The 115,343-nt window shown below is 43.2% G+C and carries 120 protein-coding genes and 2 pseudogenes; 87 read left to right on the forward strand and 35 right to left on the reverse strand.

All coding sequences use genetic code 11. The annotated features are described in order from the left end of the window. The first annotated feature begins 316 nt into the window (after positions 1-316). The 7 genes from BM056_RS15350 (at position 317) to BM056_RS15380 (ending at position 6,715) form a co-directional block, all read left to right on the forward strand. Positions 317-700 (forward strand): hypothetical protein, encoded by a 384-nt coding sequence (locus tag BM056_RS15350; protein WP_092472318.1) that lies wholly within the window; start codon positions 317-319, stop codon positions 698-700. 181 nt (positions 701-881) lie between these two features. Beyond that, entirely contained in the window at positions 882-2,108 is a 1,227-nt protein-coding gene (locus BM056_RS15355) for a hypothetical protein (protein ID WP_131820771.1), read from the forward strand. 10 nt (positions 2,109-2,118) lie between these two features. Then, on the forward strand, positions 2,119-3,159 hold the full coding sequence (locus BM056_RS15360; RefSeq protein ID WP_092472320.1) for a hypothetical protein: 1,041 nt from the start codon (positions 2,119-2,121) through the stop codon (positions 3,157-3,159). Positions 3,160-3,204: 45 nt separating this feature from the next. Next, positions 3,205-3,759: a hypothetical protein gene (locus BM056_RS15365; protein WP_092472321.1), complete on the forward strand. Its 555-nt coding sequence runs from the start codon at positions 3,205-3,207 to the stop codon at positions 3,757-3,759. Positions 3,760-3,920: 161 nt separating this feature from the next. Then, on the forward strand, positions 3,921-4,772 hold the full coding sequence (locus BM056_RS15370; RefSeq protein WP_092472322.1) for a tyrosine-type recombinase/integrase: 852 nt from the start codon (positions 3,921-3,923) through the stop codon (positions 4,770-4,772). Positions 4,773-5,165: 393 nt separating this feature from the next. Next, on the forward strand, positions 5,166-6,125 hold the full coding sequence (locus BM056_RS15375) for a Kiwa anti-phage protein KwaB-like domain-containing protein (protein WP_165613556.1): 960 nt from the start codon (positions 5,166-5,168) through the stop codon (positions 6,123-6,125). A gap of 11 nt (positions 6,126-6,136) precedes the next feature. Further along, positions 6,137-6,715 carry a KwaA family protein gene (locus BM056_RS15380; RefSeq protein WP_092472324.1) on the forward strand — a complete coding sequence of 193 codons (579 nt, stop codon included), beginning with the start codon at positions 6,137-6,139 and terminating at the stop codon, positions 6,713-6,715. A gap of 148 nt (positions 6,716-6,863) precedes the next feature. Here BM056_RS15380 and BM056_RS15385 read toward each other — a convergent pair whose 3' ends face one another. From BM056_RS15385 to BM056_RS26715, 4 genes and pseudogenes are all read right to left on the reverse strand, one after another. Next, positions 6,864-7,154 carry a hypothetical protein gene (locus BM056_RS15385; protein WP_092472325.1) on the reverse strand — a complete coding sequence of 97 codons (291 nt, stop codon included), beginning with the start codon at positions 7,152-7,154 and terminating at the stop codon, positions 6,864-6,866. Positions 7,155-7,181: 27 nt separating this feature from the next. Then, a complete protein-coding gene (locus BM056_RS15390; RefSeq protein ID WP_092472326.1) occupies positions 7,182-7,982 on the reverse strand; it encodes an ExeA family protein in 801 nt (266 codons plus the stop codon). Then, positions 7,975-9,329: pseudogene (locus BM056_RS27765) on the reverse strand (DDE-type integrase/transposase/recombinase). The gene BM056_RS15390 and the pseudogene BM056_RS27765 overlap by 8 nt, the downstream one beginning before the upstream one ends. 49 nt (positions 9,330-9,378) lie before the next feature. Further along, on the reverse strand, positions 9,379-9,882 hold the full coding sequence (locus tag BM056_RS26715) for a DUF6431 domain-containing protein (protein ID WP_092472327.1): 504 nt from the start codon (positions 9,880-9,882) through the stop codon (positions 9,379-9,381). Positions 9,883-10,170: 288 nt separating this feature from the next. Here BM056_RS26715 and terL point away from each other — a divergent pair, with 288 nt between their 5' ends. The 15 genes from terL to BM056_RS15465 all read left to right on the forward strand — a co-directional run bounded on the left by terL (position 10,171) and on the right by BM056_RS15465 (position 23,517). After that, a complete protein-coding gene (gene terL, locus BM056_RS15405) occupies positions 10,171-11,763 on the forward strand; it encodes a phage terminase large subunit (RefSeq protein WP_238456484.1) in 1,593 nt (530 codons plus the stop codon). A gap of 32 nt (positions 11,764-11,795) precedes the next feature. Continuing rightward, entirely contained in the window at positions 11,796-12,509 is a 714-nt protein-coding gene (locus BM056_RS15410) for a hypothetical protein (protein ID WP_092472328.1), read from the forward strand. 57 nt (positions 12,510-12,566) lie between these two features. Further along, positions 12,567-13,862 (forward strand): phage portal protein, encoded by a 1,296-nt coding sequence (locus BM056_RS15415; protein ID WP_092472329.1) that lies wholly within the window; start codon positions 12,567-12,569, stop codon positions 13,860-13,862. A gap of 427 nt (positions 13,863-14,289) precedes the next feature. Next, the gene (locus tag BM056_RS15420) at positions 14,290-14,586 is read left to right on the forward strand and encodes a hypothetical protein (RefSeq protein WP_131820773.1); all 297 of its coding nucleotides are present in this window, start codon (positions 14,290-14,292) and stop codon (positions 14,584-14,586) included. 81 nt (positions 14,587-14,667) lie between these two features. Further along, the gene (locus BM056_RS15425; RefSeq protein ID WP_092472331.1) at positions 14,668-15,276 is read left to right on the forward strand and encodes a DUF4355 domain-containing protein; all 609 of its coding nucleotides are present in this window, start codon (positions 14,668-14,670) and stop codon (positions 15,274-15,276) included. A 92-nt stretch (positions 15,277-15,368) separates the two neighbouring features. Beyond that, entirely contained in the window at positions 15,369-16,421 is a 1,053-nt protein-coding gene (locus BM056_RS15430) for a major capsid protein (protein WP_492207420.1), read from the forward strand. Between the two features lie 68 nt (positions 16,422-16,489). Further along, entirely contained in the window at positions 16,490-16,708 is a 219-nt protein-coding gene (locus BM056_RS15435) for a hypothetical protein (protein WP_131820774.1), read from the forward strand. Between the two features lie 4 nt (positions 16,709-16,712). Further along, on the forward strand, positions 16,713-17,018 hold the full coding sequence (locus BM056_RS15440) for a phage head-tail connector protein (RefSeq protein ID WP_092472334.1): 306 nt from the start codon (positions 16,713-16,715) through the stop codon (positions 17,016-17,018). After that, complete coding sequence (locus tag BM056_RS15445) at positions 17,018-17,293, forward strand: hypothetical protein (protein WP_092472335.1); 276 nt, start codon at positions 17,018-17,020, stop codon at positions 17,291-17,293. The genes BM056_RS15440 and BM056_RS15445 overlap by 1 nt, the downstream gene beginning before the upstream one ends. A gap of 3 nt (positions 17,294-17,296) precedes the next feature. Then, the gene (locus tag BM056_RS15450; protein WP_092472336.1) at positions 17,297-18,442 is read left to right on the forward strand and encodes a hypothetical protein; all 1,146 of its coding nucleotides are present in this window, start codon (positions 17,297-17,299) and stop codon (positions 18,440-18,442) included. Positions 18,443-18,501: 59 nt separating this feature from the next. Further along, a complete protein-coding gene (locus tag BM056_RS26290) occupies positions 18,502-18,654 on the forward strand; it encodes an SHOCT domain-containing protein (RefSeq protein ID WP_165613558.1) in 153 nt (50 codons plus the stop codon). Between the two features lie 59 nt (positions 18,655-18,713). After that, entirely contained in the window at positions 18,714-19,442 is a 729-nt protein-coding gene (locus BM056_RS26920) for a recombinase family protein (RefSeq protein WP_274377553.1), read from the forward strand. Positions 19,443-19,447: 5 nt separating this feature from the next. Further along, on the forward strand, positions 19,448-20,314 hold the full coding sequence (locus BM056_RS26925) for a recombinase zinc beta ribbon domain-containing protein (protein ID WP_274377559.1): 867 nt from the start codon (positions 19,448-19,450) through the stop codon (positions 20,312-20,314). A gap of 92 nt (positions 20,315-20,406) precedes the next feature. Next, a complete protein-coding gene (locus BM056_RS26655) occupies positions 20,407-21,420 on the forward strand; it encodes an HNH endonuclease (RefSeq protein ID WP_092472337.1) in 1,014 nt (337 codons plus the stop codon). 171 nt (positions 21,421-21,591) lie between these two features. After that, positions 21,592-23,517 carry an ATP-binding protein gene (locus tag BM056_RS15465; protein WP_092472338.1) on the forward strand — a complete coding sequence of 642 codons (1,926 nt, stop codon included), beginning with the start codon at positions 21,592-21,594 and terminating at the stop codon, positions 23,515-23,517. A 345-nt stretch (positions 23,518-23,862) separates the two neighbouring features. Here the strand turns inward: BM056_RS15465 and BM056_RS15470 are convergent, their stop codons facing one another. The 4 genes from BM056_RS15470 to BM056_RS26930 form a co-directional block, all read right to left on the reverse strand. Continuing rightward, positions 23,863-24,378: a nuclear transport factor 2 family protein gene (locus BM056_RS15470; protein ID WP_207648201.1), complete on the reverse strand. Its 516-nt coding sequence runs from the start codon at positions 24,376-24,378 to the stop codon at positions 23,863-23,865. 83 nt (positions 24,379-24,461) lie between these two features. Continuing rightward, positions 24,462-24,971, reverse strand: a complete 510-nt coding sequence (locus BM056_RS15475; RefSeq protein WP_092472339.1) for a MerR family transcriptional regulator — start codon at positions 24,969-24,971, stop codon at positions 24,462-24,464. A 213-nt stretch (positions 24,972-25,184) separates the two neighbouring features. Further along, positions 25,185-26,153 (reverse strand): helix-turn-helix transcriptional regulator, encoded by a 969-nt coding sequence (locus BM056_RS15480; RefSeq protein WP_092472340.1) that lies wholly within the window; start codon positions 26,151-26,153, stop codon positions 25,185-25,187. Positions 26,154-26,379: 226 nt separating this feature from the next. After that, positions 26,380-26,481, reverse strand: a complete 102-nt coding sequence (locus BM056_RS26930; RefSeq protein WP_238456485.1) for a MerR family DNA-binding transcriptional regulator — start codon at positions 26,479-26,481, stop codon at positions 26,380-26,382. 309 nt (positions 26,482-26,790) lie between these two features. On the opposite strand from BM056_RS26930, the gene BM056_RS15485 reads away from it, so the two are divergent. From BM056_RS15485 to BM056_RS15520, 9 genes are all read left to right on the forward strand, one after another. Next, positions 26,791-27,522 (forward strand): KilA-N domain-containing protein, encoded by a 732-nt coding sequence (locus BM056_RS15485; RefSeq protein ID WP_092472341.1) that lies wholly within the window; start codon positions 26,791-26,793, stop codon positions 27,520-27,522. A gap of 222 nt (positions 27,523-27,744) precedes the next feature. After that, complete coding sequence (locus tag BM056_RS15490; RefSeq protein WP_207648202.1) at positions 27,745-29,148, forward strand: ATP-binding protein; 1,404 nt, start codon at positions 27,745-27,747, stop codon at positions 29,146-29,148. A gap of 17 nt (positions 29,149-29,165) precedes the next feature. Continuing rightward, a complete protein-coding gene (locus BM056_RS15495) occupies positions 29,166-29,378 on the forward strand; it encodes a KTSC domain-containing protein (protein ID WP_092472343.1) in 213 nt (70 codons plus the stop codon). 61 nt (positions 29,379-29,439) lie between these two features. After that, positions 29,440-29,928: a KilA-N domain-containing protein gene (locus BM056_RS15500; protein WP_435050970.1), complete on the forward strand. Its 489-nt coding sequence runs from the start codon at positions 29,440-29,442 to the stop codon at positions 29,926-29,928. A gap of 35 nt (positions 29,929-29,963) precedes the next feature. Beyond that, on the forward strand, positions 29,964-30,191 hold the full coding sequence (locus BM056_RS27770; RefSeq protein ID WP_435050971.1) for a hypothetical protein: 228 nt from the start codon (positions 29,964-29,966) through the stop codon (positions 30,189-30,191). 127 nt (positions 30,192-30,318) lie between these two features. Next, positions 30,319-30,834, forward strand: coding sequence for a YkgJ family cysteine cluster protein (locus tag BM056_RS15505; protein WP_092472344.1), 516 nt, complete (start codon positions 30,319-30,321; stop codon positions 30,832-30,834). A 17-nt stretch (positions 30,835-30,851) separates the two neighbouring features. Continuing rightward, positions 30,852-31,904: an IS1096 element passenger TnpR family protein gene (locus tag BM056_RS15510; RefSeq protein ID WP_092472345.1), complete on the forward strand. Its 1,053-nt coding sequence runs from the start codon at positions 30,852-30,854 to the stop codon at positions 31,902-31,904. Between the two features lie 24 nt (positions 31,905-31,928). Next, the gene (locus BM056_RS15515) at positions 31,929-33,086 is read left to right on the forward strand and encodes a hypothetical protein (protein ID WP_092472346.1); all 1,158 of its coding nucleotides are present in this window, start codon (positions 31,929-31,931) and stop codon (positions 33,084-33,086) included. Next, positions 33,073-33,711: a hypothetical protein gene (locus BM056_RS15520; RefSeq protein ID WP_092472347.1), complete on the forward strand. Its 639-nt coding sequence runs from the start codon at positions 33,073-33,075 to the stop codon at positions 33,709-33,711. The genes BM056_RS15515 and BM056_RS15520 overlap by 14 nt, the downstream gene beginning before the upstream one ends. 574 nt (positions 33,712-34,285) lie before the next feature. Here the strand turns inward: BM056_RS15520 and BM056_RS15530 are convergent. Both BM056_RS15530 and BM056_RS15535 read right to left on the reverse strand, forming a co-directional pair. Next, positions 34,286-35,656 (reverse strand): sensor histidine kinase, encoded by a 1,371-nt coding sequence (locus BM056_RS15530; RefSeq protein WP_092472348.1) that lies wholly within the window; start codon positions 35,654-35,656, stop codon positions 34,286-34,288. After that, entirely contained in the window at positions 35,653-36,348 is a 696-nt protein-coding gene (locus BM056_RS15535; RefSeq protein WP_092472349.1) for a response regulator transcription factor, read from the reverse strand. The genes BM056_RS15530 and BM056_RS15535 overlap by 4 nt, the downstream gene beginning before the upstream one ends. Before the next feature lie 196 nt (positions 36,349-36,544). Between BM056_RS15535 and BM056_RS15540 the strand changes: the two genes are divergently transcribed. The 13 genes from BM056_RS15540 to BM056_RS15600 all read left to right on the forward strand — a co-directional run bounded on the left by BM056_RS15540 (position 36,545) and on the right by BM056_RS15600 (position 48,472). Next, complete coding sequence (locus BM056_RS15540) at positions 36,545-37,468, forward strand: ABC transporter ATP-binding protein (RefSeq protein ID WP_092472350.1); 924 nt, start codon at positions 36,545-36,547, stop codon at positions 37,466-37,468. Continuing rightward, positions 37,452-38,264, forward strand: a complete 813-nt coding sequence (locus BM056_RS15545) for an ABC transporter permease (RefSeq protein ID WP_435050972.1) — start codon at positions 37,452-37,454, stop codon at positions 38,262-38,264. Before BM056_RS15540 ends, BM056_RS15545 begins: the two co-directional genes overlap by 17 nt. After that, positions 38,261-39,043, forward strand: a complete 783-nt coding sequence (locus BM056_RS15550; protein ID WP_435050973.1) for an ABC transporter permease — start codon at positions 38,261-38,263, stop codon at positions 39,041-39,043. The genes BM056_RS15545 and BM056_RS15550 overlap by 4 nt, the downstream gene beginning before the upstream one ends. Positions 39,044-39,064: 21 nt before the next feature. Then, entirely contained in the window at positions 39,065-39,334 is a 270-nt protein-coding gene (locus BM056_RS15555) for a hypothetical protein (protein WP_092472352.1), read from the forward strand. Between the two features lie 118 nt (positions 39,335-39,452). Next, the gene (locus tag BM056_RS15560) at positions 39,453-40,172 is read left to right on the forward strand and encodes a DNA alkylation repair protein (protein ID WP_092472353.1); all 720 of its coding nucleotides are present in this window, start codon (positions 39,453-39,455) and stop codon (positions 40,170-40,172) included. Between the two features lie 260 nt (positions 40,173-40,432). Then, positions 40,433-41,287, forward strand: a complete 855-nt coding sequence (locus BM056_RS15565) for an AAA family ATPase (RefSeq protein ID WP_092472495.1) — start codon at positions 40,433-40,435, stop codon at positions 41,285-41,287. A 131-nt stretch (positions 41,288-41,418) separates the two neighbouring features. Beyond that, on the forward strand, positions 41,419-42,342 hold the full coding sequence (locus BM056_RS15570) for a helix-turn-helix transcriptional regulator (RefSeq protein WP_238456487.1): 924 nt from the start codon (positions 41,419-41,421) through the stop codon (positions 42,340-42,342). Positions 42,343-42,413: 71 nt separating this feature from the next. Beyond that, positions 42,414-42,674, forward strand: a complete 261-nt coding sequence (locus BM056_RS15575) for a zinc ribbon domain-containing protein (RefSeq protein ID WP_092472355.1) — start codon at positions 42,414-42,416, stop codon at positions 42,672-42,674. 32 nt (positions 42,675-42,706) lie between these two features. Further along, a complete protein-coding gene (locus BM056_RS15580; RefSeq protein ID WP_092472356.1) occupies positions 42,707-43,021 on the forward strand; it encodes a carboxymuconolactone decarboxylase family protein in 315 nt (104 codons plus the stop codon). Positions 43,022-43,196: 175 nt separating this feature from the next. After that, positions 43,197-44,360: a DNA polymerase IV gene (dinB, locus tag BM056_RS15585; RefSeq protein WP_337833515.1), complete on the forward strand. Its 1,164-nt coding sequence runs from the start codon at positions 43,197-43,199 to the stop codon at positions 44,358-44,360. A 343-nt stretch (positions 44,361-44,703) separates the two neighbouring features. Beyond that, positions 44,704-45,336: a TetR/AcrR family transcriptional regulator gene (locus tag BM056_RS15590; protein ID WP_092472358.1), complete on the forward strand. Its 633-nt coding sequence runs from the start codon at positions 44,704-44,706 to the stop codon at positions 45,334-45,336. 58 nt (positions 45,337-45,394) lie between these two features. Beyond that, the gene (locus tag BM056_RS15595) at positions 45,395-48,064 is read left to right on the forward strand and encodes a PEP/pyruvate-binding domain-containing protein (protein WP_238456488.1); all 2,670 of its coding nucleotides are present in this window, start codon (positions 45,395-45,397) and stop codon (positions 48,062-48,064) included. Positions 48,065-48,148: 84 nt separating this feature from the next. Beyond that, positions 48,149-48,472 carry a DnaJ family domain-containing protein gene (locus BM056_RS15600; protein WP_092472360.1) on the forward strand — a complete coding sequence of 108 codons (324 nt, stop codon included), beginning with the start codon at positions 48,149-48,151 and terminating at the stop codon, positions 48,470-48,472. A gap of 27 nt (positions 48,473-48,499) precedes the next feature. Here BM056_RS15600 and BM056_RS15605 read toward each other — a convergent pair whose 3' ends face one another. Next, the gene (locus BM056_RS15605) at positions 48,500-48,865 is read right to left on the reverse strand and encodes an FxsA family protein (RefSeq protein WP_165613559.1); all 366 of its coding nucleotides are present in this window, start codon (positions 48,863-48,865) and stop codon (positions 48,500-48,502) included. 170 nt (positions 48,866-49,035) lie between these two features. Between BM056_RS15605 and BM056_RS15610 the strand changes: the two genes are divergently transcribed. The 4 genes from BM056_RS15610 (at position 49,036) to BM056_RS15630 (ending at position 52,748) form a co-directional block, all read left to right on the forward strand. Next, positions 49,036-49,899 carry an SDR family NAD(P)-dependent oxidoreductase gene (locus tag BM056_RS15610; RefSeq protein ID WP_238456489.1) on the forward strand — a complete coding sequence of 288 codons (864 nt, stop codon included), beginning with the start codon at positions 49,036-49,038 and terminating at the stop codon, positions 49,897-49,899. A gap of 426 nt (positions 49,900-50,325) precedes the next feature. Next, complete coding sequence (locus BM056_RS15615; protein ID WP_092472363.1) at positions 50,326-51,150, forward strand: DUF3786 domain-containing protein; 825 nt, start codon at positions 50,326-50,328, stop codon at positions 51,148-51,150. Positions 51,151-51,236: 86 nt separating this feature from the next. After that, on the forward strand, positions 51,237-52,046 hold the full coding sequence (locus BM056_RS15620) for an ABC transporter substrate-binding protein (RefSeq protein WP_092472364.1): 810 nt from the start codon (positions 51,237-51,239) through the stop codon (positions 52,044-52,046). Positions 52,047-52,274: 228 nt separating this feature from the next. Then, positions 52,275-52,748 (forward strand): MarR family winged helix-turn-helix transcriptional regulator, encoded by a 474-nt coding sequence (locus BM056_RS15630; RefSeq protein ID WP_238456490.1) that lies wholly within the window; start codon positions 52,275-52,277, stop codon positions 52,746-52,748. 149 nt (positions 52,749-52,897) lie between these two features. Here BM056_RS15630 and BM056_RS15635 read toward each other — a convergent pair whose 3' ends face one another. After that, positions 52,898-53,251, reverse strand: a complete 354-nt coding sequence (locus BM056_RS15635; RefSeq protein ID WP_092472366.1) for a DsrE family protein — start codon at positions 53,249-53,251, stop codon at positions 52,898-52,900. 145 nt (positions 53,252-53,396) lie between these two features. Here BM056_RS15635 and BM056_RS27315 point away from each other — a divergent pair, with 145 nt between their 5' ends. Beyond that, complete coding sequence (locus tag BM056_RS27315; protein ID WP_274377554.1) at positions 53,397-53,519, forward strand: hypothetical protein; 123 nt, start codon at positions 53,397-53,399, stop codon at positions 53,517-53,519. Positions 53,520-53,538: 19 nt separating this feature from the next. Here BM056_RS27315 and BM056_RS15640 read toward each other — a convergent pair whose 3' ends face one another. The 6 genes from BM056_RS15640 to BM056_RS15665 all read right to left on the reverse strand — a co-directional run bounded on the left by BM056_RS15640 (position 53,539) and on the right by BM056_RS15665 (position 59,454). Beyond that, positions 53,539-54,324: a DeoR/GlpR family DNA-binding transcription regulator gene (locus BM056_RS15640; protein ID WP_092472367.1), complete on the reverse strand. Its 786-nt coding sequence runs from the start codon at positions 54,322-54,324 to the stop codon at positions 53,539-53,541. A 66-nt stretch (positions 54,325-54,390) separates the two neighbouring features. Next, positions 54,391-55,215: an alkaline phosphatase family protein gene (locus BM056_RS15645; protein WP_092472368.1), complete on the reverse strand. Its 825-nt coding sequence runs from the start codon at positions 55,213-55,215 to the stop codon at positions 54,391-54,393. Between the two features lie 42 nt (positions 55,216-55,257). After that, entirely contained in the window at positions 55,258-56,112 is an 855-nt protein-coding gene (locus BM056_RS15650; protein WP_092472369.1) for an ABC transporter permease, read from the reverse strand. Beyond that, a complete protein-coding gene (locus tag BM056_RS15655; RefSeq protein ID WP_092472370.1) occupies positions 56,112-56,981 on the reverse strand; it encodes an ABC transporter permease in 870 nt (289 codons plus the stop codon). The genes BM056_RS15650 and BM056_RS15655 overlap by 1 nt, the downstream gene beginning before the upstream one ends. A gap of 13 nt (positions 56,982-56,994) precedes the next feature. Beyond that, the gene (locus BM056_RS15660; RefSeq protein ID WP_092472371.1) at positions 56,995-58,119 is read right to left on the reverse strand and encodes an ABC transporter ATP-binding protein; all 1,125 of its coding nucleotides are present in this window, start codon (positions 58,117-58,119) and stop codon (positions 56,995-56,997) included. 177 nt (positions 58,120-58,296) lie between these two features. Further along, positions 58,297-59,454: an extracellular solute-binding protein gene (locus tag BM056_RS15665; protein WP_092472372.1), complete on the reverse strand. Its 1,158-nt coding sequence runs from the start codon at positions 59,452-59,454 to the stop codon at positions 58,297-58,299. Between the two features lie 501 nt (positions 59,455-59,955). On the opposite strand from BM056_RS15665, the gene BM056_RS15670 reads away from it, so the two are divergent. The 8 genes from BM056_RS15670 to BM056_RS15705 all read left to right on the forward strand — a co-directional run bounded on the left by BM056_RS15670 (position 59,956) and on the right by BM056_RS15705 (position 70,731). Next, on the forward strand, positions 59,956-60,147 hold the full coding sequence (locus BM056_RS15670; protein ID WP_238456491.1) for a DnaJ family domain-containing protein: 192 nt from the start codon (positions 59,956-59,958) through the stop codon (positions 60,145-60,147). Positions 60,148-60,552: 405 nt separating this feature from the next. Continuing rightward, positions 60,553-61,548: a lipocalin-like domain-containing protein gene (locus BM056_RS15675; RefSeq protein WP_238456492.1), complete on the forward strand. Its 996-nt coding sequence runs from the start codon at positions 60,553-60,555 to the stop codon at positions 61,546-61,548. A gap of 476 nt (positions 61,549-62,024) precedes the next feature. Continuing rightward, positions 62,025-62,660: a TetR/AcrR family transcriptional regulator gene (locus tag BM056_RS15680; RefSeq protein ID WP_092472375.1), complete on the forward strand. Its 636-nt coding sequence runs from the start codon at positions 62,025-62,027 to the stop codon at positions 62,658-62,660. A gap of 36 nt (positions 62,661-62,696) precedes the next feature. Further along, complete coding sequence (locus BM056_RS15685) at positions 62,697-65,357, forward strand: PEP/pyruvate-binding domain-containing protein (RefSeq protein ID WP_092472376.1); 2,661 nt, start codon at positions 62,697-62,699, stop codon at positions 65,355-65,357. Between the two features lie 141 nt (positions 65,358-65,498). Continuing rightward, positions 65,499-66,341 carry an SDR family NAD(P)-dependent oxidoreductase gene (locus BM056_RS15690; RefSeq protein ID WP_092472377.1) on the forward strand — a complete coding sequence of 281 codons (843 nt, stop codon included), beginning with the start codon at positions 65,499-65,501 and terminating at the stop codon, positions 66,339-66,341. Between the two features lie 393 nt (positions 66,342-66,734). Then, positions 66,735-67,406, forward strand: coding sequence for a GntR family transcriptional regulator (locus tag BM056_RS15695; protein WP_092472378.1), 672 nt, complete (start codon positions 66,735-66,737; stop codon positions 67,404-67,406). Positions 67,407-67,422: 16 nt separating this feature from the next. Continuing rightward, positions 67,423-69,792, forward strand: a complete 2,370-nt coding sequence (locus BM056_RS15700) for a glycyl radical protein (protein ID WP_092472379.1) — start codon at positions 67,423-67,425, stop codon at positions 69,790-69,792. Positions 69,793-69,825: 33 nt separating this feature from the next. Continuing rightward, the gene (locus BM056_RS15705; protein ID WP_092472380.1) at positions 69,826-70,731 is read left to right on the forward strand and encodes a glycyl-radical enzyme activating protein; all 906 of its coding nucleotides are present in this window, start codon (positions 69,826-69,828) and stop codon (positions 70,729-70,731) included. A 25-nt stretch (positions 70,732-70,756) separates the two neighbouring features. Here BM056_RS15705 and dapF read toward each other — a convergent pair whose 3' ends face one another. Then, a complete protein-coding gene (gene dapF, locus BM056_RS15710) occupies positions 70,757-71,620 on the reverse strand; it encodes a diaminopimelate epimerase (RefSeq protein WP_238456493.1) in 864 nt (287 codons plus the stop codon). A 144-nt stretch (positions 71,621-71,764) separates the two neighbouring features. Here dapF and BM056_RS15715 point away from each other — a divergent pair, with 144 nt between their 5' ends. From BM056_RS15715 to BM056_RS15750, 8 genes are all read left to right on the forward strand, one after another. Continuing rightward, positions 71,765-71,959, forward strand: a complete 195-nt coding sequence (locus BM056_RS15715; protein ID WP_092472381.1) for a hypothetical protein — start codon at positions 71,765-71,767, stop codon at positions 71,957-71,959. A gap of 6 nt (positions 71,960-71,965) precedes the next feature. Beyond that, positions 71,966-72,967, forward strand: a complete 1,002-nt coding sequence (locus BM056_RS15720; RefSeq protein ID WP_238456494.1) for an EamA family transporter — start codon at positions 71,966-71,968, stop codon at positions 72,965-72,967. A 153-nt stretch (positions 72,968-73,120) separates the two neighbouring features. Further along, positions 73,121-73,753, forward strand: coding sequence for a Uma2 family endonuclease (locus BM056_RS15725; protein ID WP_238456495.1), 633 nt, complete (start codon positions 73,121-73,123; stop codon positions 73,751-73,753). A 333-nt stretch (positions 73,754-74,086) separates the two neighbouring features. Next, entirely contained in the window at positions 74,087-74,569 is a 483-nt protein-coding gene (locus tag BM056_RS15730) for a hypothetical protein (protein ID WP_092472383.1), read from the forward strand. Positions 74,570-74,613: 44 nt separating this feature from the next. Further along, positions 74,614-75,075: a hypothetical protein gene (locus BM056_RS15735; RefSeq protein WP_092472384.1), complete on the forward strand. Its 462-nt coding sequence runs from the start codon at positions 74,614-74,616 to the stop codon at positions 75,073-75,075. Beyond that, positions 75,072-75,716 (forward strand): accessory gene regulator ArgB-like protein, encoded by a 645-nt coding sequence (locus BM056_RS15740; RefSeq protein ID WP_092472385.1) that lies wholly within the window; start codon positions 75,072-75,074, stop codon positions 75,714-75,716. The genes BM056_RS15735 and BM056_RS15740 overlap by 4 nt, the downstream gene beginning before the upstream one ends. Continuing rightward, positions 75,713-75,844, forward strand: coding sequence for a cyclic lactone autoinducer peptide (locus tag BM056_RS15745; RefSeq protein WP_092472386.1), 132 nt, complete (start codon positions 75,713-75,715; stop codon positions 75,842-75,844). The genes BM056_RS15740 and BM056_RS15745 overlap by 4 nt, the downstream gene beginning before the upstream one ends. Positions 75,845-75,966: 122 nt before the next feature. Then, positions 75,967-77,616, forward strand: coding sequence for an ATP-binding protein (locus BM056_RS15750; RefSeq protein ID WP_092472387.1), 1,650 nt, complete (start codon positions 75,967-75,969; stop codon positions 77,614-77,616). Between the two features lie 438 nt (positions 77,617-78,054). On the opposite strand, the gene BM056_RS15755 is transcribed toward BM056_RS15750, so the two are convergent. Further along, positions 78,055-78,591: a DUF3795 domain-containing protein gene (locus tag BM056_RS15755; protein ID WP_092472388.1), complete on the reverse strand. Its 537-nt coding sequence runs from the start codon at positions 78,589-78,591 to the stop codon at positions 78,055-78,057. Positions 78,592-78,647: 56 nt separating this feature from the next. After that, on the reverse strand, positions 78,648-79,094 hold the full coding sequence (locus tag BM056_RS15760; protein ID WP_092472389.1) for a DUF3795 domain-containing protein: 447 nt from the start codon (positions 79,092-79,094) through the stop codon (positions 78,648-78,650). 382 nt (positions 79,095-79,476) lie between these two features. On the opposite strand from BM056_RS15760, the gene BM056_RS15770 reads away from it, so the two are divergent. Together BM056_RS15770 and BM056_RS15775 are read left to right on the forward strand one after the other, a co-directional pair. Further along, entirely contained in the window at positions 79,477-83,979 is a 4,503-nt protein-coding gene (locus BM056_RS15770; RefSeq protein ID WP_092472390.1) for a DEAD/DEAH box helicase, read from the forward strand. Positions 83,980-84,216: 237 nt separating this feature from the next. Further along, positions 84,217-84,519, forward strand: coding sequence for a GNAT family N-acetyltransferase (locus BM056_RS15775; RefSeq protein WP_274377562.1), 303 nt, complete (start codon positions 84,217-84,219; stop codon positions 84,517-84,519). Positions 84,520-84,526: 7 nt separating this feature from the next. On the opposite strand, the gene BM056_RS15780 is transcribed toward BM056_RS15775, so the two are convergent. Next, positions 84,527-84,685 (reverse strand): hypothetical protein, encoded by a 159-nt coding sequence (locus tag BM056_RS15780; RefSeq protein WP_207648205.1) that lies wholly within the window; start codon positions 84,683-84,685, stop codon positions 84,527-84,529. A 756-nt stretch (positions 84,686-85,441) separates the two neighbouring features. Here BM056_RS15780 and BM056_RS15785 point away from each other — a divergent pair. Together BM056_RS15785 and BM056_RS15790 are read left to right on the forward strand one after the other, a co-directional pair. Next, complete coding sequence (locus tag BM056_RS15785) at positions 85,442-85,708, forward strand: Lhr family helicase (protein WP_092472392.1); 267 nt, start codon at positions 85,442-85,444, stop codon at positions 85,706-85,708. Positions 85,709-86,595: 887 nt separating this feature from the next. Next, positions 86,596-87,513 carry a radical SAM protein gene (locus BM056_RS15790; protein WP_092472393.1) on the forward strand — a complete coding sequence of 306 codons (918 nt, stop codon included), beginning with the start codon at positions 86,596-86,598 and terminating at the stop codon, positions 87,511-87,513. 11 nt (positions 87,514-87,524) lie between these two features. On the opposite strand, the gene BM056_RS15795 is transcribed toward BM056_RS15790, so the two are convergent. After that, positions 87,525-88,481 (reverse strand): proline dehydrogenase family protein, encoded by a 957-nt coding sequence (locus BM056_RS15795; RefSeq protein ID WP_092472394.1) that lies wholly within the window; start codon positions 88,479-88,481, stop codon positions 87,525-87,527. Between the two features lie 168 nt (positions 88,482-88,649). Between BM056_RS15795 and pdxR the strand changes: the two genes are divergently transcribed. The 5 genes from pdxR to BM056_RS15820 all read left to right on the forward strand — a co-directional run bounded on the left by pdxR (position 88,650) and on the right by BM056_RS15820 (position 93,050). Beyond that, positions 88,650-90,068, forward strand: coding sequence for a MocR-like pyridoxine biosynthesis transcription factor PdxR (gene pdxR / locus BM056_RS15800; RefSeq protein WP_092472395.1), 1,419 nt, complete (start codon positions 88,650-88,652; stop codon positions 90,066-90,068). Between the two features lie 89 nt (positions 90,069-90,157). Beyond that, positions 90,158-91,003, forward strand: a complete 846-nt coding sequence (locus BM056_RS15805; RefSeq protein WP_092472396.1) for a helix-turn-helix domain-containing protein — start codon at positions 90,158-90,160, stop codon at positions 91,001-91,003. Between the two features lie 80 nt (positions 91,004-91,083). After that, the gene (locus tag BM056_RS15810) at positions 91,084-92,010 is read left to right on the forward strand and encodes a class I SAM-dependent methyltransferase (RefSeq protein WP_092472397.1); all 927 of its coding nucleotides are present in this window, start codon (positions 91,084-91,086) and stop codon (positions 92,008-92,010) included. A 72-nt stretch (positions 92,011-92,082) separates the two neighbouring features. Then, on the forward strand, positions 92,083-92,460 hold the full coding sequence (locus tag BM056_RS26545; protein ID WP_092472398.1) for a helix-turn-helix domain-containing protein: 378 nt from the start codon (positions 92,083-92,085) through the stop codon (positions 92,458-92,460). Further along, the gene (locus tag BM056_RS15820) at positions 92,406-93,050 is read left to right on the forward strand and encodes an Lhr family helicase (RefSeq protein ID WP_092472399.1); all 645 of its coding nucleotides are present in this window, start codon (positions 92,406-92,408) and stop codon (positions 93,048-93,050) included. The genes BM056_RS26545 and BM056_RS15820 overlap by 55 nt, the downstream gene beginning before the upstream one ends. 123 nt (positions 93,051-93,173) lie before the next feature. Here BM056_RS15820 and mazF read toward each other — a convergent pair whose 3' ends face one another. Next, positions 93,174-93,521 carry an endoribonuclease MazF gene (gene mazF / locus BM056_RS15825; RefSeq protein WP_092472400.1) on the reverse strand — a complete coding sequence of 116 codons (348 nt, stop codon included), beginning with the start codon at positions 93,519-93,521 and terminating at the stop codon, positions 93,174-93,176. Next, positions 93,515-93,748 (reverse strand): AbrB/MazE/SpoVT family DNA-binding domain-containing protein, encoded by a 234-nt coding sequence (locus BM056_RS15830; protein ID WP_092472401.1) that lies wholly within the window; start codon positions 93,746-93,748, stop codon positions 93,515-93,517. The genes mazF and BM056_RS15830 overlap by 7 nt, the downstream gene beginning before the upstream one ends. A 595-nt stretch (positions 93,749-94,343) precedes the next feature. Between BM056_RS15830 and BM056_RS27665 the strand changes: the two genes are divergently transcribed. The 8 genes from BM056_RS27665 to BM056_RS15870 all read left to right on the forward strand — a co-directional run bounded on the left by BM056_RS27665 (position 94,344) and on the right by BM056_RS15870 (position 102,182). Continuing rightward, entirely contained in the window at positions 94,344-94,481 is a 138-nt protein-coding gene (locus BM056_RS27665) for a DUF2284 domain-containing protein (RefSeq protein WP_353740150.1), read from the forward strand. Positions 94,482-94,528: 47 nt separating this feature from the next. Beyond that, positions 94,529-95,089, forward strand: coding sequence for a YdeI/OmpD-associated family protein (locus BM056_RS15840; protein ID WP_092472403.1), 561 nt, complete (start codon positions 94,529-94,531; stop codon positions 95,087-95,089). Positions 95,090-95,476: 387 nt separating this feature from the next. After that, on the forward strand, positions 95,477-96,262 hold the full coding sequence (locus BM056_RS15845; protein ID WP_092472404.1) for a DUF2148 domain-containing protein: 786 nt from the start codon (positions 95,477-95,479) through the stop codon (positions 96,260-96,262). Then, the gene (locus tag BM056_RS15850; protein WP_092472405.1) at positions 96,263-97,075 is read left to right on the forward strand and encodes a DUF2148 domain-containing protein; all 813 of its coding nucleotides are present in this window, start codon (positions 96,263-96,265) and stop codon (positions 97,073-97,075) included. Between the two features lie 70 nt (positions 97,076-97,145). Continuing rightward, the gene (locus tag BM056_RS15855; protein WP_092472406.1) at positions 97,146-98,495 is read left to right on the forward strand and encodes a phenylacetate--CoA ligase family protein; all 1,350 of its coding nucleotides are present in this window, start codon (positions 97,146-97,148) and stop codon (positions 98,493-98,495) included. Between the two features lie 14 nt (positions 98,496-98,509). Further along, positions 98,510-99,664, forward strand: a complete 1,155-nt coding sequence (locus tag BM056_RS15860; protein WP_092472407.1) for a thiolase domain-containing protein — start codon at positions 98,510-98,512, stop codon at positions 99,662-99,664. A gap of 47 nt (positions 99,665-99,711) precedes the next feature. Continuing rightward, complete coding sequence (locus BM056_RS15865) at positions 99,712-100,002, forward strand: Zn-ribbon domain-containing OB-fold protein (RefSeq protein WP_165613560.1); 291 nt, start codon at positions 99,712-99,714, stop codon at positions 100,000-100,002. 239 nt (positions 100,003-100,241) lie between these two features. Further along, positions 100,242-102,182, forward strand: a complete 1,941-nt coding sequence (locus BM056_RS15870) for a sigma-54-dependent Fis family transcriptional regulator (protein WP_092472409.1) — start codon at positions 100,242-100,244, stop codon at positions 102,180-102,182. Positions 102,183-102,191: 9 nt separating this feature from the next. Here the strand turns inward: BM056_RS15870 and BM056_RS15875 are convergent, their stop codons facing one another. From BM056_RS15875 to BM056_RS15910, 8 genes are all read right to left on the reverse strand, one after another. Then, complete coding sequence (locus BM056_RS15875) at positions 102,192-103,220, reverse strand: sigma-54 interaction domain-containing protein (RefSeq protein ID WP_131820775.1); 1,029 nt, start codon at positions 103,218-103,220, stop codon at positions 102,192-102,194. A 17-nt stretch (positions 103,221-103,237) separates the two neighbouring features. Continuing rightward, the gene (locus tag BM056_RS15880; RefSeq protein WP_092472411.1) at positions 103,238-103,576 is read right to left on the reverse strand and encodes an FmdB family zinc ribbon protein; all 339 of its coding nucleotides are present in this window, start codon (positions 103,574-103,576) and stop codon (positions 103,238-103,240) included. 149 nt (positions 103,577-103,725) lie between these two features. Next, positions 103,726-104,970, reverse strand: coding sequence for an acyl-CoA dehydrogenase family protein (locus BM056_RS15885; protein WP_092472412.1), 1,245 nt, complete (start codon positions 104,968-104,970; stop codon positions 103,726-103,728). A 76-nt stretch (positions 104,971-105,046) separates the two neighbouring features. Beyond that, a complete protein-coding gene (locus BM056_RS15890) occupies positions 105,047-105,436 on the reverse strand; it encodes a hypothetical protein (RefSeq protein WP_092472413.1) in 390 nt (129 codons plus the stop codon). A gap of 34 nt (positions 105,437-105,470) precedes the next feature. After that, entirely contained in the window at positions 105,471-106,817 is a 1,347-nt protein-coding gene (locus BM056_RS15895) for a nitroreductase family protein (RefSeq protein ID WP_092472414.1), read from the reverse strand. 87 nt (positions 106,818-106,904) lie between these two features. After that, complete coding sequence (locus tag BM056_RS15900; protein ID WP_092472415.1) at positions 106,905-108,311, reverse strand: radical SAM/SPASM domain-containing protein; 1,407 nt, start codon at positions 108,309-108,311, stop codon at positions 106,905-106,907. 14 nt (positions 108,312-108,325) lie between these two features. Then, a complete protein-coding gene (locus BM056_RS15905; protein ID WP_092472416.1) occupies positions 108,326-109,693 on the reverse strand; it encodes a hypothetical protein in 1,368 nt (455 codons plus the stop codon). Between the two features lie 359 nt (positions 109,694-110,052). Continuing rightward, positions 110,053-111,261, reverse strand: a complete 1,209-nt coding sequence (locus BM056_RS15910; RefSeq protein WP_165613562.1) for an MFS transporter — start codon at positions 111,259-111,261, stop codon at positions 110,053-110,055. Between the two features lie 218 nt (positions 111,262-111,479). On the opposite strand from BM056_RS15910, the gene BM056_RS15915 reads away from it, so the two are divergent. The 4 genes from BM056_RS15915 (at position 111,480) to BM056_RS27325 (ending at position 114,230) form a co-directional block, all read left to right on the forward strand. Next, positions 111,480-111,809 carry a MerR family transcriptional regulator gene (locus BM056_RS15915; protein WP_174549965.1) on the forward strand — a complete coding sequence of 110 codons (330 nt, stop codon included), beginning with the start codon at positions 111,480-111,482 and terminating at the stop codon, positions 111,807-111,809. Between the two features lie 71 nt (positions 111,810-111,880). After that, positions 111,881-112,972, forward strand: a complete 1,092-nt coding sequence (locus BM056_RS15920) for an NADH:flavin oxidoreductase (RefSeq protein ID WP_092472419.1) — start codon at positions 111,881-111,883, stop codon at positions 112,970-112,972. 279 nt (positions 112,973-113,251) lie between these two features. After that, entirely contained in the window at positions 113,252-113,923 is a 672-nt protein-coding gene (locus tag BM056_RS27320) for a D-alanine--D-alanine ligase (protein WP_274377555.1), read from the forward strand. Beyond that, entirely contained in the window at positions 113,895-114,230 is a 336-nt protein-coding gene (locus tag BM056_RS27325) for a D-alanine--D-alanine ligase (protein WP_274377556.1), read from the forward strand. The genes BM056_RS27320 and BM056_RS27325 overlap by 29 nt, the downstream gene beginning before the upstream one ends. A 140-nt stretch (positions 114,231-114,370) precedes the next feature. Here BM056_RS27325 and BM056_RS15930 read toward each other — a convergent pair whose 3' ends face one another. Then, the gene (locus BM056_RS15930; protein ID WP_092472420.1) at positions 114,371-114,634 is read right to left on the reverse strand and encodes a Txe/YoeB family addiction module toxin; all 264 of its coding nucleotides are present in this window, start codon (positions 114,632-114,634) and stop codon (positions 114,371-114,373) included. Then, entirely contained in the window at positions 114,627-114,896 is a 270-nt protein-coding gene (locus tag BM056_RS15935) for a type II toxin-antitoxin system RelB/DinJ family antitoxin (RefSeq protein ID WP_092472421.1), read from the reverse strand. Before BM056_RS15935 ends, BM056_RS15930 begins: the two co-directional genes overlap by 8 nt. A gap of 82 nt (positions 114,897-114,978) precedes the next feature. Between BM056_RS15935 and BM056_RS27670 the strand changes: the two are divergent. Beyond that, positions 114,979-115,326, forward strand: a pseudogene (locus BM056_RS27670) (hypothetical protein); the annotation flags it as partial. Positions 115,327-115,343 lie beyond the last annotated feature (17 nt).

The following is a 115,343-nucleotide window of genomic DNA, read 5'->3' on the forward strand; positions in this document are numbered from 1 at the left end:
TATCATATCTTTTGCGACCTGGCCCAATATAACAGCCATTTAATTTTTCAATTTCTTTACAATCAATTTGCTTTAAAATTTGATATAGTTTATCTTCCTCATCGAAATTTTTAACTAAAACTTCAAAGGAAAAAAGCATTCCACCAAGAATATACATGTAGGGTTTCACCTCGCTTGTGTTTTTTGTTGTGGGAATGAAAAACACTTCTATAGCAATCGGGTGAAACCTTTTATTTTTGGCAGCTTTATTGAGATATTTTAACTTTTTTGGCTAGGGTAAATTTGTCTTCCTATGTTTAATGAGCCCTTGTGTTTTATGGGGTTAGAATTATGCAATTGGCTCGCTTTTGGTTTAGAGGATGGCAGCATAGAGGTTGATAATGAAAAAGCAGTATTCCAATTATTCCGGGCAACACTGGATGCCGATAAAATTACCGCATATAAACGTTTTTGCATTTTAATCAATCAACTGGCTCTGAATTTAAAATCAGCTAGCAAAAAGAAATCTGAAAGCGATAACCCCAAGTTTACATTTAGGACATTTTTAATAAGGCTCGGTATGGTCGGTAATGATTATAAATCTACAAGGAAAATTCTGCTGGAAAAATTAGAAGGGAACTCAGCGTTCAGGAGCGGAAAGAAGCCGGAGAAGGTGGAGGAGGTTTCTGCCAATGCAGAGGGAAGTATGTTATGTTCCTGAACATAGAGTAGGTGTAGGAAGTATTTAATGAGTTAAATGCGTAGGAAATACGAAGAAGTATACCTATGAGGAGCCTGAAATGAGGCTCCTTTTAAATGGCATGAATAATCCTATTGATTATATATTAAAAAAAAGTTACCATATATAGAAATGGGGTGAAAAAATGATTTGTAAATCATTTTTGTATGATAATAGAATCAAAGCATGGAATGTATTATTTGAAATGCCAGTAAGTGAATATTTAGACTTTGCTAAAAGTATTTTAGATAAGAATGAATTTCAAAGAAAAAAAATTCGCGATTCTAACAAGGTATATCGGTTGCTTAAAGATGATTTGAAACGTGGTTGTATTATGCCTCCGATGGTGCTTGCGTTGAAATCAGATATAAATGTAACAGAAGAAGATATTAAAGAGAATAGTATTAACATTATAAAAGAAAATATTAAAAGCCTACTTATCATAGATGGTCTTCAACGCACCAACGTTTTAATTTCTATTGACGAATTTCTAAACGGTGATGTCGCCCAAAATACTGGTTTCTATAATAATGATATAAGGATAGAGATATATATTGGAATAAGTAGAACTGGAATACTTTATAGAATGCTGACGCTGAATACTGGGCAAACGAGAATGTCTTTAAGGCATCAAATAGAGATTATGTATAGTGATTTAATTGACCAAGATAGATTGGGAGATATTTTACTTATAAAAGAAGCTGGTACAAATGAAAAAATTGACCTTGGTAAATATGTGTTTAGAGATGTGGTTGATGGATTTAATTCATTTTTGACTAGAAATGAATTTCCATTAAAACGTGAAGATTTATTAGAACAAATTGAGGGATTGGAAGAATTATCTAAAGAGAAATTTGAGGATGATCTATTTTTTAAGTTTGTAAAATTATATGATAAATTTATGAGAAGGATGGATTATTATTTTAAATCATTTGATTATGATAATGATGAAGTAATTGATAAATTAACTGAGTTGTCAAAAAACTATAATATAAATATACCAGATGGGATTGCCGAAGATTTGAAAGATGATAATTCTACAGAAAAAATTAAATATAGAATTTTTGATATGCATAAAATTTTTAATAAGTCGATTGCTATTACGGGGTTCGGTGCCGCAATAGGTAAACTAATTGATTCAAAAGCATTGGATTCTGAGAAAATCGAAGATATTATAGATGAAATAGTAATAAAAAATTATCTTTGTTTTGTTGAGTTCTATTTTTTTCTGCAATTGATCAAAAATTTTGCTAAGAATATAGGAGTGGAACATCGTAGGTATTATTGTCTTCTCTTTAAGGAGTTATTTAACAGGCATAGTGATTCTTTTGTGTTAATTGATAGTGCTGTGCTTTCGGCTAAATTTGCATATGATTCGTTTAAATATTAGGTGAGTTGTTATGTATACTAATGTTTTTTATTGCAAGGATGAAAAATGCTTTTTAATAGATGATATTTTCAAATTACCATATGTTTTGGACGTTGATGAAAATGAAATTGATCCTAGAAGATATGAAATTTACGGTTTTTTGAATAGATTTGGAACTGTCGAAAATCAAATTTATAAAATTATTGAAAAAGATAGCGAATTGTTTATTGGATATTTAATGCCAATGATTTCTATGCTATCAAGTGATCATGATTGTGTAAATCAAAAATTTTTTTTAATATTTGCGTCAAATTGTTTTATTAAGTTAATAAAAGAGGATGCTGGGATAAAGGGTATTAATGATGAAATAATTGAAATAGAAAAAAAATACAATGACAATTTGATTTTGCTTATTATAGACAAGAGTAGAATTTGCAACATTGATAATTTTGATATTAAAAACTATTTTATGTGCTTATATAAATATGGTTATTATCTTGTAGATAGTGTTGATGATTTTAAATCTTACAAGGAAACGGTTAATGAAAAAATTAAGTTACCAGAGAAAAATCTAAAAATACAATCTGTTTGCAAATATTTTAAAGAAGAAGAATATATATTTAGACTACCTCAAAAACTAAATACTGATAATTATGTTCTTAAGTTTTTCTACCTCTATCAAGTGGTTGAAATTATTATTGAGAAAATTTTAAAAAGAGAATTAAGGAAGTTTGGTGAGAATTATAATGAGGCTTTAAGTGGATATGAAATATCTAAAGAAGTACACACTATAGCTTCAGAAGATGAACGAATAAATAGGTTATTTTCGGATGAGTATAAAATAGGTGATTTTTCTAAGTTAAATTTAAAAAATGAGTGTAACAACCTTATTGAATCTCTGCAAATTCCCAAATATCCTAGCGCAAGTAGTGCTCTATATGCTGTTAGAAATAATCTGGTACATAATTTGAGAGTTATAAGTAATGAACATTATGAACATTTAAAAGGTATTGTTGATGCTTTTGAGGATTTTATTCATGATATCTTATATAGTTATAAAGAAGCGGAATGACATTAGGGCCATTACAGGCTCTTTTTTTATGGAGGTGAAATTATAATGGGCGGTAGTAGAAAAGGAATACCAAATAAAATCAACAAGTATGATACGGACATATTGCCTAGACTTTCCGACATTAAAGAATGGCTCATGGAGGGAGATACCGTAAGGGAGATTTGTAAGAAACTTTCCATCTCTCCCGACACTTGGTATAAATATTGTAAGCAACATGAAACACTCATGGAATTGGTAAATATGGGCAGGGGCGTGTTATGTAACGAGGTAGAAAAATCTTTATTGAAGCTCTGCAACGGCTATGACTATGAAGAACTGAAGACTATTGTTGAAGAGGATAAAAATGGTAAAAAGCGAACCAGAATTGAAAAGATGAAACGCCATCAACCACCCTCTGCTCAGGCAATATCTTTCTTCCTGCGTAACCGTATGCCGGAGGAATGGGCAGAGAAGAAAGAAATTATATTGGATACCAGCCAGAATGAGGAAGCAAGGAAGAAGTTATTCCTGCAAATGATAAATGGCGAAGTTGATGTTGAAAACCAAGATTCAGAATACCAGGATGAGCAAACAGGAACCAATGATGACTATATTCAATAATCTTATGTCGTCAGTTTTTACCGAGATAAATGCCCTTTTTAAGGCTAAAACTGCCTGAAATTAAGCCGTTTAGAATCCATAATTAATCTTATGTATTCAGTTGACTTACCGGCAAATAAGAGGGAACATGGACACACCAAATAAAGGAAGGGTGTGCTGAAGTGCTTGATTTAAGCCGGTTTGAGCTATATTTGAAAAGTAAGGAACTCAGCGATAACACAGTTGGCTGCTATATTCGGGATAGCAAGACTTTTATTGATTGGTATAACGACAGAACGGATTGCGGATTCGATAAATTGATTGAACTGGATGCCATCGAATATAAGAAGCAATTAATAAATACAAATAAATCGGTGGTCACCGCTAACCGGAAGATTGCTAGCGTTAACGCTTTTTGCAAATGGCTCTATGAAATCGGAATTAACCCGATAGAGATCAATATAAAAGCAGTAAAAAATCGGGATGCTCGGCAATATAAAGGTTTGGAAGATAAGGATTTAAGGAAACTTCGAGCAGAGATTCACCGAAACCGCAATCCACTTCATATTTGTATTATAGAAATATTGCTTGGCACTGGGCTTCGGGTCAGCGAGCTTTGCGGTTTAAGGCTTCAGGATATAGAAATATCCGAACGTAAAGGCTCTCTAAGGGTTATCGGTAAAGGAAATATAAACAGAACGCTCCCTCTTAATAAGGATGTTCGCAGAGCTATTAAAGATTACCTTGCGGTTAGGCCAGCCAGCGATAACGACTTCCTATTAATAGGGCAGCGTGGAGCCTTGAAACGAAACGCGATCAACTTAATACTTAAAAAATATGGGCAAAGGGTAACAGTTGCGGTAACGCCGCACTGCATTAGGCATTCACTTGGCTATAGGCTTGTTAAATCAAAAAACACAGCAATTACAACGATTCAGCAGATTCTCGGCCATGATAGCATTGTTACCACTAACCTCTATACCCTCACAACCGAGCAGGACAAAGTAAATGCTCTGGAAGCCTTAGAGTGGTAAGCAAACCCACTCTTTTTTAATGCACCTTTCCCAATGGGAGGGGTGCTTCTATTTGTGAAAATTGCCCCGACAACTGATGGTGTGAAAATTTTTACTATTAATTATTTACAGTATTACTAAGAAAGTATAGTATTTTTTTAAGAATATATATACGTATGCATATTTCGGTTTATAAGAGCTACCCCTACAGTAAAAATTGAGCCTGGGTTACTAAGTGAAATTAGCCAGTGCATTAACGATGGAACCCGGCTTTGATAGTGTTTATCGCTCTCCCGGAAAACCAAAGCGATAAATCTATGTAGCAAAATAAACAAAATCGGTGAATTCTACAAGTGGCTCAGAACCTGGAATGATTGCTAAATGTACCCGTATTATTCATATGGAGGTAATGCTGTGAATAATCAAAAAGATATAAAAAGTGATTTAGTAGGACAGGTAAGTAAGTTTGAAAATGAAAACGAACCACTGATTTTGTTTTTTAATAAGGGTAATAATAGAAAAGAAAAATATAAACAGTTTCAAATAAACATTGGGGGTGATATTGCTAAAGAAATTGCGAAATCATATCTAAATACAGCGATTGATAATATTAATAGAAAAGAAATTGTTAAATATGATTTTGAAATAGATAACAGTGATGCTATTCAAAAGATCAATCATAAATTAATAATTGATTCCGAGAAAATTAATTCAAAGATAATAAAAGATAAAAGCGTTCCATATGTAGATAGAAAAACTGATTTTAGAAAGTTTAATTTTATTGTCATACGCTATTTTCTAAATATAGATAAAACAGTAAAGACTTTTACTATTTACTCTCAATATTTTCAACCTGCTACAAGGTTCAAAAAGTCATTTAAATATTGTTTCTTAGATGACGAAATTAAAAAACTAGATTCTGACATTTTTTACTTTGATGGCCGGGTTGATGTTTTTGAATTTGAAAAAAAATATTTTATTATAAACTTGAAATGGTTTAATAAAATTTTTGATTTCAAAGAAGGCTTTAATCGCATTATTGAAAGTAAACGTTCTGAGATTGTAAATCAAGGATTTATAGATAACCCAGATATTTTTATTGACGATTGTAAAAAAGATGGAAGATATAATCAAAGACTTTGCAAAATTGTTACAAGTGACGCTTTTGAAAGTTTAGAAGGTCAAGCGCATAAGCTTCCAGAGTACTTTAAGAGATTTAAAATATCTTTGACTTTAGATAAAAACAATATTATTCAATACAGGGGAAAAGAAGATATTGGTCAAATTTTAAATATTCTCATGAGGCGTTATGCAATTGATGGTTTAACTGATGAGGAAATGATAATCACTGGTATAGAGGAATACATTAGTTAATTAACAAGGAGATGATTTTTATTGTAAAAAAGATATTTTTATTCCTTTCTTCGTATATACCACTCTATATTTTGTTGGCCGGAAAAGAGGTCATGAAGAGAATTGAAATTTTGTTAAGCTCAGGGAAGTGTTTTTATTTTGGCAACATTGTATGGTTTAATAGTATTGGAGATTGGATGATTACAATTTTAATGCTTATGAGTGTTATTTTATGTGTTATGCTGGTTGCTCTAATAAAGAGAACAAAGAAATCTGGAAAAGCTGATTACTTAATTGTGAAAATTGATAATGAAACAGATAAGCATTATTTTAACTATTTGACATTGTACTTTCTGCCATGTATTGGATTATCAATAGGAAACATTTCAGATGTATTTGTTTTATTTATTATAATGTTAATAATTGGAATGGTGTATATAAGTAATGATTTGATATACATAAATCCCATGCTAACATTTGGAGGATTCAAAGTATTTTCGGCAGAGGTGAGACATATTAGTAACCTTAAAGGTAAAACAAATAGGAAGATAATTATTAGCAACTGTCCAAATGCTGAAGTGTTACTGCTACCACATGATGTCCAGAAATAGACGGCGTTTAATTTCCAAGATATGCTGAAATAGTTGACCGCTATCTAACTAATAGTCCGTCAGTCAGTCCATGTGGCAGGACAAAGCAACAAAAAGCCGGTTAACTTAATAGCCACCGGCATTTAATATGACTATCCACCTCGAAATTTCACCGACATTTATTAAAAGTCAAGATATCAGCCCGTGCCTCAAGTAACTTTTCCTTGTAAACCTTTGCAAACCAGGCACTCCTGTTTATGGTCGGCGGATAAATCTTGTATTTGTCAGCGACTTTGCATATGGCCTCAATCATTTCCACCTTTCCTAATCCCAGTTTTCCAGCAAGCTCACGAGCCAATGGCAAAAGATCAATAAATCCCGTGCTTACGAAATAGTATTCGAGATTATCTTTTCTCCCTTGCAACTCGGACATGGCACAAGCATAGATGGCATTTTCCATAATAAGCCCCCCAGCATAATTTGATAGTTAGCTCAATTCACCCTGAATAACTAATTTAACCATATGATCATCAATGATCCGGCGGCTGTTTTGTGCACCATAAAGCAGGCAATGGGTACAGACCTTGTTTACAAGCCGGGCTGTGCCGCTGGAAAAGCGAAAGACTTCATCAACGGCACTATCCGAGAAAATATCATGATCAGCACCGGCATAAGTAAGGTGCCTTTTTACATACTCGCCAACCTGGGCGCGATCCAAATATGGTAATTTACACTGGAGGTCGATCCTCTGCCTGATGGCAGCATAGGACTGTAGTTGCAATCTCTCCCAAAGTTCAGATTGACCGACAAGGATCAGTGCCATAGGACTTACCGCATCCATCCTAAAATTGAGTAGAAAACGAACTTCCTCCAGCATCTCCTTATCCAAAAGGTGTGCTTCGTCCACAATAACTACCGGTTGCAGTTTATGTATGCCGCGCATGAGCTCAATCTCCCGGTGCAGTTGGCGTTTAGCGTCACCTCGATAAAACTTGGCTTCACAGCCCATCTGCTCCAACAGCCCTTTGTAGAAATGCCGTGGGGTAAGCTTGGAATCTGCCAGGTACATTACCATAAATTTAGATGAGTCAAGGGTATCTTTAAAGCAGCGTATGGTGGTGGTTTTGCCGGTACCGCAGTCACCAGTGATAACAGCGAAAAGCTGTCGCTTGGCGGCGTATTCCAAGCGGCCCAGTATTTCTTCCAGCATTAGTGATTGGTACAATTGATCTGTTGGAATATCTCGCGAAAATGGAGTTTGGGTTAAGCCGTAAAATGTCTCAAACACGATCGGCACCCTCTTTCCGCACGGTTCTGTAGGAAACGGCGGGAGTCTGCTGCTCTTTGCGTTGCTGATTTTTTATAGCAGCTGCGGTTAGAAGTCGTGATGAGTCAGCGGGTTGGGGCTGCAGGTGCTCTGGTAGTTTAGGTCGTTTGCTGGCCCGTTCCCCGATAATCAGTTGTTTAGCTTTCCAGGGGGCATGTCCCTCGTATTCAATCGTAAGTTCTGCGGTATCGGCAGGATCAAAGATAACTTTTACTTTACACCCAATGAAGGGAAGACCGACTTCATACTTTTTGCTCTGGAAGCTAATACAGCCGGACTTGTCCACCTGGCGTTCTTCACAGTGCAGAAAGGCATTGGCAATTATTTGGGGGTCCAGGAATTTTAAAGCTTTGTTATCACTATTAAAGGCGGTGCTAGGGCTAATTCCCTTGCCCATGGCGGAATGAGGCTTGTCTTGGTAGCATTCCTCCAGCCAAACTTTAAACATCTCGTTTAGGCGGTTAAGCGTTTGTGGTTTTTCTAACGCAGCTTCAGCGAGGAAACTGTCTACTATCCGGTTAAAACGTTCAACTTTCCCGGTAGCCTCTGGCGAATATGGTTTGGCATAAACAAGGCGGATGCCCATTTTAGAGCAGGCCCTGATCATCCACTTGGTCCGGTACTGGCTCCATTATCAAAGTATACCGCCTGGGGGACACCGTATTTATGAATGGCCTGTCGAAAACAATCTTCCACAATTACTTTATCCAGCATGGGATAGAACTGCCCATGCAAAACATACCGTGTTGCATCATCGATAAAAGTTACCAAGTATACTTGTTTTTTGCTGCCATCCTTGCCGATAGGCAAATAGGGACCATACTTGAGGTCTGAATGCCAAAGTTGGTTCCGGTATTTTTTCTGAAACCTTCTGGCGGCAGTACCGGTTTCAGCATACATACGCATATGTCTGGCACTGTATCCACGCTCTAAAAGTTGCTCTTGAAGTGTGCTGCGCTTGATCTGCCCCGGTTCTACCAGACCCTCCCACTCCAGGATCTGAATGATTTGGCTGATACTGCGGCTCGGTACCTGGCGGCGTAGCAAAATGGCCTGCTCTAAAATGCTAGCAGGAATTGTAGCTCTGCTTTGTGGTCGACCGTGGCCTTTGGGTTTTAGACCGCTAAACCCTTCTTCCTGATACTGAGCCAGGTATCTGCGTAAGGTCCGATCTGATATGCCGGTCTGCTGGCATATATTAGCTCTAATTTGTTTGGCTTGGGCAGCATCCAGACCCTCTGCCAATAGCGGAGATAGTAGCTGCAAACGTTGGGTGGCAATCTCTTCAGCCTTCTTCTGGTCTCTCATGCTGAATCCTCCTTATTTTAGGTTTCAACATGAGTCTATATCCTGGCTATTAGGACAGGAATGCAGAACGGGTATGTATCCAAAAATTTGAGTTTGCTACTGGCCGGACAGTTCTTGCCAGCCATTTAGGGGCGTCTCCAACGTAATGCCAAATTCTCTGGAGCGTGGACTTGGGAAGGTGGCACGTGCTTTCCACAGTCTCTTTGCCAAGTCGGATTGAGATTGATATTAAACAACCTAAAAAGTGGCCGGATAAATTAGAAAACCAGGTTCGCCAGCGCCAAATGGTTGATTCGTCTGCCATGACGGTAAGTAGACTCTCTGAAGTTATGACCGACTCGATACTTTTACTTTCGTATCGTTTGTAGGGAACAAGTATATCTGGAAGCTCGTGATGTATTCGACCGCAGTTATAGCATTGAAGTCTGCGGATGACCAGAATATTGATATTCCCGGTATCTTTTATATAGCTTCGACGGCGACTGCCTATAACTTTTAGTGTTCCGCCACAACATGGACAAGGATTCTGCTCCCCGCTCCTAACAAAAAACACCCTTCTCAGGGTTTTCAATTATTTTGTAATTTGATACAATGACCATGTGTTTGGTGGGACGCCTCTAGTGCTTTTGTTGCCGCATTAGCACATTAACGGGGGCGTCTTTTCCTTTCTTTTTTATGGTCATTATATACAGCAATTTTTGGACAGGCAATTACATCAGCTTTTGGACTTTTTAGCTTAGCTAAAACACTGAAGACTTAAAAGGGAAGATAGTAAAATTAGCAAATAGCAGTTCAAAGTACACTGTTCATTATCATCTTCCCATACAGGAGGGAGATGACGATGAATAGAAACTATCAAGAAAATCAAATTATAAAACATTATTTGGAAAAATATTTTTCATCATCTAAAATAAAGGAGCTAATAGAAACATTTAGCTTTTCGGAGCTTCGCAGGTTGCTTGGCGAGATGGATATAGAATTTTTTGCTCTTTGTTACTTCCCGAAATATTTTGATCGTATGTTTGGTGAATTTCACAAGGAGCTATTTCTGGAACTAAAATATATGCTAGACAATAAAGGGTTGATTGAGGCTTTTGGATTGCCAAGGGAACACGGCAAAAGCACAATCAACTCTTTTTTATTCCCGCTGTATTCAACACTATATGATAAATCACAGTTTACGCTAATCATATCGGCCACTGAGCAAATAGCCTTACCTTTCCTTGATATGATTAAAGATGAACTGGAAAACAACCAATTGTTAATTGAGGACTTTGGTATCTACAAAGGAAATCGTTGGAATAACAATGAAATCTGGATAAGGGGCAGGGGAGGAATTGATGCCTGCATAATGATTCGTGGGATTGATGGAAGCTTACGTGGGTTACATTGGAAAAATTTTCGCCCTATGCTCGTGCTTTTAGATGACTTATTAAAGGACGATACAGCTAGAAGTGAAGCCAAACGTGAACAGGTTAAAAACACATTTACCGATGTCATAATTCCAATAGGCACCAGGGATACGAATATTCTCGTTGTCGGTACTATTCTCCATGAAGAAGATTTGATGGCAGAATTATTAAGGGGTAAAATCCCTGGAGTCCGAAGTATAAAAAAATCAGCAGTAATAAATTTTGCCGAACGAGATGACCTCTGGGGCAAATGGGAAGCCAAATATAATAATTTACAGGACTTAGATCGGGTAGAAACCGCTAAGTCCTTTTTTTATGACCATCAGGATGAAATGTTGGAAGGGACAGAAATACTGTGGTCAGAGTATCTGGACTATTATTACCTAATGTGCAAAAAACAAGCTATGGGAGATAAATCATTTTATAAAGAACTGCAAAATGATCCACGCAGCACTGATGATTATATTTTTCAAGATATTCAATACTGGGACAGGCTCCCTGACTTTGAGGATATGGAGTTGGTCATGTATATTGATCCGGCTATAAAAGCCGGAAAAAGAAATGACTATTCAGCAATTACAGTTTTGGCAAAGCATTCAAAGACTAATCAAAAGTATGTTGTTGATGGCACTCTGTATAAACTTTTGCCCGATGATTTGTTTCAGGTTGCTGTAGAAAAAATACAGCAATATCCTGTTGAGAAGATCGGCTTTGAAACAACCCAGGCTCAGAGCTACATGAAGCAAAAATTTGAAGAGGAGCTATGGAAAAATAAAATATATACGCCTGTTGATGAGGTAATCAGCAAAGGCCAAAAACATGAGCGAATTATATCACTGGAGCCGGAGATCAAGAAAGGACATATACTGTTCAATCCTGCCAATATTAGATATAATAACCAAGTAAAGGATTATAATAAATCAGCTAAGTTTGATGATGCGCCGGATAGTTTATATGGTGCGGTGCAGTTAATTGAAGGGGTTAAGAGAATTAAGTTTTATGACAGGAGTTTGTTGTTTTAATCAAAGTGATTTTGAACAGGAGGCATCCTATTATGGGATTAAATGTTTATAGAATTGATACAGGAATTGTAGGAAAGATCTTTGGAATAATCCGTCAAACTGAATTACCAGTAATGAGCCTTCAAAAGTGTTTTGGTTTTAGTCATGGATCAATTATTTTATCAATTGTTGATTTAGTTTCTTCTGATAATCATTACGTAATAAAAGACCAAGATGAGCTTGAACGTTTTGAAAATCCTTTAAACAATTCATGGATTCAAAAAAGCCAATATTACATAAGGCATCCCAAAAAGGCAAGAGAACGGTATCTAATTGAAGCAGAAAAGTTTCATGAATACATATATAGAGAACAAATTTCTGATATCGTATCATTCTTAAGGGGTAATCTCACACTGAAGCATCTAACTATTTCATCAGAAGAGGGGATAGATTTCTCTGCATTTGCAAATATACCGATTGAAGATTTAAAGGTAGAAGGAAAAGCCGATGTCAAATTAAAGTCAAAAAAAGAGTTAGTTATCAATTGTCCAGAAGGGTTGAAAATATCTGAAAAAAGAAAAGAGTATATATGGATAAATGATTTTCAGGATCTCCTATCTGTAGTTGATGGTTTTCAAGGTGGGGAATTCCGACATACGATTGAGATTTCAAATTCTTTCGGCATGGGATTGAAGGAGGCTAAACAAATTGGTGTTGGAACTTCGTGGTTAAGAAAATGTAAATTTGAGATCAAATTTACTTGTTAGGAATTTGAGTCAATACACTATGTATTGGCTCTATTTTTTTAGAAAGGAAGTGATACTTTGCAAATAACTGAAAGCCTTATAATTGAATGCTTAAATGAACTGGTCATAAACTCCAGTGTAAAGCACAAATATAAAAACTATTACGAGGGACATCATAGCATACTCTATGATTATGACATGCAGGATAGTAGGAGTAACCGTAAGCTAATATTCAATTTCCCCCGTAAGTTTGTTGATAACGAAACAGGCTACCTCCTCGGCAAGCCTGTTAATTTTGTGTCCAAAAGGGATGATAAAGCCATAATTGATTGCATCGACATGAATACCGGCCACTGGGATAAGGAGCACAATATTAATCTTCGTAAGCAAAGCGAAATCTATGGTGAAAGCTATGAACTAAATTATATCAATACTGACGGTGAATTTTGCGCTACCATCCTGACCCCGCTTGAATGTTATGTTTTAGAGGATGGAACAGCGGAGAGAAATGTGCTGCTGGCTCTACATACATATAGGAAAAAATTTGATGATATGGATTACCTGGATGTCTATACAGACATGGAAATATTACACTTCAAAATATCAGGTGATTCTAAAATCGAGCCGATTGGCAAACACAATCACATATTCGGCAGAGTGCCTGTTATTGTCTGTCCTGCCAATAGTGAGCGGAAAAGTGGGTTCCATGATGTAATCAGTTTAGTCGATGCATATAACGCTTTGAATTCTGATTTAGTTAATGAAATTGCCGACCACCGGAATGCTTACTTGATTATTGAAAATGCCAAAATCGAGGAAGAAGATTTGTTAAAAATGAAGCAGATGGGCATTATCCAAGCACCCAAAGGTGGTGTGGTAAAATGGCTCACTAAGGAAATCAATGATTCCTTCGTGAAAAACGAGCTTGATAATATAGAACGTAAAATCTATGACATGATGGATGAAGTTAATTTTAATGAAAATTGGGCTAGCAATACTTCATCGCTGGCACTGAGAAATAAACTATTGAACCTGGAAAACAGGGTGGCAATGCGCCAGGCTTTTATGGAAAAGGTAATCAAAGAAAGACTCAAGAACCTGTTCGCATTTATCCGCAAGAAGGAAGGCAAGGTTTTTGACTACCGAGATGTAGCAGTGAAATTTACAAGAAACCTACCCACCGATCTGGTTGGACTAGCAGATGTTATAGTTAAGTTGAAGGATATTTGTTCACAGGAAACACTGCTGACATTGTTGCCGTTTATTGAAAATCCAACTGTAGAAATCCAAAAATTTGCATCCGAACGACAAAATAAAAATTCTAATATCAGTCCTAACGATAATGCTTCAAAATCTGCCGATATAATAGTTTAAAATTAACCGGCATAGGGAATCATACTACCCCTAAAATTAGATGCCCGTATTCGGGCGATTTGGAAATTTGCTAAATACCTTGTAACCCTTGTAAATAACGGGCTGCGGGGTATTTTCTTTAAAATTAATTTTGCCCGTTTTTAAGGGGTCGGAGGTGAAGTTTATTGTTAGGGTAAAAGCAAAACGTAAAGATGATTTAGTGTTTTTTATTAATTCAACTAACCAATTGGAGTATCATAAAAAATGCTTACGATGCCAACATAAATGTAAGCAGTCATTCAGATGCATTAATGTTATTTGCTCGAAGTACCAACGGAGATAAAACTCCCACATTACAACAACATAGGTCTGTTATCTTAAAGGTTAAATATGGTAAAATTTAAGAAAATCAAGGGGGTTGATCACCGTGTCATTATCTTTTGAGCAAGTGAACGACATATTAACAAATAGATTCGGGTTACTTTCTAAAACCGGAATCAAGAAGGGATATGTCCTATATAGTTACTATTTTAAGGATAGATACACAGATACCAGAAAACAAGTAGTTGCTCACGAAATCACAGCCTTGCAAAATGGAGGTTGCGGAGGATACATTTATGTAGCACATTTAAAAGAATTTAATAACCACCCTGCCAGAAAAAAAGATGGATACTTAAAAATTGGCGATTTGACGATGGATGAATTTATTGATATAGCTGAAAAAGTAATTAGGGAATATAAGTAAATGATTTACTTGGGCTTACTTTAATGTAAGTCTTTTTATTTAATACAACTGCGTTTCTGGTTTTTAGTCAGAAGGGCAAAAATGAAAGGAGATATAATCATGACGTTTGAAGAAGTAAAACAATTCTTGGAAAGCGAAGCAGGTAGTGCTTCAGAGGTAACGGCATATTTGCAGGGGTTAAATCCATTGACCGTTGCAAGGATGCAGGAGTTTGTTGAAAAAACACCTGAAGCAAAATCATGGCTTGATTCCGTGAAGGACAAGCATCTACAGAAAGGGTTGGAAACCTGGAAAACTAACAATCTGGAAACCCTGATCGATGCGGAGGTCAAGAAAAAGTTTCCTCAAAAGGATGAGAAGGAAATTGAACTTGATAAACTGCGAGCAGAAATTGATCAGATGAAACAGGAAAAATTAAAAGAATCCCTGACCAATAAGGCCATGAAAATGGCAAACGAGAAGAACCTACCGATTGAGCTGGTAGGCTTTTTTATTGGCCGGGATGAACAGGAAACCACTGATAACCTTAAAGTGCTGGAGGATATTTACAACTCCTCTGTGCAAAAAACACTTGAATTAAGGCTTAAAGGCGAGGGGTATGTGCCACCCAAAGATAACGGCGGTGGCTCCCGTACCGATTTAGACAGTTTGTCAATGGATGAGTATATCAAAGCAAGAAATAAAAATTAGAAAGGATATGGTGATTATTTATGGGTAATACATTTTTAACTCCTTCAATTATTGCAAAAGAGGCTATGATGCAACTTAAAAACAATACAGTAATGGCGAACCTTGTACATAGAGATTATTCCAATGAATTTGTTGCCGGGGTAGGGAATACGATAACAATCAGAAAGCCCGCAACTTTTGAAGCAAAGGAATTTGACAGTACTGCTGGTATCCAAATCCAGGATGCAACAGAAGGTTCGGAAACCGTGGTGTTGGATAAACTGCTGGATGTATCATTTGAGGTTACAGCAGAGCAGCTTACCTTGGATATTCAGAATTTTAGTGAGCAACTGCTAACTCCGGCCATGCAGAGCTTTGCCAATAAGATTGACCAGTATTTGCTTGGATTGTACATAGATGTGCCAGATTATTATGGTACGGCAGGAACCACACCTTCGGCTGTTGGTGATATTACCAATACCAGAATGATTTTAAATGTAAATAAAGCACCTTTTGAAAACAGGAATCTTGTAATTGATCCCATCAATGAAAATTCGTTCTTACAGATAGCTGGATTTTATGAAGCAGATAAAGTGGGCGATAATGGAACGGCATTAAGGGAAGCATCCCTGGGTAGAAAGTTTGGTTTTGATATTTTCACTGACCAGAACGTTCAAACTCATACCAAAGGAACACTTACCGCCGATGCCGGTACATTAAAAGTAAAGGGTGCCGTAAGTGCTAATTCAACACAGTTTATTATTGATGGAACCAATCTTACCGGAACCCTTGTAAAAGGTGACTTGTTAACTATTTCAGGAAATAATTATGTGGCTACTGAAGATGCCACCGCAGCAGCAGGAGAAATAGCTGTTAAAGTATTTCCGGCCACAGCGGAAATTGCAGATAATGCTGATGTAACCATTATAGATAACCATACAGCAAGTCTGGCATTTCATAAAAATGCTTTTGCTCTTGTCACAAGACCGCTGGCTTTGCCTAAGGGGTTATCATCTGAGCAAAAGGCGATTATTAATTATGACGGGTTTGGTTTAAGGGTTATCTATGATTATAACAGCCAGTACAAAAAGGACGTTGTTTCAATAGATATGCTCTGCGGAGTAAAAACTCTAAACCCAAAACTTGATTGCAGATTGCTTGGTTAATCTAAAAAAAATATGGGGGTGTGCCAGATGGTGCATCCCCTTTTTTATTAATAAGGACGGTGATAATTTTGAAGTGTCCATATTGCAAAATCAAATTCAACTCCCTGCTAACTTTAAATGTACATAAAGAAAGCTGTCTATATAAAGATAATCCGGTACAGGTGGATTATGAAGCAATCCCTTATTTAGAATTGAAGTCAATGGTCATGTCCAAGGGAATGGATATTAAGGTAGCAAATAAGAAAAAGACAGAAATAATTGAGGTTTTAAAGGAAATGGAGGACTGATATTGTGCTGGAAACTGTGAAAATGCTTCTGGGCATAGATGAATTTGAAATTGCACTTGATGGTATTTTAAATCATTTTATCAACCAGGCTTATAGATTGGCTTATGCTTATTGTAACCTAACAGAGTTACCGGCAGATTATGATGACACCATTGCTGATTTGGCAGTTTATTTATACAACAATAGAGACAGTGTGGGCTATAAGCAAAAGGTGCAGGGTGAAAGAAGCGTTACATATGAAGGCGATGGTATACCCGAATATATCAAAACTGCTTTACCTCTGCCCAAGATCAAGGTTGGGTGCCAGTAATGTTTAACGATACGTTAATAAAGGTATATTCAAGCTCTGATTCCACTACCTTTGTAAAATCAATCTATGCAGATATTCAGCCGTTTTCAAAAAGTATAACCTTTGAGGATGGATTTCAAATTGATGTAACCAGCAGAGTGTTTTGTGATGTAGATGATTCAATTACTAAGGATAGTTACCTGGAAATCGAAAATCTAAAGTACAAAGTCATGGAAATAAAAAAATGGGATGATTACTTGGAAGTTTATCTGTATAAATTGGTTAGGCAGGTGTAGCGGATGCAGGATATAGATAGCATGATTGACTTTTTCCTTTTAGAAAAGGGAGAAAGCATATCGGTAAATGGAGTAGATCAGATTGCGCTCATAATCGATACAGTGGATAAATTAACTTATTTCGATGACAAAATAATCCGGTGCAAGAATCAAATTTTTACCGGTGACATAGTGGAATACAATAATTTAAACTATTTAACCATCAGCCAAATTGATAAAGAAGAAAATTCATTTAGAGCCAGGATCAGAAAATGCAGCTATCAAATTGCCTTCAACTGGTCTGGTAATATCAAATGGTTTGATTGTATTGAAGAAAGTAAGGTATTTGATGTTTCCACGGGAAATTACATATCTTTACCAACGGGTAATATTAACATCTTTCTGCAAAACAATTTAGATACCAGGGACATAAGTTTAAGCCAGAGATTTTACATTACCAACCAGCCGTTCAAAATAACCGGCATTGATAAATCCCAGAGAGGCATTATCAAACTAAATTGCTCATTGGATTTAATATCAGCTGATGATGATGTTGAAAACGATATCGTAGACAGATGGAAATATGAGACAGTACATACATATACCTTAACAATTGATAACGGAGATACTGCCAATGTGCTATTAAATGATGTTCTTCCGCTGAATGTAACTGTTACTGATAACGGTGCTACAGTTGAAAATCCGGTAATTATATTTACCTCCAGTGATTCAAATATTGTAAGCGTAGATAATAGCGGTCAGGTGATGGGGATCTCACTGGGACAGGCAGTAATAACCGCAAAATTAAAATATCATGATACTATTTTGGATTCAATTACGGTGACAACCACTGAAAATATATCACACAGCTATTCGATAACTATAACTGGAAGTAGCACTGTTATAATTGGGTTTAGCCAATCCTATGTTGCTCATATATTTGACAACGGTGAAGAAATCTTTGATAAATCAGTAGTGTGGTCAATTAGAAACCAAGATGGAACTAGTACAGCATATGCAACGATTACTGCAAGCACCGGCAATAGTGCAACGGTAAAAGCGGCAAGCAATAGTTCATATGTTAATAAATACGTTATTTTGAAGGCCGTTTTATCCGATGATGATTCGGTTTTCAATGAATATACAATCCAAATTAAATCATTGTTTTAATAATTTGTGGAGTGGGTTTAAAAGCCCACTCTTTTTATATTTGAAAGGAGAAAGTGCTTTTGTTAAATGAAAATCTAATCAACTATCAATTAAGTTTACATATACTGGATTCCTTGAGAAAAATGAATCTGATTACGGAGGAAGAGTTTATGGCTATTGATAAAGAAAATAAAAAATCCTTCAAAGCCCAGGAATATCAAGGATTAAGTTGATTAATCCGGACACCAATTATATCATGTGACCACAAAAAGAATAGAAAAGGAGAATGCCTATGGCGAAAAATATTAGAGTTTTACCGGCGTTAGCTCCGCAGGAAATTAACGGACTACCTGAAAATGTTAAGAAAAGGGCATGTGCTTATTGCCGTGTTAGTACTGACTCCAAGGAACAGGAGAGCAGTTACGAATCACAGGTTAATTATTATATTGCCTATATTAGAAACAATCCAGATTGGACTTTTGTTGATATTTATGCCGATGAGGGTATTTCAGGAACCAGCACCAAAAAGAGAGATGACTTTAACAGAATGATTAATGATTGTATGAAAGGGAAAATTGACATCGTTATAACCAAATCAATCTCCAGGTTTGCGCGGAATACACTTGATTGTTTGAATAACGTAAGAAAGCTTAAAAACAAAGGAATTGCCGTATTCTTTGAGAAGGAAAATATCAACACCTTAGATACAACTGGAGAAGTCCTGCTTACTATTCTAAGCTCTTTAGCCCAGGATGAAAGCCGAAGCATTTCGGAAAATGTAAAGTGGGGGATTGCCAGGCAATTCCAGAGCGGTAGGGTATTAGTTAACACGACTAGGTTTCTTGGATACGACAAAGACGAAAATGGGGAACTAATTATTAATGAAGAAGAAGCCAAAATTGTTAGGCGTATATTCATAGAGTACTTGGAAGGAAAAAGTTATAACGCAATCGCCAAAGGATTAATGGCAGATGGAAAAAGACGGTTATCGGCAATACAAAATGGTGGGACACAACAATAACGGGTATTTTAACAAACGAAAAATATTATGGCGATGCACTTCTTCAAAAAACCTATACCATTGATTTCCTAACCCATAAAAGAGTTGAGAATAAAGGTTATGTTCAAAAAGTATTGATTGAAAAAAATCACGAGCCAATAATACCCAAAGAAGTTTTTGAAATGGTTCAGGATGAAAAAGAACGGCGAGCTTTGCTAAAAGGCAATTTGGTTGGCGATCGGCACAAATATACCAGCAAATATGCTTTTAGCGGAAAGATATACTGCGGAAAGTGTGGCAATACCTTCAAGCGGCGAACGTGGAACAGCACAAGCAAATATAAAAAAATAGTGTGGCAATGCAAAACCTATATTGTAGACGGCAAAGGAGCCTGTGATGCCAAGGCAGTAGGTGAACAAGTTTTAATGGATGCTTTCGTCAAGGTGTTTAATAGAATAAATGAAAACAAGGATGCCTTTATTAAAACGCTAACTGATAATATAGAAAAGGTTTTGTCTGAGAGAAAGACTGACAAAGAAATAAATGCTCTTGACAGCCAAATAGAAAAAATTAAAAACGAGTTGAAGGGGCTAATTAAATTCCAAATTCAAAATAACCTCGATGAAGATGTTTATAAAGAGGAATACATAAGAATATCAAAGGAACTGGAGGAATTGCGAAGGCGAAAAGCTCAACTGGAAAAGGAAAATAGTCTGAAGGATGATTACCGAAAAAGGGTGGATGAGATTATACAGGTATTGGCCGGTAGGCAGGGTTTACTGGAAGAATTCGATGATAAAATTTTTAATGCGTTGGTTGAGAAGATAGAAGTTCTCACGCCAACGCATTTTATTTTTGTGCTGAAGAGTGGGATGAGGGTGGAGGAAGTATAATAATTAATTGAAAAATATCCAAATTATTCTTAGAATAAGAGTAAAGCATTACAAACGATTGCTTTACTCTTTCTTTTTCTGGAGGTAAATTGATGGCTAAGCATGGTGAAGGGTTAGGATATGAAATTGTTAAAGCTGTTAATAATGGAGAAATTAAAGAACCAATAACTTTTAAGAAAGTCAAAGATTTTTGTAAAAGTAAGGGGCTAAATCCCTCTGAAAGCCATATGAGGGTTATTCTATCAAACTCAACAGAAAATACTCACAGTCCAACATATGCTAAATATTTTGTTCGTGTTGCTAAGGGAGAATATGAAATCCATCCTGATTATAGAAAAAAAGCCAAATATTATTGGCTTAATATTGATACTGAAGGTTATGAATGGTCATTTTCAGATTTGAAGGTAGGAAGGAGAGAGACCTATTCAAGCCTAAATGAAGATGGAGGCAAAAGGAAAAATGAGAGTTGTTTTCAAAGCATTAACATTGGGGATAAAGTTGTAGCCTATGAAACAGGAAAAACGAAAGCAATCACAACAATCTGTATAGTGGTTGATAAATATGAGAATGATGATGGCGAAGTATTTGTTGAGTTTGAAAAACTTAGGGATTTTGATAAATTTTTAACGCTAAATGAAATGAAAGACAATAATAGCCTTAGTGATTGTGATGTTATCGGATTTCACAGAGGGACATTATTTGAGTTAAAAGAAAAGCACTATATCGAAATTGTTAAGATGCTCGAAAATATAAACAGTCTCATAGATTACTATGAGGTTCTCGAAAGAGAAGTTCAAAAATCAAGAGTGTTAACTAGTGTGGAGAGAAAAAAACGGCTAAATAATAGAGAGAGTAATATTCCAGAAAAAGCTGAAAGGAAAAGTACTTGCTTTATAAGGAATCCTGATGTAATTGCAGAGGTTCTTGAAAGAGCTGATGGAATATGTGAGGAATGCGGTAAAGCGGCACCATTCCTAAGGGCTGCAGATAAAACGCCTTACCTTGAGGTTCATCATAAAGTGCGATTAGCTGATGGTGGAGAGGATACTGTTGATAATGCGCTCGCTGTTTGTCCAAACTGCCATAGGAGACTTCATTTTGGATGACGAAAATAAAAAATTTCAATTAATGTGTTGGTTGTAGAGAGGAAATTATTTCCAACGCATTTGCTTTTTTAAATGTAATGAATGTCAATAGCCAAATAAATTAGTCTAGGGAATTTTAGAGGAAAAAAGAGGAAAGTGTAGAAAAATAATTCAAGGTTGGGAGGTGTACGAATGGAAAATCTCATGCTTGCAGCTACATTTGAAGAAGATTATTTATGTAGAACATATTCCAAAGTGACTAGTAGCCCGGATATCGCGTTGACTGAATTGATTGCAAATTCATGGGATAGCGGTTCATTAACTGTCAAAATTACTATGCCTACAGAAGATGGCGAATACATAACTATAGAAGATGATGGTACTGGAATGACTTATCAGCAGTTTCTAAAGAGATGGATGAAACTTGCTTACAATAGATTAAAACACCAAGGTGTTGAAGTTGAGTTCCCTAAGGATGTTAAAGTAACTAAAAGACGTGCCTACGGCAGAAATGGCATAGGAAGGCATGGTTTATTGTGCTTTAACAATACATATGTTGTTGAAACTTGGCGTGATGGCACTTGTAATAAGTTTAGTATTTCAGTTGCAGCCAATGAACAACCATTCATAATATTAAAGCATGAATCATTTGAAAAAGATGGACATGGTACAAAATTATCAGTGCGTGCAAATAAAAACCTTCCAAAAGCAGAAGATATGTTGGATATTCTCTCAGCGAGATTTTTGTATGATCCACAGTTCAATGTATATATCAACGAAAAAAAACTTGATTTATCAGAATATAAAAATACGACAAAAGAAATTATTAACATAAATAACAAAATAGAGCTTAAGATCACTGTTGTAGAATCTATTAAAACTGCTCGAAACACAATGCAACACGGTGTTGCCTTTTGGGTTGGGGGTAGGCTTGTTGGAGAACCCTCCTGGGCCTATGGAAAATTTGTTTTTGCAGATGGCCGAAGAAAAATTGCAAAGAAATATACTTTAATTGTTGAATCTGATGATTTATTTGATGAAATCCTTCCTGATTGGACAGGTTTTAAAAATTCTTATTTGATGGATGAAGTTTATGAACACTTAAATACATATATAAAACACTTATTCCACAGAGTCTACTCGGAAGAAATAGAAGAAGTCCAGATGGCAGTCTTAAAAGATAACTTGGAGGATCTCGAGTTGATTTCAACTAGTCCTATTGCACAGCATGAAGTTTCAAATTTTGTTAAAGAAATTACTAAAAGAAAGCCAGATATAGCACAAGAGGTGCTTAATGTGGCAGTATCTGCGATGTTAAATATTGAGAAAAGTCGTTCAGGTGTTGCATTACTAAGAAAACTCTCAACAATGTCCATAGAAGAAATTTCAGCACTAAATACAATGCTAGATGAATGGTCGGTAAGTGACATACTAGCAGTTTTAAGTGAAATTGATACACGTATAACTACCATAGAGGCTATATCAAGGTTATGTGGTGATAAAAGCGTTGATGAACTTAAGACGTTGCATCCAATAATACTTCAGTCAAGGTGGCTTTTTGGCGTAGAATTTGACTCAATAAATTTTGTATCCAACACATCGTTAAAAAAGGCTGTTGAGGAACTATTCGGAGAGAAAGTTGTAAAAAATGAATTTATAAACGCAAGGAAAAGACCAGATATTATCGTTCTCCCCCAATCTACGATGTCAGCAGTATGCACTGAGGATTATGATGAGGATTCTGGATTAAACGTTATTGACAAAATTTTAATTATTGAATTAAAGAGGGGCGGTTTTAAACTTGGGCGAGATGAGGTAACGCAGGCGCAATATTATGTTCAGGATTTGATTAACTGTAGTTTTGTAGCAAAGAGTACAATTGTTCGAGCCTATGTTGTTGGTGAAACTATTGAACCTAAAACTGAGAGAGTTGTTAAATTAGGAGAAAATGAACGGGGAAGAGTTGATGTTTGTACTTTTGCCCAACTAATTGATACTTCACAGAGGCGGTTATTTAACCTAAGAAATGTATTATGTGAACATTATGGAAAAATAGATAGTGATAACATTGTGGCCAAGGTTCTTAAAGGGCCAAAGCAATTCACATTAAAGATATAATTAATTATCAATTTAAATAAGAATTGTCAATCGATTAAGCAAAAGGAGTAAACTGGTAAAAGTTAAAAAATGGAGCTGTTGACTAATATATTCCTTTTACTGTCTCCACACATGTAGAAGCGATAATTCTGATGACGTATTGTGGTTCGAAGGAGAAAAAGTAGACTTTGACCACAAGATGTTGTGGTTTGAGTGCGATTTTGGGGCGAAAAATGGACAAAAAACGGGCTGAAAAAGTGCAATTTTCAGCCCGTTTTTTTGAGGTATTTTATAGATGACATTCGATATTATTAAGGATGATAGGATGAAAATGAAACCTATAGAACCGCAAGAGATGCATTCCCATTAGTTGCTTGGACTCCCAATCCTAGCCACTGCGGACATACCCCCGCCAGTTCGCCACGTAATGCGTGATTTCAATTCTTTAAATCTCCATCCGTCGACAGTGCGCACTGCAACCGCTTCAAAAATACCTCCGGCAACGAAATGCGTTTGCAGTGATCTCGGGTCGCTCTCCTCTTCGGACCATAGGTGCATCGCAATCATATTGGCCCGAAGTCGTGCGGTGTCACCTTCAAGATCGATAATATGGTCGGAAGTGACATGCTGCATTGCACGGAAGCGGCTAAAGGTTTTGGCTTCAGAGGCAATGGCTTCCGGGCCGACGGCAGCCGAACCATTGGGACGTACGTAACACCCGTCCGGTGTGAATGTCGCTTCCACTGCCGCAATATTGAAGCATTTGTCATCGACAAAACTGCAATAACGGCTCAGTAGCTCACTGATCTGCGCGCGATCAGTAAGTTTAGTTAACTCTGTGGTCATGTCTTGCTCCTGTTGTTGAACTGCTTTTTCATTCATTGTAATTCTCCTCGTTAATATTTCTTATATCTTGCATAAACGTACTGATTGGGTTTATAAGTTGATATCGTTTGCTTATCACGCTATTTTAAGATCCTTTTCTGTAAAGCCTGTTTTTGTGTCTCATCAACGAGCGGCAGCATCTTTCTCATCTTTGCCTTCTTTTCTTCCGTAAGGCTACTGAGGAAAGCTCTCATTTTTTCGATCCGCTCTGGTGTTAAATAATTATTTTCATTCATTCGGATCAACTCCATTATTTTTAATAATTGGTCTGCACTTATATTTTGATTAAATGACAGCAGCGTTTTAAGCTGCTCAAGCTCATCGCGCAGTTTTTCCTTTAACTTTATCTGTTCATTTATGATTTCGAGTTGAGCTTGAACGACGGGCAACGGATCATAATCAGGATTTTCAATTAAGTGATGAATTTCCTCTAAGGAAAGTCCCAGTTGTTTTAGAGACAATATTTGCTGAAGCTTTGATACATCAGCCTTTGTGTATAGCCTATGACCAGCTTCACTAAATTCAGAGGGCACTAATAAACCTATTTGGTGGTAAGATGCTGTCAAGTAGGGACTAAGAATTAATGCCATTCGCAGATAATCCAACTAATCATGCGGCTATATGGTTGCGGAGACAACACTACAGTCTGCTTATTTTCTTCATCAGCACATAGCCGCAACCTTTTGCTTACCTGCTTAATCTGTTTTGACTGGCTTGGAAGTCATTATCTGTGAAGGAGCGGTGTCAGGACGTTATCATATGTAGTAAAGCACCTACCGCATTGGGCAGGTGCTTTTTATTGATTATGACTTCCGCACTGGCCTGATATACTTCCAAAACCGCTCCGGATTAAATGAAAAGTAAATTATTCTACCGGGGGAAGTATCAAAGCAGTAACCGGTGCCTGCAAAATCAAAAGTTGCCATTGTCTTTTCCATCTTTTCCTCCACACTACGATTTTCCTGCTCATAATCGAATGGCCCATGTTCAAAAACAATATACTCGGCTTCGGGAACATCAATCATAAGCATTTGTGGTGGTACTTCGCCTTTATAATCAAAAGGAAGACGTACACCATAACACTCTGTACGTGGAATACCCCAATCGCAGAGTCTGCCGTCCGGGTCATTAATGTACGCCATAATCTGACCGCTGCCGCTGTTAGATTCGCTCCCACCATCGTCATCCAATTTGCCCTTGATACTATCGAGTAAGCCGCAAATTGTTTCGCAGTCCTGTCCCGGAATAAGGCTTTGCTTTTGCCAAAAATCCCAATACCCATTACTCTCATAGTTTTTAATGTGCAAAAATTTGTGTGCGGGAATGGTTACAAAATAAATTTTAACATCATCTGTAGATTTCATCATACCAATCTCTCCAAATCCGAAAAAGTAGCGGTCGAAAGGGTTTATTTTTGTACGAAGAGCGACAGGCATAGGCTTTTTTCGGTATTCACTTGGAGTTACACCATATGTTCCCTTGAAAGCTCTGGTAAAAGCTTCATGTGATGAAAAACCATAATCAAAAGCAATATCCAAAATGCTTTTTTCACTATCCCGAACCTCTTTTAGTGCAAAGGCTAATTTTCTATGCCGCAGATAATCCCTAAATTGCATACCCGATATTTCCTTAAATTTTCTCGTAGTATGAAATTCGGAATAACCTAACTTGCGAGAAAGAAATCGTAGCGTTATTGCTTCACCGTTACGATTTTTAATACACTCGTCAATTTCATCAACGATTATTTGGATTTGCTTGTGCCACTCGTACATTCGTCTGTTCACCTCGTTTCAACCACTCTATAGTCATTATAGAGTAATGGAAATTGCATTGCTTGATTTTACTTGCGGAAAAGAGAGGATATATTTTATTCCTTAACTCGCCTAATATAAATTTTCAACGCTTACATAACATCAAACACTAAGCGCAGATAAGGAAACTACTCTGCCTTGGATAATATCAACGTTATCATTCAATGACAATTCAAACGTTTTGGTCCTAACCAAACACCAGCCCCACCTTATCGTAATGGTGCAGTGTTCTTACAGTTATTCTACACTGGCTTGCAAGCTCACCGATTTTCCAAGTAGTTTTTGGCATCTTTTCGCCTCGTTTCGTACGATTTATTTGTCGACAAGTAAAGTATAAAACCTGACGTTACGTCAGTTGCAATAGGTTTTAATTATTTTACCTTACTGGTAAACATTGATACATACTAGGCATACAGAATGTGTCACGAGAATTGAACGTAGCTGAAACCCTGATAAATCAAGGTTTTTGCGGATTTGGATAGAGTATTGGTGGGCGATAACCCTTGATGAGATAAAAAAGATGACATAACCTGTAAATGAAGAAGAGACAAGCTCATATGCCGTATGGTTGATAAACAAAATTACTTGGAGGAAGATAATGTCATTAATAATACTTCCGTTACGTAATAGAAATACAGTTGAATTTTTGGGTATTTGGGAACAGATACATAATCCTGATTTTAATTATGGCGAATTCGCCATAATCAAAAGTCAAGCAGGTTTGAACAGCTATAAAATCAGCGTTAAGGAATGGGTTGCAAGAACAAATGCAATTGGTCTAAAAGCAACGGCTGGACGCTATGGTGGAACATACGCTTACAAAGATATTGCATTTGAATTCGGAATGTGGATTAGTCCTGAATTTAAAATCTATTTAATCAAAGAGTTTGAGCGGCTTAAGGCCGAGGAACAGAGGCAGTTAGGCTGGGACATCAAGCGCAATCTGGCAAAAATAAATTATCGCATCCATACAGATGCCATTAAAGAGAATCTGATTCCACCACAACTTACTCCACAGCAGGTCAATCAGATATATGCCAGTGAAGCAGATGTGCTTAATGTTGCTTTATTTGGTATGACTGCAAAACAATGGCGTGACGCTAATCCTGAATTAAAAGGTAATATCCGCGATTATGCTAATGTCTCGCAACTTGTTTGTCTATCAAATATGGAGAACTTGAATGCTGTATTTATTGGAGAGGGTATATCGCAAAACGAACGCCTTAAAAAACTTAATGCCATTGCTATAAGCCAAATGAAACTGCTGACAGAGGATCATAGAGTAATGTCTCTTGAAGAAAATCCCAGAAAACAAAACATAAACGGCTGACTACCAAATAAGAGCGACCAAAAGCAACTCTCCGAAATTTCCGACCTCCGATGACCCCGTAATATGCATAAATTACAATAGTGAGCGTGAATATGATTTCAAGGGTGGATGGGGCAAGAAAAACGGAAATAGGGAGAGAAGATTGGGGATAGCGAATTTGAGAAGGGAATAGGTACATATCCCACTATAAATGATGAAGTCCACTTAGTAACCGAAAAAGACTTGTTTGATATATATGGGCGAAATAATGAAGAGAAGATTGAAATTGGCAAACATTCATCTTCCAAAAACCTAAGCGTTTATGTAGATATACATAAACTGATTCTCCGACATTGCGCTATTCTGGGTTCGACAGGAAGTGGTAAATCTAACACCACCGTAAGCATTCTTAAAGCTATATTAAATGATTATGCCGGGTCAAGAATTATATTGGTTGACCCTCATGGCGAGTACAGTTCCGCATTTCCAGACGCCAAAGTATTCAAAATCAATGATGCTAGTAATCCTCTATATATTCCATTCTGGCTAATGAATTTTGATGAATTGGCTTTTTTTCTTGTAGGAGCTAAACCTACTGACGATCAGAAAATTGAATACAGGATGTTCCGAGAGCTTATTAGCACTTATAAGAAAGAGAATTTTAAACTAAAAGCCGGCGATGTGAATCCTAATTTCATTACAGCCGATTCACCTATTCCATTTAATGCACGAAAAGTGTGGCATGAAATGAATTGGTGGCTAAATGCAACTTTTGACAAGTCCAATAAAGACGATCAAACAAAAGATGTTGCTAAAGAAACTGATAAAGGAGATTATGAAAATTTAGTCCCTGCGAAATTTGAGCCTTATACTATGGGAACGCAGGCACCATATAAATCAAAGCATCAAGAATATTATGCATACGAAAAAAAGATTTTAGCGCGACTAAAAGATTCAAGATATGATTTTCTTTTTGATCCTGGTGAATATAAAGATGAGAAAACATCGAAAGACTTGCATAACTTACTGAATGATTGGATAGGAAGCGAAAAAAAGCTGGCAATACTTGATTTAAGTGGAGTGCCATTTGAAGTGCTAGATATTACTATTGGCCTTATAACACGTTTTGTTTATGATAGTATGTTCTGGGGCAGAAACGAACCATACACAGGTAAAAATAGGCCTCTTTTACTTGCTTTTGAAGAAGCTCATACATACTTAAATAAAGATGACAATAACAGTTACTCAAAAAGTTCTGTTGAGAAAATATTTAAGGAAGGAAGAAAGTTTGGTGTTGGAGCTTTAATAATTTCACAGAGACCTTCTGAAATATCAGAAACAATTTTAGCTCGGATAGGAACATTAGTTGCGCTAAGATTAACAAATTCCGGCGATCAATCCATTGTTAAATCATCAGCCCCCGATAATTTAAATAGCTTAATAAACTTACTCCCTTCACTTAGGATAGGTGAAGCAGTAATCGTTGGCGAATCAATAAAAATACCGTCAAGGGTAAGAATAAAGCTAAACTCACCTAGACCAACAAGCGATGACCCTAAGTTAGTTGAATGCTGGTGTAAAAAGCATGACGTTAACGATGAAAATTATAAGACTGTTGTAACTAAAATAAGAGAACAAAAATTTTGATATGAGGGGAGATAGGTATGGAGAGGGAATATATTGAGTCTAGTATGATAAGAAGCATAGGTTTTGACCCTAACACATCCACATTAGAAATAGAATTTAATAGTGGTGCTGTCTGGCAATATTTTGATTTTCCTGAATCGAGTTGGTATGAGTTTAGAAATTCAGAGTCAAAAGGTAAATATTTTAATAGAGAAATAAGAAATCATTACCGCGAATCCCGAGTTGGTTAACTATAGGTGGGAATTTGCTGGCAATTAATCAATAGCAATTTTTCGAGATTGGAGTATACCAATGGTCAAGAAACCGGTCAAAGAAACGATTCATGCAAAGGGCATGGATATTACTATCTATACAGAAGATTTTCAAAATGAGTATATTTCACTTACAGATATCGCACGATATAAAAGTGATGAGCCAAAAGATGTCATTAAAAATTGGATGAGAAGTAAGGATACAATCGAATTTTTAGGACTTTGGGAGCAATTACATAATGAAAAATTTAAAGGGGTCGAATTCGACTCCTTTAGGAGACAAGCAGGTTCAAATGCTTTTACACTGTCGCCGCAGAAATGGATAGATAATACGAGTGCAATCGGAATAGTCTCCAGATCGGGACGTTCGGGCGGGACTTTTGCTCATTCTGATATTGCTTTTGAATTTGCTTCCTGGATATCGGCAGAGTTTAAGCTCTACATAATTAAAGACTATAAAAGGCTGAAAAACGACGAAGCAGCAGACTTTCCTTGGGTTGGAATCTTAATCGCGAGATCTCAAAACTGAACTACAGAATTCATACAGATGCTATTAAGGAAAACTTGATTCCACCAGAATTAACTCCGTATCAAATTTCCATAACCTATGCCAGTGAAGCGGACGTGCTGAATATCGCTCTGTTTGGGATCACCGCCAAACAATGGCGTGAAGAAAATTCCGATAAAAACGGAAATATCAGAGATTATGCCACCTTAAATCAACTGCTGGTTTTAGCCATTGCACTAAACCGCTGGCGCGGTGGTTCCTGTAATGTTTTTAAAGCTGTTTAATTGAACTGATGCTGTAAAGAGTATTCTTGGCGGTTATCGATTGGAAAAAACAGATAACTGCAGGCCTCATGCGGAGATCCTTATGATTTTGCGAGAGAAACTAATAATGTGAGGTGAAAGAGAAGACATGCTGAAGCCGAGTGAAGTTAAAAAAGCAGCAAAGGCTATAGAGGCTGACAATATCAGATTCCGTTCCTTCCTGAAGATTCATGCCGATGAAGAGGAACTGGATAAGCAATTTCTGGCATTACATAATGAATTGTTTGCTTATTATGACTGCAGAAAATGCAGAAACTGCTGCAAAATGTATAAAGGAACATTTCAGGAAGATGAACTGGAAAAAGCGGCGGGATACATGAATATAACAACTGACCAGTTTAAAGATATCTTTCTGGAATTCGACGAAAGAGAATATAGCTATGAAACCAGGCATAGGCCATGTGATTTTTTGGATGAAGATGGAGAATGTAAACTGGGCGATATGAAACCTGAAAGCTGTAAAACTTATCCGTATACAAATCAGCCGGAAAGGTTATGGAGCCTTTACAGTATGTTAAATGTGGTTGAAGTATGCCCAGTAGCTTTTGAGATATTTGAAAGATTAAAGGAAATTTATAGATTTAAAAGTAGACAGCGATATTGATTTGAAGGGAGAACAAGATGAAAAACATAATAAGAGGCAGTAAAGATGAAATCACACCGGTTTATCTTCATTTGGAACTGAAAGATGAGTATCTGACGGAAGATCAGGAAAGAATGCTTAAAAAATATGGGGAATCTTCAACGGGAGAGACTATATGCAGGGATATTCTTATACCATCCGATATGCCGCTTCATAACCTGCACTATGCGATACAAAAACTTTATGGCTGGCAAAATTCACACTTGCGCTGTTTTCGTCTGCCGGAAGAAGTGTATCAAAAACTGACCAGAGGCACCGTAAAAGGCTGGGTGGATTTAGTTGGAAGTTTATTTCAGCCGCCGTCCGAATCGGAGGAAGATATTTTCTGGGATGATGATTATGAAAAAGGCAGTATAAACGCGTGGCTTAAGAAGAAATATACCGGGCCGTATTTTTATGGCGGGGAGTTGGAGCATCCCGAAATTGCAAAAAGAGATGTGCAGCAGCTCATGGATAATTTTAAGATGCTTGATGTCAAAGAGCCATTTAAAGATTACATAGCCCGGACTAAAAAGGGCGAGGCCAAGGAACCTGCTAAAACTTTGCGCAAAGCTCCTTTGATTGAGCTGACTCTTGAAGAAATGAATTCATCTATTATCATTGAAGGTGGAACGGAAGATTTGTTGGAACGGCTGGAAGTCAGTAAGGTTCTGGCAGGCAAAGATGAAGTGCTTGATGAAAAAACGCTTTTTCCCGTAGCAAGGGAACTTATTTATAAGTATGATTTTGGGGATAATTGGACGATTACCATAACTAAGGAAAATGATTGCAAAGATCTGCTGGAAAGCGGGTTTGTTTCACATGAAGAGATTGCCTATGCAAATCAAATTGTGCTGAATGAGCACAGGCCGGTTTGCATCCATAAAGACGGAGTATTTTTGCTTGATGATGTGGGCGGATTAAGTGGCTTTGCTGATTTTTTAGGGACTGTTTATGAAAGTGAAGACAAAAATGAAAGGGATGAGCTTCGTGCATGGGCAAAGAGCCTTGGATGGAGTGAAAAAAAGATTGCGAATAAAAGGATATTGTAGTGTGATTGAAATACAGGGGGTAAGATGGATCAGAAAGAATTTGTTCGGAAATCAGATGAAATACTGAACTGTATGAGCATTGAGGAATTAAGAAGATGTCTGCATAATATTGCAAGAAAAACGCCTGAAAACAAGAGAGCGTCATTTCTACAGCTACTTGAAGATTGCCATGATCAAGATGATCGAGAAGATAGTAAATACGAGGATAAATTTCAGTATAAAAGATTAATACCTGATGGGAAAGTAAAAGAAAAGCTAAATGATATAAAGAGAATTTTTACTAAAATAGAAAATGGCGAATTGTGTTTGTCGGCCCAAGGATATGAAGATTATTCTAATGGATATTGGTCGAGTGAATGGATATGGGAATATGAGGACAATGAAGGTATTGGCAGGATAATCGAGGATGCAGTTTTATTTGCGCATGACTGTATGAATGATTGCAGATATGAAGAAACAGTAACTATTTTTAAATTGGTTATGGATACCCAAATATTCGTTGAAGATGAAGATGGTGGAGATTCTTTTGAATTAAGCCTTGAAGAAATGGTCGATGAAAAACTGGTTGGAGTAAACTTAAAGGTACTTGCACTAGACGTACTGTATTCAAACTATCAATTACAAACGGCTGCTCAACGTGCAAGTGTTTTGTATTCATATTTTACATACCCTTATTTTAAGGAGATTCATATTGAAGACATTTTCTCGATAGGTAGAGAAGAGTTAAGAGGTACGGACATATTTTTGCAATTGTGGATTGATTTTCTTATGCAACAGAGCGGTGAGGTTTCGGCACGTTTATTAAAGGAAGGTTCATTATATTATAAAGGAACGGAGGGTTTGCTGGAAATGGCGAGAAAAGGCTATAAAGAGCATCCATCCGTTTACTTGGCTGCGTTGTTGGAATACGAAAAGACTCATAATTATGAGAAAATGAAAGAGATTGGAAAAGAGGCACTTGATAGAATAGAAAGTGATTTGAAAATACGCGGTGAAATTGCTTTGAAAACAGCTCAGGCGTCCAGTTGTTTAAATGATAGTGAATTCATGAAGGAATGTTGGTATGAAGCTTTTTACTCCAATTCAACCATACCTAATTATTTAAGACTTTTTACAGACGGGGAAGTGATAAGGGAATATAAAGATTTTGCAGAAAAAAGAATAGAAATTGCGTGTATCTGATAATCACTATAATCAGCACATATCTGAAATAGCTAAAAATAATATTACCGATATAGAATATAAATATCTATACTTTTTCTCGGGACATTTTGATATGATTAAAAGCTGGTGTATGGAACAGAAAAGTCCATTGGGCTGGAGCGGTAATTTTATCGGTTATGGTGTAGATTTATTACTGTTGTATTTATACGCGGATAATAATCTGAGAAAAGCCAGTAAAAAGATAGCAGTCCAGGTTTCAAACAGGATGGGGTTTAATGAGAACAATAACCTTGTATTCATGAAAGAAAATTCTGTATTTGAAACTGAAGTGAGTACGCAAAAAGGTGAAGAAATATTTTGGAGTATCTTTTGTTTATGGAAAGTAAATTATGCAATAACTGTGGATGATATGAATTCATATGTTAAGTGGCTGGAATCCGTAATTGATAAAAGAATAGATGGAATTGTAGGTGGAAAATACAGAGATAAATATAATGATGTTGCTTTATTGGCAGCTGCATTGGGGGAAGTAAAAGAGTCATTAGGTGTGAAAATGGCAAAAAGTATTGTTATAAACAGGTATTTAGAAAGATACCCACGGCACTCAGCCTTTCGAGGAGCATTGAAGGAATACATTGATTAAAGATTTTATTAAAAATGCCTCAGTAACAACAATTTTTGTCAGAAGTATATCCTCCCACCCAGGCCCCACCAGGTTTATGCGGCATCTTTTTTGTATCCTCAAGGCATGTGGAATCCATAATCCTGTTGCAACGAAAAAACAGTTAAATGATAGGATAAAATAATAGTAATACACTAAAATTGAGGACATGGGAGTGAAAACTTTCACGTCCTTTTTTAATGGAAAAATATATGGGATTGCCCATTTTACATAGATATCAGAGAATTACTTTATGAAAAAGATCATAGTTATACCACCAAAACCACCAGAATAAAGTCTGACCAAACAATACGGGGAGCAAAAAAGCGTTGCTAACCTGAATATTCATGTGAAAAAAGGCCGTATCTATGGCCTGCATGAGCAAGAGAGCCATTGCCAGGACCGAGGATGTCAGCAAAACTGTTGTCGGTGAAGCCATTGCGCAGGGGCTGAGAAATATGGAGAAGTTTTTGAAAAAATATCTTTAAGCCCACTTACTTTTGCCCCAAAAATGAAAAGGAAACGGCGGCTTTTTTGCCGCCGCTTCCACTATAGCTCATATTCTGTTATGGATGGGCAATCCAATTATTACGGTCAGGCCATGTGGATAGGCGTTTGAAAAAATGATTTTTCCCTGATGTACTTTGGTAATTTGCTTGACCAGCTTTAAACCCATGCCATGTGCCGCTTCGCCCTTTTCATTCTGTGTGCTCGGAGATATTTCGGCCTGATTCAGTTTCTTTAATAACGGCTCGGAAACGCCGCTTCCCGTATCTTCAACTTTAATCATGCAGGTGTTTTCATCGGCTCCAACGGTGATGGAGATATTGCAGCCGTCAGGGTTATGGCTGACACTGTTCTGAATCAGGTTTTCGAGCATCCTGACAAGCAGTGCGTTATCCCCCTCAATGATGATTTTCTCGGCTGCGGCATCGGCACGCAGCTCCAGCGCAAACCGTTTCTTCAGACCGTTGTTGATAAAGTCGCTCATGACCTGCCGCGCCAGCTCCACCGGACTGATAAGTGTTTTTGTCGCGGGCTGCATGGAGTATTCCAGTTTGGAGGCGAGGTTTAGGTCCGCGACAAGCCTGCGGAGCTTCTCTGCCTGCCTGCGGATCATGCCCGCCTGCGTCTGCGTTTCACTTGGTAAAGTGTTATCGTCCTCGATTTCACCGGCATACCCGAGAATGATGGACAATGGAGTTCGGATGTCATGTGATATCCCGTTGATCCATTCCGAACGGGCAAGGTCTTTCTTTTGCAGTTGCTCTCCGGCACGGTTCAGCTCCGTGTTAATTTCCGCCAGTTCTCCCCGTTTCGGAAGAACCACTAATTTGCCCTGCGCCATCGTGCCGATGCCGGTGAGAATTGGCTTTACGGCCTTTTCCACCTTATGTGTGTTGCGCCAGAACAGAATGAGCATTAGCAGGATATTTGCGGCAAAAAGTATGGCTGGCCCGACAATCTCCGCCACAACCGCTTCGGCGCTTGTCGAATAAGCATATTTGACGATGCTGTCCTTTGGATAACCAATGACAAACAAACCCGCCGGATGTTCCCACACGTAGACGGGATAGTCCTGCAAATACCACCGGCTGAATTGCGCGATCTGCGTCACGGTATAACTGCGCGGCAAATCATCGGGCATACGCTCGTCCCAAATGACTGTCCCGCTGTCATTCAGCAGCATGGCCCAGGCGTTGTTTTTTGCTAAAGTATCGCTGAACTCCTGCGTGGCGGTAATTTTCCCGTCTGTAGCTGTGACCATGCCAGCCAGCTTACGAATCGGCAGGCGTGAATCTTCGGAGTTGTTTGCGGCAGTAATGACGATCACGCAGCCTAGCACGACGTTGACCACCAGAAAAAGCAAAAGGATACCCATGGTGGAGAGAAAATACTTGCGAAAGAAGCGCTGTACGGCAGTCATCCTTTGGCCTTCTTCACAATGAGTTTATAGCCAAGCCCCTTCACTGTGACGAGGGACACCGGCACGGACGGATTCTCTTCGATCTTCTCGCGCAGATGTCGGATATGTGTCATCAGAGTGGTTTCATAACCCTGCCAAATCTCGCCGCAGGCGGTTTGGCACAGGGAGCCTATCGTTACCACTCGACCAGCATTCTCCGAGAGCTTTAGAAAAATGGCATATTCTTTTGCTGTTAAAGCAGTTGCCGTTTCGCCACGGCGCACCTCTGCTTTGTCCAAATCCACGGAGGAAGCGGCCAGCTCAACGATGCGGTTTTCGTCCGGATAAGCGCGTTTCAAGATCGCCTGAACACGCAATAACAGCTCCTTGGGCAGGAAGGGCTTGACCAGATAATCGTCGGCTCCCAGCTCAAAGCCGGTAAACTTGTCCTCGGCTTCACCTTTGGCCGTTAGCATCAAAACGGGTATTTTGCTGACTTCCCGTATTTCCTTCAGAAGCTCAAAACCGTCAATGCCCGGCATCATCACGTCCAAAATTACCATCGCGGGCATTTTCTGATCAAGCAGTTGGAGGGCGGCCTCGCCGGAGGAAGCGGTCATGATTTGTGTAAATCCGGCATGTTCAAAAATTGACCTTATCATGGTCAGTAAATCCATTTCGTCATCCACAACAAGGATCGGCTTGTCCTTCACGCGGAACACCTCTTAATGTAAAACGCCCGCAACAGCGAATGCTTCAATTTTTACTATACAGTAATTTTAAATCAAAAGCTGAACCTTGTATATTGTGCCGGTTTCAATCTCAAGGAAAACTCAAGGATGCCTCCAGCCTGGCTCAAGGACGCGAAGGTATAATCAGTCCGAAAGCTCAAAAGGAGGCTCTATATACATGAGTGATTTTATCATCGAAACACGAAATCTGACCAAACAATACGGTGAACAAAAAAGTGTAGCCGATCTGAATATCCATGTACGGCAGGGCAGAATTTATGGCCTGCTTGGACGCAACGGGGCCGGAAAGACCACCACCATGAAAATGCTTTTGAACCTCACACGCCCGACGTCCGGTGAAATAAAGGTTTTCGGAGAGAATATTCGGACCCATGAAAAACAGATTCTGCCCCGTGTCGGGAGTCTGATCGAGTCGCCGGGGTTTTACCCCAACCTCACGGGAACGGAAAACCTCAGAGTCTTTGCGGAACTGCGCGGCGTAAAAAAGAAAAACGCCATTCGTGACGCGCTGGAGTTGGTCAGCCTGCCGTACCGGGATAAAAAGCTTTACTCGCAATATTCCCTCGGCATGAAACAACGCCTTGCTATTGCGCTGGCGGTTATGCACGACCCGGAACTGCTGATTCTGGATGAACCCATCAACGGTCTTGACCCTATCGGAATTGCAGAGGTCCGCAGTTTTATCCGCGAGCTTTGCGATGCAAAAGGAAAAACCATTCTGATCTCCAGCCACATCCTTTCCGAAATCGCGCTGCTGGCCGACGACATTGGCATCATTGATCACGGCGTTCTGCTGGAGGAAGAAAGCCTGAAGGAACTGGAGCGGAAGAACAGCAAATACGTCCGCTTTGTCGTTTCGGACACCGAGCAGGCGTCCCAGCTTTTGCTGCGGAGTTTCAAAACACAGAATTTCAACGTGGAGAACAGCCATAATCTGCTGCTGTTTGATACGTCGCTGCCGATTGCCGCAATCAACCGCTGCTTCATCGAAAACGGCATTGAGGTTACGGAAGCCCACATCCGTGAAAATACGCTGGAGGATTACTTCAAAAAGGTTACCGGGGGTGTGGGGATTGCTTAAACCGATCAGATGCGAGTTATGGAAGGTGAAGCGCAGAAAATTTGTTTCGCTTACTTTATTGTTTGCGTTTTTGTTTCCGATTCCTTTGACTTATATGATGACCACGCCGTCGATGGCCTCGCGCAGCGATACACCCGCCGAGGCGTTTGACAGCGTTTTCAACTTCGTGCTTGGATACGGAGTTCAGTTTCTTTTGCCCGCGATCCTTGGCGTTCTTGCGGCAATCCTTTTCTTCATGGAACGGGACAGCGATACCTTCAAAAGTCTAAGGACGATCCCGGTCACAAGCCGACAGATGATTTTTGCGAAGATGGTGGTGCTGTTTTTGTACGGCATCCTTTTCAGCATAGCGTCCCTGGGCGCGACGCTCCTTTGTTCCGCTTTTCTGCCGCAAGTTTTTGAAATCACCGGGTTATGGTACAAGCTGGTCATGTCCGTTGAGATGGGGGTATTCATTACGGCGGGCACATTGCCGCTGATTATCCTGATCGTTTTTTTCAGCAAAACCTATGTGTTTTCCGTCCTGTTGTGCATTTTTTACAGTGTACTGAATTTGAGCGCAACCTCCCTTTTCGAGGTACTTCCGAAAGCGGTCACGTGGATACTGCCGGGTACGCTTACGACATTCTGGAGCGCCGGAAATATGGTGGCGCATGGGATAGACCTGAATGTCAAAGCAATGACTGATCTTGGCCTGATTCCTTCCACCCTGCAAACCGTGGCTATCTTGGCGGTCATGGGAAGCGTATCCATTGCCTTGATCATCAGAATGTATGAAAGGAGGAACCGGGAATGACAATCTGGTGGGTTGCAAAAACCGAATATTGGAAACTAAGACGCTATTCCATCTTATGGGCGGGAGTGGCTCTGATGCTGCTCTCTGTGCTGCTCACATTGTTTACGTCCACCGCGAATGACGGCATGGTATGGACATTTTCTATTTTGATCGAACAGGTGATCAAAAACAACATGACCACGATTTTTCCCATGTGCATCACACTAATTGCGGGGTATATCATTGCGCGTGAACAGAAAGACGACACTCTGAAAAACATACTGACGGTTCCGCTGACTTTCAAGCGGCTGCTTGTCGGGAAGCTGCTGGTCTGCGTACTGATATCGCTGTTTCTCGGACTCGTATGTACGGCCTTTACCATTCTTGCGGGATTGCTTACGGGTTTTCCCGGTTTCTCAGCAGGAGCGGCGGCACAGGGCCTTGTGCAGACCACATTGCTGAATCTTTTCCTGTTTATCGCAGTGCTGCCCATCATCATTTTGACGAGCAGTCCCGCAAGCGGTTTTCTGGCCGGGGTCATTGTAGCCTTTGTCTATGGCTACGGCGGTATGTTTGCCGCCGGCAACATGAAGCTGGCTAACATCTATCCCATCACGGCAAGTCTTGGAATGATCAATTACCGGAGCTATGAAGTACATTGGAATACCTTGTTGTGCTGTCTGAGCATGGCGGTCATGCTGGCAATTTCCGCAGTTATGATCTTGTCGATGCGTGATAACGTCGAGCCAAAGAAACCCGTAAAAAGCAAAGCGAAAGCCCCACTGAAAAAGGGGTGGTAGTTCAGAATAGGAGCTATGACAATGAAAACGACTAAAACCATTATGAAATTCCTTGCGATAGCGGTTGCTTCTTGTTTAATGCTCGGCGCAGCGGGCTGTTCTTTGCTGGACAATGTTGAAAAGGACAAGGTGCTGGATGCTTATAACGACGTGATTCAATTCGCCGGTAAAGCCACGCTCACCAGTAAGGAATTATGCAAAAAGCTCAAAAAACATTTATACCAGATGCTTAATGACCATCCGAATCTGAAGAAAGCCTGGTTGTGTTTTGATCACGACATCCTTGCATAGGAACCTCCGCCACCGGAACAGGAACAAAGTGCAGCTCTAAAAATTGCATAGGGCGGAATCTATTTTGAGCTTTTAATTGCTTCGTTTGTCGGAGGCGCTATAATAAAATTATAAGCAAATCAAATTACAGGCTTTAAGTTCCGAAAAGTATAAAGCAAATGTAGTGAAAATGGGAATACCGGAAAGCAGCAGCATGGGTATTTCTACTGGCGAAGTTCGGAAACTGGCCAAGAGAATTGGAAAGTCAAATGTGCTTGGCTATGAATTATGGAATACGGGATATCATGAAGCTAAACTTTTAGCCGTTTTAGTGTTTAATAGAAAGACATTTACATTACAAGAAATCGAACAGTTAATGAATGATGTTTTTTCATGGGATTTGTGCGACCATTTATGCAAGAATCTCATCATCAAACTGAAAGGATATGAGAAACTAATTGGCAAGTGGTGTACTTCTGATAAAACATATTTCAAGCGGGCAGCATTTACCCTGATTGCTTCAGCTGCAATACATGAAAAGGCTATATCGAATGATGCCATTGATGATTATTTGAGGCTTATTCAGGAGTATTCCTGTGATGAACGGGAACATGTTAAAAAGGCCGTATCCTGGGCATTACGAGAAATAGGTAAAAAGGATTTTAATTATCAGGAAAAAGCTATAATATTAGCACATGAATTGAAAGAAAGTGGCAATAAGGCACAAGTTTGGATTGCTAATGACGCATTAAAGGAACTTGAAAAGTTAGTTCAAGTTGAGGGGCGAGGACGTTTAATCACCACTGATTCCCAAATGGGAAGGAAAAGGAAACTTTCAGTTTTAAATAGCAAATGCTGAATTGTCGAAATAATTATAACAGAATGTAGGTATTAATTTTAGTGGTGAACAGTAAAAGTGTGAAAAAAATAAAGCCAGAAAAGAGATTTTTTCAGAAATATATCCTACCGCCAAGGGGCTACCAGCTTCTAAGGGCATCTTTTTTGTATCCTCAAGGCATTGAGACAGTTTTTCACTTATACAGTATCGAGAGTTTTAAGTATAAGGGAACAGAATATGATGTAAAGAAATTATATAAAGTTATGATTAGGAAGATGCTAATGGTTTATTTAAATGTTTTTACATTTCCAAATGTGGATATGGAATTTGGCTTTTTTATGAATGTAAAAAGAACGTGCTATGACTCGTTTTATCCATTTAAGGTATTATCACGACATGGTTTTGAAAGAATTGATTTTGAGCCGGTTACGATTTTATATGGCGGAAATGGTTCGGGAAAATCAACGGCATTAAATGTGATAGCAGAAAAAATAGAAATCAATCGAGATTCTATTTATAATAAATCCAATTTTTATCCTGATTATGTCAATATGTGTGAGGTACGGCTTAAGGCAGACATTCCTAATAATAGCAGAATTATTACCAGTGATGATGTGTTTGACTGTATGTTGAATATCCGCAATCTCAATGAAGGAATTGACAAAAAACGGGAAAAACTTTTTGAAGAATATTTGGATGCGAAATATTCTCATTTCCAAATGAAGTCGATAGCAGACTACGAGCAACTTAAAAAAGTAAATGTTGCTAGAAGTAAAACGCAGTCCCGCTTTGTGAGGAATCAATTGCTGGCTAATGTGCGGGAATATTCGAATGGGGAAAGTGCATTCCGGTATTTTACTGAAAAAATTGGTGAAAATGGAATTTATATATTGGATGAGCCTGAAAACAGTCTTTCCCCAAAACATCAGATGGAATTAATGAAATTTATTCAAGACTCTGCACGGTTTTTTGGATGCCAATTTATTATATCAACACATTCACCGTTTCTGCTTTCCATGCGTGGAGCAAAAATATATGATCTTGATGCAAGCCCGGTTGATGTGAAAAGATGGACAGAATTGGAAAATGTGCGTACATATTATGAATTTTTTAAAAGATATGAAAACGAGTTTTGAACGAAGGTAAGTTGCTTCAGGGCCCCGTTAACACTAAACTTTTCAATGCAGGAAAAACAGAGCAGCAGATCGAAGGCATGGATTAGATGAGTATACGCGGAGAGTAGGGTTTTCATATGAGGCTCGATCGGATGATGGCCATAATTGTAACCCTGATCAGGCGCACACGGGTGCAGGCCAAAGAACTGGCGGATATGTTCGACGTTTCGGTAAGAACAATCTACAGGGACATTGAAGCCATCAACCAGGCCGGTATACCCATCATCACCTACCAGGGCGCCAACGGGGGTATCAGCATTGCTGAGGGGTACAGGCTGGATAAAAGTGTATTGACCAACAATGAGCTTGCCGCCATAGTAACCGCCCTGAAAAGCGTTTCTACTTCTTATGCCGGTTTTAACAACCAAATCCTGCTGGAAAAACTGAAAAGCACGGTTCCGCCCGCGCACCTGGAGTCTTTCAATCTTATGACGCAGCAGGTTTTGATAGATTTATCCCCCTGGGGAAACGACAGCGGACTGAAGGAAAAGAATACCCTGTTAAAACAGGCCATCGACGCATTAAAAACTGTTTCTTTCGAGTACTGCAATGCCAAAGGGGAGTTAAGCAGCCGGGAGGTGGAGCCTCACACGCTGGTATTGAAGGGTCAAAAATGGTATCTTTATGCCTATTGCAGGATCAGAGATTCTTTCAGGTTGTTTAAGCTTTCCAGGATGAAAAATGTGCAGGTTAATGATGCGGGTTTCAGCCGGCGGGAAACCAATTTGGAGGAACTGCCCTGGGATAAAGAGTGGCACAGATCTCAAAACGTGGTGCATATAGTACTTGGCATAAACCCGGAAGTTAGAATTTTAGCCGAAGAATGGTTTGGGGTTGAAAATGTCCTCCCGGATGGAAACGGGAGATTCACGGTTGCACTGTCTTTCCCGGAAGACGACTGGCTTTACGGATTCATACTAAGTTTTGGCAGTCACGTGGAAGTCCTGGAACCGGAACATTTAAGGGATAAGATAAGAAATACCGCCAGAGAAATTTTAGCTATTTATGATGATTAATAAAGTAACATGACATACTGGTGTCAGGTTTATCTTTGTATAATGTAAGAAAAACGCAGGGGTGATTGGTTATGTTTGAAAAAGTATGTCAAAGTTGTGGCATGCCGCTTACCGACGATAAGCTTCTCGGTACAGAAAAAGGCGGCGCTGCGAGCAAGGAGTATTGCGTTTACTGTTATGAGGACGGCCGGTTTCTACAGCCCGACCTGACGATGGAGGCGATGATTGAAATTTGCGTACCTCATATGAAGGAGGGCGGGATGAAGGAAGAAGAGGCCAGGGCTTTACTGAATTCTCACCTTCCCAAATTAAAGCGGTGGTCAGCCAGGTAATAATAACCAGGCATTAAGGTGAGGTGATGGTCATGGAAATCAAGCATGTAAGTAACGCATTTCAAACCTTTTTAACTGAGGCTCCCGCTCATGCGCAGGCCTGGATGGAAGCGGTGAAAAAGCTGGATGCCGCCGGTGCCCTTGATGATAAAACCGGGGAAATAGCTTATATCGCGGTGCTGGCCGCCGTTGGGCTGGATAGCGGCATCCCCTTTCACGTGAAGCACGCCAGGGAACTGGGAGCTACCCGGGAAGAAATCATCAGCGCCGTCCTGCTTGGGCTGCCCGCGGTGGGCAACCTGGTTGTGCAGGCGCTGTCTGTTGCGTTAAAAGCTTATGACGAATAAGTTTATTATATGTGACCTTATATTATATTAGGGTATTGAGTTGACCGGTACCTCCTGTTAAAAATATGGACAGGAGGTATTTTTATAATCTTGAAGAAAGGAGTTGGTTAGTGTATTTAAAACCAGCTCATCTTCTTGAGTTTATATCAGATGTAAAAAGTCTTTCATTTCAGAGGTGTCTGCAATGACCATTATCCACGTTGATATGGATGCTTTTTTCGCCTCCGTGGAACAAAGGGATAACCCGCAATTGCGGGGCAGGCCCGTGGCCGTGGGCGGCAGGCCGGATCGGAGGGGTGTGGTCGCGGCCGCCTCGTACGAGGCGCGCCGGTTCGGCGTTAGATCGGCCATGGCGATGGCCACCGCCGTCAAACTCTGCCCCGGGCTGGTTGTTGTGCCAGCCAACCATAAAAGGTACAAGGAAGTATCCGATGCGGTGATGGAGATTTTCCGTTCCTATACGCCGGTGGTGGAGCCCCTTTCACTGGATGAAGCCTTCCTGGATGTAACGGGAAGCGAGAAGCTGTTCGGTCCGCCGGAGGCTATCGGGACGGAAATCCAAAGGCGCATCAAAGAAGATCTGCAGTTATCCGCCTCGGTGGGCATCGGGCCCAACAAGTTCATCGCCAAACTGGCCTCTGATTACCAAAAACCCGGTGGCTTTACGGTCGTCCCGTCGGAAAAGGTGATGGACTTCCTGACGCCGCTGCCGGTGGAAAAGATGTGGGGTACCGGCGGGAAAACAGCGGAAAAGTTAAAACACATCGGTGTTATGACTATTGGTCAGCTGCGGGAGCTGTCCCCTGGTTTTTTAGAGGAAACTTTTGGCAAGTACGGCAGAGCGCTGTACGATTTTGCCCGGGGCGAGGATGCCAGACCGGTGGAGCCGTACCGCGAAGCCAAGTCAGTTGGCAAGGAGATTACTTTCCCCGAGGACGTTTGGGACCTGGAGGAACTGCGGCAGACACTGCGTGTGCTGGCTGAAAAGGTCGGGCGCAGTTTGCGCCGGCAAAACATCAAATGCGGCTCGGTTACTCTGAAAATCAAATACTCCGACCGCCAACTGGTCACCCGGACCGAAAGGCTGCCGGAACTCACGAACCTGACCGGTACCATTTATGAAACAGCCGGCCGTTTATTGAATAAACACTGCAAACCGCCGGTCAGGCTTATCGGTATAACATGTGCCAGGCTGACCGGAGAACGGTTAATTACTTTATTTCAGGATGAAAAACAGGTCAAGGAGGAAAAAATCACGGCGGCCCTGGACAAGCTGAAGGACCGTTACGGCGAAGAAGTCGTCAAAGTGGCAAGTTTGCTTAAAAAACGCGGAGAGTAGGGGGTACTTTATAGTGGTGTAGAGCCACCAGATAAGTACTCCTTTTAATTATGAGCGCTTTTATCTTTCGGTCCGTCGGCGATACCTATCAGTTCAAAAATAAATCGTACAGGGAGAGCAGCAGGGGATTTGCCGCTCTCCTTATTTATTCCGGGAACCGATTAAAGCGTATTTTCCTTACAGGGAAAAGTGAATTATGGGTATTGACATGCGAATAACAATGAGGGAAAATAACAATAAATAAGTTACACATTGTATAGAAATACAAAATGTATAACAGTACAATTTGTTTCTTTATGGCATTCATCAATACAATAAGGAGGTACAACAAGGAGGTGCGGCAATGGAACCAGGCGACACGCCCGGTGAAAGCAGAATAGAAAGGAAAAAAAAGGAAACGCGGCAGAAGATCGTTAAAGTGGCTGTGGATTTATTTGAGCGCCAGGGGTTTAACAACACAACCATGGAACAGATCGCACTGGAGACCGATATCGCCAGGAAAACCCTGTATAATCATTTTCCGGTTAAAGAAGCCATTGTTGACGAATATGTAAGAGATCTTTCCAAAGGATTGGCCAAAGAGACCATTGAAACTTTGCATCGCCTGCCTGATACAAGGTCGCGCTTGCTGACCGCCCTTGACAAAGCATATGAGTGGGTTGAAATGAACCCGGAGCTGGTTGGAATATGTTTGGGCTACCGCTTTAAAAACATGTGTCACGGGGCGGGGGACAACGGTGGTGAAACAGGCACCCAAAGTATGATGGCTGAAATTATCCGGCAGGGCCGGGAGGAGGGCGAGATCAGGCGGGATGTATCAGTCAAGCTGCTGGTAACGCAATTAGATGTCCTGCGCGGCACTGTAGTTCTGGGGTGGTTGAGTGATTCATCACAATACGATCTTCGCCAGGAGATAGCCAAACTGGTAGATCTATTTCTGTATGGAGCTATAGACAGGGAAGGGCATCAAGGGTAAAGGCACCGCGTGGGAATCGATTATGGGCACCGTTTTGTTTAGCAGAGGGGGGAGAGCAGTGGCAAAAACCACATTAAATTACTTTTTAAGCTGGGAAGAAGCTTTTCAGTCCGGTGTGCAGCAAGCCGGCGGCAAGGGGTGGAACCTGGGACGCCTGGCGAGGTACGGTTTTAACATTCCCATGGGAGGAGTTCTCACTACCCGGGCTTATAACGAGTTCATCAGGCACAACGGGCTGCAGGATATGATTCTAAACATTTCCCAAGCAGTAACTGCCGGTAATATAGAGGAAACCCGCCACCAGGAGAGGTTGGCTCAATTAAGGGAAAAAATCAAAGAAGGCTCCTTGCCACAGCCTGTCGTGAATGAATTAACATCTACGCTGGGCAGCCTGGGCATCGTTGATAGACCGTTGGCCGTAAGATCGTCCGCCTCGGCTGAAGATTCGGCCCAAGCATCCTTTGCCGGTATCCATGCGTCATTTCTGAATATTCGCGGTCTGGACAATATTCTGGCGGCGGTGCAAGGGTGTTATGCCTCCCTGTGGACGCATGCGGCCGTGGCATACCGCAGAAAACTGAATATCAGCGATGATGAGGTGGTGCCCGCGGTGGTAGTGATGGAGATGGTGGAGGCCCGGGCCGCGGGGGTGGGGTTTACCTGCGATCCCCAGACAGGCAGCCGGGATATTTTGGTAATCAATGCCAATTTTGGTCTGGGAGAATCGGTGGTAAACGGTGCCGTGGAGCCTGATACATACCGCTTGGATGCCGGGGTGTGGACTGCAGTGCCCCGGATTCTTTCACGAAAAAACGGGCGGAAGGAAGGGGTTACCCGAACCAAAGAGGACGGGGGAACTCAATTTGTGCAAACTGCGGAATTTTCCTCCCGGCAGGTGCTGCCGGACGGGGAAATTGAAAAGCTGGGCTTGCTCCTATTAAGGGTTTTCGAGGCCTTGGGGGACTGTGTGCAGCACCAGGATGTGGAATGGGTTTTTAACGGCCGGGATTTTGTTTTGGTCCAGGCCAGGCCGGTAACAGCCTTGCCCCGCAGCACTTTTGCCGCCATAAAGAACCAGCCGGATATCTGGTCCAACGGTAATTATAGGGACGCCGTGCCAATGGTCCCGTCACCTCTCAACCGCCGTTTTATGATCAACACTATAGACGCCATCCAAAAATTTTCTTTTACGGAAACCGGTTACCGGCTGCCGGAGGGGTTACATTTTTCCAGGTTTTTCAACGGCCGGCTTTATTGTAACCTATCGGCCCTGCAATGGGCTATGTTTGACTCCGCGGGTGGATTGCCCCGTTATGTCAATATGTTTTGGGGAGGCCACCAGCCGGAGATTGAGTTGAAGGACCCCAAACCTTTTAAAGGACTTAGCGGCTTGAAAAGGTTGTGGCACGGCATTAAAAGCGTTTCCTTAACCAACAAGGCCGCGAAAAACGCCCCCCAAACCCATGCCCGGGTCTCCCGCTCCGTTGAAGCCCTAACTCGCCAGGGGTTCAGGCATTTGCCGGACGGGGATTTTATTCATCTGTATGATGAATTGGGCCGGATTATCCGGGAATTTGCCAGGGAATTTTCGTTTTTAAGCGCAGCGGGCTCCTTGCCGGTAGTATCATTATTACGAATGCTTGAGCGGTATTTCCCGGACAGAGCCCTTACGGTAGTAAATGCCTTAATGGTGGGAGGTGAGGCGGGGATAACCAGCGCGGATCACGGCTACAGACTGGTGGAGCTGGCCGGGATCGCCCGCCGGGACAATGACGCCGTAAAATTTTTTGCCGGCGAGGCTTTTGATCCGCTTGCCTGGGAGGAGCAGTTACCCGAACACTCACCGTTTAAGCGGGCCTTCCATGAGTTTATCAAAGCATACGGACACCGGGCCGTTTATGAGCTGGATATCATCAACCCTAGGTGGCGGGAGGACCCTTCTTACCTTCTGGATATTATTCGCAGCACCATCAACACGGCCGACCTTGATCAATTTAAGGCGGCGCAAAAAGAAAAATTTGCCCGGGCCTGGCATGAAATCCAAGATCAAGTGCCCTCCGGCAAGCATGCCTCAATCAGGAAATTGGTCGGAAAGGCTCAGGCCGGAGCGGCAATACGGGAAGAAACCAAATCAGTACTGGCCATGATTATTGAGGTCTACCGGATGATTGCCCGGGAGTTGGGTTCCCGTTTTTGCGAACGGACCATCATTAAAGAACAGACTGATATTTACTTCTGCACCTGGCCGGAGCTGATTGCGGTGTTGACCGGCGCCTGGGACGGTGCCGGGCTTCAGACACTGATAGCTGAGAGAAAAGTCGCGCGGAAAGAAATGGAGTCAATTACACCACCGGATGTAATTTTAGGTGAGACCCCCAAGTTTTCGGAACCTGTTACCCGGACCTCCGGCAATTGCCTGGCTGGGGTGCCGGTTGCCACCGGAAAAGCCTCCGGCATGGCGCGGTTGATCAATCATCCGGGTGAAGGAAGCAGGCTGCAGCCGGGCGATGTTATGGTGGCGCCATCCACCGATCCGGGCTGGACCCCGCTGTTTTTAAAAGCCGGCGCGCTGGTCATGGAAACCGGAGGCTTCTTGTCCCACGGGGCCATTGTAGCCCGGGAATACGGGATTCCCGCCGTGGTGAATATACCGGGTGTCATGAGAGCCATAAAAGAGGGTGGCAAAGTAGTTGTCGACGGGGATGAGGGAAAGGTGTTTCTTCAATAATAGCAATAAAATAGCAATAACAGTGCCGCGCCAGCGGCATGATGGTCTACCCAAAAAACTATTAAAAAAGTTTGGTGAATGGTCATGTTTGAAATTATTGGTAAAATTGCCGAATCCAAAATCCGGGAAGCTATACAAAAAGGAGAATTAAAAAATTTACCCGGCGCCGGTAAGCCGCTCAATATTGACAACATGCTTTTTGTACCACAGGAAGACCGGTTAGCCTATACTGTAATGAAAAATTCGGGACTGGTCCCCAGCGAAGTTGCATTAAAAAAAGAAATGGACTCTCTGCAGAAATCCATAGATGAATGCCGGGATGTGATAAAGGAAAAGGCGCTCGAAAAAAAATTAAGAGAAACCGGCATTAGGTATAAAATTATCATAGAAAAAAGGGCAAGAAGATGAACCGCTAAATCGTTAAACAATAACCTATTACCTCCACCGGAGACGGTTTCCCAATTGTTTCAGCAACCAGCCGGCTAACCGGAGCCGTGCCGCGGCGCGTACCGGAGGCAGCAATAATAAAAGCCCGGCCGCATCGGTCAATAATCCGGGGGTGATCAGCAGCAATCCGGCGGAAAACACCAATAGGCCGTCGAGCAACGCTTCCCCGGGCGGGCGTCCGGCGCTGACCTCCGTACGTATCCGGTGCCAGACTTGAAAACCCTGGGTACGTACCAGAGCAATGCCCAGCAGCCCCAGGGCCAGCAATATAAACACTGTCGGCAAGAAACCCAGGTACTGGCCGATCCGGATTAAGATAATTAATTCCAGAAAAGGAACTAAAACAAATAGCAAAAATAAACGAGATAACAAATAATCAACAAACCCCTCGCATATTATTCCTGGTCATATTGTAACCGGAGTCATATCAGCCTAAACGAAGAAGCATATATTACCACACACAAAAAAGAGGAAGCAAGAGAACCGTCCCCTTGCTTCCCTCTTTCCTGGCTCCACACCTTATTATGAATGGAAAGGGGATAACCATGAAGGAATTCAAGGATAAGGTTGCCGTTATTACCGGTGCGGCCAGCGGCATCGGCCAAGGATTAGCTGAGCGCTGCGCCCGGGAAGGCATGAAAGTTGTTCTGGGCGATATTGAGGAAACGGCATTATTTCAAGCCCAAAAGGAGTTACAAGCTTCAGGCGCCAAGGTACTGGCTGTTCGTACGGATGTTTCCAAAGCAAGTGACGTTGAAGCGCTGGCCCAAAAGACGTTGGACACCTTTGGAGCAGCCCATTTGTTATTTAACAATGCCGGGATTGCTGCTGGCAGCACAATTTGGGAAAGCACTCTTGCCGATTGGGAATGGATAATTGGCGTAAATCTATGGGGGGTTATACATGGACTACGCACTTTTGTTCCCATTATGCTGGCCCAGGATACCGAGGGGCATATCGTCAACACAGCTTCTGTAGCGGGATTGACGACCGGCCATTCCCCTTACTCTGTCACGAAGCACGCAGTGGTAGCACTGTCGGAACAACTTTACCACTCGCTGGCTCATCTGAACGCCAAAGTCAAAGCCTCCGTCCTGTGTCCGGGATTTGTGAAAACGCGGATTATGGACTCAGAGCGCAATCGCCCTGTCGAACTACAAAATGAAACAGCAAGGCCCCTGACTCCGGAAGAAGAAGCCATAGTACAGTATGTGCGCCAAGGCGTGCAGGCAGGAATGTCTCCTCAGCAAGCTGCCGATCACGTCTTCCAAGCTATCAGAGAGGAACGCTTTTATATTTTTACGCATCCTGAGTATAATGCTGCGGTGCAAATGCGAATGGAAGATATTCTACAAGGACGCAATCCGAGTAATCCCTTTCAATCTTAAAAGAATTTCAGATGGTACGTAAAATCAAATTAAGAGGGCTTCAAGTTGAAAAGATAATGCTTGAAGTCCTTTTTTACATTCCGCACCGCACTGGGAGTTGTTAAATGTTTGTGCGCAAAAGAATATTAAAATTGCGCATAACATACTGCGCAGGCATATGCGGTTGCAAGCGCTATCCTGGCTGCATATTTAAACCAATCCAGATAATAAGGAGGCGAAAATCATGTCCGGCGAATGGCTTAAAAGCTTTATCAGGTCTTATCTCAATGCCAAAGCCGTCTATAAGCGTTGAACGAGATGCTTTTGGCATCTTTTTTTTAGCCGTTTAAGCGTTTTTGTACTGGTAGTATTGACTTAATGATGTTAATATGTTTACAATATTGTTAATATATTTACAGATTAACTTTCGGAGAGGGGGAATCTCTTATGTCAAAACTTGATAATCCGCTGGAAGTTTACAAGTTACTCCCAAAATCTAATTGCAGACAATGTCAAGTGCCCACATGTATGGCCTTTGCTGCAGCGGTAATCAAGGGGCAAAAACGTCTGGATGACTGTCCTCATTTGAAAAGTGATATAATTGAGCGATGTGATGTGCAAACCCACAAGCGAGAGACAATTGAACAGCAGCAAGAACAATTAATAGAACAGTTGAAAAAAGAAATTGCCAAAGTAGATTTTTCTTTATCTGCGGAAAGATTAGGGGCTTCGCTTGTCGGCGGGAAGTTGAAGATTAAGTGTCTTGGTAGGGACTTTATCGTTGATGCCAAGGGAAACGTTACATCAGATTGCCACGTCAATCCATGGATAACGTTACCACTGCTCAACTATGTTTTGTCAAGCGCGGGGAAAAATGTTTCAGGAACATGGGTGCCGTTTAGGGAATTGACCAATGGGATGACATGGAGGCCGCTTTATGAGCAAAGATGCGAAAAACCTTTGAAACAAATTGCCGATCAGCATACGGATCTTTTTCAAGACATTCTAGTAATATTTGGCGGAAAACCAGCGGATAATAATTCTTTTGCCTCTGATATTTCTCTTGTTTTGTATCCTCTACCAAAAATCCCAATGCTCATTTGTTATTGTAAACCGGAAGATGATCTCGAATCTACACTTAATGTTTTTTTTGACGCAACTGCGGAGGATAATCTTAACATTGAATCGATCTATTTACTTGGTGCCGGGCTTGTGGTGATGTTTCAAAAGATTACTTTCAGGCATGGCCATCAAGCACTAATTGCTCTGTAGTTATTGATTTAACCGGTACCTCCTGCTAAAAATATGGACAGGAGGTATTTTTACAGTCTTGAAGTCTTGAAGAAAGGGGTGGGGTAGTGTATTTAAATATTATATCGTTGGTACCTTCACATACGGAAATACTTTTTGCCCTGGGATTGGGGGAACAAGTTGCAGGGGTAACTGCAAACTGCGATTATCCGCCACAAGCGTTGCGGAAGATAAAGGTCGGCACCTTTGCCTGTCCGGATTCTGCCAGGATACTATCTTTGCATCCTGACCTGGTGATAGCCGGAGGCGGCATACATTCAAAATGCGTGACAGAACTGCGCCAGGCCGGGATAACAGTTCTTAATTTCATGCCTCAATCAGTTAATAACATATTTGAAATTATGAAAAAAATAATTGAATTTGCAGGAGCATACGAGGTTGGCGGTTCCACAGTTGCTATGCTTAAAGATAAATTATTATTAATTGAAGAAAAAGCAAAACAATCCGCCTGCCCCAAAGTTATTTTTGTTATGGGCAAACAGAGGCTGATGACTCCCGGCCCGGCTTCCTGCCAGTATGACGCATTGCGTATCGCCGGAGCGAGCATGATTTCCTTTGGCGAAGATGTCTCCTATGCCCCCATTACCTGGGATGATATTATTGATGAAGATCCGGATATAATTCTGGCTTGCGGTAGATCCGAAAATGAACCTCTACAAAAGAGATGCATGGGTTGTACGCTGGAAAACCGTCCCTGTATGCAAAACGTCGAAGATATACTACATCACCCTTTTTTGGAAAAAGTTACGGCTATAAAAACAAGGCGTGTTTATACTATTCCCTGCCACTATTTATGCCGAACCGGTCCGCGATTGTTTGATGGGATGATGAAGCTGGCACAGCTTTTTCAGGCTTAACACCTTGAAAATTATGTATACACGGAGGTAACAACAACATGAAAGCATTGGTTATATATTTCTCCCAGACTGGAAATACGCGCAGGATCGCTAAATGTATTCGCAATGGGATTATGGATGTAACTGGTCAATGCCCCTTGTCCCATAGCCAGGGAAATTTAGCACCGGCCACCTTGACTTTTAACTATTGGTATGCTTACAATAATGTTAATATATTTGCAGTTAAGTTTGGGGGTTAACAAGATTCAAGAAGAGGGAAACAGTAAAGACTCCTACCTTTCAAAACGCGCACTGCTTGAACTGACATCGTTCTATGATACTCTCGAAGACGTTTCTTCTATGCATTTTGGCCGTTATAGCCTTTCCTGGCCGAAGTTCAACGCCTTAATTCGCCTATACATGGCGGGTGAACGGGGTTTGACCCAGTCGGAATTGAGTAAAAAGATGCTGGTTTCCAGGGCTAACATCACCGGCCTGATAGAACGATTGGAAAAAGAGGACCTGGTGGTGCGCGGAACCGACCCCTCCGATAAAAGGGTGTTACGAGTCTCTCTCTCTAACAGGGCCGCTATACTTATGAACGCCTTCCTTCCGGTACACAACAATTTCATTAATAAAGTTATGTCCGCTCTTAACACGCATGAAAAAGAAGTATTCATTTCACTGTTGGAAAAGCTAAAAAAGGGATTGGATTCAGTATAATAACGTTATGTCACTGTAGTTCCCCAAGGTGTTAATTGCTGATTAAAACTTGTCTGATTTATTTTTTCCATTATTTTTTAGAATCAGAGTTTCTTTGATCATTTCCTTGATGTTTCATACACCTCACAAAACCATGGTGGCACTCCACCCTATATGGTTATTACCTTGTAATTCTCTTTGAGGTAATTTGTAAACATGGTACCCACGTATATAACTTCCACTCCTAGCTTTTCCAGATCACTGGAAACCCCGTACATGTCCGCGCACGCCTTGCACGCTATCAGCTTTACCCCGGCGTCCTTCATTTTAGATATCTGTTCCCGCAGCTCCGCATCTTCAGGTAGCAGTTTGGCGGAAGGGCCCCAGATAATTAGGGTGACGTTATCCCACCACCCTTTTAACCTGGAGTTTAAAGTATACATGAAAACCATTTTCAGTGCGACTTCCCTGTCAGCGCTCGTCCAAACCACTACCAGTTCATCCGTCCTGTAATTATCTACCATTTCTTTACCTCCTATCATATTAAAAGAGATCAGCTATTGTAATTATATTAATTAAATAAATATGTTCTGTCAGTAAAATTGTAAACCTCCGGTTCGGCTTATCGGTGTAACCTGTGCCAGGCTGACCGGGAAACAGTCGTTTACCTTGTTTAAGGACGAAAAGCAGGTCAAAGAAGAAAAAATTACGGCAGCTCTGGACAAACTAAAGGACCGTTATGGTGAAGATGTTGTCCGGGTGGCCAGCCTGCTCAAAAAACGTGGTGAATAATTGCCGACAGAGAACTACCTTATAATGGAGTAATCCATTTGATTCCGGACTTAATTAAGTCGTTTGTCCAATCATCCGGCGGCTTTTGATCACAGACGATTGCATTTATTAGATCAATGTCGGCAATTTTATAAAATTGCCGGACACCGATTTTTGAATGGTCTGCGACAATGATGGATTCTTTGGCGTTCCCGATCATTTTTTTTGAAAGTACACCTTCATTAATATCATATTCCGTAATGCCATGTTTAATTGAAATGCCTCCAATACCGATAAATGCTTTGTCAACATAGAATTCTTTAAGCATTTTCTCAGTTATAGGACCGAAAGACGACATTTGGGAGGAATTGATTTCCCCGCCTAAATAAATAATTTTTCCTGAAAATAGGTTTTTATTTTTATAATCTATTAATAACGTTAAAGCAGGAACGGAATTAGTAAGTACGGTTAAATTTTTTTTATTTTTAAGATTTGGTATGATTTGAATGGTTGTTGTGCCATAATCTAAGGCAATTATTTCATTATCGTTTACCAAAGCCGCAGCAGCTTTGCCTATTGCTTTTTTTTCTTCCAGATATACTTTTTCTCTTTGTTTATGGGGATGTTCCGGACCATCAAAGGTAAGCTCAATTGCTCCACCATATACTTTTTTAAGCATTCCATTGCTTTCCAATGCATCCAGATCTCTTCTGATCGTTTCCGTAGAGACATTAAATGTGGCCGAAAGGTTTTTAACGGTTACTTTCCCATACGTATCAAGTGTTTTTAAAATTATTCTTTTTCTTTCTTCTGCTAACAATGTCAAGTTAAACACACCTTTTCAGCTTAAATGATCAGTATGAATGACAAATACCTTGCCTTGCTAATATTTTCATCGCAGTCCCGGAATATGATAGTCAAGCATCTTTTTTGCTTTTTCAATGTTGAGCAGTCTGCAAATAGTAGGGGCAATCCCCCGTTGAGGAATTACAAGTTCCGGTTCGGTTTTAGACTTTTTAAAACTGGAGCCGATTGTCCACAATGGTACCATTCTTTCGCTTTCTGCTATTCCTCCATGATTTTTGTCGGCACTCATTCCGTGATCGGAAGTAATGATTATTTGGTAGTCTTCTTTGATCCACAAAGTAAGCAGGGTTGAAAGAATAGAATCTATTTTTAAGGTGATATTGTAATATTCTTGTGAATTGGCCCCATATAAATGTCCTGTATAATCTGCCCCCATTGGATGTATAAGCAGAAAATGGGGATCGAAATTCCTCCTTAATACTTCCCCGTCGATGAACAAATGACTATCCGGATAGGCATCATCAAAATAGAATTTACCATACTGAATATTCATTCCTTTATTTTTTTGATCCCTATCTTCGATCAGGTTAAATGGAGAACGATTATATAATTCGCTTATCCAGCTATAGGCTGCAGCGGCAGTCGTTAAAGCATTATTTCTCGCCAGCTCAAATAAGCCGGTTTCTTTTGACTTTCTGGTTATTTGGTTATTGACAATGCCATTTTCATAAGGCGGGGTGCCTGTTAAGATCACTTCATATAATGGCCTGGATAGAGTTGGCAGCTCTGTTTGAACTTTATAAAGCTGAGCGATTTCATTTTCAACAAGATGGTGTAAAAAACCCATCCTGGAAACCCCCACTTCGTAATTAAGGCCATCTATTAGCACGAGAATCACTTTATTCTCCATTGTAACACCTCCTGCCAAAATAATAGGAACTGTACGCTGAGCTTAAGAATTTCTTGCGCGAAGTGAAATACCAAGTATGCCCAAAATAGCCGTACCCATAATTAATAGCAAACTAAGGGCATTAAGCTCAGGTGTGACGGCAAACCGGAGTTTGGAGTAGATATAAATAGGCAATGTCGGTTCCGGACCAATTAACATTAATGTTGTTGGAAAGTTTTCAAAGGAAAGTAAAAAGCTTAAAATAAATGCGCTGATGATAGATGGTGTCATATTTTTTATGGTAACGCTAAAAATTGCTTTTAACCTGCTTGCTCCAAGATCCATTGCCGCTTCTTCCAATTCTTTGGGAATCTTTTTTAGACCTGCGCTGATAATCAATGTGGAAACTGCTGCAATCCAAGTAAATTGACCTATTACCACCAGCCAAAATCCCGGTCTTAAAAAACTTGTAATAGGTTCCGTAACATCTTTGCCAAAAACGTTTCTTAATAATTCGATGAGATCATGTGAACCTGTAAGTAGGCTAATTCCTAAAATAACCCCTGGTATTACGAGGGGTGCTATGACTAAAAAATATAATAAATCTCTTCCCAAAAATTTTTCCCTAACAAATAAGAAGGCTGCTGTTGTTCCGAAAACAACTGTTAAAAAAGATACTGTAAAAGCTACTTTGCAACTCATGCCAATAGCCTGAATCATTCTTTCGTCATTAAATAGTCCTTCTCTTATGCCGGCTGCATTATAAAACCAATCGAGAGTAAATCCCTTGAAGGGGAGAGAGGGTATATTACTGTCATTAAAAGCAATGACGATATTAATGACCAACGGTAAAAATAAGAATAGAATGAAGGCTGTAATGATGGTGCCGAAAATACCTTTCGTATATGCATTTGTCATCAATCAATTACCTCCGACAATTTTTGTTTGGTCAATTTTAATCCCAGCCAAACCAGAAAACTGCTGAGCAGGAGAAGCAAAAAGCCAAAAGCGGAGCCTTTATTCCAATCCCAGGCCACCATAAAATAGTTATAGATTATCTCGGTGAAGTACATGCTGTTTTTACCCCCCATTAAGGTTGGTATGGAATAGTTTCCCAACGTAAGCATGAATACCATAATACTGCCGGAAGTAACGCCCGGTAGGGTGTTGGGAAGAATGACTTTCCAGAAAACGTTCCATTTACTTGCTCCCAGGTCATATGCCGCTTCAATTAAATTGTCGTCAAGCTTAACCAGTGATGAGTAGACCGGCAGCAGCATAAAAAGCAGTCCGCCATAGGTTAATCCAAGCAAAATCGCATAATCGTTATACAAAAATTCAACAGGGTGGGATAATACCCCGGTTTTTAAAAGCAGCCAATTTAAAACTCCTTTTTCTCTAAGAATAGCCATCCAGCTGTATGTCCGGATCAATTCGCTTACCCAGAACGGCAGCAACAGGAATAATATAAGGAATAACCGGCGAGTGCCCCGGATAATTTTGGCTAGATAATAGGCGACTGGATAAACAATGATTAATGTTAGTAGTGTTGTTGCTATTGAATATAATGCTGTTCTTAAAAAGACGGCCCAATAGATTCTTTCGGCGAAAAAATCGCTGTAATTTCCAAAATACATTCCTTGATCAGGGTTCAAAACATCATGAAATGACAGCCATAATAATTGTAGGTGCGGTAAAACAATAAACATTAAAACCCAACCCACTACCGGTACAAGAAGAAAGAGGCGAACCCATGATAAAGGTTTTTTATTGGCTGGTTGCTTCATAACAGTTCCCCCCTTAGCCAATATAGTCATTAATATCTTTAAGCGCTTTGGCCGTATAGCAAAAGCAATCTTCAGGCAACCAGGCTACTTTTACCGTGGTTCCGTTTTTATGCATTTCTATGTGAGAAGCCTGGGGTACTACAACTTTTATTGGAATACCATCAGCTAATTCAATGAGATAAGTATGGAAATGGCCTTTGAATACCGTTTTTTTCACAATGCCGTCATATTTTTGATAATTGCCGCCGGCTGCCTGCGCATCAGATCCGATAAGAATATTTTGTGGCCTGATAAATAATAAAACATGTTCTGGTCCGGTAAAACTATCCTTGGCCAGGCCATTTATTTCTAATGATTTAACTTTAGTTTTGAGGTAATGTTCGTTTTGTTCTTTTAGGACACCGTAGAATCTATTGCTTTCTCCCACGAAAGCATGAACAAAAGCTGAAGCCGGAGAAGAATACAATTCCCGGGGTGAACCGGTTTGTTCTATTTTTCCGTTGATCATCACTGCAATATTGTCGCTCATTGCCATGGCCTCTTCCTGGTCATGGGTAACATAAATAAAAGTGGCTCCTACCCGTTGCTGAATCTCTTTCAGCTCAATGCGCATATGTTCTCTTAGTTTCAAGTCTAAAGCAGAAAGTGGTTCGTCAAGTAGAAGTACGGCGGGATCAAGGACGAGTGACCGGGCTATGGCTACACGCTGCTGTTGTCCCCCGGAGAGCTGGCTGATTTTTTTCTTGGCCTGGTCTTTAATTCCGGTTCTTTCCAGCATATTTAATACTTTATTTTTTATCTCTGAAGTTGAAAGCCTGCGCTGTTTAAGACCAAAGGCTACATTATCGAAAACATTCATGTTTGGAAATAAAGCCAAATTTTGAAAAATTAAATTGGTAGGCCGTTGGTTGGGAGGCAAATGGTTAATGACTTGGTTGTTTAAAATAATGTCACCTTCGTCGGGATGTTCAAAGCCGGATAATAATCGCAGAATGGTGGTTTTCCCGGAGCCGCTTGGCCCGAGAACTGAAAAAAAGGAACCTTTGGGAATTTGAACGCTTACATTGTCAACAGCCTTAAATGCACCAAAATATTTGGAAACATTTTTCATTTCCACATCATAGGTATCTGTATTCATCTAAAACTCTCCTTGATTAAATTGAGTTAGACAGGTACATTGCAGGTGCGGGTAAAATGGAAATAAACAATTGCCGGTAGTGTGTTTGAGTTCGGCATACCCGGCGAAAAATAAAATCTAGGTGAGGAATAAACCTCACCTAATCTATACATATTTTGCATTTAGAGTTAATAGGAACTACTTGGCGGCTTTAAGTTTTTCAACTACTTCGCTATTTTTTTTGACATTCCATTCATTTTGAGAAGGATACCATTTAATATTGGCAATTGTTTCAGGCGGAAAGCTTTCTTTTACCATTTGACTTTGTTCTTTGGGCAGGTAATCCATAAAACCTTTGGCTGCGGACAGAAAACCTCCTTCAGAGGATATCTGCCCGCCCCACTGGGCATTCATTGTGAAATTGATCCAGTCATAAGCTTCAGCTATATTTTTTGCGCCTGCGCTTATGGCATAAGTGTCAATCCAGCCTAACGCGCCTTCCTTTGGTGCGATAAATCTAATATCAGGGTTCTGTTTGTTTAACAACCAGCCGGTGCCGTCCCAGCCCTGTGAAATCACAGTTTCTTCGTTTTGCATTAAATCAATATGTCCCTGTCTGGTTGTCCAGTAAGTTTTTATATTCTTTTTCTCTTTAATTAAATAGTCTAATGTCTTATCCATGGCCTCATTATACTTATCAGGATTATTCCAAATTTCATCACCGAAAAGATCTACTCCAAGACCATAGGCTGCTCCGACAAAAGTTGGAAACGCATATCTGGTTGTTACTTTGCCGGCCCATTGATCGTCATAAATGTCTTGATAGGAAAGGTCTTTTTTGTTTACATATTTTGTATTGACCACTATGCCTGAGGTGCCCCAGACGTAAGGCAAAGCATATAATTTTCCGTCAACTGTTGATTCCGCTTGCACGGCTTTTAAAAGTGAAGGTTCAAAATTATCCATTACTTTTACTTTAGAGATATCTATTGGCTGGTAGATTTTAAACTGTGTCTGCGCGCTTTTGATATTATCGATAGATGGCTGGATAAGATCATATCCTTCACCGCCTGTGGCCCGCAATTTGGCGATAATTTCATTGTTGTCGGAAATATAGGTGACATTAACCTTGATTCCGGTTTCTTTTTCAAAAGCGTCGATTAATGAATCCGTTACATAACCTTCCCAAGTCATAATGGATAGTTCCCTATTCTCATTGTTTTGTTTGGTTTCCTGTTGATTTTCCTGTTTTGCTTGTGCTGAATCTTTTGATGTATTTGAGTTTCCACACCCGGCCAAGAGAAACATGATAAGTATTGCTGTTAACGGAATAATGAGCAGTCTGGCTTTTTCCATAAATATACCCTCTCTTTCATAAAAATGTTTTTAATTATTAATAGAATAAAGAAGCAACGTTAAATGAGTATCGATAATCCATTAACTTTGTGTTAATTAATGTGTTTTTTTAGTTGCCTAATGTTGTTTTACTTTGATTGATTAAAATATTGAAAGACCGGCAATAAAGGACTCCACAGATTCCACTGTGTTTCATTGCATTGGATTCATTGTGTCCGGCGCTTATGTAAAGTGACCTTTCCTGCGGGATAAGTTAATTAATGGGTATTGACAGATTAATAACTATGGGAGAAAATATCAGTAATGGTTATACAATGTGTAATTATGTAGTTTGTATAATATTATAATTTGTTTCTTCTGTATTTATTTAATGCAGCTCGGAGGTGCAGTGATGGAACCAAGAGGTAGGCCCGATGAAAGCAGGACTGAAAGAAAGAAAAAGGAAATGAGACAGAGGATCATGGTCTACCCAAAAAACTACTAAAAGTTTGGTGAATGGTTGTGTTTGAAATTATTGGTAAAATTGCCGAATCTAAAATCCGGGAAGCTATAGAAAAAGGAGAATTAAAAAACTTATCCGGGGCCGGTAAGCCGCTCAATATTGACAATATGCTTTTTGTTCCGCAAGAAGACCGGTTAGCCTATAGCGTGATGAAAAATTCGGGACTGGTCCCCAGTATATCTTCAATTTGACCGCCCGCGTCTTTAATTGTATCAACCGGATAAAACCTTTGCGTCGAATCTGTCACAACCCCTAAACCACTTGTCATTTCGGGAAGCCTGGGATCGACTTCTGTCTCCCGACTCCCGGAAATAATGGCTTAGTGCCACCAAAGGAAACCTGCTTTTAGAAATCACTTCTCAACATTTATCAGATGGTTAAATCCACAACTAATTGGTTTTGTAACCAAAAATTACATTTCCCCATATCTTAAAGGAAGAACTAAAAAGGGTGATCTCATGGGGAAATTTCAACCAAAGTTTAGCTCCGGGAAAATTATGCTCCCGGGTGATGCGGGGCCACACCCGTCTTCCAACGTTGAATGGTGGTATTACTTCGCGTTTTTAAAAGGGGATCAGGGCGGGAATTATGCGACAATGGCATCTTTTTTTCGTATTGGAGCGCCGGGATTGTTTAAAGGCCATTATTTAATTTTTTCCCTGGTGGATTTAAACAGGTATACACACAGGGCCTTTTCTCTTCTGGACACAAATGCGGCAGTTTACATGCTGTTCTTTATTCCCTACGATTTGCTTCTCGATCCCCTGGATAAGAGAATGTGGAAACTTTTCCATAATCTCTTGCAACATCAGCTGCCCCATCCACACAAGAAACTGGAAAATGTTTATGTGCAAAAAATGCCAACCCGCCTTATGTACGGTGACAATTACTTATATTTTGTCAACCGGTCGGAAGATTGTTTTGTTGCTCATTTAGCCGAAGAGGAAGTAAAAATCGACCTTAATTTTGTTCCTCAAAAACCCATTGCCTTAATTGGCGGGGACGGAAAACCAGACCAGCTGTTTTATTATTCCTTTCCCCGCAACCGGGTGGAAGGGCGTGTTGGAAACGGTTGGGTGGTAGAAAACGTAACCGGGACCGGGTGGTTTGACCACCAGTGGGGAAGGAGCTCTACTTTAACCTTTAAAATAGGCTGGGATTGGTTTGGAATTCAGCTGGATGACGGGCGGGAATTGCTAATACAAAAGTTTTATTCCATAAAAGATAGCAGTTTAGTTAACCAATTTGCCAATCTCATTGACTACGGCGGGAATGTTTTTTTCACCAGAGGTGTTGAGTTTTATCCCGTTAAGTACTGGAAGAGTCCCCTCACAAAAGCCGTTTATCCTTTGGAGTGGCAGATCGTTATTCCTGAGTTTTACATGAAAATGAAGGTATGTCCTTATTTTAATGCGCAGGAGGCACCTATAATCGGGCCTTTACAGGCCATTTGGGAGGGTGCTTGCTTTATGTCGGGAGAAGAAACAGTAACAAACCAAAAGGTGAGAGAAATTTTTGGAACCGGGTATATGGAGTTGGTGGGATACGCTAACGAAATAGATACCGGCATTCAGGTATTCAGAATTCAGTAGTCGGGAGTCAAGAGTCAGACGTTGGAATTTGAAAAGACTTCGAAAAGATAAACCGTTCTCTCATTATGATTTCCGAAACATAGGGACGGTTTTCTTGCTTCCTTGGGTCTTAAATATCAAATTGGTGAAACACCTAAAATCCAGGCTGCTTGCCGTTGTGTCAGGCCTTCTATCTTCTTAATTTACGATATTATCTCATCCCTCTGAGATCTCCTGCCTGTTGGCCCCTCTAAGTATAATATGGTATATCCCGCTTTCACTTTTTTCTCTAGCCTTTCTTGACATATGCATCACTCTCAAAGTTTTAGACTACCACACACAAAAAAGGAAGCAAGAGAACCGTTCCCTTGCTTCCTTCTGTTTCTTTACTTTCATATTTTTTTATTATAATTGACACTAACAACACAATGTGGTAGATTGTAATAAATTTAATATTATAGTCACTTCAATAATATAATAACTACAAAAGGAGAAAAATGAAACTAAATAAAAGAAACCGCACTGAGAGAAGAAAGGAAGAAACAAAGAATAAAATTATAGCTGCTGCCATGGCGTTATATAACAAGCAGGGGTTTGATCAAACTACGGTTGAGCAAATAGCGGAAGAAGCCGACGTTGCCTTGGGAACTATTTATAATCATTTCCCGGCTAAAGAAGCCATTATATGTGAATATGTGCAAAGGATAATAAGGGAGCAGGGGCCTGAGGCGCTCAGGCTCGTGCTGCAATTACCGGATACCAGGTCACGCTTAACCGCGGCGCTGCGCAAGTCGTTGGAGTGGATGCAGTTTGAATCAAACAAGGAAATTTATGAGAGATATTATACTTACCGGATGCAAAAAGTATTTCAAGTCATAAGGGATTGGGATCTAAGTTTGAGTAGCGGCTTTAGAGATGTTCTGGCACCTATTATAGAGCTCGGTAAGGAAACAGGGGAAATCAGGCGGGATATAGACAGTATGGCCCTTGCCGCCCACCTGGAATCAATGCATAGTAATGCAGCTGTTGTCTGGCTGACTCATCCGGAATTATTTCCGATAGATGACGGCATTAACATGATTTTGGATCTTTTTCTAAACGGAGCCGGAAATAGGGAGAGTGATAACGAGTAATAGGTTCTAAATTTATTGCCAAAGGGGAGGATGACCATGGAAAAGAGTTGCGGAGCGTTCTTTTTCAGTTGGCCCGAGGCTTATCAAGCCGGGGTGGAGGCAGTCGGGGGTAAGGGATGGAACCTGAGCAGGCTTGTGCGGTACGGATTCAGGGTTCCCGCGGGAGGGGTTCTTGCAGCCGGGGCATACCGGGCTTTTTGGGAAGAGAATAACCTGCTTGAAACCGTGGGGAACATCGCCCAAAGTATAACCATTGGTAATATTGGAGAAAAGGGGACTGAGGAAAAACTTTTTCTGATTAGGGAAAAAATCAAGGCCGGCCATATTTCTCAGTATATGCTGGAAGAACTGACCTCTAAGCTGAAAAATACCGGAATCCTAAAAAAACCGCTGGCCGTCCGGTCTTCGGCCACAGCCGAGGACACTGCCGGGGCGTCCTTTGCCGGGATCCACGAATCATTCTTAAATGTCCGGGGCCTGGATAACGTATTATCCGCCATTAAAGGGTGTTACGCCTCCTTATGGACACCCCGGGCCGTTGCTTACCGGCGGAAAATGAACGTTAAAGATGACGAGGTGTTCCCGGCCGTGGTAATCATGGAAATGGTGGAGGCCGTTGCCGCCGGAATCGGCTTCACCTGCGACCCCCGCACCGGCCGGGAATGTGTCACGCTTATAAACGCCAATTTCGGTTTGGGCGAAAGTGTTGTCAGCGGCGCTGTGGAACCGGACGAATACCGTCTGGACTTTCGGTGGGAGGTTCCGGAGCGGTGGACGATAGCGGAGAAGAGAATTGGTCGCAAAGAAGGAAAAACCGTTGCCGCAAAAGACGGTGGAACGGAATTTATTGGTTCAGCCGGTTCAGCGGTAATCCAGGTTTTAGCAGATAAAGATATACATAAACTGAATCTGCTTATTCTACGGGTTTACGATGCCCTTGGCGGCGGGGAACAGCACCAGGATATTGAATGGGTGTTTGATGGCCGGGATTTCTCCCTGGTTCAGGCCAGGCCGGTGACGGCGCTGCCCAGATATACTTTTGACGAAATTAAAAACCAGCCGGACATGTGGTCTAATGCCAACTTAAGAGATACCATGCCCATGGTTCAGTCGACCCTCAACTGGAGCTTCCTGGAAAAATTATGGAAAGTACCTCTCAAATCTGTCATGAAGCAATTCGGTTATCAAAACCTCTCCGGTTTCCGGCAAATCAGATTATATCAAGGCCGGGCCTATACTAACATATCCTATATGCAATGGCTTTTTTATGATGCTTTTGGTTTCAAACCCCGGCAAATGAACGAGTCTTTGGGAGGGCACCAGCCGGAAATAAAGATCAGCGAAAAAAGCCCTTATCGTGGAATTAAAGGATTTAAAAGGTTGGTGCGCTTGTTGAAAACAATTCCTAATGGACTAAAAATCAAAAAGAATGCGCCAAAAATTTTTGAAAATGTCAACGGTTTGACAGGGGCTTTTTTAAAAGAGAATTTCAAGAACCTGGCAGACAAAGATTTGCTCAATAAATCTGCTGAGATTAGAAATGCAATCGTAGAATTTTATCCTGTGTTAGCAACCTTTACCGGTTTTGCCGATATGAGTCTACTTGTAAAAGCACTGGAAAAATTTTTTCCCGGTAAAGGTAAAGCCATGGCCAACGCCCTGATGGCAGGGGGAGGGGACATCACCAGCGCACAGCAGGGCTACCGCCTGGTGGAATTGGCCACAATCGCCCGCGGGGATGCCGCCGCCCGGCGGTTTTTTACCGGCGCAACCTTCGATCCTCTCCGGTGGGAAAAAGTACTGCCGGAGGAATCCCCGTTCAGGCAGTCATTTCGGGACTTTCTGGCGGAATATGGGCACCGGGGAATATACGAAATGGATATCATCAACCCCCGTTGGCGAGACGACCCTTCTTACCTTTTAAATGTCCTCAGGAGCACCATAGAAACCGCCGATACAGGCAAAATAAAAGCCCGGCAAAAAGAGAAAGCGAACGAGGCCAGGCAGGAAGTAAACCAAAAAGTTCCTTTTTATAGACGCGGATTGATTAACAATTTATTAAAACAGGCCATAAAAGGAGCGGAACTCAGAGAAATGGCCAAGTCCATGCTGATCAAGCTATACGAGCCCGAGCGCATTATATTCCAGGAGACAGGGCGTCGACTGGCAGAGAGGGGAATTCTCGCAGAGCAGGCCGATATATACCACTGTGCCTGGAATGAAATTTTCTCCATACTGAAAGGGGAATGGGACGGCAGGGGACTGGACGTCCTGGTGGGCGAGCGCAAGGCCAGGAGAGAAGAATTGGGGGCACTTTCCTCCCCCGACTTGATTATTGATGAAGCTCCTCAGTTTAGTGAAACCGTCACCCGCAGTTCTGGTAATGCCCTGGCAGGTATGGGGGTGGCTGCTGGAAGGGCTTCCGGGGCAGCCAGATTAATTGGCCACCCCGATGAAGGGGAAAAACTCCAGGCCGGGGATGTGCTGGTGACTCCGTCGACGGACCCGGGCTGGACCCCCCTGTTTTTAAGGGCCTCAGCCATTGTCGTGGAGACGGGAGGGTTTTTGTCCCACGGGGCCATCGTAGCCCGGGAGTACGGCATTCCGGCGGTGGTGAATATTCCGGGCGTGATGAAAATGATAAAAGACAGTCAGTTAGTTACTGTTGATGGTGATGGAGGAAAGGTATATATTTAACAAATTTGATAATTGGGGATTAAGATGGGGACACCCCTTCTTGGAAAAAAGTCCTCAATTAATAATTCTTATTGAAATAAATGACAAATAATATAAAATATAACTCGACTGATTAAATTATGAATGGAAAGGGGATTAACCATGAAGGAATTCAAGGACAAGATTGCCGTTATTACCGGTGCAGCCAGCGGCATCGGCCGGGGATTAGCTGAGCGCTGCGCCCGGGAAGGCATGAAGGTTGTTCTGGCCGACATTGAGGAACCGGCCTTATTTCAAACCCAAAAGGAGTTACAAGCTTCAGGCGCCAAGGTACTGGCTGTCCGTACGGATGTTTCTAAAGCAAGTGACGTTGAGGCGCTTGCCCAAAAGACGATGGACACCTTTGGAGCCGTCCATTTGTTATTTAACAATGCCGGGATAGGCACGGTCGGCACAATTTGGGAAAGTACTCTTGCCGATTGGGAATGGATAATTGGCGTAAATCTATGGGGGGTTATTCATGGACTACGCGCATTTGTTCCCATTATGCTGGCCCAGGATACCCAGGGGCATATCGTCAATACAGCTTCTATAGCGGGATTGACGACCGGCCTTTCGGCTTACGGTGTAACGAAGCACGCAGTGGTAGCATTATCGGAACAACTTTACCATTCACTGGCACATCTAAACGCCAAAGTTAAAGCCTCCGTCTTGTGTCCGGGATTTGTAAAGACGCTAATTATGGAAGCGGAGCGTAATCGCCCTGTCGAACTACAAAACGAAACAACAAGGATCCTGACTCCCGAAGAAGAAGCCATAGTGCAGTATATGCATCAAGCCGTACAGGCTGGAATGTCTCCTCAGCACGCTGCCGACCACGTCTTCCAAGCTATCAGAGAGGAACGCTTTTATATTTTTACGCATCCTGAGTATAATGCTGCAGTGCATAAGCGGATGGAAGATATTCTACAACAACGCAATCCAAGTAACCCATTTCAATCTTAAAAGAATTTCAGATGGTACGTAAAATCAAATTAAGAGGACTTCAAGTTGAAAGATAATGCTTGAAGTCCTTTTTTACATTCTAGCAAAGTTCACATCAATTAAATTAGTTTTGCCGCGGTCGCTAACGTTCCCGGCGTGTTAAAGATGATAAAAGACAACCAGTTGGTTACTATCGATGGCGATGGGTGAAAGTTAACTTTTTAGTTAACTAGGGCAGGTTAAGCCTTACATTAATATTTGGCAGATGATTAGAAAACCGGTCAAAAATTTTGCCAATATTATCATTCATAAAAGATTATGAAATTGAATGAAACCGTTCTCTATTTTATGATGTATATTGTATACTTTCGAAAAAAAATTTAAACATTTAGCAAATAATAGTATAGTTGAAATATGAGCAAATACAATTTAATTACTCCGGGTAAAACTCCATATCGCACCCTGCCCGGCATGATTACCAACATTCTCCGGGATAAGATTCTATCCGGAGAATTCGCCGGAGGATTGCAGCTTAAACAAGAGGAATTAGCCGCACGGTTTAATGTAAGTATGAGTGTGCTGCGGGAAGCTTTAAAAAATCTGGAAGCTGAGGGTCTGGTAAAGTTCTATCCCAACCGGGGGGCCGTTGTTAGCGAATTATCGGCAGACGAAGCCCGCGAAATATTTGATATCCGGTTGTTTCTTGAATTGGGGGCATTGGAACTATCCATACCTAATTTAACTGCGGCGGATTTGGCCGCAGCGGAAGAAATATTAAAACAACTTGACGATGAAACAGACAGCAGCCGTTGGAGCGAACTGAACCGGCTGTTTCATGAAGCTCTTTACCGGCCGGCAAACAGGCCCAAGCTTCTTTCGCTTATACAGGTCATGCACAACAATGTTGAACGGTATATGCGTTTTTACTTGTCCACCATGAATTATCAGGAGAAGTCACAGAAAGAGCACTGGGAGTTGTTAAATGTTTGTGCGCAAAAGAATATCAAAATTGCGCATGACATACTGCGCAGGCATATGGCGGATGCAAGCGCTATCCTGGCTGCATATTTAAACCAATCCAGGTAATAAGGAGGCGAAGGTCATGTCCAGCGATCGGGTTAAAAGCTTTATCAGGTCTTATCTCAATGCCAAACCGTCTATAAGCGTTGAACGAGCTGTTATTTTTACGGCATCCCACAAAAATACAGAAGGTGAATCTGTTATTATCAGAAGGGCCAAAGCGTTTAACGAGGTATGTAAAAGTATTCCGGTAACTATTTTCGATAACGAACTAATTGTTGGGTCCATCGGCGAATTTAGGAGAACAGGCATTATCTGTCCGGAATATGCGTGGAAATGGGTTGACGAGGAAATGGATTCGTTCGAAAGCCGGAATCAAGACCCGTATAGTATTGACGATCAAGCCAAGCAGGTGCTTCGCCGGGATATTTTTCCCTACTGGCAAGGCAAGTCCCTGGAGGAAACTTTCCTTTCCCGCATCAACGAAGAAACTGCGAAAATCCTGATCGATACCGGTATTATCGACAATGACTCCAAGTGGCGGAGCGCCGTCGGTGAAATTACCGCTGACTATCAGGATGTACTTTTTAAAAAAGGGTTTGGGGGATTAAAAAATGAAGCGCTAAAAAATCTTCAGGACTTGGAGCCCATCACGGCGGAAGCGCTGGAAAAAATCGACTTTTACCGGTCGGCCGTATTGGTTTGCGACGGAATTATTATCCTTGCTCGCCGTTATGCGGAGAAGGCGGCCCAATTGGCGCAGCAGGAAACAAACATTATCCGGAAACAGGAACTGCTGGAAGTGGCCAAGGTTTGCGGGAAGGTGCCGGAATATCCTCCGGAAAACTTTTATGAGGCTATCCAGTCGGTTTGGTTTACTCAACTCGGCTCAATCTTGTCTGAAAACTCGCTGGCGCTCAACTTGGGCAGGTTTGATCAATATATGTATCCCTACTTGGCGAATGACCTTAAAAATGGCACTATTACCGGGGAAAAGGCCCAGGAATTGATTGAGTGCCTTTGGATCAAACTTTCTGAATGGGTATGGGCTATTTCCAGCAATACCGCGAAATTTTTTGCGGGCTACAATTCTTTTCAGAATTTAACCGTCGGTGGGAGAACGCGGGACGGGCGTGACGCCACCAACGAACTTTCCCATATGTGTCTAAAGGCTACCGAAAATGTCAGGACACACCAGCCGGGCCTCAGCGTGCGAATCCATCCGGATGCTCCGGAAGAATTCTTACTGGCGGTATGCAAACTGATTAGCGCCGGAACGGGCTTTCCCGCGGTACACAACGACCGGATCGGGTCGGATATGCTGCTGGCGGCGGGTCTCGCGCCGGAAGACGCACGGGACTGGAGCAACTGTGGGTGCGTAGTGCCGCATTTTAGAAAGGTTGGCGAGTGGACGGCGGCAGTGAATATTAATTTGGCCGCCGCCCTCGAATATGCGCTAAATAGCGGTAAAAGCAGGATCACGGGAAAAGAAATGGGACTTAAGGAAAAGCCCGGTTCCCCAGTTACCGGCTATGAAGAAGTCAAGACGGCTTTTTACAAGCAGCTGGCTAATTTGATCAAGCATTCGGTAATCGGAACGGTAACGGCGCAGCAGGTGCATGCTGAAATGGTGCCGAGACCTTATCTTTCCATGCTTGTAGACGGCTGCCTGGAAAAAGGGAGAGACCTCAGTAAAGGCGGGGCCAGGTATAATGTGGGACCGGTTCTCACTGGCATTGGCGTGGCCGATGCAGCCAATTCCCTGGCGGTAATTAAAAAATTGGTATTCGAAGACAAAAAATACACTTTAGAAGAGCTAAATGCGGCACTTGACGCCAACTGGGAAGGCTATGAGGAGTTGAGAAGGGCGGCTCTTGCCTGCCCCAAATATGGTAACGACGACGACTATGTCGACGCAATAGCAGTTGAGCTTACCGATTTTTATCATCAAGAGGTCAGGTCGTATCGAGATTATTTCGGATCTCCGTTTAATTCGGCGTTTATGGGTATCTCCAATTATATTCCCGCCGGCAGCGTGATCGGTGCCACCCCGGACGGCAGAAAAACAAAGACCCCATTGACCGAGGGTGTTTCACCTCACGCGGGAACTGACCTTACCAGTCCAACCGCTGCCATGCGGTCGGCGGCGAAAATAAATCATGACGTACATTCCGGCGGCACGCTTCTTAATGTCAAGTTTGCACCTGAATTTTTGCGTTCGGAAAGAAATCTAAAGAATTTGGCTTCGTTGATCAGGGCTTATTTTGCCCTTGGCGCTTTCCACGTGCAATTTAACGTCATTTCTACCGAGATATTAAGAAAAGCCCAGGCCCATCCGGAGGAATACCGGGACTTGCTGGTTAGGGTGGCAGGCTACAGCACGCAGTTTATCAACCTTTCCCGCGAGGCTCAGGAGGCAATTATTGCCAGAACGACTTATGAAACAATTTAGCAGTTAATCTCTAATTGGTGGTGTAAATGAGCAATGTCTGGTGGCAATATTTTTCAAATTCAGCGTTGGTCAATACATGACGGCGACGGTATCCGAAGCGTTGTGTTTTTCAAAGGCTGTCCGCTAAGATGCAGGTGGTGCGCCAATCCCGAATCGTGGAACAGCCGCCCCCAGGTCGTATTTTTCAGCGAACAATGCAGTGGTTGTGGTCGCTGTGCCCGGGTGTGTGACGCCGGGGCAATTGCAGTCAATGCCGGATCTCCCGCTGTGTTTACTAGGGAAAAGTGTCGTGATTGCGGCCAATGCTGCGCAGTGTGCCCCACAGGCGCCAGAAAGAAAATAGGCTCGCGGGTAACTGTCGAAGAAGTCATGAAAATAATCAACCGCGACGCTATTTTCTACCGGGAATCCGGGGGCGGAGTCACATTTTCCGGAGGGGAGCCTTTTGCCCAGGCCCATTTTTTACGAGAACTGGCCATGGCATGTAAACGAGTAGGTATTGACACGGCCGTTGAAACCTGCGGATATTTCAATTGGCGGCAGGTAAAAGATATATTTGCGTTTTTGGATTGCGTTTTCATGGACATTAAGCATATGGACGACTGTATCCATCAAGAACTAACGGGAGTAAGCAACCGGGCCATTTTAACAAATATTGCTGCGGTATCCCGGATTCATCCCAATGTAATAGTTAGAGTTCCTCTTATTAAAGAAATCAACGCGGGGGAGCAAAACATTGAGAACATGTGCCGGTATTTACGGGAAAATACGCTGGTGAAGGGCATTGAAATTTTGCCGTATCATGATTTTGGCCGAAAGAAATTTAATGCCGTGGGAATCGTTATAGATCATACCTTCACGACACCCGACGATGTGACGGTGGAAAATGTTAAGCAATTGATCTCGACATTTGGTATTCCCATCTTGGAGTTTAAATAGTACAAGCGTATTAAGCTGCTTGCCTTCAAACATATTTCCCTCTGTGCTTCTCTACCTGATCCCGTAAGTCTTGGGCGATTTTACCCTCAGCCACGCCGGTGACGGGACCGGTCATGTATACATGACCACTTTCTGTTATTTCGATATCGATTTGCCCCCCCGGCATGTGCACCTTGATTACGTTATCCACTAACCCCAGTTTATGCGCCGCGCTTGCCGCCGCGCAGCTGCTGCTGCCTGAAGCCATGGTATATCCCGCTCCGCGCTCCCAAATTTCAATTTGGATGTTATTTCTGTCTATTACTTTTAACAATTGCATATTGATCCGGTTGGGGAACAGTTCATGGTTCTCCACTTTGGGTCCAAACTTGAGCGCCAGATTCCTCGATATCTCGCTCAGGGGGATTACACAGTGCGGGTTGCCGATTGACAGGCAGGTTACGCGAAAGGTTTCCCCGCCAATAGACAAATCTTCGTTTATGACTTCCCGCGGCCTGCCTTTAACGGGCACCAGCGTACTTTCGTATGTTACGGTTCCCATATCAACCTTTATGAGTTTGGCGCTGTCATCAAGCACTTCCACCAGCACTCTTCCGCCCAGCGTCTCAAGGAAAAACTTCTTTTCGTATACATAGCCTGCGTAAACAAGATACCTGGAAAAAATTCGTATTCCGTTGCCACTCTTTTCCGCTTCGCTGCCGTCCGGGTTGAAAATTTTTAATCCCGGGTTGCCTTTTGTATATAGCGGGCCGTACAGTATCCCGTCTGAACCTACTCCGAAATTGCGGTGGCAAATAAGCCTAATGGCATTCTTATCTAAATTGATGCTGGTCTTAGCCGGGTCAATAACGATGTAATCGTTACCCAGGGCGTGGTATTTAAAAAACATAATAACAACCTCCATGCAAAAGTAACAGTCCTAAAACAACAACTTTCCAAAATATTATAATACAAATATATATAAATTCCATCGATTAGGCTTCTAAAGAAAACTGTTCCAACTACCTTCCTTTGCTGGAAATCTATTCAGCCAGTGAAGGAAGTCGAAGGAACAACGCGAAAATATGATTATATTAACATCAAGAGTATTATTTTAATACAAAACCTTTCAAACGATGGATACACCCTGGATGGCAGCCGCAAAAAAATAGAGAATCGAATGGAGGAATATTGGCAAGGCATCTATAGAACTCGCCGGGAAAAGGAAGGCAAGGTAGAAAGGAAATAATAAAGGATGGCACAATACGAGAAGAACAAAAGAATTGCAATAAGTTCACGCGACTATGTACTTGCACTGCTGGTAGTCACCGTCTGGGGTGCCAACTTTACGGTCATAAAATTGGGTCTCGGCGGCGTACCGCCGATGTTGCTGGCCGCTCTGCGTTTTACCCTCACCGCGTTACCGGCGGTAGCCTTTATACGTCGCCCTGCAGTGGAGTTTCGCTATTGTGTTGCCTATGGACTGACTGTGGGTGTTGGTCAGTTTGGTTGCCTATTCTATGCCATGGATATTGGTATGCCGGCCGGTGTAGCGTCCGTGGTCCTACAGTCTCAAGTTTTATTTACTCTTCTGTTTGCAGCGATATTCCTGCGGGAGTCAATAATGGGATCGCAGTTGGTGGGGCTCGTAGTTGCCGCTGTGGGACTTTACCTCATAGGCGGAAATGTTGATACTGTTGGTGTCTCGGCAATCCCGGTCTTTGCTTTTTTCCTGACGCTTCTCGGAGCCGTCTTTTGGGGTATTTCCAACATCATCGTTAGGTATGCAGTTGATCAAGCAGCTTCCCGTGGAGAACGGCTGGACATGTTGAGTATGGTTGTTTGGGCGAGCCTCATACCTCCCCTTCCGCTTTTAGCGCTTGCGTTGATACTGGACACGCCCCAAGCGGTTTGGAATGCCCTCACAAATCTGGATGCTCTGTCGGTGTTTGCCGTATTGTACCTTACTTTTGGTGCCACATTGTTCGGCTTTGGGACCTGGAGCGGGCTGCTTGCGCGCTATCCCGCCGGTAAAGTGGCTCCGCTTTCGCTGCTTGTTCCTGTCACCGGCTTACTAACTGCTCAAATTATTCTTGGTGAACAGCTCTCAATGCTTCAATGGGTGGGAGGATTAGTGATATTCTTTGGCCTTATAGTATCCACTTTGGGGTTGCCTCAAATTTCCTATCTACGTCAGAGCAAGGACTATAATGTATCTACCGAAGTGGAACGGCAAGATAACAAGCACGAGCTGTAGCTCCAAAGTGCAAAGAAAACCATGGACTATCTGCAAAATGAACATCAATTTGGAGTACGAGCAATGTCATGAGAGGTAATGCCTGGTATGGAAAGGATACCTTGCTTTTAGACCGTTGCGAGGATTGAAAGTGTAAAGGGCAGTTTGATATAATTGGTAATAAATCTGATAAGGAGGAATCTGGCTATGGGAAAAGGCAAAACTGTGAGGCCGGATTGCTTGGTCAGAGAACAACCTGTGACATATGAGGACTACGCAAATCTGCCGGATGACGGGATGCGCTACGAAATAAACGATGGACGGCTGGAAGCCATGACACCGGGCCCAAATGCGCTGCACCAGTTTGTAGTGCAGCAGATCGAGCATCGTGTGATGCAGGATTGTTTGCGGGATTATGTTGTTCTTTCGGCTCCAATTGATCTGATCCTGTCGGAGACGGAGGTGCGCCAGCCGGATATAGCCATGATCCACCGCAACAGGCTGTCCATCGTCACAAAACGGGGCATTGAAGGGCCGCCCGACCTGGTCGTCGAGGTACTGTCGCCCTTCTCGGCCAAACGCGACCGGCGGCAAAAATTGCACGCCTATGCCAAATATCTCATTCCGGAATATTGGATCGTGGATATCAATAATGAGCTGCTTGAACAATATGTGTTGACGGGGCAACGATATGAGTTACTGGAAGTCTATCAGGAAAACGAACCGGTTCATTCCGGGAAATTCCCCTGCCTCTCCTTTACCATGCGCGAGATTATGGACAACATCCCTGATTTGCCCAATTTTTAACTGGTTTATTGATAAACCTTCAACAGCTCGTCGACGAAGCAAAATCCCTGCCCACCTCCGGTGATTCTAAATGGTTTAGAATTTTTAATAGCAAACGGCATACCATATCTGATTGTGTTATGATTTTACAACTATCAGTATATTCATCAAAGTTTTCTAAAAAACATAATTTTCTGGTGCCAAAATAACGGGGATTCATTCTTACTTATAAAATTAAATTTTGGAGATTTCTGTCATAATTTGCGATCGAAATATGGTTAGTTCTGATAGGAGATTCAAAAAAGCTGTAGAATAAAGCGAATAGTTAAATTTAATAGCAATGGTTGTATTTATATGAATATTTTTCACGAAGTATCTGAATTTTTGCTATTTTTAATGTCAGGCACTGTTGAATCGGTTGGACTTATTGCTTGCTGTCTGGCCGTGGCAAGTGTCAAATTACGCTGGAAGATCATAATGACAATAGCACCAATTTTTACGGTAATTATTTATCTGATCAGGCATATACCGGTAACCTTTGGTTTACATACGATTGCGGGCATTCTGCTGCTGGTTATGTTTATGACCAAGGCCACCAGGGTGCCGCCATCTTCAAGCTTCCTGGTCTCTTTTGTTGGTTTTGCCATTCTTGGTTTATTAGAACGATTAATAATGGAATTATCGGCAATTGTATTAAAAGCTGATATTAGTATTATTATGTCTGATTATTTATTGTGGAAAGGATTGGGCCTTCTCCAAGGCATGCTATTGGTGCTTATGGCGCTGTTGATAGCAAAGAAACGAATTCCCATGGAGGGTATGTGGAGAATACATTGAATAGCGCTTATTGACTTCTTTGGTGCTACTTTACGAGGTGTAAGATGCTACAAATACTTTTATTTTTTGTACAGGGAATTCCTGAAATTGCTGGTGTTGTTGCCTGCAGCTTGGCCTTGGCAAGGGTGAAACTGCGCTGGAGAGTGATTCTGGTTTTCGCCAGTATCTTGACCGTAATAATTTACATTGTAAGGAGCTTACCTTTTACCTTTGGACTGCATACCTTGGCGGGGATTTTGCTGATCACTTTGTTTATCGCAAGAACCACCCGGGTACCGCCTTCCACAAGCTTTATGGTTTCTTTCGTCAGTTTTGCTCTGTTGGCGTTGCTAGAGGTTCCCTTAAATGAATTATTTAGCATTCTTATTAAAGTAGACATAAACCAATTAATATCTGACACTTATACGTGGATGTTAACCGGGTTGTCACAAGCTGTTATCATGATTGCCATTGCCCTATTGGTCTCCAAGTACAGAAAACCATTGGAAGGTATGTGGAAAATATGAGCTATCTTGCCTTTAGCAGGAGCTGGGCCGGTTATCTGAGCCGAAAAACCGGCCTTCCGGCAGAGCAAGAAACCGTTCTGGCTTATGTTATTGAGGTACTGGCTTTAAACCTTTTGAATATTGTTTTCACACTTATGTTAGGAGTAATATTAGGTGTGCTGCCCGGTACCGCGGCTTGTCTAGTAACAGCGATATTGTTCAGACACAGCGCCGGAGGAGCCCATTCCAATTCACCCTGGCGTTGTGCCGCCATCACCATAACTGTTTTTCCCCTGCTTGCTCTGCTGGGTTCTTATTTCAGCCGCTTGGGCCAGGAGGTTGCTGATATGATGTCTGCCGGAGCCTTAGGAGTAGGAATGATAACCATGATAATACTGGCCCCGATGGATTCTCCCAATGCCCCCATCATATCTCATCTAAGAAGAAGAAAGCTGAAAGTAATATCAATTGCCTTTGTTATGTTGTTAACCGTTTTAGCACTGTTTCTCCGAGAGATCCGATGGCAAAATGCCGGAATGATTCAGTCCTGTATTGCCTTAACTTTAATGTGGATCAGTTTTATGCTCACCAATTGGGGACATAAACTAATGTCTTTTGTAGATAAGATACCAATAAAAAGAAGAAAGGAGGTAGTGGAATGAAAAAGATCATGTCAAAGTTAATTATTTTTACAGTTACAACACTTCTGTTTTTAGCCAGTGTCACCGCCGCGTCCGCTTGTCTTATTTCCCACTACCAGCCCGTGGTACCTGAAGCCCTGAGAAAATAATAAGATAATTGATTAGTAATTTAAAAGCATTTGCGTAATTAAAACTTTACCATAATTGTTTTAAGGGGTGGTATTTTCCACCTCTTCGCTTTGAAAACAATCATAAAAAGGGTGGAAAAAACATGACAACCGGTAAGATGATTCAAAGGGAAAAAGAGCTGCAAGAGTATTTGATCACTACGCATATGCTTTGCCTATTGATTATGATATCTTCACTGGTCCTCAGCAATAAATTCTATGTATCGTCTCAAATATATCCTGTAATTAATCTCCGTTTTTTTATCTTAGCAGGATTGGTTACATTGGGTATTGTTTTTATATTTCAAACAAAAAAAGGCTTATTTTTAAGCAACATTAATACCATGTCTTTAACCAAGACAGCTTATTTGTCTTTTCCCCTGGTGGTGACGGTGGTCACCCTGCTGGCAGTAAACAATAGTCTTGAAAACGTCGACACAATTTTACTGTTGCCCATTCTGGTAGTCGCTTCCATGACCGGTAAAACCGGCGGGTTGCTCATGTCCACCCTGTGTAGTTTTATCCTAATTCTGTATAATGTTTTTGTAGTTGGCAATCTCAATATCTATCAGGCCATGGAAAAAGATTTGCTTTTTATCGGCATGATGTATGTAATGGGCTGGTTTGTGGGCAGCCTGACCAACATGGAAGCTGGCCACCGCAGGCATTTACACCGGAGCCTGCACTCTCTGAAAGAAGAAATCGCCTCCCGGGAGAAGGCGGAGGAGCAGCTCCGGGTATTGTCCTGCGCTGTGGAGCAAAGCCCGGTCATGGTGGTAATAGCGGATACCGACGGTATAATTCAATATGTTAACAACAGTTTTTCACGGATTACCGGCCACAAACCCGAAGATGTTACAGGCAAAGAGATTGTAAATTATTATAGTAGCCGGACCGAGGCTTTAAAGCAGCTGGCGGAAATAGTCAAAACCGGCCAGGAGTGGAAAGGCGAAATATCCAGCAAAAAAGAAAACGGGGAATCTTATTGGGAAAATGCTTACCTTTCCCCCCTCCGGGATTCCGGGAACCGGATTACCCATATTTTAAAGTTTGCCGAGGATATAACCGAAAGAAAAAAAATGGAAAAGGAAATGGCCAGACTGGAACGATTGAACCTGGTGGGAGAAATGGCCGCCAGTATAGGGCATGAAATAAGAAATCCCATGACCACGGTGCGAGGTTTTTTACAAATATTGAGCGGTAAAGATGAATGCCGGAAATATAAGGAATATTATGATTTAATGATTCAGGAGCTGGACCGAGCCAATTCAATAATTAAGGAATATCTATCTCTAGCCAAGAACAGATCCGTTGATTATAAAATGTACAATCTCACCGACATCATACAAGCTTTGTCCCCGCTAATAACCGCAGATGCAATAAACTCAAACATAATTTTGGAACTGAACCTGCAGCCGGTGCCTGACCTGATGCTGGATGAAAAGGAAATCCGGCAGTTGCTGTTAAATCTGGTCCGCAACGGACTGGACGCCATGAAATCGGGAGGCAGGTTAACCATAAGAACATTTATAAACGAGGATGCAGAGGTGGTTTTATCCATACAAGATCAGGGCTGTGGCATTGCTCAGGAGATAGTGGATAAAATTGGCACCCCTTTTTTTACCACCAAGGAAGAGGGTACCGGCCTTGGCCTGGCGGTTTGCTACAGTATTGCCGTACGTCACAACGCGACCATAAAATTGGATTCCAATACCGGGGGCACCACTTTTTATATTGTTTTTAAAAGAAAGTGATTAAATTCAACCATGTCGCTTGTTTCATCGGCCATGCTTTTAGTAATCATTTGGGCAGTCGGATAAACACAGTAATTTTTTGATGGTGAATTAGCTTGTCTAAAAATACAACGAGGCCAAAAAGTAAGCAACAACCTATAAAAAATACACTAAAGAAAAACCATTTGATGCTATTTTCGTTTTTATAGGTATATTCTAGTTGTGCCCGCGTATTTTGCTTTTTGCAAAACTTTTTAACGCATGAGTTTAACCCATTAAAAAAAGTAATCGTGGAAACCGTTAACGACCGGCCGGCCCAGGAAAGCCCCTACAAAAAAGCCTTACAAAGTATTGGTTTTACCACCGAGTATAAAGATTTGCAGCACAGGCGTAGCGGCATATCAGGCTTCAAGACTCTTTCAGCGATCTTCGACTTTGGACTCATGCTTATCACAATAGTTACCTGTTGTTACTTCTTCTGGCCAGTTGTTGTATGATTTCATCTTTATGTAGATTCACATATCTACAACTCGGAGTTGTGCCGCATTTTCTGCATGCCATGTCATAGGCAGAGTTTAAAGTACCACATGCGGGACAGGTGAAGTGCTCAACCATTTCCATGTACCATTTTTCAAACCCGGCTTTCTTGATGCGTTCTTGAGATTCCCATAGCTCGATTCTATGCGGCAATTCGGCTTGAAACACTTTCAATTCTGCGCAAGGATATTCCGCGCATTCGCCACAAAAGTCCACCCTTTTTTCAGCCGCGCACTTTGCCATTTTACAATTCTCATGACAGTAAAAGCATCGTTTTTCTGACCGGCAGCCATGGCATTCTACTTCTTTTACCGGGCGCTGGAAACGTCCCGCAATCTCTTTAAGCCTTTCCGGATCTTCTTTGGTTCCAATAAATAAGCCGCACGCAGGACAAAATAACCCGCAAACGGCGGCAAGCCGTTTCTCTGGTTTGCAAAGATTTTCCTTAATCTTTTCCATTATTTTTCTCCGCTCCTTCTTAATAATTATCGAATATCAACTTTACCTGAAGGGCTTTATTCGAGCTGAGGCCCTTTCCCGATTATCATTTTGCCCTGGTAGTATCTTTGTCTGATTTCGGACGCTTTTTCCAGCCAATTGGCCAGACCTTGCTCTTTAATGCAGCACAGGTTGAAAAGCTTGATATTATGCGGCAGGACATCGGCCCAGTCTGCCGCCGGGTTTAATTTAGCGCAGGGAAAGTCCGGGCACTCAAAGCAGAAGTCGAGCCCGCGTCCGGTCACGCAAGTGTAAGTTGCGCATATGCCGTCAATGAACTGGCAGTTTCCCCCGACTGATCTGCATCCCGGACAGGGGACGCCTTTCCAGTTTATCTGCAAATTTTGTAACCTTTTAGCAACTGCTTCCCGCATAGAGGGGGCATCCTTGACTTTGTAGGCCCCGCAGTCGGCGCAGTGTGTCCCGCACGGAGCGACCAGAGTAATATCACCGGTTGTTTTCATGTGATCAGCCTCCTGGTTTTTAGTCTACCGGTTAGACTCTTTCAGGAGGTCAAAGGTTACAAGAAAATCAAGAAAAAATGGCCCATTCTTTATTCTTTATGCCTTCCCTGATTCTTTGGGCTAAAGATTCGTCGGCCGTTTCCCGGTAAAGGTTCTGGTAAGTATCACGTAACGTTCGCAGTTTAATTATTTCTCCCTTGGCTTTGATGGTAATCAGGGGGCGGGGATTAACTAAAGCCTGTTTCGATAACCACCCTTATCTGGCGGCAATTTGTTTTACCCGGACCTTCTGCCATAACGCAAAATCTTTAGCATATGCAACTTTACTAAAATTCAATTCCCTGATAGGATTCCTATAGATATAACCTGAGAGGAGATTCTGATGAATCACCCGGTTCTAGATCTGTTTCATCCGCTGATCCGCCAATGGTTTGCCGAAAAAGTGGGCCTGCCCACCGATATTCAGGTCCAGGCCTGGCCCCGCGTTGCCCAAGGCGAGCATGTCCTGATCACGGCTCCTACAGGCAGCGGCAAAACCCTGACCGCCTTTCTCTGGGCACTGCAAAAGCTGATTACCGGGGATTGGCCGGGTGGCCGGGTGCGGGTTCTGTATGTTTCGCCCCTGAAAGCCCTCAACAACGATGTGCAGCGCAACCTGTTGAAGCCCCTCCATGAACTGCGGGCGTATTTTGCAGAGGCTGGTGCGCTGTTTCCCTCAATCCGGGTACTCACACGCAGTGGTGACACCCCGGCAAACGAACGCCGGCAGATGCTGCGCAGGCCGCCCGAGATCCTGATCACCACACCCGAGAGTCTCAACCTGTTGCTTAGTTCCAAAAACAACCGCCTGATTTTAAGCGGGGTGGAAACGGTTATTCTGGATGAAATCCATGCCGTTCTGGACAGCAAACGGGGCACCCATTTGATTACGGCGGTGGACCGGCTGGTTCCCATGGCGGGTGAATTCCAACGGATCGCCTTATCCGCCACGGTCCGCCCCTTGGAACCGGTCGCCGCATTTGTGGGCGGACTTAAAGCATGCCGAAGCGGCGAAGATTACCGGTACCAAAAGCGGCCGGTGGTCATCTTACGGTCGACTGTCAAAAAACAATATCACTTGACCGTTGAAGCGATTGAACAGAACAATGACGGGCTGGAAGGGGCGGAGCAGGACGCACTCTGGCAGACATTGGCTGCCGCCTTAACCAAGGTGATTCGCGCCAACACCGCCACCCTGGTGTTTTGCAACAGCCGCCGGACAGTTGAAAAACTGACCCGCTATATCAATGATGCCGCAGGCGAGCCCCTGGTCTATTCCCACCATGGCTCACTGGCCCGGGAGCTCCGCCTGGCGGTGGAACACAAACTTAAATATGGCGAACTGAAAGGAATTGTGGCCACCAATTCCCTCGAATTGGGCATCGATATCGGCGAACTGGATGCGGTGCTTTTAGTGCAAACCCCGTCCTCGCTGACCGCCGCCATCCAAAGGATTGGCCGGGCCGGCCACGGGGTGGGCCAGGTGAGCCGGGGGATTTTGTTTCCCCTTTACGGACGTGATTTGGTGGAAGCCGCGGTGGCTTCACTTAGCCTGCCCGTGGCTGAGATTGAGCCAATAGCCCCTGTTGAAGCGCCCCTGGATGTGCTGGCGCAAGTGCTTTTGTCCATGACCGCTGTTGAAACCTGGGACGTCGATGATCTTTATGCCTTCCTTAAGACCAGTTATCCCTATCGCAACCTGTCCCGGAAAAGTTATGACCTGCTGCTGGAAATGCTGGCGGGCCGCTACGCCGATACCCGCTTGCGCGAACTAAAACCACGCGTCATTTTGGATAAGCTGGACCATACGGTCAAAGCCCGTGACGGGGCGGCCCGTTTGGTTTACCTGGGAGGCGGTACTATTCCCGACCGGGGTTGCTATGATCTCCGCCTGATGGACACTAAAGCCAAAATCGGTGAATTGGATGAGGAGTTTGTCTGGGAGCGGAACGTAGGCGAAACTTTCATGCTGGGCACCCGGGTCTGGCGGATTATGCGCGTCACGCACAATGATGTGGAAGTGATTCCCGGTGACCGGACAATCAACATCATCCCCTTCTGGCGGGCGGAAGAGCAAAACCAGGATTTCTATTATGCCGAAAAAATAGGCCTCTTTTTGGAAGAGGCGGATCAAAACCTGGAAACGGAATCATTTGCGCATCAGCCGGTATTCAAAAACAACTGGTCCGCCTACGCGGTGGAACGGCTCATTGCGTATCTCAAACGGCAAAAAGAAGTGACGGGCCAACCCTTGCCCCACCGTCACCATATTTTAATTGAACATTTTGCCGATCCCCTGAACACGGCGGACAGCAAACAGGTTATTGTACATACCCTTTGGGGCGGCAAAGTCAACCGGCCTTTGGCCATGGCTTTGGCCGCCGCCTGGGAGCGAAAGTTCGGCTACCCTTTGGAAATTTATGTCGGCAACAACAGCATCATGTTGATCCTGCCCCACAGTTTTGCGCCACAGGATCTTTTCTCCCTGGTTTCGCCTCAAAACCTGGAGCATCTTTTGCGGAGCAAATTGGCAAGCTCAGGCTTTTTCGGCGCTAAATTTCGGGAAAACGCGGGACGTGCCCTGCTGTTGCCCAAGGCCAATTTCAAAAAGCGCATGCCCCTGTGGCTCAACCGCCTTAGGGCCAAAAAATTGATGGCGGCGGTCACCCCGTATGCCGATTTTCCCATTATGCTTGAAACCTGGCGCACCTGCCTGAAGGACGAATTCGATTTGGAGACGGTCAAACAACTGCTGGAAGAAATAAACGACGACCGGATCAGGATCAGCGAAACGGTTACTCACCAACCATCTCCCTTCGCGTCTGATGTGATCTGGCGCCAGACCAATAAATATATGTATGAAGATGACACCCCTTTTTCCGATCAACAGTCGGGTTTGAGCCGGGAGCTATTGCAAGAGCTGGTGTATGCGCCTCATTTACGGCTCGCCATCCCGGCGGCTTTAGTCCGGGAATTGGACGGCAAGCTCAAGCGCACCGCCCCGGGGTATGCACCCACTGATGGTGAGGAACTATTGCTCTGGATCAAAGAGCGCCTGTTTATTCCTGCTGATGAAGCGGCCGTCCTCTTCGCCGCCATGGAGCGGGACAACCAGTCAACCGGGCACGGTTTATCCTTGGAAAAAATTAAGCTCACCCTGAGTGGGAAGGTAGCCTGGCTTCACCTTCCGGGGGCGGAACAACCGGGCTTGTGTGCCCTGGAAATCTTACCGAGGATCGTTACCGCTCGAGGTGTCGGCTTTTCCGACCTTGACCTGCGCCCCTTAACCCCTCAGGCGGCAGGCCAACTGTCGGCGGGCATTAACAAGGCTGCCGCCCTTTTGGAACAGGAGACGTCCACGGAGCCCGGGGAATTCGGGAGCGATACCGCCCTCTTGGTAAGCCAGTGGTTGTCCTACTACGGTCCCGTGCCCCGGGATTTTGTAGGGCAGCGCCTTGGTCTGCCGGCTAAAGATTGCGCGGCCGTGCTGGCCACTCTGCTGGAAGAGGAATGTATCGTGGCGGATGTGCTTACTCAGGGAGCCGGCGAAGCGGAGGTATGTGACCGGGAAAATTTGGAGCGCTTGTTTGCGATGGCCAGGCGTGCCCGGCAGCCGGAATTCGAACCTTTGCCGGTAACGGTGTTGCCCTTGTTTTTGGCGACCTACCAGGGGGTCGTGGAAAAAGGAACCACTATGGAGGACTTGCAAGCCCGACTGGAGCAATTATTCGGTTATCTCAGCCAGGCCCGGCTTTGGGAGGAAGCCATCCTGCCCGCCCGCCTGGAGCCCTATTATCCTACTTGGATGGACAGCCTCATGCAAACCAGTGATCTGATCTGGTTTGGCTGCGGCAACAAGCGGGTGTGCTTTTGCTTGCGCGAAGATTTGGAGCTGTTCCCTCCCGGTAAAGAGCGTCGGGGAGCGGAAGATGAAGCGCAGGCGCGGGCGCTTTTTCCGGATCCGTGGGGCAAATACGATTTCTTTATCCTCAGCCGGCATACGGGTTTGTCCAGCGATGATCTGACTTGCAGGTTATGGGAGCATGTTTGGCGGGGCAGCGTCAGCAACGATAGTTTTGCCGTGTTGCGCAGGGGCATCCTGACCAATTTTACTCCCCTCCAGGCGGAAGGCAAGCGGGGCTTTAGCCGCCGCGCGGGATACAGCCGCTGGTCCGTCTCGCGTCCTTTACAGGGCAGTTGGTATGCCTTGCCGGAAAGCGAAGAACGGGATCTCATCGAACAGGAGGAACTGGTCAAAGATCGGATTCGCCAACTTTTTTCCCGCTACGGCGTGCTTTTCCGCGAATTACTCCAGCAGGAAATTCCTGAACTGCAGTGGCGGCGAATTTTTCGCACACTGCGCCTGATGGAATTTTCCGGGGAGATTTATGCCGGGCATTTTTTTGCCCAAATCACCGGTTTGCAGTTTGTATCCCGGGAAGCAAACCGTTTCTTGCGCCGGGGGGGATTAAACGAGGAAAGCATCTATTGGCTGAATGCGGCCGATCCGGCCTCGCCCTGCGGGCTCAAATTGCCCGGCATGGACGAAGACCTGCCCGCCCGTTTGCCGACCAATTATATCGTGTTTCACGGCGCCAGGCTGAAAGTAGTGGCCAAACGCAACGGCAAAGAGCTGTTGATCAAAGCCGAACCCGGTGATCCGGCTGTACCCGCGTATTTTGCCTTTTGCAAAACCTTCTTGACGCGTGAGTTTAATCCATTAAAAAGCGTAGTCGTAGAAACCGTTAACGGCCGTCCGGTCACGGAAAGCCCCTATAAAAAAGCTTTACAAAGCATTGGTTTTACCGGCGAGTACAAAAGTCTAGTATTGAGGCGACAATATTAGGCCGGGGTGTCAAGGGGAAAAATAGAAAATCTTGTAAGACAAGGGGACAGGGACTTGTCTTGACTTGTCAATATCCATCGGTCCATTTGTTAAAAACAGGGAGATGGGGGTATTTGCTTTGATTGAATTTGATATTATTGAACGGCTACCAACGGTTCAAGAATTTAATATGCTTAGAATGTCAGTTGGTTGGACAAGGGTTAATGAGATAACAGTAAAAACTGCGCTTAATTCCTGATTTATTCGGTCTGTGCGGTTGCTGATAATAAGTCAGTTGGAATTGCTCGAGTCATAGGGGATGGTTCCATATATTTTTATATTCAGGATTTTATTGTTCAAAAAGAATTTCAGGGAAAAGGTATTGGATCTGCAATAATGAAAAAGATAATGGAGTTTCTGAAGCAGTACGCACCGGAAGGTTCATTTATTGGACTTATGTCTGCAAAGGGAAAAGAAGGTTTTTATTTGAAATATGGATTTATCGAAAGACCGAATGATATCTACGGAGCAGGTATGGGTTTTTATAAACTGGTTAAATGACTTATACTCACAAGACAAAAAGACAAGTCCCTGTCCCTTTGTCTTCCTCTTGCCAATTCTGCGATTGATCTCCTGCGAAAACTGCAAAACCAAGCTTCTCGTAAAAGAGCTTCGATGCCTCGATACCTTTTACAGCCAAGTTAACAGAGAAAGCTCCGAGTTCCATAATTTCCTCCTACGTTGTGTTCCTGACGCATAACGCCGTCTCTCACAGGCGAGGGCCGCTCAGCGGCCCGAATCCAGTGAAGAGGCTGGTTATGCTTATTCCTATGGTTCATCAATGTAACATCTAAGGGATTCTTTTGATATGTTTTCTTTGCATTTGTTACAGGAAATACATTTTGCTTTGTTCATGTTCCCATCCTTCCAACGCTTGATTAATCCTGGTTCACATATAAACGGCCTGGCCATAGATATGTAGCCCACTATCCCGTCGGTTAGCAACTTAGAATATTGCTTTGCGACTCAAGCCGCTCCACAACATTGAAGAGTTCATCGGCTATGGTTATGTTTTTCCTCTTCCGCCCAACGACGCCAATCAGCTGCGTGAGGGACGAGCGTTGGCTGCATTGGCCTGGTTAGGCTTTTAGTCTCTGTTACTGATGGAATCAGCATATAGCCTTATTTTGGTCATCTCCGCACAGCATATGCTGCTTCCGGGCTGTGCTATTTCGCCGGATTAAAGTAAATTGAAAATTTTTTATTAAACGAAATTACGAAAGTTACCCTTGCTTCCATCGGCTTGCATCTTCCATTTTTACATATCAGCCAGTTTTTCAGCTGACAATCAAAACTGGAGTGGCATTTGCAACTTCTCCACAAACCAAACAAAGGGACTTATCTGTAAAGTCCAGACAACTCTGTCACTTTGTCTTTCTGTGGCGTCCCTTTCCACGAGTTCGTCCAGCAGGAGTTGCCCGAAATGCAGTGGCGGCGGATTTTTCGCACGCTGCGCCTAATGGAGTTTTCCGGGGAGATTTACGCCGGGCATTTTTTTGAACAAATCACCGGTTTGCAGTTTATTTCTCGGGAAGCAAACCGTTTCTTACACCAGGAATTGAACGAGGAAAGCCTTTATTGGCTGAACGCGGCCGACCCGGCCTCGCCCTGCGGGCTTAAACTTCCCGGTATGGACGAAGACCTGCCCGCCCGCCAACCAATTTTGTCGTGTTTCACGGCACCCGGCTGAAAGTACTTACATAATTCAAAGGTTGTAATATCAATGATAAACCCCCGGAAATCGAAGATACTACGATCCAATTGCAATAGACTCAGATAATACAATCCAACAACTGACATGGATTATGCCAATGAGCATAGTCCTTTTATTTTTTTCGTCCGCTAATTTTTTGTTCTGAGAATGTCGCTGGAAAATCGGGCCTCAAAATCGGACTGAAAGGCGAGAAAAGTAGGTGACCTTGGTTTTACGCCATTCATAATTAAATGAACAGACGTATCTTGATCAATTGGAGATGCTCCATTTGAATATGCTATAGTTAATTGTGTTTTGTCATCAGACCTTTGTTTTGTATAAGCATCCGCAGCTGAAGAGGCGCCAATGTATATTTTGGCAGTTGATGATGTAACCGTGTCTTCATCAACATCATTGTTGAAAGTTACAACAATGTTCCTGAGGTTAATAACATTTTGCTATTTTATGTAAGCATGCTAAAATCTCGAAAACCATGGTTTAAAGGTTTGCGAGGTTTTATAGGTTTTTATTAATTTTGCATAATTTAGCTAAGCGGTATTACTCGTGCCCCGAATGTCGCACTATCAATTCCGCCTATGACATAGCGTGCCGGAAATGCGGCACAACCCCGAATTGTAATTATGTTAGTTTGCATAAAGAAGAAATCATCCGGCATCGGGCCAAAATAAAGGCTCAAACTTAAAGATTGACAGGTAGTAATATACTGTGTTACTAATGAAATGTAAAAAGCAAATTCCGATGTAATAGCTATTTTTTCTGTAATCTGTAAAGTAACCGTACTGATCTAAATTTTCGCATCACCCTTCGGGTCTGCGCCTATCCATTTCCGGATTATCCTACTTTGCTGAAGAACGGAGGTTACGATGAAACCCACCGGATTGCATATTCTCTTGACCTACCAGTGCACCTTCGAGTGCGACCACTGTTTCGTTTGGGGCAGCCCCCGGCAGAGTGGCACGCTGTCTCTGAAGCAGCTGCGGGAAATCTTGCGACAGGCTGAAGCGGTCGGATCGATTGAATGGATTTACTTCGAGGGTGGAGAGCCCTTTCTTTTTTACCCGGTATTGCTCGAGGCTGCGCGAGAAGTTGCAGCTGCGGGTTTCCGGGTTGGCATAGTCACGAACGGATATTGGGCAACCAGCCTCGAAGACGCCCTGGAGTGGTTGCGACCTTTTGCCGGCCTAGTGGGCGACCTATCCGTCAGCAGCGATCTGTACCATTACAACGAGGTGGTGAGCTTCCAAATGAAGAATGCCACCCGGGCCGCCGAAAGATTAGGGCTGCCCGTCGGGACTATCAGCATCGCCCAGCCGGAGTCGCCACAGCAGACCTGTCCGGACGGACAGTCAACAGCCGCTCTTGAGGCTGTTGCATCAAGCGAAAGCAGGATCATGTACCGCGGGCGGGCGACTGAGAAGCTCGCCAAGCAAGTTGCTTGGCGAGTGTGGACGGAATTCGGCGAATGCCCTCACGAAGACCTGCGCGAGCCTGGCCGGATTCACCTGGACCCGCTCGGAAACCTCCACGTATGCCAGGGCATCTCCATCGGGAACCTGTTTCGCCGGACTTTAAAGGAAATCTGCGCTCACTATTGTCCGGATGACCATCCAGTCGTCGGTCCCCTGTTGAACGGCGGTCCGGTCGGGCTGGTGGAGCGTTACGCGCTGCCTCACGGTAATACGTACGCCGACGCTTGCCATTTGTGTTACACAGCCCGGCTTGCTTTGCGCGAGCGTTTCCCGGAGACGTTAGTCCCGGACCAGATGTATGGTATCATCTAATTCTCATTAACTTATGTTTTGCCGGGCCGGTTCCATAAGGCTTGCAGAATAAACCTCAACGCTGCCGGGCTTTCCCCTACCCGACGTATTGTATACGGCCACCATTCCGTTCCATAAGGTAGGTATAATCTTACCTGATACCCTTCTGCCACTAGCTGCTGTTGCAACGCAGAGCGAACACCATAAAGCATCTCGAACTCGAAAGTGTCAACATCCCGGGTGGATTCACGAGTCATTTGCTTTATTGCTTTGATCATATTTACATCATGGGTTCCAAAAACAGGGTATACTCCTCTGGCCCTGGCTTCTGGTGAAAGCAACAATTGTGCCAGACGAATATAATTTCGGCTGATTTCACTCTTTGAAGTCCAAGCCCGTTCCTCTTGCTCGGCAAATGCCCCTTTTACCAGGCGAACGGCAGCACCATTTTCAATTAACTGTTTAATATCCTTCTTACTGCGATACAAGTATGCTTGGATGGTTGTCGCTGCCGGAATATTCTCCCTTACCAGCCGGTAGTACATATCAATGGTCTTTTGAGTATATGAATAGTCCTCCATATCAAGCATCAATAGTTTTTTGCCCTGCCCCGGCTGTTCTGCGATCACCCGGCCGATGCGTAAAATATTTTGTTCACCTGCTGCATCACCAAGAGAATAACCAGCCTGCGTAGGATCAACCGACATATGAACATCCAGGCTTGTCCGTCCCAGCATGTGAACCGCCGCAATGATTTGCTTAACATTTTCTTCGATTAGTTCAGGGGAATCGACATATTCACCCAAGTAATAAAGGGAAGCTTTAAATCCCCTATTATTTAAGTTTTCGACTGTTACCTGCGCGGAGTTTACATCTGTTCCCCCGACGAATTGAGCTGCCAGACCGGCGGCTAAAGGGTTTCTTTGCATCAGGTGGCGCACCGGTTGATTTCGCGCAAACCCGATCATCATTCTTTGCCATAAAGACATAGCCTGTTCCTCCTAAAAGCATATTTCCAGATAATTTAAGAGCCAAGTATCATTTATCCAATCAACTGGTTAACCCCGAAGTCTCAGTGTATAATATCTTAATAAATACACCCTGAGGAGAACCAATTGGGCGAAAAAAAATAGATACCAATTTTGGAGGACATGGATATGTTATGGGTACCGGTTGACAGATCTTCGGACAACCCTTTGTATCGCCAGATTTACGATCAAATACGCGCACATATTTTAAACGGCCACATTAAGATTGGCGAGAAGCTGCCGCCTACCCGCGCTTTAGCGTCCAACCTCGGGGTATCCAGAAATGTTATTATAGAGGCTTATGATCAATTAAGGGCAGAGGGCTTTATTGAAAGCCGGCAGGGGGCATCCACTTATGTGGCCGAAGGAACCTTCCTGGAAGAATTCCAGGCAATTGAGCCTGCCGGGCCGGATTTCCCAATTCCCCGTACAAAAGAAGATAATGTAATAGATTTCCGCTCCGGCATTCCTTTATTAAACTCATTTCCCAGGAAAATTTGGGAGTGCGCCACCCGCCGCGCCATATCGGAGGCCCCGGACGCAGTATTTGGCTATGGAAGCCCCGAGGGTCTCCCCGAATTAAGACATATTCTTTCCCGTTACCTGGTTAAAACCAGGGGACTTCGCTGCCGGCCGGACCAAATCGTCATCACCACCGGCGCCACCCAGGCTTTTACACTGATAACCAGACTTTTATTATCCCCGGAAACGGACGTGGTTATAGAAGATCCAGTAACCTATGAAATACCGAATATATTTTCGCTTTCCGATTGTTCAGTCGTCCCCGTACCGGTGGATGAATATGGAATGAGGACGGACCTGCTGCCTTTAGATAAGAAACCGGGAATTGTTTTTGTGACCCCTTCACACCAGTTTCCCATAGGCGGGACATTGCCTATCCAAAGAAGGATACAGTTAATCCAGTTCAGCAGGAAATCCGGCTGCTACATTGTTGAGGACGATTACGACAGCGAGTTTTGTTTTAACAGCAATCCCGTCAATTCCTTGCAGGGATTGGAGCCTGAAAAGGTAATCTATGTGGGAACGTTCAGCAAAATCCTTTCTCCGGCATTGAGACTCGGCTATCTTATACTTCCTTACCCTCTGGTGGAACGCTGCCGCAATTTGAAATGGTATATGGATCTTCATACCTCGTCTTTGGAACAAATAACCCTTGCCTGCTTCATCGAAGAAATGAGCCTGGAGCGACATATTTCAGCCATGAAGAAAATATATAAAAGAGTTAGACAAACGCTCATTGATTCTCTCCACAGTTTTTTTCCGGGCCAAGTACGTATACTGGGAAATTCAGCAGGGCTGCACCTTACCGCTGAATTTCAGGATGTCATATTCTCGGAACAACTTATAAGGAAAGCGTTGGACCAGGGGGTTCGCATTTACCCGGTGGAACAACACGCCATTTGCAAAAACAGGCATTTGAACCGAATCATTCTTGGTTACGGGAATTTAACACAAGAGAAGGTTGAAGAAGGCATAAGGAGATTGAGGACTGCCCTGGAAGAGAAAAAATATAAGACCTCTTTATGATATCGCTAAAGCGGATTGGCGGGCATATCCGGAACAATCCGGTCTAGTTGGCGCAAATTGAGGGCTAAGATGAGGAGAGTAGGGAGTTTATGAATTATATTGAGATAGTGAATGACGCCATACAATATATTGAGTCCAACTTACACCGGAGGTTGTCCCTGGAGGAACTGGCCTCCCGGTACTTCATCTCTCCCATGTATTTCTACCGCATCTTTCGGGCAGTAACCAATCAGACAGTTAAATCATATGTTCTGGCGCGAAAGCTTTCCGCAGCCGCCCTGGCATTAAAAAATACAAACCTTAATGTGGCGGACATTGCCTTCCGGTACGGTTTCAATTCCCATGAGCAGTTTACCCGGGACTTTCTGAAAAAGTTTCACGTTACCCCCAGCCACTGCAGGAAAGAGAATATTTCTGTTTCATTGATGGCTGAGATGGATATTGTTGAGCGGGATTTCAGAAATAAAAATAATGAAATAGTTGTTGACTACTCCTGCCGGGAGATTGAAGAAATAAAACTGTTGGGCAGGGAAGTCCGTTTTAATCCGTGGAATTCATGCGAGCTGGAAGAAATATTGCGCAAGGCCCTTGGTTTTATCGAGGAATACATTGACCGGGGCACTGCCGGGCTGCTGTACAGCACTGTCCAACTTGAACCGGGCGATCCTCCCCGTATTTATTGTTTTTATGGTATAACCGAAGAGGAATATTCGGGAGACAGAGCGGGGTTGGTGAAGAGGAATATTCCCCGGTCCCGATACGCCATATTCAGATATCCGGGTAACATGGGATTAATTTTTCGTACTGTGGAAAAAGATTTTTATAAATGGCTTAATGTAACGAAATTTGAAATTAACAAGATGGCAGGTATAGATTATTTCACTGAGGATTGCGTGCAGACAGAGGTTTTTAATATATACATCCCGGTGCTTTGAATTGATTATGTTAAAAAAGCTCAAGATTTTACTCTCAATCCCGGATATTATTTAGTTAAAACCCGGGAGGAGGCTATTAGATGAAAGAGAACCAAGGAAGCTACACCGCGCTGTTAATGGCCTACGTTCGTGGCTACCACGCCATGCACGGCACCCCCAAGATTTTTGAGGACAATCTGGCTTATCGTTTGCTGAAGGAGGAGGAGAGGGCGGCCTTTGACCGGCAGTTTACACCTCCTGTCCAGTTTATTGAGTCTATAGATCCTGTGAGTGCGGCATCGTGCCATGACCGGGCCGATTGTCTGGCGTGGTCAATGCGGGCCGTGCCTACCACCTCCCAGGCCATTAGCCGCTCGAGGTATGCGGAAGACGCCCTTGAGGAGGCTGTCCGGCAGGGGGTGCGACAGTATGTGATCCTCGGCGCGGGGCTGGACACCTTTGCTTTTAGACGCCCGGAGATGCTGGGACAGCTACAGGTGTTCGAGCTAGACCATCCCGCTACGCAAGACTTTAAGCGCTCCCGCATCGCCGAGCTGGGCTGGGAGCCTCCGGCGCAGCTGCACTTCGTTCCGGTGGATTTCACCAGGGAAAGCCTGGCGGCGGCATTGGCCCGATCATCGTATGATTCCAGGGCACTAAGCTTCTTCAGCTGGCTGGGGGTTACATATTACCTGCCCCGCCAAGCGATATTCGACACATTGTGCTCTTTTGCCGGTATCACTCCTGCGGGTAGCACTATAATTTTCGATTACCTGGATACTGAAGCGTTTGTCCCGGGGAAAGCGGCCGGGCGCATGAAAATGGCCATGGAGAAATGCCGGGAATGGGGGGAACCGATGATTACAGGCTTTGACCCGGCCGCCCTGGCCGGGGACCTGGCACAGCAGGGCTTACGCCTCCGGGAGAACTTAAGCCCGGCCGACATTGAAAAACGTTATTTCCAGGGACGCACAGACGGTTATTATGCCTGCGAGCACGTGCACTTTGCCTGGGCAGTGGTGGAATAAAAACAATATAATTTTTAAAAGATTTAGGATGAACAAAGTAAAAGCCGGTTTGATTACCTGGAGAGAGAGTTTATGGATTACATTGAAATGGTCAATGACGCCATACAATATATCGAGTCCAACTTGCACCGGAAGCTATCCCTGGAGGAACTGGCCGCCAGGTATTATATATCCCCCACGTATTTCCATCGCATCTTCCGGGCGGTAGCCAATCAGACAGTTAAATCATATATCCTGGGGCGAAAGTTTTCCGCAGCCGCCCTGGCATTGAAAAAAACAGACCGTAATGTGGCGGACATGACCAAATTTACACCCCTCCAGGCGGAAAGCAAGCGGGGTTTCGGTCGCCGCGCGGGATATAACCGCTGGTCGGCTTCGCGTCCTTTACAGGGCAGTTGGTATATCTGCCGGATAGTGAAGAGCGGGATCTCATCGAGCGAGAGGAACTGATCAAAGAGAGGATCCGCCAGCTTTTTGCCCGCTATGGCGTACTTTTCCGCGAGCTGCTCCAGCACGAATTGCCCGAAATGCAGTGGCGGCGGATTTTTCGCACGCTGCATCTGATGGAATTTTCCGGGGAGATTTACGCCGTGCATTTTTTTGCCCAAATCACCGGTTTGCAGTTTGTATCCCGGGAAGCCAATCGTTTCTTACGCCAGGAATTGAACGAGGATAGCATTTACTGGCTGAACGCGGCCGACCCGGCCTCGCCCTGCGGGCTTAAACTTCCCGGTATGGACGAAGGCCTGCCCGCCCGCCTGCCAACCATTTTTGTCGTGTTTCACGGCACCCGGCTGAAACTGGTGGCCAAACGCAACGGCAAAGAGCTGTTGATCAAAGCTGAACCTGATGATCCGGCTGTCCCCGCGTATTTTGCCTTTTGCAGAACCCTCTTGACTCGTGAGTTTAATCCATTAAAAAGCGTAATCGTAGAAACCGTTAACGGCCGTCCGATCACGGAAAGCCCCTATAAAAAAGCTTTACAAAGCATTGGTTTTACCGCCGAATACAAAAGTCTGATATTGAGACGACAATATTAGGCCGGGGTGTCAAGGGGACGCCAGTTTGCAACTGCATTCAACAAGAATTTTATTCCCATGTACCGGTATTGTTGCCTATCTTATTAGATCATCAGGACTACCTAAGATAGAAAGATCCGTTCGTTAAGAAATGAGCAACTGTATTTTTCCGAGCACTTCTGCAGTAACCCGCATCGGGGCCGTAAACACATATTTTACGTTTCTGGCTTGCCAGTCCAGGCTTTTAACCTGGTCCGCCAGAACAACGCCGGAGATTTCCAGTTCGTCTGGCAGCAAAACCTCGAAAGGATAACCTTTTACCTTTGACGTAATCGGGCATACCAAAGCCAAGCCAACTTTTCCGTTGTAACTTTGCGGCGATATTACCAGCGCCGGCCTCAAACCGGCCTGTTCATGCCCTGATTGCGGATTAAACTGTAACCGTACTATATCACCACGGCCGGGAATATATATTGCGCCTGCCGTTACCATACTTCACGACCGACAGGTTTTCCGGTGTCCACTTCTCTGTGCAGGTTTTCGGGTGTGACGCCGGACAATAATGTTTCCAGACTATAGCTCCTTGGCCGGATAATAATAGCGTCGTCCCCCAATATAATCTCAACAGGTGTGCCTTCGGCCAGTCCCGCCTTCTGGGCGAGGCTTTTGGGAATTCGTATTCCCAAACTATTGCCCCATTTCTGAATATGATATTGCATAACCGATCCCCGCCTTTAGCTCAATATGTTTATACATAGTATATACAAAACATGAACTGCTGTCAAATATTGAGACATTCCTCCCTGTTAATCAGGCTACAGAGCTTTGGCTATTAACCAGCAAATTTTTAGGGACTTAAGCCTTGTCGAAGAGCTCATTATGGGGATATTGAAGGTGTTTCAGAAGAAGCTCCTCCTGTTCATTTTAACGAGGCATGATTATCCGAGGAATATTCTGGAATTGAGACGACAATATAAGCCGGGGTATTTATCTTTATTCAAAGGGCGCAATTGCGCTACCGGTATACAAATTAAATGTTCCTGTCACTATATTTCTTTCTGGAATTAAGGGAGCATCTTTACTTAATCATCAGTTACCATTCAATAATTAAGTTAGGTGTCCCCTTAAATTCGTGGAAGAACCAACAAAAAACAACTGGTGAAATACTTTCCAATCCTCGTCCCATTTCTTTCGTGGTCAAAATGGGGTGTGGCTCCGCGGAAAACAGATTAGGGTGTAAGGCTGGCTAAAATTATAGTATATTTTAAATATCAGTCTCAGCATCTTCAATACGGGTTTGAGGAGTACAAATGGATAAATCCAAAGGAAATCGTTATATTGCACTGGATTCGAACGGAATGCATGTTTGGTTGTCAGGATTACGGAGAGAATGCTTCCTGTCCTCCCAATGTCCCGTCTATAGATGAGTGCCGGGCGTTTTTTCAAGAGTAATAAGCGTTTTTATTATCTTTTTTGATCACATGGGATGGAGTGATGATATGAATAATGAAATTATGTTTGAAAATAGAGCTACTTTCAGGAATTGGCTTTTTGAAAACCATAGTGTTAGTAAAGGAGTATGGCTAATATTTGGTAAGACAAGTCAATTAAAAACCATTAAACCGGATGAAGCGCTGGAAGAGGCTTTATGCTTTGGATGGATTGATGGTCAGTTGAAAAGTATTGACGATGAAAAATATTTGAAGAGATTTACTCCAAGAAGAAAAGGAAGTAAATGGTCGGAGAGAAATAGAAGCTTAGCAACTATCCTTATAGAAAACGGTAAAATGACCGAATATGGCATAGCAGTGATTGAAGAGGCCAAAAAGAGCGGTACTTGGGATATACCTAAAAATAAACCAATCTCAGAGGAAGAAATCGAAATCTTGATTAATGCCTTATCGGGTACAGAGAAGGCATTATCTAACTTCTTAAAAATGCCCATGTCCGTTAAAAAAACTTACACCGGGTTATATTTAGACGCTAAAAAGGAAGAAACAAGAATTAAGAGGCTTCAGAAAATTATAGAGAGGCTTAATGAAAATAAAAAACCTATGTGAGGATATTGAAAAGGAAATCCCTCAGATGAAAAATTATCATTTTACGGATCAGATATCCGGCCGGGAAATTTCTTTCGATTACAGCCTGAAGCCCGGAGTTTCTTGTCGCTCTTTTTTCATTATTAATAAAAAAGTTTGGGAGATTAAAAAATGAAGCGTTGAAGCGGGCGCGGATGATATTTATCGCTACCTGATCCCAAATAGAATCAATGTCCAGGTGATCAATGTCACATGTTTTAGGTAACATGTGACATTTTTGTCACATAAATTTTATTTTTCTTTTATAAAAAATGCCGGTTTTAGAGCACTAAAGAATGTTTACCAATTGGCACAAGTATTGCTTTATATGCTGCATATAAATGTAATTTTTATAGGGAGGTAAAGATTATGCCTGTTATTAACATCAACGATTGGCCGCCATTTGCTCCATCAGATATGGCAAGACGGGAAGGCTCGTTGAATGTTGCCAGGTTAATGGCAAACGCTGCTTTAACAGCTCCAAAAGGAGGTGGAGTTGATCAAATTGAGTGTTGCATTGTGTATGGGCAACAGGAACAGGAACAAATCGCTAAAAAGGTTGAAGAATTAGCAACCCATAATCAGAAAAATACAACCTGGTATCGTACAGCCAGGGCAGAAGCTATTATGGCGCGCGAAGCGGATTGCATTTTATTTATAGGTAATTATAGAGCCGGTGACAGTCCCTTTGATGTTGGATGCGGGCTATGCGGCGGCGACAAACTTTGTGCACATGTTTATAGTCAACGTCAAAGCAAATATGGCCAAATAGATTTAATTGAAGGGAAAGAACAAAGAGAGCACCGGTTAATAGATGGTCCCTTATGCACATTTTGGGTAGGCGATTTGGGATATGCCGTAGGATCTGCTTCATTCTTAGCCAGACAAATGTTTGTTGATTCCCGTCCGCTTGTCAGCGTAGGGATCGCAGGGCAAAAATTTGGTTACTGCAGTAATTCTTCTATAGTTTTAGCTTTACCGATAGCTTCACTTCAGAAAAACCCATTTGTTGATATTATGCCGGATTATCATATGCTATCCTTCGACAAGGCGGTCAAACAGTTACGCAAAAATTATGTAGTAACTCGCCAAGTGCATTGGTATGACTATAAAAATTGGTTTCCTAAAGTGAAGCAAGAAGAGGAGGAAGTATAGATGGCAAGGATAGATGGGAACAAGGCGGCAAATGAAAACCTGATCGTCGCAGCGAAATTCGCAGCAGCGGCAGCCTTAAAAGCAAACAGGGTGGCAAAGACGGAGATTAAAACAAAGATATTCACTGATGAGGACATGCTTCCTATCGCTGAACTTTTAGGGATTATAGGAGAAGGTAATGCATTCGTCCAAGGGGACGGTGCTTGTATAAAAAAGGCTTATGAAAAAGGGACACCCGTTGTAGGATTACTCATTGGAGCAAATACAGTTTCCTCTGATCTTAATTGGAATTGCGGCGCCTGTGGTTTTGATACATGTGCCGAATTCAACAAGTACAGCAAAGGGCATAGAAGTCCAGGCATCTTTTATGTAGGTCCGTCATGTAACTGGAAATATTTTGATTTGGCTATGGCTGTGTGTTGGGCCGCTGCAGCTTTAGCCCAAATGAACATCGAAAACAGGGTTCAGGATAGTGTTGGTTTTGCGGCATTTAACCTTGGTTATCTTGAAGGTTGCAACACAATAACAGGAATTGCGATTGGACCTGCAACAGATTATTACTATTATGACAGGCCGGAATTAAAGCATTCCTTTGATTTCAAAGAACACGAGGAATTTATATCGAATTGTCTCCCACAATTTTACCAATCATTCTGCGGCGGCGGGCATCCTGTTGTTAAAAGCAAACCTGATTTCTTTATGGAGCCAAAATGCTTTAAGCCAATTAGCGACAAAGAATTCGCGGCTCAACAACAAAACATCCTTAGCAGAGTTGTTGAGTTTATTGAAAAAGAAAAAAGCAAAGCACAGTAGTGACTGTACTGTTGATACTTGCCCGGTCAATTATATAAAATAAATATCGTGCATTTAAGGAAGTGTTCTAATGATAGAAAAAGAAGTATGGAATGAGTATTGGGAGCTTATGCCGGAGGAGGAAATGAAAAAGATTCAATGGCTAAAACTAAAAAGAATTCTTATTTTTGCCTATACTTCCTCCGCTTTTTATCATAAAAAATTCAATGAAGCCGGAATACATCCTGATGATATCAAGAGTTTTGCAGATTTTTCCCGGAAGGTTCCCGTAACAACCAAGGCGGAATTAAGATCGATGCAAGCGGAGGGTTACCCCTTGGGTTCCAATATGACGGTATCGAGAACGGAAATTGTATGGATAACTGCTTCAACAGGAACTACCGGCAAGCCCACATATACGTGCTGCACAAAAAAGGACTGGGAAATGTGGATGGAATGCGCCAAGCGGATGTTTTGGCTTGGTGGGTTGAGGCCGGAAGATACCCATATTCATGCCCTGGGCTTGAGTAACTGGATTTCCGGAATCTCATTTGCCACAGCTGCCCGCGAGATTGGCGCCACTGTAGTACCTGTCGGCGTGCCTACTCCGGTGGACCGTATGTTGATGTTAATTCGTGATTTAAAACCAACAAGTATTGTTTGTACCCCCTCATATGCCGAACATTTAGCAAATAAATGCCAGGAACTACTGGATCTTAAACCCAGTGAACTTGGTTTGAGAAAATTCTTTTGCGGTGGGGAACCAGGAGCCTCAATTCCTTCTTTTAGAAGAAAAATGGAAAATATATGGCAGTGTGACATGAGAGACCTTATGGGAAGCCCGGAGATGATTTGCGGTGATTTAATTGAATGTCATTTAAAAAATGGATTTCACATTGTTAACCGGGAATTCTGTTACAACGAGTTCTGTGATCCGATCACTAAAATGCCTATTGAAATGAAAGATGGAGCAGAAGGTACACGGATATATACCGCACTTGATAAAGAAGCGGGTCCCTTAATTCGATTTGACGTGCAAGACCAATGCCAAATAATGGTTGCACCCTGTGAATGTGGATATCCCGGCATCAGGTTTAATGTAACCGGACGTTACGATGACATGTTAAAAATAAAGGGAGTAAAAATATGGCCATCAACCATAAAAGACATAATTTCATCATTTGCTCCAAAGCTAACCGGTCAATTTAAAATAATTCTTCAAGAGAAACCTGAATTATTTACTGTAACAGGGCCTGTAAAGCTCAAGGTTGAACATGCGGATGGTTTAACTGATAATGATGTTAAAAACATAAAAAAAGAATTGGTAAACAGTATCAGACGTTCTTGCCTCTGGGCACCGGAAAACGTCATCATGTCCCCGCCTGGAAGCATTCCGCCGGCAGAGTTTAAGGCAAAATATATTGAAATAGATGCAAATTAAAAGGGGGGGAATGTGTGAGGGATGTAGCAATTATCGGGATTGGGTCAACCAATTTTGGAAAAAACCAAAAGGGGATTATTGAGCTAGGAGTGGAAGCATGTAATAAGGCCATTGCAGATGCAGGCATAGGAGCTAATGAGATTCAATGCCTATATTTGGGAAACTTCATTGGAGAGGTGCTGACCGGTCAAGCAATAATTGCCGCAATGGTAGCCAAGGGTATCGGGTTGGGACCGGTTCCGGTTACAAAGGTGGAAGGCGCTTGTGCATCCGGCGGCATAGCCTTACGTCAGGCATTTTTAGCTGTTGCTACTGGTGAAGTTGATTTAGCACTTGCCGCCGGCACGGAAAAAATGAGTGCGGCCAGCACTTCAAAAATAACCAGCGCTCTAGCCGGAGCATTCGATCAGAATCTGGACGGCAAAGTTGGCACAACTTTCCCCGGCTTTTTTGCTTTATGTTTTAACGCGTACATGCAGAAGTATGGCGTTTCAGAAAAATATATCCATCAAATAGCTGTAAAAAGCAGGGAAAATGCCGTAAAAAACCCCGTTTGCTACCTCCGCAAGCCCACCACTGTGGATGACATTATGCTTTCATATCCTGTTGCTGAACCATTACATATGGCTGATTGCTGTCCAATATCAGATGGCGCGGCAGCGGTGGTTCTTTGTCCCGTGGAGATGGCGAAAGAATACAGTAAAAAACCTGTTAAAATATTGTCTGTCACCCAAACACTTGGTACCACCCGCATATCGGATATGCCTGATATGATTAGATTTGATGCGACCATCAGGGCGGCCCAAAAAGCGTATAAACAAGCGGGAATTAACGCTGAAGACGTAGATGTTGCAGAATTACACGATTGTTTTACAATTGCGGAAGTGATTGATAGTGAAGATCTTGGTTTCTTTAAAAAAGGCGAGGGAGCTTTGGCAGCTGCTGACGGGGAAACTAAGATAACGGGGCGAATTCCAATAAATCCCAGTGGGGGTTTGTTGTCGCGTGGTCATCCGGTTGGGGCTACAGGCCTGGCCCAGGTTTATGAGATTGTTAAACAGTTAAGAGGTGAAGCGGTAAACCAGGTCCCTAATCCCGAAATAGGCCTTACTCATAATTTGGGTGGACCCGCTGCTGTATGTACCGTGTCCATTTTACAAAAAATTTAGAATAATAAAGCATGGCGAAGGGGTTGAATATGAATTACTTAACCTGCTTGAAATGTGAAAAGTGCGGCAAGATAAATATGCTTCCTGCTATTCACTGCAGGAACTGCGGATACGGCCAGCTAAATGAAATAAACTTTAGCGAAGGGGCTTTATATAGTTATACAAAAATCCATGTTCCCCCGGATGGCTGGAATTCTACCACTCCTTATATAGTAGGTGTCATTGAACTGGAAAAGGGTTCATTGGTATCGGCATTATATAGCGGCGAAAAAGATGCTCTCACCGTAGGAAACAGAGTTAATTTAATGCTTAAAGATGAAAGATTGTTCTTCTGGTAGTAATGTTGATAAAACTAATAACACAACAAATGTCAGATAGTCTAGATGCCATTGGGACCAAATTTAATGGAGTCGAGGACGGTGGCAACCGGTCCTTCGGCTCCATTTCTATGTGTCATATAAAGGAAAAAAAGGGTTTATTATAGAATATAAGTAGTTATAAAATTAAAAATAATGTGAAAATATGTAATTGACCTTCAATTTATTGCAAATATGCTGCACGAAGGAGGTTCCTGAAAATGAAACTGACACAGAATAGATTGAAGCAAATATGGGGAAAGATGCTCAGCGGGAATTTTGAAGAATTTGGAATTCTCCGGCCGGAATTGCAAGCGTCCTGGAAGAGGTGCTTACAATATAAAGTAGATCCGTATATACCTAAAATACCTGTTATTGGTAACCATGATTTGTTAGCCGGAAAAATGAGATTGAATGAATTAATTGATATCAGCCTGCCAGTTATGAAGAATTTATATGATTTTGTTAAAAATTCTGGTTTTATTGTTGTACTTGCCGACACTGACGGAATATTGATTGAATCTATGGGTGATCAAGAAATAATGGATTCCGCACAAGGAGTAAGCTTTATCTCAGGTACAAATTGGAGCGAAGAATCTGCCGGTACCAATGCCATTGGCACAGTCTTAAAGACACTTGAACCGATACAAATTATCGGTTGTGAACATTTTTGTCAGGGTATCCAAAATTGGACATGTTCTGCTGCTCCTATCCATGAACCGGATGGTAATATAGTCGGCGTTCTTGATATGTCGGGACATGTGAAAAATGTACATTTACATACTTTGGGCATGGTTGTGGCCGCGGTTTACGCTATTGAGAACCAGATGTTATCCAGGAGAGCCTGGAGAAATTTAGAGATCTCCAACAATTATAAAAATACCATTATTGAGTCCATAAATGAGGGTTTGCTGGCCGTTGATCCCAGGGGCTTCGTTTCACATGTCAATATGGTTGCCGCCGGGATATTAGGCAAGGATCCGGAGGAAATCATCAATAACCCGATTAGTATGATCCTTGGCGAAAAAAACAAGTTAATTGCAAACATTATCCTCAGCCAGGGAGATATGACGGACCGGGAGGTGAATATATACAATAATACAGGAAAAACAACCTGTTTGATCACTTCCAGATCCATATGCAAAAAGAATAAAAATGAGGGTACCGTTATTTTATTTAATGAAATTGCCAGGGCACGTAAACTTGTTCAGCACATGTCGGGATCCGAAGCCAGGCTGACATTTTCGGATATAATCGGACAGAATGAAAAATTTATGGAAACGGTGAGACTGGCTAAAGCTATTTCAGGAAGTATCTCAAATGTATTGCTTCTGGGAGAAAGCGGTACCGGCAAAGATTTGTTTGCCCAGGCAATACATAATGGAAGCGTACGCGGTAATGGTCCTTTTGTAGCCATAAATTGCGGGGCAATACCTCGAGAACTGATCGCGAGCGAGCTTTTTGGATATTCAGAAGGTTCTTTTACTGGCGCCAAACGGGGAGGCAAGCCCGGAAAATTTGAATTGGCCAATGGAGGTACTATTTTTCTCGATGAAATCGGTGAAATGCCGCTGCAACTGCAAACAATACTGCTGCGTGCAATTGAACAAAAGACCATTACAAGGATAGGCGGGCATGATCTAATTCCTGTGGATGTTCGTATTATTGCAGCGACAAACAAGAACCTGCAGGATGAGGTCGGTAAAGGTAATTTCAGGCAAGACTTATATTATCGCTTAAACGTGGTAAGGATTGATATGGTACCTTTGCGGGAGAGACAGGAAGATATTCCTTTATTGATTAACCATTTTGTAAAACATCTTTGCTCAAAGCTGAACAAAACAAAGATGATGCAGGTGGATGCGAAAGTAATTAAAGCACTAAAAAATTATCATTGGCCGGGCAATATCCGTGAATTGCAAAATATTTTGGAGCGGGCTGTTAATGTTTGCCAGGGTTCCGTACTGACGCCGGATGACTTGCCTGCCGACTTTAAAGTTAAGGATGTAAGGCAGGTTCTTTTACCGGTAGAACTATATGAAAAAGAAATGATCGGACAGTTGTTAAAAAAACATAATCATAATATAACACGCGTAGCCAATGAACTGGGAATTTCCCGAAGTACCCTTTATCGTAAACTATATAAATTTAAATTAAGTTAACCAAATATCTTATGCCCGTTTTCGAAATTTTTCGATGGAAATATTGTATGCTGTTATTTTTCGATAAAGGGTTCTTCTGTTTATACCCAACATTTTTGATGATTCAGAAATGTTTCCATGGCAGCGATGCAATATATCCTCGATTTGTTTTCTTTGCATGCAAAGAAAGGGATTTGCAGGACGTTTCTCGAGAGTAGCTTCAATGATCTCCTTCGGAAAATGATGTTTTTTAATCATGACAATTTCTTCATGGTTAATAAAAATCCGTTTTACTATATTTGACAATTCTCTTATATTTCCGGGGTAATTATAATTTAATAACACGTCCCTTGCCTCTTCGGATATAAGTATCCTTCTGCCAAATATTTTTTCAACAAAATGATTGAATAAAATAATTATATCTTCACCACGCCATCGTAGGGATGGTATAGATATATTGATTTCATTAAGACGGTAATAAAGATCTTGGCGAAAGTTACCCAATTCCGATTCCTTTTTCAAGTCTTTATTGGTGGCACTGATAATTCGCACGTCCACTTTTTTACTTAGATTACTTCCCAGCCTGGTAATCTGTTTATCCTCCAGGACACGCAACAATGTTAATTGCCCCTCTAAAGACATATCGCCGATTTCATCGAGAAAGAGAGTGCCTGAATGGGCTGCTTCAAATTTGCCGGATTTACCTTTTCTGGATGCACCGGTAAAAGCTCCTTCTTCATAGCCAAACAACTCACTTATTATAAGTTCTTTAGGGATAGCTGCACAGTTTATTGTTACAAAAGGTTGGTTTTTTCTATTGCTATGGTTATGAATATATCGGCTAAATAAATCTTTACCTGTTCCTGTTTCACCCGTTAGCAAAACATTAAAATCAACCCGCGCTGTCTTTTTGGCCAAAGAAATTGCCGATAATATTTCTTTAGAGTTACCAATGATTGGGACACAAGGATCATTCAGTGTTGGATTGGCGCTTGAATAATTAGTAGATTTGTTTAACGTTACAATTGAACCATGCGTAATTATTTCTCGTGATAACAAATCTATCAACCCTTTACTTATTTCTGTAATTCTTCCTTTACATAGTGTCGTGCTCTTTCAACCGTATTCTCAAAATCTACGATGCTTGGTTCACATCCTGAATCTTTTAATCGCTTGAGCGTTCTAAGCCCAATATTCCGCTCGTCCCGGTAAAAGTCCGCCCCGGTAGGGCGATTGGCAGCAACGCAACCCAAACGATCCGCGGTGCTGCGGTGATATGAAAAACAGGACATCATACGCTCCATCTGATGATGACCGCATGATGGGCAGGACAATTGTTGCGGTGACGACTCCCCGGAGACAAGTAATTCCACCTTTTTATGGCACACAGGGCACCGCATTTCATAAATCGGCATCACCGTTTCTTCCTTTCATTAGATGAATTTGGCAGTCGCACAGGTAATTTCTCCTTGAAAAGGATGTAAGTTCACTGGCCGATTCAGTCTAATAACCGTCCGGCCAGTGACAATCATATTTTTAGAAATACTCAAGTTGAAATAATTAACTAATAGAGTAAATAGCTTCTTAATATCGCACTGGCTCCTATCAAGCTGAGCACTTCGCTGCAACCGTCTTCAATCAATGCCGCCCGGGCATCTCGCAGGATTTTTTCAACGGGGTATTCCTTGCTCAGTCCATATCCGCCGTAAATCTGAAGAGCTTCATGGGCGTTCTCAAAGGCCGCCTGGGTACAGTAAACCTTGGCTCCCACGGCATACTGAACAGGGGCGGGGATGGCGGTAAAACAATATTCAACTGCCGCCCTGGAGTAAGCCCGGGCTGTCTCTACCTTGACGAACATATCAAATAATTTTTTCTGAATCAGTTGGTGTTCGGCCAAGGGGCGTCCTCCCTGCACCCGTTCCTTGGCATAACCGAGGGCGAGTTCAAAGGCCGCCCTGGCCACCCCGGTAAATAGAGAAGACATGCCGCAGTTGGCTACGCTCAACACCTGTTCCACCCAGAATTCGTATCGATCCGGCCCCACGATCATGTAATCGCGGGGGATACGCACATTATCGAAATAGAGCTCTCCCTGGGGCAGGTCGAGTTGTCCCAGTTTTCTCAAAACGCGTCCCCTGGAAACGCCGGGAAGATCAAGCGGAACTACGGCAATACCACCGCCGGCCATTCCTTTGGATGCGTCAATACTCACGAAAAGCAGCGCATGGGTAGCCACCGGCCCGTTTGAAATCCAGGCTGACTTGGTGCCGTCAATCACCCATTCGTCTTCGTCCAACCTGGCCTTCATACTTTGGCTGATTTTCGGTTCCCTGAACTGGGGAGTGCCCGCCATCAGTATATCCGATCCATGGTCGGCTTCCGTAAGCCCCCAGCACCCGATCATTCCGGCGTCCAGATCATTTACGTAAGGTTTGACAAATTCATCAATTAACCGCTGGTTGCCGGGGTTCATTCTTAAAAGCCAGGATGCGGGATAAACATCCACATCCTGGGACAGTGCCAGGCCAACGGAACCCCACCCCAGCTCTTCCCAGATGATGTGATGCTCTACCGGTCCCATACCGGTACCGCCTAAACTTTCCGGAATGAATGTAGTATGAAATCCCAGCTCTCTCATTTTCTTCTTGCATTCCCACCACAGAGACCCTTCCTGGATCATTTCATCCAGGTCCATCTGATCCAACTTCTCACCGGCAGGCCGGATCACTTCTTGGGAAAATTTATGCACACTTTCTTTTAAATCTTCCTGCTCATCGGTAAGACGCATATTCAGCTCCAAGTACATATGTTATACTCCTCCGTTTATAAATCTGTGATAACCCTAAAACCCGGCAAATAATCTGCACGTGAGTCAAGCTTCATTACTTGCCGGGAAGCCCCAGACGTTCCCCGAATCGGGAAAACCCGGCTTCGATCAGCTTTTCAGGGGGACGCAGAGGAATAAACACCATCTTTCTTTCGGCAATGACATCCTGCACAGCCTGGCCGAAAGTTGGCAAGTCCTCAGCATCAGCCAATTTTTCACAGCCGTCCCCATAATAAAAAATCCGCATTATTCTGGCCCGGGACGCCGGGCCCTCCTGTATATCCCAGCTATCTGCCGTTTTCCTGGCACTCACGATATATTGATTATCATAAAACTGTTCAAGGAGTACCCCTTCCTGGAGTTCCTGACTGGCTTCCAGGGCATGGGCAGATAACCATATCTTATCCAGAATCGCTTTAAAGTCGCTTTGACTGCTGATCCCCATTTGCCGCTCACCGTTCCTTTATCAAATTGTTTCATTACCCCTTCGTGTCATCATCATGCCAGGTGGCTTTGTGCTGTAAGTGCCGGTCATTAAGGTAACCGGGTTGAAAATAATTTTTATAAAATGCTGCGTCCAGGTGGTGTAACTGAGCATGCAGGTTAGAGTGAAAAGTGGAAAAGTAAACAGGGAACCTGCCGTACCGCTCAAACAAGTAGTTCAACACCGCCCTGGTCGCTTCAACAGCCCACTCGGAAGGTTTAAACGCAGGGTTGTCTCGCAGTGTTTCCTGCACTTCCGGCCGGTATGAAGTTTTGCTGATGGCATCTTCCCGCAATGCCAGCACCCGGTCGATCAGGTCATTGGGAGATTTGTGCCACGGCGCCGGCAGCCCGAACCCTTCCAGCACCTTCGGCAAGCCCACGTAATTCCGTTTACCGTCTATGACTTTGTACCTGAACCGCAACCCCTTGGCCAGGGGTCTGAAGCCACCCATAACGATTTCTTCACAAAACCCGCCGAAGATCCAGCAACCCAGCCCCAGCGCCTCCGCTGCAAGGCGCAGGTTCTGGATCAGCATACCGTGCTGGTAGTCGGCCATGTGCAGCATGACCTCTTCATAAGTGCGCTGGGTGATGGGCACTTCCAGAAACCCCGGCCTGGCCCACCTTTCCAAACCGCACGGTTCACCGGTATCTTCATCGGTGATCAGCCAATGCATGTGTTCAAATACGGAGAAATAAAGATTGACCATGCTTTTGGCCGCGTCCGCCACGGGGATGAACCAGGTGGTCCCGGGCCGGTTAAGGTTATATTGCCAGATACCCATTGGCCGGCCGGGTGAAATAGCCCAGTCCACATCCAACCTTTGATCGCTTAATTTGACTACACCTTCCCTGAACCATTCCACCACCTTGGGATAGTCCGCCTCGGATTCTATCTCCACCACCCTGGTCCTGTTCCCAGTGGGCCTGTAAAGAAATGTTCCTTCGTCGTTGCTGAAAATCAATTCCACGGCATGGTCGTTGCCGGCGGCGGGAATGGTCCGGCCGCCGAACTGCATTAAAACACCGGGATTATTGGATAGGCCGATATCCCCGGCCACTATGCCGTTCGGACCACAGGCCGCCCAGCAGAGCAATGCTGTCTCCAATTCGGTTAACGGGTGCGGGGCCGCTGTGGAAACAAAAGACAGAGGCCCCCCGGTGTTTTCCAGACGGCGACCGGTAACACCGTGCACTTCCCGGGTACCCGAGTCCACAGTGTAACCCGCCCCCACCCGCCGGGAACGCAGCGTCGTCAATAATTGAAAAAAAGTTGGTGTCCGCTCAAAGGCTGTTTTTAGCCGTTCTTGTTCCTTACTGCTGACTTTGGGTGTTGTCACCGGTATTACCCCCGTTGTTATCCTCCTTGTTTTCAGCCTGTTCCTTTTCTTTTTTCATTTTTTCAATCATTTCCTTAATCTCCTTCACTACAGAGCGCAAGCAGATTGTAGGTTTAACTGCTCCGATGCGCCGGCGCGCAGGCCCTCCACGCACCCTGGATCCGACCCCAGGTAATCACCGGTACAGGCATAGGCCCTGGCCCGGCAGCCGCCGCATTCCAACTGGAACCGGCAGTACCGGCACGACCCGCTGACGCAGTCCGGATCGCGCAATTGCGCCAGTACCGGGCTATTCAACCACAGGCGTTCCAAATTATCCTGTCTGATATTTCCAATATGCACCGGCAGGAAAGTACACGGTTTGAGCCTGCCGTTCGGTTCCATAGCCAGATAATTTTTGCCGGCCATACATCCAGCCGAAGATTTGATGATGCTTTGATGCTTTTTGAATAATACCGGGTCCAGGTAATGGGTGGCCAACAATCCGCTGCAGCCCTCTTTAACCCCAGTCAGCCCGAACTGCGGCGCGAAAGCGCTGACCCGAATCCGTCGCGTCTGACTGCTTCGTTTCCACAACTGCCGGAATAATTCTTCCCGCTCCTCCGGGGACGGATCAAGAATAGCCGTACCCCTGCCCGTGGGGATAAAATTATAGACCAGCAACCAGTCGGCGCCCAATTCATCACCGAAGTCCAGCAGCTTTGGAATATCAGCCCAGTTCTTCTTGGTAGCGGTGGCAGCTAGGGACACCTGCAATCCAGCTTCCACACAACGTTTAATCCCCTCCACGGCCATGCGGTGTAGGCCGGGGGTGCCCCGGAAGGCATCGTGCGCGGCCGGATCAGGGCTGTCCATGCTCACATGCACCAGGCTGACACCGGCTTCTTTCAGGCTCCGGACCCTTTCCCCGGTAAGCGGGGATCCGTTGGTAGCCACATAACAGGGTATTCCACGGGAAACCGCGTAGCCCGCCACCTGGAAGAAATCATCACGCAGGAGCGCTTCGCCTCCTGTAAAAGCAATACCCGTTACCCCGGCCCTGGTAAAGGAATCCACCGCCTGCAACGCTTCCTCCGTGGATAATTCATCCTCGTATTTACAATGATTTACCGAATCGGTATAACAATGGGGGCAGCTGGCAAGATTACAGCGTGAAGTGAACTCCCAGGTGACCAACCTGGGAGCGCCAGCCACAAAAGGACGCCGCAGACCGAAACTGAGCACCCCCTTCAACGTGTTCAACGCCACCCGCGTGACCACCGGGCCAAGCTCAAGGACTTCCTGACGGATCCGGTCGGCCAACGCCCGGCAGTCGGGGCAAAGGGCATTTCCCGAACCCAGCAACCGGCCCACAGCCACCCAGGCTCTTTCTCCTCCACACTGCGGGCAAAAAGTATTATTGGCCAGCACCAGTTTTACCAGTCGTCTCATGATCTGGCTGTCGGTAAGTTCAATAAGCGCTTTATTTACCGGATCAATGTGCAATTGTTCCATCTTCGACACTCCTCTCAATGCCAATCCCGGTAGTGATTGATAATCTGGTCATGAATGAAGCCTGGCACATAGTATTTTTCATAAAACGCCGGGTCGATGTGGTGGAATTGGCAAACGAATTGCGCGTGGAAAGGCGAGCTGTAGACCGGGAACCTGCCATATTTGTCAACAATGTACTTGAGGCAGGACTTGGCCGCGTCAATGGCCCAATCGGAAATCTTGATCTTGGGATGCCGCCTGACGGCCTCCAGCGTTTCCTGATTAAACGGCAGGTTATCAATACAGCCTTCCGGGCAACCCTTGCCGTAGAACAAACCTTCAGCCGAATACCTTGTTTGCACGTTTTTCTCGACTATTTCATCGGTGCTCTTGTGCCAGGGTGACGGCCAGCCCCAGCCTTCCCATATACCCGGCAGGCCATGGAAGAAGTTCCGCCCGTTGAGCTGCTGGTAACTGAACCCCAGTCCCTTGGCCAACTCGGGAATTGCACCCAGGATGATATCCTCGGCGATGCCTCCGAAGTTCCAGTGCCCCAACCCCATCGCCTCTGCCGCCAGCCGGGCGTTTTGCACCATCATTCCCGCCACGTTGTGGGCCAGGGAAAAGATGATTTCCTCGTACATGCTCCAGGGAACCGGTACTTCCAGGTAGCCCGGCATGGCCCATTCGCTCAGGCCCATGGGCTCGCCGGTCTCGTCATCCACAAACATCCAGTGCATATGTTCAAAACCGGACAGCATCACGTTAACCAGTTCTTTGGTTAAGTCCACCACCGGAAAGAAAACTGTGGAACCGGGGCGGTTGAAGTTGTGCTGCCAGATACCGGTGAGCCCCCCTTTGGCCGCCGGCCCCCATTTTTCAGGTGAACCCCAGTCAAGATCGATTCTCTTGTCAGACAGCTTGACCGAGCCCTTTTTAAACCAGTCGAGTATTTTTTCATAGTCGTCATCGTCCTCTATTTCCACCGGCTTGGGGGAATCCGGTGAAGGCTTGTAAAAGAATGTTCCCTCGTCGGTGCAGTAAAACAGGTGCGCCCCCCTATCATTGCAGGGCCCCGGAATGGTGCGCCCGGCACACGACATGATCGTGGCGAGGTCATTGTTGGGGTCCAGATCAAGCAGGGCCATCCCGTTGGGGCCGCAGGCCGCCCAACATAATAGAGCGTTTTCTACATCAGACAGGGGGACGGGTTCTTTCTGAGATTTAAAGGCCAAGGGGCCTTTCTCCACAGTGACTTTACCGGTCACGGGCAGCTGATCTTCTTCCCCGTGGGCCACATTGTAACCTTCGCCCACCCTCCTGGTGCGTACGCGGGAAAGAGCCTGAAATACCGTAGGAGTGTTTTCAAACGCCTGTTTGATTAGATTTTTAGGACTCTTCATAGTATTTCCTCCTTTTTAAATATTCTGTTTTTATTTTGTAAGCAAGTCATATACCAATATCCAGCACCAAGATGCACCATTATAGTCAAACCATACTGAGCTCCAAGGTCAAAGCGCTTGTGTAAACGGTATTTTGCCGCGATAAAGTCAAAATAAAAACCCCCTTTAGGGGGGCATAAAAATCAAACCTACAGCAATTTTATATGCTTCAAAACGATACAACGTTGTCCAATGCTACAATATCTTGGGCGCCGTACTCCATGAACTCACTGAGGCAAATATCATCGTTTACGGCGGTCGGGGGATGAAATCGAGTTGTTTAGTGAAGCTTTGCAGCATAAAACCGGAAATCATTTCATCTACCCCTCTTTACCGTGAACCTTGATGGTTAGTGAAAGAAGCGCGGAAAACAACAAAATACCGGCTAGGATGGAAATTACAACTTTAAATGCCCCAAGCTGGGCGATGATGGGCCCGGTGCTTGCTCCCACAAACAAAATGAAAGAATATAGCGCTATTGCTCCACCTCTTGCCTGATCACCAAGTATTCCAACAATATTAATTAAGGTGGGAACAATTATCGATATCCCTGCCACAAAAACTACTGAAGCCACAGTAACAAGAATTAACGTTGACAAACCGCATACCAACAGAAGACCTGCGGAAGCACTAATCAATCCTCCCACGAGTACTCTCTTTAAGCCGAAACGGGCGATTAGTGTTCCGGCAAGAGGAGATAAGATCATACCCAAAATCCCCACGGAACGAATAACCAACAACTGCTCCGCCCTCAGCCCAAATTCGCCAACCAAATAGTGACCCAGGGAAGCGTACATACTGACAAAGGATAGGAGCAATGTAAAGGCAATTATATAGCACGTAACCAAGTTCGGTTTCCGCAATAATCCGAATGTTTGCTTCCATATTGTCAACAGGGAGGTATTTTGGTTTTTCCCCGGAGTTAACGGCAAGATTCTCCAAGTCAGCAGAAAAGCGATAAGGTAAGTAATTGAAAAAACTAAAAATACGTAGGGCCAACCAAAGGACCGGGTAATCCATGAACTTGCAACCTGTCCAATGATACCTGACATTAGAAACCCGGTGCTGATTAAAGCGATGGTTGTCGCCCTTTGCTCCGGCGGATAAGTTTCAAATACATAAACTACTGCCACAGGGGCAAACGTGGCGGCTACGAAACCCTGCGCGGCGCGCAAAACCAGCAGCAGCCCTATTGTATGCACAAAGCCGGTAATAAAAGTACATAGCGCTAACGCAGCCAACCCGACAACGATTACTTGCTTTTTTCCGTATCTTTCGGATAAAGGGCCAAAAACCAGGAAACCCACCGCGTAACAGATTGAAAAAATACTGCTGGCCCACGCTGCCTTTATTTCGGGTACTTGAAAAGCTACCGAGAGGTCTTTATGGATTGGAATCATCGTGTAAATGTTGGACACTACAATCAACCCGCAGAAAGCAAGTAAAAATGTTGTCAGGGGTAAACTAAAAGCAGCATCAGCTTTCTCAAGGCCATTATCACTTATCACAGTGCTTGTTGTGGCTCTCACCTGCTTCAAACCTCCCAGGTTTATAATTATTCCGTATGTAACCGTATTGACATCAATTGTAACACAGCTACAATTGATGTCAATATGTTTCATTGGGCTTTTGTTGAAATTATTCATCATCGTAAGTAAATTACGTGAAGCCCAAACGGAGTGGGTAATTGTAATAATTCTTCATTTGTTGTAAAATGATTGCAAAGTTTACAAGGGAGGCAACAGGGGTGGGGCAAAAAGAACAAGCGGCCAACGCTCTGTTGGATTTCGATTTGTTAAGTAGGTTGATTGTCGGAATTGGGGAAGTGTCGGAGATTACAGGGGTTCCGCAAAGGAAAATTCGCTACTGGGAAGAAAAAGGAATCATTCAGCCAGTGAAGGAAGTCGAAGGAACAACGCGGAGATATGATTATATAAATATAAAGAAAATTCTTTTGATCCAGGAGCTTTTAAACGATGGCTATACTCTGGATGCCGCCGCCAAAAAAGTAGAGGATCGAATGGAGAATATTAATAAGGTATTTCTAGAACTTGCCAAAAAAACGAAAACAAGATAGAAAGATGCTCAAAAGCAAAAGAAGGGCCAAAGGCCTTGCATAAATATTTGATAAATAAGAAGGTGCTAAAAATGAGCAAAATGTTTGAACAAACAGCAATAAACAGTATGGTATTGTCGAATCGCTTTGTCCGTTCGGCAACGTGGGAAGGAATGGCGGCCAATGACGGAGCTGTTACCCCCGGGCTGGTGGACACAATGGTTGATCTTGCCAAAGGTGGCGTGGGCTTAATTATCACAAGCCATGCTTATGTCCGGCCGGAGGGTCAGGCAGGTCCCTGGCAGCTCGGCATTTATAAAGATGAACTCATTCCCGGGCTGCGGGGAATGACCAAAGCTGTTCACGACTGCGGCGGCAAGATTGTCCTGCAGCTGGCCCATGCCGGGAGATTTGCGCCCGGAAAACTAACCGGCCAGACACCGCTGGTTGTTTCGGAGGAACCGGGCAAAGCGTACCATGAAATAACAGATCAGGATATACGGGAGTTGGTTGCCGCTTTTGCCGATGGAGCAGGCAGGGCTAAAGCCGCCGGATTTGACGGGGTTCAAATACACTCGGCTCACGGCTATCTGCTCAGCCAGTTCCTCTCGCCGGTGTTTAACCGGCGCCGGGATGCCTACGGGGGAGATATCCAAAACAGGTCCCGCATTCATATGCAAGTGTACAAAGCCATCAGGGAAGCCGTGGGCGATGATTACCCGGTGTTGATCAAGCTGAACTGCAGTGATTTTACCGATAACGGGTTAACCTTGGAAGACTCCCTTCAGGTTGGCCGCCTGCTGGCCGGTATAGGGCTGGACGCAATTGAATTGAGCGGCGGCTTGCTTACGAACAGCAAACTTTCTCCCAGCCGGTTTGGCATTAAAACTGAAGAAGATGAGGCCTATTTTAAGGAAGAAGCCCGCCATTTCAAAAGTGCCGTCGGCATTCCGCTAATTCTGGTGGGTGGTATGCGATCTTTTTCAGTAGCTGAGCGCTTGGTTGAAGAGGGGGTTGCGGATAACATCTCCATGAGCCGCCCGTTGATCAGAGAGCCTAATTTAATTAACCGCTGGCAATCCGGGGATCGCAGCAGGGCAAAATGCATCTCGGATAATAGTTGTTTTAAAGCGGCGATGTCGGGTAATGGAGTATGCTGTGAAGTGAAAAATAAAAAGAGCTAAGCTAAGTAACACCAAGTCCGGGCTTTATCCATAAGCCCGGACTTGTCAGTGCGAAGTTTTTTTGGAAAGGCAGCCGGTCTTCTAGTTTTATGAAGTGCCCACAACATTCTCCTGATTAATCCGAATAATAATCCCGTTTGCCTCTTATCCAATTCAAAAGGATAACATACCGGGATAAGCCTTCGTCTTACCGGCTTATCCCGGGATGATGTGCTGGGCTGGTACTGCTGGGAGGTATAATAAAGGACGGGTATCAACAGGCTATTAATTGGATAAAGGTTGCAAGAGAGGCAAAGGGTTGGCATAAAGATTATTATTGAGACGGTTTTGTTTGTGAAGATTTGCAGCACAGGCGCCGAAGCGGAGCAAGAAGCTTTGCCGGTTGATTCGACAGATATGAAATTGGTCATGCTTGCCGTTGGTAAACCTGAGGCAGACACAGGCGCGGTCGATGTGGTAATTCCGGTACTGCACGGTACCTATGGGGAGGATGGCACTGTCCAGGGACTGCTGGAACTGGCCAATGTACCCTATGTGGGTGCTGGCGTTTTGGGGTCTGCCCTGGGAATGGATAACGTGTTGATGAAAACGGTGCTGGCCCAACACGGTGTACCCCAGGCCCGGTTTCGGCACTGCTTGCGCCGGGATTGGGAAAACGACTCATTGTCAATTATAGAAACAGTGGAAAAAAACCTGGGCTATCCCTGTTTTATCAAGCCGGCCAATCTTGGCTCCAGTGTCGGTATTTCGAAGGCCCATCAGCGGACGGAGCTAATTGCCGCAATGGATTTGGCAGCCCGATATGATCGCAAGATTATTATAGAGGAATATATAGATGCCAGGGAATTGGAGGTAAGCGTACTGGGCAACGATGATCCCATTGCCTCCCTGCCGGGCGAGATTATCCCGGTAAAAGAATTCTATGATTACGAGGCTAAAATATTTAGATGACTTGACCAGGCTGGAAATACCGGCCAACCTGCCGCCGAATACGGTTGCCCGGCTGCGGGAGTTGGCGGTAAAGGTATTTAAAGTTCTTGATTGTGCGGGTTTGGCCAGGGTAGATTTTTTTATGCGCAGGCCGGACGGCGATATACTGGTAAATGAAATCAACACAATGCCCGGGTTTACTCAATTCAGCATGTTTCCCAAGCTGTGGGAGGCTACCGGTATCGGGTATAAAGAATTGCTTGACCGGTTAATCAACCTGGCCATTGAGCGGCATCGGGATAAAAACCGTTCTCAGACCAATTTTTAAGTATGTTTAGTTTGGGAAAACTGGAGATGAAAAGATTACTTGCGGTTGTCAAGAAAAAAGGTAATCGCCGACAACCCCTCATGGAGCCGCAGAAGATTATCATTGGAATTCTATCGGTTCTGGAACTGGAAAAATTAGTCTTACTTGTCTTTATAGTGCGTCCTGCATTGTGCTATCTCAATGTTATTGTTTTGTATCCGATAGACAAGCCTATTCTTTTCATCAATGCGTCTGCTCCAAAATCCTGACCAGTTTTCGCCTAACGGCTCCGGCTTGCCAATCCCATCATACCCATTGCGGTCAATATCTTGTATAAGCAAGTTTATTCTCTTTAAAGTCTTCTTATTCTGCTTTTGCCAATATAGGTAATCTTTCCATGCTTCATCTGACCAAACCTTATTCATCGCCCACCTCAATCAAATCGTGAGCTATTCCTTTGCCATGTTCAAGTTGCTGTATGGATTTTTTCAGAACTTGCAGGTTGTAGTTATTATAAAAATCATCTGTTCGGACAATAGCAAACGGTATACCATTATGAATTAAAGATTGCTTCAAAAAAAGACGGATAGCAGTCGGGATATCAAGCCCCAAATCGTTAAAAAGTGTTTCTGCATCCTTTTTGAGAGCGTCATCAACTCTGATTTGGATCAAGCTACTCCGTGCCATATAAAAAACCCCCTTAGTATATGTTTGTAATACAATTATATGACAAAAACATGCTTCTGTCAACCTAGTTGCTAGTGACCAGTATCTAGTATTCCATTTTAAAGATCTTTTTGTTAAACAATTTGAAAGATTTTGTGCTGAGCCGGCTTTGTGTCCTGATGATCAACATTCACAGTGTAATGAGGGAGATGGTTGCAATTTACGAGATATACTGAACATCCTGCTTAAGCTTCCAGCAGAATCGCTTTGGATGTACTATCAGAATTTTGATCCGCATATAGACTTATGCAAGGAGAAAAATATTATTAACGCGCTAAATTGCGATTTTGAGTCTGTCTTGTATGTGCTCTTACGCATCTTTTATGAGTTAAACAGTGAAAGGTGCTTGTTTTTCCCTTGTCCCTCGGGGATAAACAAAGCATCTCCTTGATTAATCCAAATAATAAT

Origin of the sequence: Desulfotruncus arcticus DSM 17038, from assembly GCF_900113335.1 — a bacterium.
GTDB lineage: Bacteria > Bacillota > Desulfotomaculia > Desulfotomaculales > Desulfallaceae > Desulfotruncus > Desulfotruncus arcticus.

Coding starts and splice junctions, on each gene's coding strand:
- BM056_RS15350 (WP_092472318.1), top strand. CDS start 317: ATGGGGTTAGAATTATGCAATTGGCTCGCTTTTGGTTTAGAGGATGGC.
- BM056_RS15360 (WP_092472320.1), top strand. CDS start 2,119: ATGTATACTAATGTTTTTTATTGCAAGGATGAAAAATGCTTTTTAATA.
- BM056_RS15365 (WP_092472321.1), top strand. CDS start 3,205: ATGGGCGGTAGTAGAAAAGGAATACCAAATAAAATCAACAAGTATGAT.
- BM056_RS15380 (WP_092472324.1), top strand. CDS start 6,137: ATGATTTTTATTGTAAAAAAGATATTTTTATTCCTTTCTTCGTATATA.
- BM056_RS15385 (WP_092472325.1), bottom strand. CDS start 7,154: ATGGAAAATGCCATCTATGCTTGTGCCATGTCCGAGTTGCAAGGGAGA.
- terL (WP_238456484.1), top strand. CDS start 10,171: ATGAATAGAAACTATCAAGAAAATCAAATTATAAAACATTATTTGGAA.
- BM056_RS15410 (WP_092472328.1), top strand. CDS start 11,796: ATGGGATTAAATGTTTATAGAATTGATACAGGAATTGTAGGAAAGATC.
- BM056_RS15425 (WP_092472331.1), top strand. CDS start 14,668: ATGAAAGGAGATATAATCATGACGTTTGAAGAAGTAAAACAATTCTTG.
- BM056_RS15430 (WP_492207420.1), top strand. CDS start 15,369: ATGGCGAACCTTGTACATAGAGATTATTCCAATGAATTTGTTGCCGGG.
- BM056_RS15445 (WP_092472335.1), top strand. CDS start 17,018: ATGTTTAACGATACGTTAATAAAGGTATATTCAAGCTCTGATTCCACT.
- BM056_RS15450 (WP_092472336.1), top strand. CDS start 17,297: ATGCAGGATATAGATAGCATGATTGACTTTTTCCTTTTAGAAAAGGGA.
- BM056_RS26920 (WP_274377553.1), top strand. CDS start 18,714: ATGGCGAAAAATATTAGAGTTTTACCGGCGTTAGCTCCGCAGGAAATT.
- BM056_RS26655 (WP_092472337.1), top strand. CDS start 20,407: ATGGCTAAGCATGGTGAAGGGTTAGGATATGAAATTGTTAAAGCTGTT.
- BM056_RS15465 (WP_092472338.1), top strand. CDS start 21,592: ATGGAAAATCTCATGCTTGCAGCTACATTTGAAGAAGATTATTTATGT.
- BM056_RS15470 (WP_207648201.1), bottom strand. CDS start 24,378: ATGAATGAAAAAGCAGTTCAACAACAGGAGCAAGACATGACCACAGAG.
- BM056_RS15475 (WP_092472339.1), bottom strand. CDS start 24,971: ATGGCATTAATTCTTAGTCCCTACTTGACAGCATCTTACCACCAAATA.
- BM056_RS15480 (WP_092472340.1), bottom strand. CDS start 26,153: ATGTACGAGTGGCACAAGCAAATCCAAATAATCGTTGATGAAATTGAC.
- BM056_RS26930 (WP_238456485.1), bottom strand. CDS start 26,481: ATGCCAAAAACTACTTGGAAAATCGGTGAGCTTGCAAGCCAGTGTAGA.
- BM056_RS15485 (WP_092472341.1), top strand. CDS start 26,791: ATGTCATTAATAATACTTCCGTTACGTAATAGAAATACAGTTGAATTT.
- BM056_RS15495 (WP_092472343.1), top strand. CDS start 29,166: ATGGAGAGGGAATATATTGAGTCTAGTATGATAAGAAGCATAGGTTTT.
- BM056_RS15500 (WP_435050970.1), top strand. CDS start 29,440: ATGGTCAAGAAACCGGTCAAAGAAACGATTCATGCAAAGGGCATGGAT.
- BM056_RS15505 (WP_092472344.1), top strand. CDS start 30,319: ATGCTGAAGCCGAGTGAAGTTAAAAAAGCAGCAAAGGCTATAGAGGCT.
- BM056_RS15510 (WP_092472345.1), top strand. CDS start 30,852: ATGAAAAACATAATAAGAGGCAGTAAAGATGAAATCACACCGGTTTAT.
- BM056_RS15515 (WP_092472346.1), top strand. CDS start 31,929: ATGGATCAGAAAGAATTTGTTCGGAAATCAGATGAAATACTGAACTGT.
- BM056_RS15530 (WP_092472348.1), bottom strand. CDS start 35,656: ATGACTGCCGTACAGCGCTTCTTTCGCAAGTATTTTCTCTCCACCATG.
- BM056_RS15540 (WP_092472350.1), top strand. CDS start 36,545: ATGAGTGATTTTATCATCGAAACACGAAATCTGACCAAACAATACGGT.
- BM056_RS15550 (WP_435050973.1), top strand. CDS start 38,261: ATGACAATCTGGTGGGTTGCAAAAACCGAATATTGGAAACTAAGACGC.
- BM056_RS15555 (WP_092472352.1), top strand. CDS start 39,065: ATGAAAACGACTAAAACCATTATGAAATTCCTTGCGATAGCGGTTGCT.
- BM056_RS15565 (WP_092472495.1), top strand. CDS start 40,433: ATGGTTTATTTAAATGTTTTTACATTTCCAAATGTGGATATGGAATTT.
- BM056_RS15570 (WP_238456487.1), top strand. CDS start 41,419: ATGATGGCCATAATTGTAACCCTGATCAGGCGCACACGGGTGCAGGCC.
- BM056_RS15575 (WP_092472355.1), top strand. CDS start 42,414: ATGTTTGAAAAAGTATGTCAAAGTTGTGGCATGCCGCTTACCGACGAT.
- BM056_RS15580 (WP_092472356.1), top strand. CDS start 42,707: ATGGAAATCAAGCATGTAAGTAACGCATTTCAAACCTTTTTAACTGAG.
- BM056_RS15590 (WP_092472358.1), top strand. CDS start 44,704: ATGGAACCAGGCGACACGCCCGGTGAAAGCAGAATAGAAAGGAAAAAA.
- BM056_RS15600 (WP_092472360.1), top strand. CDS start 48,149: ATGTTTGAAATTATTGGTAAAATTGCCGAATCCAAAATCCGGGAAGCT.
- BM056_RS15610 (WP_238456489.1), top strand. CDS start 49,036: ATGAATGGAAAGGGGATAACCATGAAGGAATTCAAGGATAAGGTTGCC.
- BM056_RS15615 (WP_092472363.1), top strand. CDS start 50,326: ATGTCAAAACTTGATAATCCGCTGGAAGTTTACAAGTTACTCCCAAAA.
- BM056_RS15635 (WP_092472366.1), bottom strand. CDS start 53,251: ATGGTAGATAATTACAGGACGGATGAACTGGTAGTGGTTTGGACGAGC.
- BM056_RS15645 (WP_092472368.1), bottom strand. CDS start 55,215: ATGGAGAATAAAGTGATTCTCGTGCTAATAGATGGCCTTAATTACGAA.
- BM056_RS15650 (WP_092472369.1), bottom strand. CDS start 56,112: ATGACAAATGCATATACGAAAGGTATTTTCGGCACCATCATTACAGCC.
- BM056_RS15655 (WP_092472370.1), bottom strand. CDS start 56,981: ATGAAGCAACCAGCCAATAAAAAACCTTTATCATGGGTTCGCCTCTTT.
- BM056_RS15660 (WP_092472371.1), bottom strand. CDS start 58,119: ATGAATACAGATACCTATGATGTGGAAATGAAAAATGTTTCCAAATAT.
- BM056_RS15665 (WP_092472372.1), bottom strand. CDS start 59,454: ATGGAAAAAGCCAGACTGCTCATTATTCCGTTAACAGCAATACTTATC.
- BM056_RS15675 (WP_238456492.1), top strand. CDS start 60,553: ATGGCATCTTTTTTTCGTATTGGAGCGCCGGGATTGTTTAAAGGCCAT.
- BM056_RS15680 (WP_092472375.1), top strand. CDS start 62,025: ATGAAACTAAATAAAAGAAACCGCACTGAGAGAAGAAAGGAAGAAACA.
- BM056_RS15685 (WP_092472376.1), top strand. CDS start 62,697: ATGGAAAAGAGTTGCGGAGCGTTCTTTTTCAGTTGGCCCGAGGCTTAT.
- BM056_RS15690 (WP_092472377.1), top strand. CDS start 65,499: ATGAAGGAATTCAAGGACAAGATTGCCGTTATTACCGGTGCAGCCAGC.
- BM056_RS15695 (WP_092472378.1), top strand. CDS start 66,735: ATGAGCAAATACAATTTAATTACTCCGGGTAAAACTCCATATCGCACC.
- BM056_RS15700 (WP_092472379.1), top strand. CDS start 67,423: ATGTCCAGCGATCGGGTTAAAAGCTTTATCAGGTCTTATCTCAATGCC.
- BM056_RS15705 (WP_092472380.1), top strand. CDS start 69,826: ATGTCTGGTGGCAATATTTTTCAAATTCAGCGTTGGTCAATACATGAC.
- dapF (WP_238456493.1), bottom strand. CDS start 71,620: ATGTTTTTTAAATACCACGCCCTGGGTAACGATTACATCGTTATTGAC.
- BM056_RS15720 (WP_238456494.1), top strand. CDS start 71,966: ATGGCACAATACGAGAAGAACAAAAGAATTGCAATAAGTTCACGCGAC.
- BM056_RS15730 (WP_092472383.1), top strand. CDS start 74,087: ATGAATATTTTTCACGAAGTATCTGAATTTTTGCTATTTTTAATGTCA.
- BM056_RS15735 (WP_092472384.1), top strand. CDS start 74,614: ATGCTACAAATACTTTTATTTTTTGTACAGGGAATTCCTGAAATTGCT.
- BM056_RS15740 (WP_092472385.1), top strand. CDS start 75,072: ATGAGCTATCTTGCCTTTAGCAGGAGCTGGGCCGGTTATCTGAGCCGA.
- BM056_RS15745 (WP_092472386.1), top strand. CDS start 75,713: ATGAAAAAGATCATGTCAAAGTTAATTATTTTTACAGTTACAACACTT.
- BM056_RS15750 (WP_092472387.1), top strand. CDS start 75,967: ATGACAACCGGTAAGATGATTCAAAGGGAAAAAGAGCTGCAAGAGTAT.
- BM056_RS15755 (WP_092472388.1), bottom strand. CDS start 78,591: ATGGAAAAGATTAAGGAAAATCTTTGCAAACCAGAGAAACGGCTTGCC.
- BM056_RS15760 (WP_092472389.1), bottom strand. CDS start 79,094: ATGAAAACAACCGGTGATATTACTCTGGTCGCTCCGTGCGGGACACAC.
- BM056_RS15770 (WP_092472390.1), top strand. CDS start 79,477: ATGAATCACCCGGTTCTAGATCTGTTTCATCCGCTGATCCGCCAATGG.
- BM056_RS15780 (WP_207648205.1), bottom strand. CDS start 84,685: ATGGAACTCGGAGCTTTCTCTGTTAACTTGGCTGTAAAAGGTATCGAG.
- BM056_RS15785 (WP_092472392.1), top strand. CDS start 85,442: ATGCAGTGGCGGCGGATTTTTCGCACGCTGCGCCTAATGGAGTTTTCC.
- BM056_RS15790 (WP_092472393.1), top strand. CDS start 86,596: ATGAAACCCACCGGATTGCATATTCTCTTGACCTACCAGTGCACCTTC.
- BM056_RS15795 (WP_092472394.1), bottom strand. CDS start 88,481: ATGTCTTTATGGCAAAGAATGATGATCGGGTTTGCGCGAAATCAACCG.
- pdxR (WP_092472395.1), top strand. CDS start 88,650: ATGTTATGGGTACCGGTTGACAGATCTTCGGACAACCCTTTGTATCGC.
- BM056_RS15805 (WP_092472396.1), top strand. CDS start 90,158: ATGAATTATATTGAGATAGTGAATGACGCCATACAATATATTGAGTCC.
- BM056_RS15810 (WP_092472397.1), top strand. CDS start 91,084: ATGAAAGAGAACCAAGGAAGCTACACCGCGCTGTTAATGGCCTACGTT.
- BM056_RS26545 (WP_092472398.1), top strand. CDS start 92,083: ATGGATTACATTGAAATGGTCAATGACGCCATACAATATATCGAGTCC.
- mazF (WP_092472400.1), bottom strand. CDS start 93,521: ATGGTAACGGCAGGCGCAATATATATTCCCGGCCGTGGTGATATAGTA.
- BM056_RS15830 (WP_092472401.1), bottom strand. CDS start 93,748: ATGCAATATCATATTCAGAAATGGGGCAATAGTTTGGGAATACGAATT.
- BM056_RS15840 (WP_092472403.1), top strand. CDS start 94,529: ATGAATAATGAAATTATGTTTGAAAATAGAGCTACTTTCAGGAATTGG.
- BM056_RS15845 (WP_092472404.1), top strand. CDS start 95,477: ATGCCTGTTATTAACATCAACGATTGGCCGCCATTTGCTCCATCAGAT.
- BM056_RS15850 (WP_092472405.1), top strand. CDS start 96,263: ATGGCAAGGATAGATGGGAACAAGGCGGCAAATGAAAACCTGATCGTC.
- BM056_RS15855 (WP_092472406.1), top strand. CDS start 97,146: ATGATAGAAAAAGAAGTATGGAATGAGTATTGGGAGCTTATGCCGGAG.
- BM056_RS15870 (WP_092472409.1), top strand. CDS start 100,242: ATGAAACTGACACAGAATAGATTGAAGCAAATATGGGGAAAGATGCTC.
- BM056_RS15880 (WP_092472411.1), bottom strand. CDS start 103,576: ATGCCGATTTATGAAATGCGGTGCCCTGTGTGCCATAAAAAGGTGGAA.
- BM056_RS15885 (WP_092472412.1), bottom strand. CDS start 104,970: ATGTACTTGGAGCTGAATATGCGTCTTACCGATGAGCAGGAAGATTTA.
- BM056_RS15890 (WP_092472413.1), bottom strand. CDS start 105,436: ATGGGGATCAGCAGTCAAAGCGACTTTAAAGCGATTCTGGATAAGATA.
- BM056_RS15900 (WP_092472415.1), bottom strand. CDS start 108,311: ATGGAACAATTGCACATTGATCCGGTAAATAAAGCGCTTATTGAACTT.
- BM056_RS15905 (WP_092472416.1), bottom strand. CDS start 109,693: ATGAAGAGTCCTAAAAATCTAATCAAACAGGCGTTTGAAAACACTCCT.
- BM056_RS15920 (WP_092472419.1), top strand. CDS start 111,881: ATGAGCAAAATGTTTGAACAAACAGCAATAAACAGTATGGTATTGTCG.
- BM056_RS27325 (WP_274377556.1), top strand. CDS start 113,895: ATGATTACGAGGCTAAAATATTTAGATGACTTGACCAGGCTGGAAATA.
- BM056_RS15930 (WP_092472420.1), bottom strand. CDS start 114,634: ATGAATAAGGTTTGGTCAGATGAAGCATGGAAAGATTACCTATATTGG.
- BM056_RS15935 (WP_092472421.1), bottom strand. CDS start 114,896: ATGGCACGGAGTAGCTTGATCCAAATCAGAGTTGATGACGCTCTCAAA.